Annotated in this window: 127 protein-coding genes, 1 tRNA gene and 1 riboswitch (2 of these 129 only partly in view); of the genes, 98 read left to right on the top strand and 30 right to left on the bottom strand. The window is 46.4% G+C overall.

Annotated features, from left to right (window positions below):
* The 11 genes from recO to ACKTRM_RS11960 form a co-directional block, all read left to right on the top strand.
* On the top strand, positions 1–376 hold the 3' end of the coding sequence (gene recO / locus ACKTRM_RS12010; protein ID WP_012118014.1) for a DNA repair protein RecO. It extends 392 nt beyond the left edge of the window; only the last 376 of its 768 coding nucleotides appear in the window; its start codon lies beyond the left edge, outside the window; it ends in the stop codon at positions 374–376.
* 301 nt (positions 377–677) lie between these two features.
* Positions 678–1,565: a glycine--tRNA ligase subunit alpha gene (gene glyQ, locus ACKTRM_RS12005; RefSeq protein WP_003152984.1), complete on the top strand. Its 888-nt coding sequence runs from the start codon at positions 678–680 to the stop codon at positions 1,563–1,565.
* Entirely contained in the window at positions 1,558–3,597 is a 2,040-nt protein-coding gene (gene glyS, locus ACKTRM_RS12000; protein ID WP_012118013.1) for a glycine--tRNA ligase subunit beta, read from the top strand. The genes glyQ and glyS overlap by 8 nt, the downstream gene beginning before the upstream one ends.
* A 100-nt stretch (positions 3,598–3,697) precedes the next feature.
* The gene (gene ccpN, locus ACKTRM_RS11995) at positions 3,698–4,336 is read left to right on the top strand and encodes a transcriptional regulator CcpN (RefSeq protein WP_003152989.1); all 639 of its coding nucleotides are present in this window, start codon (positions 3,698–3,700) and stop codon (positions 4,334–4,336) included.
* Positions 4,337–4,361: 25 nt separating this feature from the next.
* On the top strand, positions 4,362–5,174 hold the full coding sequence (locus ACKTRM_RS11990) for a pyruvate, water dikinase regulatory protein (RefSeq protein WP_003152991.1): 813 nt from the start codon (positions 4,362–4,364) through the stop codon (positions 5,172–5,174).
* Positions 5,175–5,429: 255 nt separating this feature from the next.
* Positions 5,430–5,936: a YaiI/YqxD family protein gene (locus ACKTRM_RS11985; protein WP_012118011.1), complete on the top strand. Its 507-nt coding sequence runs from the start codon at positions 5,430–5,432 to the stop codon at positions 5,934–5,936.
* Positions 5,937–5,957: 21 nt separating this feature from the next.
* Entirely contained in the window at positions 5,958–7,769 is a 1,812-nt protein-coding gene (gene dnaG / locus ACKTRM_RS11980) for a DNA primase (protein ID WP_012118010.1), read from the top strand.
* A 192-nt stretch (positions 7,770–7,961) separates the two neighbouring features.
* Complete coding sequence (rpoD, locus tag ACKTRM_RS11975) at positions 7,962–9,083, top strand: RNA polymerase sigma factor RpoD (RefSeq protein ID WP_003152998.1); 1,122 nt, start codon at positions 7,962–7,964, stop codon at positions 9,081–9,083.
* Positions 9,084–9,433: 350 nt separating this feature from the next.
* A complete protein-coding gene (gene cccA, locus ACKTRM_RS11970) occupies positions 9,434–9,796 on the top strand; it encodes a cytochrome c550 (protein ID WP_003152999.1) in 363 nt (120 codons plus the stop codon).
* 125 nt (positions 9,797–9,921) lie between these two features.
* The gene (locus ACKTRM_RS11965) at positions 9,922–10,626 is read left to right on the top strand and encodes a tRNA (adenine(22)-N(1))-methyltransferase (protein WP_012118009.1); all 705 of its coding nucleotides are present in this window, start codon (positions 9,922–9,924) and stop codon (positions 10,624–10,626) included.
* Positions 10,619–11,740 carry a Nif3-like dinuclear metal center hexameric protein gene (locus tag ACKTRM_RS11960; RefSeq protein WP_012118008.1) on the top strand — a complete coding sequence of 374 codons (1,122 nt, stop codon included), beginning with the start codon at positions 10,619–10,621 and terminating at the stop codon, positions 11,738–11,740. Before ACKTRM_RS11965 ends, ACKTRM_RS11960 begins: the two co-directional genes overlap by 8 nt.
* Positions 11,741–11,760: 20 nt before the next feature.
* Here the strand turns inward: ACKTRM_RS11960 and ACKTRM_RS11955 are convergent, their stop codons facing one another.
* Entirely contained in the window at positions 11,761–12,705 is a 945-nt protein-coding gene (locus ACKTRM_RS11955; protein ID WP_012118007.1) for a 4-hydroxy-3-methylbut-2-enyl diphosphate reductase, read from the bottom strand.
* 122 nt (positions 12,706–12,827) lie between these two features.
* Positions 12,828–13,523, bottom strand: coding sequence for a VrrA/YqfQ family protein (gene vrrA, locus ACKTRM_RS11950; protein ID WP_012118006.1), 696 nt, complete (start codon positions 13,521–13,523; stop codon positions 12,828–12,830).
* A gap of 165 nt (positions 13,524–13,688) precedes the next feature.
* On the opposite strand from vrrA, the gene ACKTRM_RS11945 reads away from it, so the two are divergent.
* Positions 13,689–15,005: a DEAD/DEAH box helicase gene (locus tag ACKTRM_RS11945; RefSeq protein ID WP_012118005.1), complete on the top strand. Its 1,317-nt coding sequence runs from the start codon at positions 13,689–13,691 to the stop codon at positions 15,003–15,005.
* Positions 15,006–15,016: 11 nt separating this feature from the next.
* Positions 15,017–15,910 (top strand): deoxyribonuclease IV, encoded by an 894-nt coding sequence (locus ACKTRM_RS11940; RefSeq protein WP_012118004.1) that lies wholly within the window; start codon positions 15,017–15,019, stop codon positions 15,908–15,910.
* A 32-nt stretch (positions 15,911–15,942) separates the two neighbouring features.
* Here the strand turns inward: ACKTRM_RS11940 and ACKTRM_RS11935 are convergent, their stop codons facing one another.
* Complete coding sequence (locus ACKTRM_RS11935; RefSeq protein ID WP_003153013.1) at positions 15,943–16,197, bottom strand: DUF2624 domain-containing protein; 255 nt, start codon at positions 16,195–16,197, stop codon at positions 15,943–15,945.
* A gap of 118 nt (positions 16,198–16,315) precedes the next feature.
* Here ACKTRM_RS11935 and ACKTRM_RS11930 point away from each other — a divergent pair, with 118 nt between their 5' ends.
* Entirely contained in the window at positions 16,316–17,197 is an 882-nt protein-coding gene (locus tag ACKTRM_RS11930; protein WP_007408296.1) for a YitT family protein, read from the top strand.
* A 123-nt stretch (positions 17,198–17,320) separates the two neighbouring features.
* A complete protein-coding gene (locus tag ACKTRM_RS11925; protein WP_003153018.1) occupies positions 17,321–17,731 on the top strand; it encodes a Fur family transcriptional regulator in 411 nt (136 codons plus the stop codon).
* A gap of 30 nt (positions 17,732–17,761) precedes the next feature.
* On the opposite strand, the gene ACKTRM_RS11920 is transcribed toward ACKTRM_RS11925, so the two are convergent.
* Entirely contained in the window at positions 17,762–18,343 is a 582-nt protein-coding gene (locus ACKTRM_RS11920; RefSeq protein WP_007408297.1) for a nucleotidase, read from the bottom strand.
* A gap of 133 nt (positions 18,344–18,476) precedes the next feature.
* Between ACKTRM_RS11920 and ACKTRM_RS11915 the strand changes: the two genes are divergently transcribed.
* Complete coding sequence (locus ACKTRM_RS11915; protein ID WP_087920773.1) at positions 18,477–18,854, top strand: DUF308 domain-containing protein; 378 nt, start codon at positions 18,477–18,479, stop codon at positions 18,852–18,854.
* A 33-nt stretch (positions 18,855–18,887) separates the two neighbouring features.
* Here the strand turns inward: ACKTRM_RS11915 and ispG are convergent, their stop codons facing one another.
* The 3 genes from ispG to ACKTRM_RS11900 all read right to left on the bottom strand — a co-directional run bounded on the left by ispG (position 18,888) and on the right by ACKTRM_RS11900 (position 21,294).
* Complete coding sequence (gene ispG / locus ACKTRM_RS11910; RefSeq protein ID WP_169510269.1) at positions 18,888–20,006, bottom strand: flavodoxin-dependent (E)-4-hydroxy-3-methylbut-2-enyl-diphosphate synthase; 1,119 nt, start codon at positions 20,004–20,006, stop codon at positions 18,888–18,890.
* 132 nt (positions 20,007–20,138) lie between these two features.
* On the bottom strand, positions 20,139–20,441 hold the full coding sequence (locus ACKTRM_RS11905) for a LysM peptidoglycan-binding domain-containing protein (RefSeq protein ID WP_007408299.1): 303 nt from the start codon (positions 20,439–20,441) through the stop codon (positions 20,139–20,141).
* 91 nt (positions 20,442–20,532) lie between these two features.
* Positions 20,533–21,294 (bottom strand): DUF1189 domain-containing protein, encoded by a 762-nt coding sequence (locus ACKTRM_RS11900; RefSeq protein ID WP_012118003.1) that lies wholly within the window; start codon positions 21,292–21,294, stop codon positions 20,533–20,535.
* Between the two features lie 161 nt (positions 21,295–21,455).
* Here ACKTRM_RS11900 and ACKTRM_RS11895 point away from each other — a divergent pair, with 161 nt between their 5' ends.
* The 4 genes from ACKTRM_RS11895 to ACKTRM_RS11880 all read left to right on the top strand — a co-directional run bounded on the left by ACKTRM_RS11895 (position 21,456) and on the right by ACKTRM_RS11880 (position 26,367).
* Positions 21,456–21,938 carry a DUF456 domain-containing protein gene (locus ACKTRM_RS11895; RefSeq protein WP_007408301.1) on the top strand — a complete coding sequence of 161 codons (483 nt, stop codon included), beginning with the start codon at positions 21,456–21,458 and terminating at the stop codon, positions 21,936–21,938.
* A 165-nt stretch (positions 21,939–22,103) separates the two neighbouring features.
* Entirely contained in the window at positions 22,104–22,709 is a 606-nt protein-coding gene (gene sodA / locus ACKTRM_RS11890) for a superoxide dismutase SodA (RefSeq protein WP_003153025.1), read from the top strand.
* Between the two features lie 119 nt (positions 22,710–22,828).
* On the top strand, positions 22,829–24,118 hold the full coding sequence (locus tag ACKTRM_RS11885) for an MFS transporter (protein ID WP_012118002.1): 1,290 nt from the start codon (positions 22,829–22,831) through the stop codon (positions 24,116–24,118).
* Positions 24,119–24,219: 101 nt separating this feature from the next.
* Positions 24,220–26,367 carry a peptidoglycan D,D-transpeptidase FtsI family protein gene (locus ACKTRM_RS11880; protein WP_012118001.1) on the top strand — a complete coding sequence of 716 codons (2,148 nt, stop codon included), beginning with the start codon at positions 24,220–24,222 and terminating at the stop codon, positions 26,365–26,367.
* Between the two features lie 62 nt (positions 26,368–26,429).
* Here ACKTRM_RS11880 and ACKTRM_RS11875 read toward each other — a convergent pair.
* Positions 26,430–27,580 (bottom strand): IS3 family transposase gene (locus tag ACKTRM_RS11875; RefSeq protein ID WP_144080791.1). Its coding sequence is split into 2 segments (ribosomal slippage): positions 26,430–27,307 and positions 27,307–27,580, totalling 1,152 coding nucleotides; the frame shifts between segments, so codons are not numbered across the junction.
* A 231-nt stretch (positions 27,581–27,811) separates the two neighbouring features.
* Here ACKTRM_RS11875 and ACKTRM_RS11870 point away from each other — a divergent pair.
* The 5 genes from ACKTRM_RS11870 to pstB (ACKTRM_RS11850) are packed head-to-tail and all read left to right on the top strand — an operon-like array spanning position 27,812 to position 32,195.
* On the top strand, positions 27,812–28,714 hold the full coding sequence (locus ACKTRM_RS11870) for a phosphate ABC transporter substrate-binding protein (RefSeq protein WP_012117998.1): 903 nt from the start codon (positions 27,812–27,814) through the stop codon (positions 28,712–28,714).
* A 48-nt stretch (positions 28,715–28,762) separates the two neighbouring features.
* Positions 28,763–29,692 (top strand): phosphate ABC transporter permease subunit PstC, encoded by a 930-nt coding sequence (pstC, locus tag ACKTRM_RS11865; RefSeq protein WP_012117997.1) that lies wholly within the window; start codon positions 28,763–28,765, stop codon positions 29,690–29,692.
* On the top strand, positions 29,692–30,576 hold the full coding sequence (gene pstA, locus ACKTRM_RS11860) for a phosphate ABC transporter permease PstA (RefSeq protein WP_012117996.1): 885 nt from the start codon (positions 29,692–29,694) through the stop codon (positions 30,574–30,576). The genes pstC and pstA overlap by 1 nt, the downstream gene beginning before the upstream one ends.
* A gap of 18 nt (positions 30,577–30,594) precedes the next feature.
* Positions 30,595–31,401 carry a phosphate ABC transporter ATP-binding protein PstB gene (gene pstB / locus ACKTRM_RS11855; RefSeq protein WP_012117995.1) on the top strand — a complete coding sequence of 269 codons (807 nt, stop codon included), beginning with the start codon at positions 30,595–30,597 and terminating at the stop codon, positions 31,399–31,401.
* An 11-nt stretch (positions 31,402–31,412) separates the two neighbouring features.
* On the top strand, positions 31,413–32,195 hold the full coding sequence (gene pstB, locus ACKTRM_RS11850; protein WP_003153040.1) for a phosphate ABC transporter ATP-binding protein PstB: 783 nt from the start codon (positions 31,413–31,415) through the stop codon (positions 32,193–32,195).
* A gap of 98 nt (positions 32,196–32,293) precedes the next feature.
* Here pstB (ACKTRM_RS11850) and ACKTRM_RS11845 read toward each other — a convergent pair whose 3' ends face one another.
* Both ACKTRM_RS11845 and ACKTRM_RS11840 read right to left on the bottom strand, forming a co-directional pair.
* A complete protein-coding gene (locus ACKTRM_RS11845; protein ID WP_007408308.1) occupies positions 32,294–32,758 on the bottom strand; it encodes an endolytic transglycosylase MltG in 465 nt (154 codons plus the stop codon).
* Entirely contained in the window at positions 32,755–33,108 is a 354-nt protein-coding gene (locus ACKTRM_RS11840; protein WP_003153047.1) for a hypothetical protein, read from the bottom strand. Before ACKTRM_RS11840 ends, ACKTRM_RS11845 begins: the two co-directional genes overlap by 4 nt.
* Before the next feature lie 346 nt (positions 33,109–33,454).
* Between ACKTRM_RS11840 and rpmG the strand changes: the two genes are divergently transcribed.
* The 3 genes from rpmG (at position 33,455) to ACKTRM_RS11825 (ending at position 34,481) form a co-directional block, all read left to right on the top strand.
* A complete protein-coding gene (gene rpmG, locus ACKTRM_RS11835; protein WP_003153056.1) occupies positions 33,455–33,604 on the top strand; it encodes a 50S ribosomal protein L33 in 150 nt (49 codons plus the stop codon).
* Between the two features lie 78 nt (positions 33,605–33,682).
* The gene (locus ACKTRM_RS11830) at positions 33,683–34,237 is read left to right on the top strand and encodes a 5-formyltetrahydrofolate cyclo-ligase (protein WP_012117994.1); all 555 of its coding nucleotides are present in this window, start codon (positions 33,683–33,685) and stop codon (positions 34,235–34,237) included.
* A 70-nt stretch (positions 34,238–34,307) separates the two neighbouring features.
* A complete protein-coding gene (locus ACKTRM_RS11825; RefSeq protein ID WP_007408311.1) occupies positions 34,308–34,481 on the top strand; it encodes a hypothetical protein in 174 nt (57 codons plus the stop codon).
* Positions 34,482–34,556: 75 nt separating this feature from the next.
* Here the strand turns inward: ACKTRM_RS11825 and nhaC are convergent, their stop codons facing one another.
* Positions 34,557–35,921, bottom strand: a complete 1,365-nt coding sequence (gene nhaC, locus ACKTRM_RS11820; RefSeq protein ID WP_012117993.1) for a Na+/H+ antiporter NhaC — start codon at positions 35,919–35,921, stop codon at positions 34,557–34,559.
* Between the two features lie 197 nt (positions 35,922–36,118).
* Here nhaC and ACKTRM_RS11815 point away from each other — a divergent pair, with 197 nt between their 5' ends.
* The 5 genes from ACKTRM_RS11815 to ACKTRM_RS11795 all read left to right on the top strand — a co-directional run bounded on the left by ACKTRM_RS11815 (position 36,119) and on the right by ACKTRM_RS11795 (position 39,965).
* Positions 36,119–36,328: a YqgQ family protein gene (locus tag ACKTRM_RS11815; protein ID WP_007408313.1), complete on the top strand. Its 210-nt coding sequence runs from the start codon at positions 36,119–36,121 to the stop codon at positions 36,326–36,328.
* Positions 36,329–36,362: 34 nt separating this feature from the next.
* Positions 36,363–37,325, top strand: coding sequence for a glucose kinase GlcK (glcK, locus tag ACKTRM_RS11810; protein ID WP_012117991.1), 963 nt, complete (start codon positions 36,363–36,365; stop codon positions 37,323–37,325).
* A gap of 82 nt (positions 37,326–37,407) precedes the next feature.
* Complete coding sequence (locus ACKTRM_RS11805; protein ID WP_012117990.1) at positions 37,408–38,535, top strand: M14 family metallopeptidase; 1,128 nt, start codon at positions 37,408–37,410, stop codon at positions 38,533–38,535.
* A gap of 72 nt (positions 38,536–38,607) precedes the next feature.
* Positions 38,608–39,645 (top strand): hypothetical protein, encoded by a 1,038-nt coding sequence (locus ACKTRM_RS11800; protein ID WP_023357038.1) that lies wholly within the window; start codon positions 38,608–38,610, stop codon positions 39,643–39,645.
* A gap of 5 nt (positions 39,646–39,650) precedes the next feature.
* The gene (locus tag ACKTRM_RS11795) at positions 39,651–39,965 is read left to right on the top strand and encodes an MTH1187 family thiamine-binding protein (protein WP_003153073.1); all 315 of its coding nucleotides are present in this window, start codon (positions 39,651–39,653) and stop codon (positions 39,963–39,965) included.
* 32 nt (positions 39,966–39,997) lie between these two features.
* On the opposite strand, the gene ACKTRM_RS11790 is transcribed toward ACKTRM_RS11795, so the two are convergent.
* Complete coding sequence (locus ACKTRM_RS11790; protein ID WP_003153076.1) at positions 39,998–40,171, bottom strand: DUF2759 domain-containing protein; 174 nt, start codon at positions 40,169–40,171, stop codon at positions 39,998–40,000.
* A 154-nt stretch (positions 40,172–40,325) separates the two neighbouring features.
* Here ACKTRM_RS11790 and ACKTRM_RS11785 point away from each other — a divergent pair, with 154 nt between their 5' ends.
* Positions 40,326–40,964 (top strand): MBL fold metallo-hydrolase, encoded by a 639-nt coding sequence (locus ACKTRM_RS11785; protein ID WP_012117988.1) that lies wholly within the window; start codon positions 40,326–40,328, stop codon positions 40,962–40,964.
* Between the two features lie 39 nt (positions 40,965–41,003).
* On the opposite strand, the gene ACKTRM_RS11780 is transcribed toward ACKTRM_RS11785, so the two are convergent.
* Positions 41,004–41,249, bottom strand: coding sequence for a DUF2626 domain-containing protein (locus ACKTRM_RS11780; protein ID WP_003153078.1), 246 nt, complete (start codon positions 41,247–41,249; stop codon positions 41,004–41,006).
* A 236-nt stretch (positions 41,250–41,485) separates the two neighbouring features.
* On the opposite strand from ACKTRM_RS11780, the gene ACKTRM_RS11775 reads away from it, so the two are divergent.
* Complete coding sequence (locus ACKTRM_RS11775; RefSeq protein ID WP_003153079.1) at positions 41,486–41,866, top strand: Spx/MgsR family RNA polymerase-binding regulatory protein; 381 nt, start codon at positions 41,486–41,488, stop codon at positions 41,864–41,866.
* A gap of 64 nt (positions 41,867–41,930) precedes the next feature.
* Here the strand turns inward: ACKTRM_RS11775 and ACKTRM_RS11770 are convergent.
* A tRNA-Gln gene (locus ACKTRM_RS11770) sits at positions 41,931–42,001 on the bottom strand.
* Positions 42,002–42,072: 71 nt separating this feature from the next.
* Here ACKTRM_RS11770 and ACKTRM_RS11765 point away from each other — a divergent pair.
* On the top strand, positions 42,073–42,903 hold the full coding sequence (locus tag ACKTRM_RS11765; RefSeq protein ID WP_012117987.1) for an STAS domain-containing protein: 831 nt from the start codon (positions 42,073–42,075) through the stop codon (positions 42,901–42,903).
* A gap of 37 nt (positions 42,904–42,940) precedes the next feature.
* Here ACKTRM_RS11765 and ACKTRM_RS11760 read toward each other — a convergent pair whose 3' ends face one another.
* Entirely contained in the window at positions 42,941–44,242 is a 1,302-nt protein-coding gene (locus tag ACKTRM_RS11760; protein WP_012117986.1) for a hemolysin family protein, read from the bottom strand.
* Positions 44,243–44,387: 145 nt separating this feature from the next.
* Between ACKTRM_RS11760 and ACKTRM_RS11755 the strand changes: the two genes are divergently transcribed.
* From ACKTRM_RS11755 to ACKTRM_RS11715, 9 genes are all read left to right on the top strand, one after another.
* Positions 44,388–45,338 (top strand): magnesium transporter CorA family protein, encoded by a 951-nt coding sequence (locus ACKTRM_RS11755; RefSeq protein WP_007408319.1) that lies wholly within the window; start codon positions 44,388–44,390, stop codon positions 45,336–45,338.
* Positions 45,339–45,534: 196 nt separating this feature from the next.
* A complete protein-coding gene (gene comGA / locus ACKTRM_RS11750) occupies positions 45,535–46,605 on the top strand; it encodes a competence type IV pilus ATPase ComGA (protein ID WP_012117985.1) in 1,071 nt (356 codons plus the stop codon).
* Positions 46,592–47,629 carry a competence type IV pilus assembly protein ComGB gene (gene comGB, locus ACKTRM_RS11745; protein WP_012117984.1) on the top strand — a complete coding sequence of 346 codons (1,038 nt, stop codon included), beginning with the start codon at positions 46,592–46,594 and terminating at the stop codon, positions 47,627–47,629. The genes comGA and comGB overlap by 14 nt, the downstream gene beginning before the upstream one ends.
* A gap of 4 nt (positions 47,630–47,633) precedes the next feature.
* Positions 47,634–47,942 carry a competence type IV pilus major pilin ComGC gene (gene comGC / locus ACKTRM_RS11740; RefSeq protein ID WP_003153087.1) on the top strand — a complete coding sequence of 103 codons (309 nt, stop codon included), beginning with the start codon at positions 47,634–47,636 and terminating at the stop codon, positions 47,940–47,942.
* A complete protein-coding gene (gene comGD, locus ACKTRM_RS11735; protein ID WP_012117983.1) occupies positions 47,932–48,369 on the top strand; it encodes a competence type IV pilus minor pilin ComGD in 438 nt (145 codons plus the stop codon). The genes comGC and comGD overlap by 11 nt, the downstream gene beginning before the upstream one ends.
* Positions 48,353–48,667 (top strand): competence type IV pilus minor pilin ComGE, encoded by a 315-nt coding sequence (gene comGE / locus ACKTRM_RS11730; protein WP_012117982.1) that lies wholly within the window; start codon positions 48,353–48,355, stop codon positions 48,665–48,667. Before comGD ends, comGE begins: the two co-directional genes overlap by 17 nt.
* Positions 48,576–49,076, top strand: coding sequence for a competence type IV pilus minor pilin ComGF (gene comGF / locus ACKTRM_RS11725; protein WP_012117981.1), 501 nt, complete (start codon positions 48,576–48,578; stop codon positions 49,074–49,076). The genes comGE and comGF overlap by 92 nt, the downstream gene beginning before the upstream one ends.
* Positions 49,077–49,454, top strand: a complete 378-nt coding sequence (gene comGG, locus ACKTRM_RS11720; protein ID WP_012117980.1) for a competence type IV pilus minor pilin ComGG — start codon at positions 49,077–49,079, stop codon at positions 49,452–49,454.
* A 56-nt stretch (positions 49,455–49,510) separates the two neighbouring features.
* Positions 49,511–49,690: a YqzE family protein gene (locus ACKTRM_RS11715; RefSeq protein WP_003153093.1), complete on the top strand. Its 180-nt coding sequence runs from the start codon at positions 49,511–49,513 to the stop codon at positions 49,688–49,690.
* Between the two features lie 39 nt (positions 49,691–49,729).
* Here the strand turns inward: ACKTRM_RS11715 and ACKTRM_RS11710 are convergent, their stop codons facing one another.
* Positions 49,730–50,059, bottom strand: a complete 330-nt coding sequence (locus tag ACKTRM_RS11710; protein WP_012117979.1) for a DUF3889 domain-containing protein — start codon at positions 50,057–50,059, stop codon at positions 49,730–49,732.
* 258 nt (positions 50,060–50,317) lie between these two features.
* Between ACKTRM_RS11710 and tapA the strand changes: the two genes are divergently transcribed.
* From tapA to tasA, 3 genes are all read left to right on the top strand, one after another.
* Positions 50,318–50,989: an amyloid fiber anchoring/assembly protein TapA gene (tapA, locus tag ACKTRM_RS11705; RefSeq protein WP_012117978.1), complete on the top strand. Its 672-nt coding sequence runs from the start codon at positions 50,318–50,320 to the stop codon at positions 50,987–50,989.
* Positions 50,961–51,545, top strand: a complete 585-nt coding sequence (gene sipW / locus ACKTRM_RS11700; protein ID WP_012117977.1) for a signal peptidase I SipW — start codon at positions 50,961–50,963, stop codon at positions 51,543–51,545. The genes tapA and sipW overlap by 29 nt, the downstream gene beginning before the upstream one ends.
* A 64-nt stretch (positions 51,546–51,609) precedes the next feature.
* Positions 51,610–52,395: a biofilm matrix protein TasA gene (gene tasA / locus ACKTRM_RS11695; RefSeq protein ID WP_007408329.1), complete on the top strand. Its 786-nt coding sequence runs from the start codon at positions 51,610–51,612 to the stop codon at positions 52,393–52,395.
* Between the two features lie 47 nt (positions 52,396–52,442).
* Here the strand turns inward: tasA and sinR are convergent, their stop codons facing one another.
* From sinR to ACKTRM_RS11675, 4 genes are all read right to left on the bottom strand, one after another.
* Positions 52,443–52,778 carry a transcriptional regulator SinR gene (sinR, locus tag ACKTRM_RS11690; RefSeq protein ID WP_003153104.1) on the bottom strand — a complete coding sequence of 112 codons (336 nt, stop codon included), beginning with the start codon at positions 52,776–52,778 and terminating at the stop codon, positions 52,443–52,445.
* Between the two features lie 33 nt (positions 52,779–52,811).
* Positions 52,812–52,985: an anti-repressor SinI gene (gene sinI / locus ACKTRM_RS11685; protein WP_003153105.1), complete on the bottom strand. Its 174-nt coding sequence runs from the start codon at positions 52,983–52,985 to the stop codon at positions 52,812–52,814.
* A gap of 176 nt (positions 52,986–53,161) precedes the next feature.
* Positions 53,162–53,956: a YqhG family protein gene (locus ACKTRM_RS11680; protein ID WP_012117976.1), complete on the bottom strand. Its 795-nt coding sequence runs from the start codon at positions 53,954–53,956 to the stop codon at positions 53,162–53,164.
* Positions 53,957–53,977: 21 nt separating this feature from the next.
* A complete protein-coding gene (locus ACKTRM_RS11675) occupies positions 53,978–55,648 on the bottom strand; it encodes a DEAD/DEAH box helicase (RefSeq protein ID WP_012117975.1) in 1,671 nt (556 codons plus the stop codon).
* Positions 55,649–55,792: 144 nt separating this feature from the next.
* Positions 55,793–55,893, top strand: a riboswitch (glycine riboswitch).
* A gap of 178 nt (positions 55,894–56,071) precedes the next feature.
* Between ACKTRM_RS11675 and gcvT the strand changes: the two genes are divergently transcribed.
* From gcvT to gcvPB, 3 genes are read left to right on the top strand one after another with little or no spacing between them, the layout of a single operon-like run.
* Complete coding sequence (gene gcvT, locus ACKTRM_RS11670) at positions 56,072–57,172, top strand: glycine cleavage system aminomethyltransferase GcvT (protein ID WP_012117974.1); 1,101 nt, start codon at positions 56,072–56,074, stop codon at positions 57,170–57,172.
* A 14-nt stretch (positions 57,173–57,186) separates the two neighbouring features.
* Positions 57,187–58,533 (top strand): aminomethyl-transferring glycine dehydrogenase subunit GcvPA, encoded by a 1,347-nt coding sequence (gcvPA, locus tag ACKTRM_RS11665; protein WP_012117973.1) that lies wholly within the window; start codon positions 57,187–57,189, stop codon positions 58,531–58,533.
* Positions 58,526–60,001, top strand: a complete 1,476-nt coding sequence (gene gcvPB, locus ACKTRM_RS11660; RefSeq protein WP_007408334.1) for an aminomethyl-transferring glycine dehydrogenase subunit GcvPB — start codon at positions 58,526–58,528, stop codon at positions 59,999–60,001. Before gcvPA ends, gcvPB begins: the two co-directional genes overlap by 8 nt.
* 51 nt (positions 60,002–60,052) lie before the next feature.
* Here gcvPB and ACKTRM_RS11655 read toward each other — a convergent pair whose 3' ends face one another.
* Positions 60,053–60,433, bottom strand: coding sequence for a rhodanese-like domain-containing protein (locus tag ACKTRM_RS11655; protein WP_007408335.1), 381 nt, complete (start codon positions 60,431–60,433; stop codon positions 60,053–60,055).
* Positions 60,434–60,625: 192 nt separating this feature from the next.
* Between ACKTRM_RS11655 and ACKTRM_RS11650 the strand changes: the two genes are divergently transcribed.
* The 3 genes from ACKTRM_RS11650 (at position 60,626) to ACKTRM_RS11640 (ending at position 62,980) form a co-directional block, all read left to right on the top strand.
* Positions 60,626–61,462, top strand: a complete 837-nt coding sequence (locus tag ACKTRM_RS11650) for a lipoate--protein ligase family protein (protein WP_012117972.1) — start codon at positions 60,626–60,628, stop codon at positions 61,460–61,462.
* A gap of 99 nt (positions 61,463–61,561) precedes the next feature.
* Positions 61,562–61,990, top strand: coding sequence for a transcriptional regulator MntR (mntR, locus tag ACKTRM_RS11645; RefSeq protein ID WP_007408338.1), 429 nt, complete (start codon positions 61,562–61,564; stop codon positions 61,988–61,990).
* A gap of 114 nt (positions 61,991–62,104) precedes the next feature.
* Positions 62,105–62,980: a patatin-like phospholipase family protein gene (locus ACKTRM_RS11640; RefSeq protein ID WP_012117971.1), complete on the top strand. Its 876-nt coding sequence runs from the start codon at positions 62,105–62,107 to the stop codon at positions 62,978–62,980.
* Here the strand turns inward: ACKTRM_RS11640 and ACKTRM_RS11635 are convergent.
* Together ACKTRM_RS11635 and ACKTRM_RS11630 are read right to left on the bottom strand one after the other, a co-directional pair.
* Complete coding sequence (locus ACKTRM_RS11635; RefSeq protein ID WP_007408340.1) at positions 62,977–63,372, bottom strand: SA1362 family protein; 396 nt, start codon at positions 63,370–63,372, stop codon at positions 62,977–62,979. The genes ACKTRM_RS11640 and ACKTRM_RS11635 overlap by 4 nt on opposite strands.
* A gap of 34 nt (positions 63,373–63,406) precedes the next feature.
* Positions 63,407–64,363: a DUF1385 domain-containing protein gene (locus tag ACKTRM_RS11630; RefSeq protein WP_003153120.1), complete on the bottom strand. Its 957-nt coding sequence runs from the start codon at positions 64,361–64,363 to the stop codon at positions 63,407–63,409.
* A gap of 221 nt (positions 64,364–64,584) precedes the next feature.
* Between ACKTRM_RS11630 and ACKTRM_RS11625 the strand changes: the two genes are divergently transcribed.
* From ACKTRM_RS11625 to spo0A, 26 genes are all read left to right on the top strand, one after another.
* Positions 64,585–65,115 (top strand): YqhR family membrane protein, encoded by a 531-nt coding sequence (locus tag ACKTRM_RS11625; protein ID WP_003153121.1) that lies wholly within the window; start codon positions 64,585–64,587, stop codon positions 65,113–65,115.
* Positions 65,116–65,246: 131 nt separating this feature from the next.
* A complete protein-coding gene (locus tag ACKTRM_RS11620) occupies positions 65,247–66,308 on the top strand; it encodes a M24 family metallopeptidase (RefSeq protein ID WP_012117970.1) in 1,062 nt (353 codons plus the stop codon).
* Positions 66,309–66,332: 24 nt separating this feature from the next.
* Entirely contained in the window at positions 66,333–66,890 is a 558-nt protein-coding gene (efp, locus tag ACKTRM_RS11615; protein ID WP_003153123.1) for an elongation factor P, read from the top strand.
* 145 nt (positions 66,891–67,035) lie between these two features.
* Entirely contained in the window at positions 67,036–67,317 is a 282-nt protein-coding gene (locus ACKTRM_RS11610) for a YqhV family protein (protein WP_003153124.1), read from the top strand.
* A 77-nt stretch (positions 67,318–67,394) separates the two neighbouring features.
* On the top strand, positions 67,395–68,318 hold the full coding sequence (gene spoIIIAA, locus ACKTRM_RS11605) for a stage III sporulation protein AA (protein ID WP_012117969.1): 924 nt from the start codon (positions 67,395–67,397) through the stop codon (positions 68,316–68,318).
* Positions 68,312–68,827: a stage III sporulation protein SpoIIIAB gene (gene spoIIIAB / locus ACKTRM_RS11600; RefSeq protein WP_012117968.1), complete on the top strand. Its 516-nt coding sequence runs from the start codon at positions 68,312–68,314 to the stop codon at positions 68,825–68,827. Before spoIIIAA ends, spoIIIAB begins: the two co-directional genes overlap by 7 nt.
* 22 nt (positions 68,828–68,849) lie before the next feature.
* A complete protein-coding gene (spoIIIAC, locus tag ACKTRM_RS11595) occupies positions 68,850–69,056 on the top strand; it encodes a stage III sporulation protein AC (RefSeq protein ID WP_003153142.1) in 207 nt (68 codons plus the stop codon).
* A gap of 12 nt (positions 69,057–69,068) precedes the next feature.
* A complete protein-coding gene (gene spoIIIAD, locus ACKTRM_RS11590; RefSeq protein WP_071392571.1) occupies positions 69,069–69,458 on the top strand; it encodes a stage III sporulation protein AD in 390 nt (129 codons plus the stop codon).
* 32 nt (positions 69,459–69,490) lie between these two features.
* The gene (spoIIIAE, locus tag ACKTRM_RS11585) at positions 69,491–70,699 is read left to right on the top strand and encodes a stage III sporulation protein AE (RefSeq protein ID WP_003153145.1); all 1,209 of its coding nucleotides are present in this window, start codon (positions 69,491–69,493) and stop codon (positions 70,697–70,699) included.
* A gap of 16 nt (positions 70,700–70,715) precedes the next feature.
* On the top strand, positions 70,716–71,336 hold the full coding sequence (gene spoIIIAF / locus ACKTRM_RS11580; protein ID WP_003153146.1) for a stage III sporulation protein AF: 621 nt from the start codon (positions 70,716–70,718) through the stop codon (positions 71,334–71,336).
* Positions 71,329–72,021, top strand: coding sequence for a stage III sporulation protein AG (gene spoIIIAG, locus ACKTRM_RS11575; protein WP_012117967.1), 693 nt, complete (start codon positions 71,329–71,331; stop codon positions 72,019–72,021). The genes spoIIIAF and spoIIIAG overlap by 8 nt, the downstream gene beginning before the upstream one ends.
* Positions 72,022–72,024: 3 nt before the next feature.
* Positions 72,025–72,675 (top strand): SpoIIIAH-like family protein, encoded by a 651-nt coding sequence (locus ACKTRM_RS11570; protein ID WP_007408346.1) that lies wholly within the window; start codon positions 72,025–72,027, stop codon positions 72,673–72,675.
* Positions 72,676–72,828: 153 nt separating this feature from the next.
* A complete protein-coding gene (accB, locus tag ACKTRM_RS11565; protein WP_007408347.1) occupies positions 72,829–73,308 on the top strand; it encodes an acetyl-CoA carboxylase biotin carboxyl carrier protein in 480 nt (159 codons plus the stop codon).
* 14 nt (positions 73,309–73,322) lie between these two features.
* Positions 73,323–74,675: an acetyl-CoA carboxylase biotin carboxylase subunit gene (gene accC, locus ACKTRM_RS11560; protein WP_007408348.1), complete on the top strand. Its 1,353-nt coding sequence runs from the start codon at positions 73,323–73,325 to the stop codon at positions 74,673–74,675.
* Positions 74,676–74,696: 21 nt separating this feature from the next.
* Positions 74,697–75,104: an Asp23/Gls24 family envelope stress response protein gene (locus ACKTRM_RS11555; RefSeq protein ID WP_012117966.1), complete on the top strand. Its 408-nt coding sequence runs from the start codon at positions 74,697–74,699 to the stop codon at positions 75,102–75,104.
* Between the two features lie 264 nt (positions 75,105–75,368).
* On the top strand, positions 75,369–75,761 hold the full coding sequence (gene nusB / locus ACKTRM_RS11550) for a transcription antitermination factor NusB (RefSeq protein WP_007408349.1): 393 nt from the start codon (positions 75,369–75,371) through the stop codon (positions 75,759–75,761).
* Positions 75,762–75,772: 11 nt separating this feature from the next.
* Positions 75,773–76,624, top strand: coding sequence for a bifunctional methylenetetrahydrofolate dehydrogenase/methenyltetrahydrofolate cyclohydrolase FolD (gene folD, locus ACKTRM_RS11545; protein ID WP_007408350.1), 852 nt, complete (start codon positions 75,773–75,775; stop codon positions 76,622–76,624).
* A gap of 123 nt (positions 76,625–76,747) precedes the next feature.
* Positions 76,748–78,091 (top strand): exodeoxyribonuclease VII large subunit, encoded by a 1,344-nt coding sequence (gene xseA, locus ACKTRM_RS11540; RefSeq protein WP_023357021.1) that lies wholly within the window; start codon positions 76,748–76,750, stop codon positions 78,089–78,091.
* The gene (locus tag ACKTRM_RS11535) at positions 78,091–78,345 is read left to right on the top strand and encodes an exodeoxyribonuclease VII small subunit (RefSeq protein ID WP_007408352.1); all 255 of its coding nucleotides are present in this window, start codon (positions 78,091–78,093) and stop codon (positions 78,343–78,345) included. Before xseA ends, ACKTRM_RS11535 begins: the two co-directional genes overlap by 1 nt.
* On the top strand, positions 78,335–79,225 hold the full coding sequence (locus ACKTRM_RS11530; RefSeq protein WP_012117964.1) for a polyprenyl synthetase family protein: 891 nt from the start codon (positions 78,335–78,337) through the stop codon (positions 79,223–79,225). The genes ACKTRM_RS11535 and ACKTRM_RS11530 overlap by 11 nt, the downstream gene beginning before the upstream one ends.
* 143 nt (positions 79,226–79,368) lie before the next feature.
* Positions 79,369–81,270, top strand: coding sequence for a 1-deoxy-D-xylulose-5-phosphate synthase (dxs, locus tag ACKTRM_RS11525; protein ID WP_012117963.1), 1,902 nt, complete (start codon positions 79,369–79,371; stop codon positions 81,268–81,270).
* Entirely contained in the window at positions 81,267–82,112 is an 846-nt protein-coding gene (locus ACKTRM_RS11520) for a TlyA family RNA methyltransferase (protein ID WP_007612503.1), read from the top strand. Before dxs ends, ACKTRM_RS11520 begins: the two co-directional genes overlap by 4 nt.
* A gap of 96 nt (positions 82,113–82,208) precedes the next feature.
* A complete protein-coding gene (gene ahrC / locus ACKTRM_RS11515; RefSeq protein ID WP_003153173.1) occupies positions 82,209–82,658 on the top strand; it encodes a transcriptional regulator AhrC/ArgR in 450 nt (149 codons plus the stop codon).
* Between the two features lie 31 nt (positions 82,659–82,689).
* A complete protein-coding gene (gene recN, locus ACKTRM_RS11510) occupies positions 82,690–84,420 on the top strand; it encodes a DNA repair protein RecN (RefSeq protein WP_012117962.1) in 1,731 nt (576 codons plus the stop codon).
* Between the two features lie 163 nt (positions 84,421–84,583).
* Complete coding sequence (gene spoIVB, locus ACKTRM_RS11505; protein ID WP_012117961.1) at positions 84,584–85,864, top strand: SpoIVB peptidase; 1,281 nt, start codon at positions 84,584–84,586, stop codon at positions 85,862–85,864.
* A 280-nt stretch (positions 85,865–86,144) separates the two neighbouring features.
* Positions 86,145–86,945 carry a sporulation transcription factor Spo0A gene (gene spo0A / locus ACKTRM_RS11500; RefSeq protein WP_003153177.1) on the top strand — a complete coding sequence of 267 codons (801 nt, stop codon included), beginning with the start codon at positions 86,145–86,147 and terminating at the stop codon, positions 86,943–86,945.
* A 148-nt stretch (positions 86,946–87,093) separates the two neighbouring features.
* On the opposite strand, the gene alr is transcribed toward spo0A, so the two are convergent.
* The 6 genes from alr to ACKTRM_RS11470 all read right to left on the bottom strand — a co-directional run bounded on the left by alr (position 87,094) and on the right by ACKTRM_RS11470 (position 91,408).
* On the bottom strand, positions 87,094–88,275 hold the full coding sequence (alr, locus tag ACKTRM_RS11495; protein ID WP_012117960.1) for an alanine racemase: 1,182 nt from the start codon (positions 88,273–88,275) through the stop codon (positions 87,094–87,096).
* Positions 88,276–88,451: 176 nt separating this feature from the next.
* The gene (locus tag ACKTRM_RS11490; RefSeq protein ID WP_003153181.1) at positions 88,452–88,664 is read right to left on the bottom strand and encodes a spore germination protein; all 213 of its coding nucleotides are present in this window, start codon (positions 88,662–88,664) and stop codon (positions 88,452–88,454) included.
* 125 nt (positions 88,665–88,789) lie between these two features.
* Positions 88,790–89,002 (bottom strand): spore germination protein, encoded by a 213-nt coding sequence (locus ACKTRM_RS11485; protein WP_007408362.1) that lies wholly within the window; start codon positions 89,000–89,002, stop codon positions 88,790–88,792.
* 127 nt (positions 89,003–89,129) lie between these two features.
* Positions 89,130–90,248, bottom strand: a complete 1,119-nt coding sequence (locus ACKTRM_RS11480) for an NADH-dependent flavin oxidoreductase (protein WP_015240192.1) — start codon at positions 90,246–90,248, stop codon at positions 89,130–89,132.
* A gap of 93 nt (positions 90,249–90,341) precedes the next feature.
* Positions 90,342–90,479: a hypothetical protein gene (locus tag ACKTRM_RS11475; protein WP_014470646.1), complete on the bottom strand. Its 138-nt coding sequence runs from the start codon at positions 90,477–90,479 to the stop codon at positions 90,342–90,344.
* Between the two features lie 296 nt (positions 90,480–90,775).
* Positions 90,776–91,408 (bottom strand): helix-turn-helix domain-containing protein, encoded by a 633-nt coding sequence (locus ACKTRM_RS11470; protein ID WP_007408365.1) that lies wholly within the window; start codon positions 91,406–91,408, stop codon positions 90,776–90,778.
* Positions 91,409–91,554: 146 nt separating this feature from the next.
* On the opposite strand from ACKTRM_RS11470, the gene ytaF reads away from it, so the two are divergent.
* The 10 genes from ytaF to prpB all read left to right on the top strand — a co-directional run bounded on the left by ytaF (position 91,555) and on the right by prpB (position 101,127).
* Positions 91,555–92,178, top strand: a complete 624-nt coding sequence (gene ytaF / locus ACKTRM_RS11465; protein WP_007408366.1) for a sporulation membrane protein YtaF — start codon at positions 91,555–91,557, stop codon at positions 92,176–92,178.
* Between the two features lie 308 nt (positions 92,179–92,486).
* Positions 92,487–92,804: a hypothetical protein gene (locus ACKTRM_RS11460; RefSeq protein WP_041482203.1), complete on the top strand. Its 318-nt coding sequence runs from the start codon at positions 92,487–92,489 to the stop codon at positions 92,802–92,804.
* Between the two features lie 18 nt (positions 92,805–92,822).
* Entirely contained in the window at positions 92,823–93,449 is a 627-nt protein-coding gene (locus tag ACKTRM_RS11455) for an N-acetylmuramoyl-L-alanine amidase family protein (RefSeq protein WP_012117956.1), read from the top strand.
* 87 nt (positions 93,450–93,536) lie between these two features.
* Positions 93,537–94,274 (top strand): glycerophosphodiester phosphodiesterase, encoded by a 738-nt coding sequence (locus tag ACKTRM_RS11450; RefSeq protein WP_012117955.1) that lies wholly within the window; start codon positions 93,537–93,539, stop codon positions 94,272–94,274.
* A 139-nt stretch (positions 94,275–94,413) separates the two neighbouring features.
* Positions 94,414–95,595 carry an acetyl-CoA C-acetyltransferase gene (locus ACKTRM_RS11445; protein ID WP_012117954.1) on the top strand — a complete coding sequence of 394 codons (1,182 nt, stop codon included), beginning with the start codon at positions 94,414–94,416 and terminating at the stop codon, positions 95,593–95,595.
* 19 nt (positions 95,596–95,614) lie between these two features.
* Complete coding sequence (locus ACKTRM_RS11440) at positions 95,615–96,466, top strand: 3-hydroxybutyryl-CoA dehydrogenase (RefSeq protein ID WP_012117953.1); 852 nt, start codon at positions 95,615–95,617, stop codon at positions 96,464–96,466.
* 29 nt (positions 96,467–96,495) lie between these two features.
* Positions 96,496–97,629, top strand: a complete 1,134-nt coding sequence (locus ACKTRM_RS11435) for an acyl-CoA dehydrogenase (RefSeq protein WP_012117952.1) — start codon at positions 96,496–96,498, stop codon at positions 97,627–97,629.
* Between the two features lie 23 nt (positions 97,630–97,652).
* Positions 97,653–98,750 (top strand): citrate synthase, encoded by a 1,098-nt coding sequence (gene mmgD / locus ACKTRM_RS11430; RefSeq protein WP_012117951.1) that lies wholly within the window; start codon positions 97,653–97,655, stop codon positions 98,748–98,750.
* A gap of 25 nt (positions 98,751–98,775) precedes the next feature.
* On the top strand, positions 98,776–100,203 hold the full coding sequence (locus tag ACKTRM_RS11425; RefSeq protein ID WP_012117950.1) for a bifunctional 2-methylcitrate dehydratase/aconitate hydratase: 1,428 nt from the start codon (positions 98,776–98,778) through the stop codon (positions 100,201–100,203).
* Positions 100,204–100,221: 18 nt separating this feature from the next.
* Positions 100,222–101,127, top strand: a complete 906-nt coding sequence (gene prpB, locus ACKTRM_RS11420; protein ID WP_012117949.1) for a methylisocitrate lyase — start codon at positions 100,222–100,224, stop codon at positions 101,125–101,127.
* 28 nt (positions 101,128–101,155) lie between these two features.
* Here the strand turns inward: prpB and ACKTRM_RS11415 are convergent, their stop codons facing one another.
* Positions 101,156–101,398, bottom strand: coding sequence for a DUF2627 domain-containing protein (locus tag ACKTRM_RS11415; protein ID WP_007408378.1), 243 nt, complete (start codon positions 101,396–101,398; stop codon positions 101,156–101,158).
* 153 nt (positions 101,399–101,551) lie between these two features.
* Here ACKTRM_RS11415 and ACKTRM_RS11410 point away from each other — a divergent pair, with 153 nt between their 5' ends.
* The 8 genes from ACKTRM_RS11410 to ACKTRM_RS11375 form a co-directional block, all read left to right on the top strand.
* Positions 101,552–103,621 (top strand): sigma-54 interaction domain-containing protein, encoded by a 2,070-nt coding sequence (locus ACKTRM_RS11410; protein WP_007408379.1) that lies wholly within the window; start codon positions 101,552–101,554, stop codon positions 103,619–103,621.
* 122 nt (positions 103,622–103,743) lie between these two features.
* A complete protein-coding gene (yqiS, locus tag ACKTRM_RS11405) occupies positions 103,744–104,637 on the top strand; it encodes a phosphate butyryltransferase (RefSeq protein ID WP_012117948.1) in 894 nt (297 codons plus the stop codon).
* 13 nt (positions 104,638–104,650) lie between these two features.
* The gene (gene bcd / locus ACKTRM_RS11400) at positions 104,651–105,745 is read left to right on the top strand and encodes a branched-chain amino acid dehydrogenase (RefSeq protein WP_003153209.1); all 1,095 of its coding nucleotides are present in this window, start codon (positions 104,651–104,653) and stop codon (positions 105,743–105,745) included.
* Positions 105,746–105,762: 17 nt separating this feature from the next.
* Complete coding sequence (gene buk / locus ACKTRM_RS11395) at positions 105,763–106,878, top strand: butyrate kinase (protein ID WP_014721483.1); 1,116 nt, start codon at positions 105,763–105,765, stop codon at positions 106,876–106,878.
* On the top strand, positions 106,868–108,289 hold the full coding sequence (gene lpdA, locus ACKTRM_RS11390) for a dihydrolipoyl dehydrogenase (protein ID WP_012117946.1): 1,422 nt from the start codon (positions 106,868–106,870) through the stop codon (positions 108,287–108,289). The genes buk and lpdA overlap by 11 nt, the downstream gene beginning before the upstream one ends.
* 22 nt (positions 108,290–108,311) lie before the next feature.
* Complete coding sequence (locus ACKTRM_RS11385; protein ID WP_012117945.1) at positions 108,312–109,304, top strand: thiamine pyrophosphate-dependent dehydrogenase E1 component subunit alpha; 993 nt, start codon at positions 108,312–108,314, stop codon at positions 109,302–109,304.
* Positions 109,305–109,316: 12 nt separating this feature from the next.
* Positions 109,317–110,300, top strand: a complete 984-nt coding sequence (gene bfmBAB, locus ACKTRM_RS11380; protein WP_003153216.1) for a 3-methyl-2-oxobutanoate dehydrogenase subunit beta — start codon at positions 109,317–109,319, stop codon at positions 110,298–110,300.
* 21 nt (positions 110,301–110,321) lie between these two features.
* Positions 110,322–111,232: the 5' portion of a dihydrolipoamide acetyltransferase family protein gene (locus tag ACKTRM_RS11375; RefSeq protein WP_012117944.1), read on the top strand. Its footprint extends 352 nt past the window's final position; 911 of the gene's 1,263 nt are visible here — the first part of the coding sequence; the start codon lies at positions 110,322–110,324; its stop codon lies off the right edge, out of view.

Raw genomic sequence — 111,232 nt, 5'->3', positions numbered from 1 at the left:
CACCTTCATCGTGCAGATGAAAATGCTCGGCGTCATGGGGCTGTATCCGGAGCTGAATCATTGTGTCCACTGCAAAAGCGGGGAAGGGACGTTTCATTTTTCGATAAGAGATAACGGGTTTATCTGCCACCGCTGCTTTGAAAAGGATCCGTACAGAGTTCCGATGTCGCCGCAAACGGCAAGGCTGCTAAGGCTTTTTTATTACTTTGATATCGGAAGGCTCGGCAGCGTCTCGTTAAAACAGGAAACCAAAAACGAAATTAAACGGGTCATTGATCTGTATTACGAGGAATATTCAGGACTTTATTTAAAGTCAAAACGGTTTTTAGATCAGATGGAAAGCATGAAGAACCTTTTGGATGAAAACAAAAGTTGACATTCTGCCCATCTTTTTATATGATCATTTATTATAAAATATGTTGCAGTGACAGAAAGAAGTACTTGCGTCCAACTCATACAAGCGACCTTAGGGCAGTGTAAGCTAAGGATGAGCGCGCAACGAAAGGCATTCTCGAGCAACCCTTTAAAAAGAGGCTGAGTGATTCACATCCTCAGCAACTAGGGTGGAACCGCGGGAGAACTCTCGTCCCTATGTTTGCGGCCGGCAAGCATAGAGACGGGAGTTTTTTGGTTGCCGCCGCACTTGTAAAAGAATGGAGAAAGTGGAGGTGCTTGAAATGAACATTCAAGATATGATTTTAACCTTGCAGAAGCACTGGTCGAATGAAGGCTGTGTGCTCATGCAGTCGTATGATGTGGAGAAAGGCGCAGGCACAATGAGCCCGTATACATTTTTACGAAGCATCGGGCCGGAACCGTGGAGAGTGGCTTACGTTGAGCCGTCCAGGCGGCCTGCTGACGGACGGTACGGTGAAAACCCGAACAGGCTCTATCAGCATCACCAATTCCAAGTCATTATCAAGCCGTCGCCTGATAACATTCAAGAGCTTTACCTTGATTCATTGCGTGCGCTCGGCATTGACCCGCTTGAACATGATATCCGTTTCGTAGAAGACAACTGGGAAAACCCGTCTTTAGGCTGTGCAGGTCTCGGCTGGGAAGTATGGCTTGACGGGATGGAAATTACTCAGTTTACATACTTCCAGCAGGTGGGCGGAATTGAATGTAAACCGGTATCCGTTGAAATCACATATGGTATTGAACGTCTCGCGTCATATATTCAGGATAAAGAAAACGTCTTTGATCTTGAATGGACGTCAGGATTTACTGTGAAAGATTTATTTATGATGGCTGAATATGAGCATTCCGTTTATACTTTTGAAACATCTGACGTGGATATGCTTTTCCATTTGTTCAGCACCTATGAAAAAGAAGCGATCAGACAAATGGATAACGGGCTCGTGCATCCGGCCTATGATTATGTGCTGAAATGCTCTCACACATTTAATCTGCTCGATGCAAAAGGCGCGATCTCGGTGACGGAGCGGACGGGTTATATCGGCCGTGTCCGCAACTTAGCGAGAAAAGTGGCAAAAACGTATTATGAAGAACGGGAAAAATTAGGGTTCCCAATGCTTAAAGAGGAGGGCTCTTCCCATGAGTAAACAAGACTTGCTTTTAGAGATCGGACTCGAGGAAATGCCGGCGCGGTTTTTACATGACAGCATGGTGCAGCTCGGTGAAAAGCTGACCGGCTGGCTGGCTGAAAAAAATATCGCCCACGGCGAAGTGAAACTTTTTAATACGCCGAGACGTCTGGCAGTATATATAAAAGACGTAGCAGAAAAACAGGCTGATATTCAGGAAGAAGCAAAAGGCCCTGCGAAAAAAATCGCTCTGGATGCTGACGGAAACTGGACAAAAGCCGCTATCGGATTTTCAAAAGGCCAAGGCGCCGGAGTGGATGACCTGTATATAAAAGATGTAAACGGCACGGAATATGTCTTCGTTCAAAAATTCCAGGCGGGACAAGAGACGAAGACACTTTTACCGCAGCTGGAAAATTTGATTGCCGGAATGCATTTTCCGAAAAACATGCGCTGGGGCACGCAGGATCTGCGCTATATCCGTCCGATCAAATGGATTATCGCTCTCTTTGGAAAAGACGTCATTCCGTTTAAAATCACAAATGTAGAAACGGGCCGGAACACGCAGGGACACCGCTTTCTCGGCCAAGAAGTATCTGTTGATGCACCGTCATCATACGAAAAGCTGCTGAAAGAACAAAGCGTCATTGCTGACCCGAAAGAACGCAAACAAATGATCCAAAGCCAGCTGGACGCGCTTGCAGCCGAGAAGAAATGGAACATTCCGATCGATGAGGATCTGCTGAACGAAGTCAACCATCTGGTGGAATACCCGACGGCGCTTTACGGATCTTTTGAATCCGAGTTTCTTTCTATCCCTGAAGAAGTGCTTGTGACAACAATGAAAGAGCATCAGCGCTACTTCCCGGTAAAAGATGAAAACGGGAATCTGCTTCCTCATTTTATTACGGTAAGAAACGGGAACAGCCATGCAATTGAAAATGTTGCCCGCGGAAACGAGAAAGTGCTGAGAGCAAGGCTTTCAGATGCTGCGTTCTTCTACAAAGAAGACCAAAAGCTGAACATTGATGAAAATGTGAAGAAACTGGAAAATATCGTTTTCCATGAAGAGCTCGGCTCCCTTGGAGATAAAGTAAGAAGAGTGACCGCCATTGCGGGCAAACTTGCCGTCCGCCTGAAAGCGGATGAACAGACGCAAAAACTTGTGAAGCGCGCCGCAGAGATTTCTAAATTTGACCTGGTTACACATATGATCTATGAGTTCCCAGAGCTTCAAGGCGTGATGGGAGAAAAATATGCGCGCATGCTCGGTGAAGATGATGCCGTCGCTGCCGCTGTCAATGAGCACTATATGCCGAGAGCGGCCGGGGGAGAAGTGCCTTCAACCTTTACCGGCGCGGTCGTGGCGTTAGCTGATAAACTAGACACGATTGCTTCCTTCTTCAGCATTGACGTAATTCCGACAGGTTCTCAGGATCCGTACGGATTGCGCCGTCAGGCAAGCGGCATCGTTTCCATTCTGATCGACCGCAATTGGGGCATTTCTTTTAAAGAGCTGCTGTCATTGACAGAAACGGAAAAAGAAAATGAGCTCCTCGATTTCTTTACACAGCGTCTGAAATACGTCTTAAACGCTGAAGACATCCGTCATGACGTTATTGAAGCCGTTCTGGACAGCACAGAGCTTGAGCCATATGCAGCCGTTCATAAGGCAAGAGTGCTTGAGAAGCACCTCGGCACACCCGGCTTTAAAGAAACGGCTGAATCACTCGGCCGGGTCATCTCCATCAGCAAAAAAGGCGAGAGCCGCGATATCAATCCGGATCTGTTTGAAAATGAACAGGAGAAAAAGCTGTTTGACGCTTATCAAAAAACAAAAGACAGTGTCGCGGAAAGCTTTGCCTCCAAAAACTATGAACAGGCGCTTGCCGTGCTCAGCGGATTAAAGGAGCCGATTGAAGACTACTTTAATCACACGATGGTAAATGCGGACGATGAAGCATTAAAAACCAACCGTTTAGCGCAAATGACCGCTCTTGCAGATGTGATCAAGTCTTTTGCTAATATGAATCATCTTATTGTAAAATAAAGAAAAAGACGGTTGCTGTGTGATCGGCAATCGTCTTTTCCCCTTTTACATAAACATCACAGAATGAAAACATAGATAAAGAAACCCTTCCATTAAGGTGGTGAGTACGATCGAATTAAATAAACGGCAAGAACAAATTTTACAGATTGTAAAGGAAAACGGCCCGATTACCGGAGAGCATATCGCAGAACAGCTCAATTTAACGAGGGCCACGCTGCGGCCGGACTTGGCCATACTCACCATGTCAGGCTTCTTAGAGGCCCGTCCGCGGGTCGGTTATTTTTATACGGGGAAAACGGGAAATCAGCTGCTTGCGGATAAACTGAAAAAGCTGCAAGTGAAAGATTTTCAATCGATCCCTGTTGTCATCAATGAGAATGTCTCGGTATACGATGCCATCTGCACCATGTTTTTAGAAGATGTCGGCACGTTATTTGTCGTAGATCGTGATGCTGTCTTAGTCGGTGTGCTGTCACGCAAAGATTTGCTGCGGGCGAGCATCGGCCAGCAGGAACTTGCCTCAATACCGGTTCATATTATCATGACAAGAATGCCGAATATCGCCGTCTGCCGGCGTGACGATTATGTGATGGACATCGCCAAGTATTTAATTGAAAAACAGATCGATGCCCTGCCCGTTATTAAAGATACGGATAAAGGCTTTGAGGTCATCGGCCGGTTTACCAAAACCAATATGACTAAGATACTTGTCAGTTTATCAGAAAATGAAATCATATAAGCTTGAAAACTAACGGGGGGATAACATGGACAATCGCATCATTTATGTAGTATCAGACTCAGTCGGAGAAACCGCCGAACTCGTTGTAAAAGCCTCGCTCAGCCAGTTTAACGGCTCAGCCGATGATACGCATATCAGAAGAATACCTTATGTGGAAGATATCGGCACCATTAATGAAGTCGTGTCTCTCGCCAAAGCGGACGGCGGCATTATTTGTTTTACGCTCGTTGTTCCTGAAATGCGCAAATACCTGGTTGAACAAGCGGAAAAAGCGAATGTGCTGTATTACGATATTATCGGTCCGCTCATCGATAAAATGGAATCGGCTTACGGTCTGACCGCCAAATATGAACCGGGCCGCGTCCGCCAGCTTGATGAAGATTATTTCAAAAAGGTCGAGGCGATCGAGTTTGCCGTCAAATATGACGATGGCAGGGATCCAAGAGGCATTTTAAAAGCCGATATCATCCTGCTCGGAGTATCCAGAACGTCTAAAACCCCATTATCACAATATCTTGCCCATAAGCGTCTGAAAGTGGCCAATGTGCCGATCGTTCCTGAGGTCGATCCGCCGGAAGAACTGTTCAGCGTTGATCCGAAAAAATGCATCGGCTTAAAAATCAGCCCTGATAAACTGAACCATATACGAAAAGAACGGTTAAAATCTCTCGGCTTAAATGACAAAGCCATTTACGCCAATATCAACAGAATTAAAGAAGAGCTGGAGTATTTTGAGAAAATCGTGGACCGGATCGGCTGCCAAGTCGTTGACGTTTCGAATAAAGCGGTCGAGGAAACAGCGAACATCATTCATCACCTCAAAACAAAGGGCCGATAACTCAGGACGCTTTATCCTGGGTTTTTGGGTATGCAAATAGGGAATAAACAAAAAGGATGGCATCTTCGCGAAGTTTGTATTATAATAAAAAATTGTGATAAAATGTTTATTTTTAGGTTTAAGCTTCGTGTGATACGAATAAACTATTATGGGTAAGATGTCAAGAATAACTCCCGGAAATTTTTCGACAAAGCTCAAAATAGATCCGCAGTCATGGAGCATATGCGATTTCGCTTGTTTTTATGCAGGAGATTGATGGAGGGATGGAGAATTAGTCTTCTAAATGAAAAAGAAAAGACGATTTTTGTCGATGCAGACGCATGCCCCGTAAAAGAGGAAATAATGCTCATTGCATCGCAAGTCAGCGTTCGGGTTATTTTCGTCGCATCATTTGAACACTACCAGCTTTCCAGAAGCAAAGACGAGAACTGGGTATACGTTGATCCTCATAAAGAAGCGGCAGACTTATATATCGCAAACCATGTGAGATCGGGAGACGTCGTAGTCACGCAGGATATCGGTTTAGCCTCTCTTTTGCTGAACAGAAATATTGCCGTCTTATCGGAAAGGGGCCGTTCTTATACTGAAGACACGATTGACTTCGCTCTGATGAGCCGTCATATGTCAGGCAAAATGAGAAGAAGCGGCATTCATTCCAAAGGACCTAAAAAATTAAATAAAGAAGATCGGAATCGATTTGTTACCCTGCTTAAAAAAATCCTGTCGAATGATGAAGGGATTTCAAATCAAAACATCGAATAATGTACGACGGAGTGTTATAAGATGGGAAACCGCATACCAGATGAAGTAGTTAATCAGGTGCAGCAGTCAGCAGACATTGTTGAAGTCATAGGTGATTATGTCCAATTGAAAAAGCAAGGCCGCAACTACTTTGGGCTCTGTCCGTTTCACGGGGAAAACACGCCCTCGTTTTCCGTCTCCAGCGATAAGCAGATCTTTCATTGCTTCGGATGCGGTGCGGGCGGGAACGTTTTCTCTTTCTTACGGCAGATGGAAGGTTATTCATTTACGGAAGCTGTTTCTCACCTTGCGGATAAATATCAGATTGATTTCCCTGATGATATAACGATTCACTCTGCATCCAGGCCGGAATCTTCCGGAGAGCAGAAGATGGCGGAAGCCCACGAGCTTCTGAAGAAATTTTACCATCATTTGCTAATAAATACAAAGGAAGGCCAGGAAGCATTAGATTACCTTTTATCAAGGGGTTTTACGAAAGAGCTCATAGATGAGTTTGAAATCGGCTACGCGCTGGATTCCTGGGATTTCATGACGAAATTCTTGAAAAAGCGCGGTTTTGAGGAAGAACTGATGGAAAAAGCGGGTCTGCTGATCAGAAGGGAAGACGGCAGCGGGTATTTTGACCGTTTCAGAAACAGAATTATGTTTCCCATTCATGATCACCACGGAGCCGTGGCGGCTTTTTCAGGAAGGGCGCTCGGAAGCCAGCAGCCGAAATATATGAACAGCCCGGAAACGCCGCTGTTTCATAAATCTAAGCTGCTGTATAACTTTCATAAGGCGCGCCTGCCGATCAGGAAAGAGGAGAGAGCCGTTCTGTTTGAAGGCTTCGCTGACGTCATATCCGCCGTCAGCTCGGGCGTAAAAGAAAGTATCGCCACAATGGGGACGTCGCTCACCGAAGAACATGTGAAAATCCTCAGGAGAAATGTTCAGGAGGTCATTCTCTGCTACGATTCGGATAAAGCCGGGTACGAAGCTACGCTGAAAGCGGCCGGCCTGCTCCAGAAAGCCGATTGTAAGGTAAGAGTAAGCATGCTGCCTGACGGACTTGATCCTGATGATTATATCAGAATCCGGGGCGGAGAAAAATTCCGGACCGATATCATTGATGCAAGCGTTACGGTCATGGCTTTTAAAATGCAGTATTTCCGCAAAGGGAAAAACTTATCTGACGAAGGAGACCGGCTCGCTTACATGAAAGAAGTGCTGAAAGAAATCAGCGCTCTTTCCGGGTCGCTTGAGCAGGAAATGTATGTGAAGCAGCTCGCCTCAGAATTTTCTCTTTCGGTAGAATCTTTGACGGAACAGCTTTCCATCTACGCCAGACAAAACGCCCCCGGCGACAAAAACGCCGAACCGCAGACAAGGCGGGCCCGGGTGACGACAAAAGCGAAACGGCGCCGTCTCCGTCCCGCCTATGAGAACGCGGAAAGACTTCTGCTCGCTCATATGCTGAGAGACCGAAACGTCATAAAGAAAGTGATTGAGCGTGTCGGCTTTGAATTTAACATTGACGGACATCGTGCGCTGGCAGCATACCTGTACGCTGTTTATGAAGAGGGCGCTGACATGACGCCGCAGCATCTTATGGCGAGAATGCAGGATGAGGAAATCAGCCAGCTGCTTTCAGATATAGGGATGCTCCAAGTAAACGAGGAGCTCTCAGAGGCCGAGTTATCCGATTACGTAAAAAAAGTGTTGGATCACCGAAAATGGTCAATGATAAAGGAAAAAGAAGCAGAAAGAGCGGATGCGGAGAGGCAGAAAGACTTCGTGAAAGCTGCGTCTCTGGCTCAAGAAATTGTTGCATTGAACCGATCATTAAAGTAACACCAAAAAGAGGCTTGCGTTCTGATTGGCAATGATTCCTTGCGGAGGAGCAAATAGATCGCTTAACCTCATCATGAATTGTCATTTATTATCCGCAGCCCTGCATGCTGAAAAAGAGAGAAGGCTTCCGGGTCGGATAAGAAACATACCGCTTTTAGAATTCGTTGCAAGCTTTGGAAGGAGGGATCCATAATGGCTGATAAACAAACCCACGAAACAGAAACAGAACTTACATTAGACCAGGTAAAAGAGCAGCTTACTGAAACTGGAAAAAAACGTGGCGTTTTAACATATGAAGAAATTGCTGAACGCATGTCCAGCTTTGAAATTGAATCAGACCAAATGGATGAGTATTATGAATTTTTAGGAGAACAAGGTGTTGAATTAATTAGTGAAAATGAAGAAACGGAAGATCCTAATATTCAACAGCTTGCCAAAGCCGAAGAAGAATTTGACCTTAATGACCTCAGCGTACCGCCTGGCGTAAAGATCAATGATCCAGTCCGCATGTACCTTAAGGAAATCGGACGGGTAAATCTTCTTTCTGCTAAAGAAGAAATCACCTACGCTCAAAAAATTGAAGAGGGTGACGAGGAATCTAAACGCAGACTGGCTGAAGCAAACCTTCGTTTAGTTGTCAGCATTGCTAAACGGTATGTCGGCCGCGGCATGCTTTTCTTAGACTTGATCCAAGAAGGAAACATGGGTCTCATGAAAGCCGTCGAGAAGTTTGACTACCGTAAAGGATATAAATTCAGTACGTATGCGACTTGGTGGATCAGACAGGCGATTACACGCGCCATCGCTGACCAGGCGAGAACAATCCGTATCCCGGTTCACATGGTGGAAACCATCAACAAATTAATCCGGGTGCAGCGTCAGCTTCTTCAGGATCTTGGCAGAGAGCCGACACCGGAAGAGATTGCTGAAGACATGGATCTTACACCTGAAAAAGTCCGTGAAATATTAAAAATTGCTCAAGAGCCTGTTTCTTTAGAAACGCCGATCGGTGAAGAAGACGACTCACATCTCGGTGACTTCATCGAAGACCAGGAAGCGACATCTCCGTCGGATCATGCGGCATATGAGCTTTTAAAAGAACAGCTGGAAGATGTGCTGGATACGTTGACAGATCGTGAAGAAAACGTGCTGCGTCTCCGTTTCGGTCTGGATGACGGACGCACAAGAACTTTGGAAGAAGTAGGCAAAGTGTTTGGAGTAACGAGAGAGCGTATTCGCCAAATTGAAGCAAAAGCGCTTCGCAAATTGAGACATCCGAGCAGAAGCAAACGTCTGAAGGATTTTCTCGAATAGAATGGAACGGGTCTTTTTGATCCGTTCTTTTTTATGTATAAGATATATGGATAATATACCTTTATTTTACTGGATAAGCATATGTTTTGCAAATGAGTTTGGAAAAAATGCGGCATGTCCTGAAAGGGGGAAAATGAGATAAGTTTATTTATATTCTTTATTGTAAGCGTATACAATTCATTATACAATAGAATAAAGATAATTTTGTGATAAACAAAACAGTTATTTTTGCTTTTTGTATAAATTGTGAAATCAATGAAATTGCTGAGCAAGACCATTTACTTTTTGTAAAAATAAGTTAGAATTAGAAGTGTTTACATAGGGGGAGAATGAAAAAGGGGGATGGAGATATGAAGTGGAATCCGCTGATTCCTTTTTTGCTCATTGCAGTGCTGGGAATAGGGCTGACTTTCTTTTTAGCTGTAAAAGGCAATGGAGATGCGCATCAGATCGCAAGCGGCGGTGAAAGCAAAAATGCCGAGAAGGAAACTGCAAACGCTTCACCTGAAGAGATTTATAAAGCGAACTGCATCACCTGTCACGGGGAAAACTATGAAGGTGTGTCAGGGCCGAACTTAAAAGGCGTCGGCAAAAGAAAAGATGTCGCTGAGATTAAAACAAAAATTGAAAAAGGCGGCAACGGGATGCCCGCGGGACTTGTGCCGGCCGAAAAGCTGGATGACATGGCAAAATGGGTTTCTGACATTAAATAAAGCTTTACCGGTCCCTATATAAAAGACATATGAAAAACTCTATCCGCCGCTTGGATTCCGGGCGGTTTTTTTATATGATAGTAAAGGAAAAAGAACCTGAGAAAAGTTGTGATATTGTGAATGAAATGAAGTTATCTAAAAGATTGCAGTCTGTGGCGGAATATATCCCTCCGGGTGCCCTGGTTGCTGATATCGGGTCGGACCACGCGTATCTTCCTTGCTATGCCGTTTTGAATCATTTGGCAAGCCGGGCAATCGCCGGTGAAATTACAGACGGACCGTTTCTATCCGCCAAACAGCAGGTGGAAAAACTGGACTTAAGCACTCTTATCTCCGTAAGGAAAGGTGACGGGCTGAGCGTCCTTGAAAAAGGAGAAGCCGGCGCCATTACAATCGCCGGCATGGGCGGAGCGCTGATCGCTCATATTTTGGAGTCCGGAAAAACGAAATTGACGGGGCGTGAACGGCTGATTCTGCAGCCGAATATTCATGCCGTTCATATAAGAGAGTGGCTGTATCAGGAAGGCTATGAACTGATTGATGAAGTGATTCTCGAAGAAGACGGAAAGTGTTATGAAATCCTCGTTGCGGAAACTGGCGACCGTGATGCGCCGTATCGGGACGTGCCGATGGCTGCCGGAATGCTCGCGGGTCCGTTTTTATTAAAAGAGAGGAATGAAGTGTTTCTTCGGAAATGGAGCCAGGAACTTAAGCATACTGAACAAATTTATGAACAGATCAGCCGCAGCGCAAAGCATGAAAATCATGAAAAATTAGCTGAATTGAAAGAGCGGATTTCTCTGCTGAAGGAGGTAATCGGACATGCTTAAACATGTGAACGGACAGGAAATCATCCAGCTGTTTGAACAATTTTCACCGAAGGCTTTTGCGGTGGAAGGAGATAAAATCGGCCTGCAGATCGGTACATTGAATAAGCCGGTGAAAAATGTCATGGTGACACTGGATGTTCTGGAACAAACGGTAGATGAAGCCATTGAGAAAAAAGTTGACTTAATTATCGCCCACCATCCGCCGATTTTTCGGCCGCTTAAACAGATCACCACTGATCAGCCTGGCGGAAGACTGATTGAGAAATGTATAAAGCATGATATTGCCGTATATGCGGCTCATACGAATCTTGATGTAGCGGACGGCGGTGTGAATGATCTGCTTGCCGAAGCTCTCGGCCTGACAGACACAGAAGTGCTCGTCCCGACATATTCGGATCCGCTGAAAAAGCTTGCCGTATATGTTCCGAAAGACTATGAAGAAGCTGTAAGAACTGCACTTGGCAACGCCGGAGCGGGACATATCGGCAATTACAGCCATTGCGCGTTCTCCTCTGAGGGAATCGGCAGCTTTAAGCCGCTGGAAGGGGCAGAACCGTTTATCGGACAGACGGGAGAGCTGGAACTCGTCCATGAAGTGAGACTTGAGACCGTTTTTCCGGCAAGTATGGAGAAAACCGTCGTAAAAGCGCTGAAAAAAAGCCATCCGTATGAAGAGGTGGCATATGATATTTATCCGGTGGAGCAGTCTCCGCTTGAAAAAGGGCTCGGCCGCATCGGAAAACTTCAGCAAGAAATGACGCTTGAAGAGTTTGCGCTGTTTGTGAAAGAAAAGTTTGACGTTAACGGAGTCCGGATGGTCGGAGAGCGAAACAGCAAGGTGAAAAAAGTCGCGGTTCTTGGCGGTGACGGAAATAAATATATTTATCAGGCAAAGCGGAAAGGTGCAGATGTTTACGTGACGGGCGATCTTTATTTCCATGTAGCGCATGATGCGATGATGATGGGATTAAACGTCGTGGACCCGGGGCATTATGCTGAAAAGATCATGAGAAAAGGCACGGCTGAGAAGCTTACGGCAATGGCCGGAGAGAAAAACTATGATGTGCGCATTTTCGCTTCCGAAACAGATACAAACCCATTTACTTTCTTATAAAAAAACTGAGGCCCCGGGCCTCAGTTTTTTATTTTTACTTTCGGAAGGATTTTTTTAAGCGGCACACTGTGTTCAAGCTGCCATGTCGATTCATCGTTGTGGTCAAACTGCTCTAAAAAGCGGATGACTTCCTTTGTAATCGGTGTCGGTGTTGATGCGCCTGCGGTAACGGCGACGGTATTGACGTCTTTCAGCCATTCGAGCTTCAGTTCACTGATGTCTCCGATTCGGTAGGCTTTTGTTCCGGCGATTTCTTCTGACACTTGTGCCAGTCTGTTGGAGTTATTGCTTTTCGGATCACCGACAACAATGGTTAAGTCCGCTTTTTTTGCCTGCTCTGATACAGCTTCTTGACGAACCTGTGTGGCCAGGCAGATTTCCTGATGGTATTCCACGTACGGGTACTTTTCTTTGACTGATTCCATAATATCGTGGACGTCCCACTGGGACATTGTCGTTTGGTTTGTAACGATTAATTTCTCAGCCTGAATATCGAGATTTCTCACGTCTTCCTCTGTTTCAACGAGATGAACGATTTCAGGAGCGACGCCGACGGCTCCTTCAGGCTCGGGGTGGCCTTTTTTACCGATGTATATGACGTGATAGCCTTCAGCTTTTACTTTTCGGATTAAGTCATGTGTTTTCGTGACGTCCGGGCATGTGGCGTCAATCGTAACAAGCCCTTTTTCCTCAGCGGCTTTTCTTACTTCCGGAGATACCCCGTGAGCCGTGAAAATAACGGTTCCTTTTTCCACCTGCTTTAAAATCTCCAGACGGTTTGTGCCGTCAAGCGTGTAAATGCCGTCTTCCTCAAACGCATCTGTGACATGCTTATTATGAACAATCATTCCGAGTATATATATAGGTCTTGGCAGTGTTTTATCGAGTGACGCGTTTTTGGCTATGACCATGGCATCAACAACGCCGTAACAGTAGCCGCGCGGCGATATTTTGATAACGTCCAATGTAGATGTCCTCCTATCAAAAGTGAGTGTAGAGGCAATATAAAAAGCCGTAGTTAAACGGCTCAAATCTTGCATTCTTCTGATCTCATTATAGCTAATCTTTCGTGAGATATCAAAGAATGTTAAATATATAATTTCGGCTTTGATCTGCCCGATGTTCTTTTTGGACGCGGCTGTTCCGCTGAGTCTGCCTGTGCGGCGTCTTTTTCTTTTGAAGCGGATGCTTTTTCAGACGTCTTCTTTGATGTTTTGGATGAGGCGTCTGATTTGTTTTCATCTTCTGTTTCATCTGTTTTTTCAGCTTCATCCTTTTTGTCCTGTTCGTCTGTTTCTTTTGTCTCGTCAGATTCATTCTCGTCATCACTGCTGCTTAATTGGCTGTAAAGCTTCATCATGGCGGGCAGACTCCGTACTAAAGGACCGTACTGCTGGATCATCGGCGTAACCTGCTGCGCCACGCCGAGCACCTTCTGAACGTTGCCGAGCATGCTCGACAGGGATGCCGGACTTGCCAGGTTCTGTATTCCCTGCAGTCCTGCACCTGCTCCTCCGCTGGCCGCCGCCGGTGCCGACGCGGCAGCGCTTCCTCCTCCTGAACCGGGTAAAAAACGGGAAAGCATCCCTTTTAAGCCCCCTCCGCCGCCCGTGCCTGCGTTTCTCAGGCCCGCTCCGGCAATCTGCTGCTGAGGGAAAAGCTGCCGGCCCTGCTGCATCAGCTGCCGGCCCGGCAATGACGGTCTTCCTCCCATCATCATACGCGGATTCATAAACGGCCGTCCCTGCTGCGCCATATTTCTCATCGGCTGCTGTGGAAACATACTTGTACCTCCTTTCTGTCTCTCTGCTATTACAATATGCATCGGGGGGGGCATTTGCTTTTCTGTCTCGAAAACAGGATTCCCCCAAGACATGGTGTTTTTAAGTAAAATCGGTTATAATGTGATGATGGACACAGAATGTGCCGCTTTAAGGAGCTGGGAAAAATGAAAGAAACTAAATTTGATGGATACAATTTAAAACCGTTTATTATAGATGCAGTTCACCGCCTTGGTTTTTATGAACCGACAGATATTCAAAAGCGTCTGATACCTGCCGTACTGAAAAACGAAAGCGTGATCGGGCAGTCCCAGACGGGGACGGGGAAAACCCACGCCTATTTATTGCCAATTTTGAATCGGATTGATCCGGGTTCTGATACGGTACAGGCCGTTATCACGGCGCCGACGAGAGAGCTTGCCAATCAGATTCATCAGGAAGCGCTCAAAATTACACAGGGTGCGGAAGACGAGCCGATCCGGACAAAATGCTTCATCGGCGGGACGGACAAGCAAAAATCAATTGATAAGCTGAAAACACAGCCTCATCTCGTCGTCGGAACGCCGGGCCGGATCGCGGATCTGATTAAGGCGCAGGCATTGAACGTCTATAAAGCGCAGTCTCTCGTCATTGACGAAGCTGATCTGATGCTTGATATGGGCTTTTTAGAAGACGTTGATTACATCGGGTCGCGTATGCCGGAAGAACTGCAGATGCTTGTGTTCTCAGCTACGATTCCGGAAAAGCTGAAGCCGTTTTTGAAAAAGTATATGGAAAATCCGAAGTACGCGCATGTTGAGCCGAAAAGAATCACAGCCGAAAAGATTGAACATGTGTTGGTTCCTTCTAAACAGCGTGATAAAGACAAACTGCTTTTTGAAATGATGTCTCATCTGAACCCTTATCTGGGCATTGTGTTTGCAAATACGAAAAACACGGCTGACCATATTGCGAAATACCTGACTGAAAAAGGAATGAGAGTCGGTCTTCTGCACGGGGGATTAACGCCGCGTGAGCGTAAGAAGGTAATGAAGCAGATTAATGATCTGGAATTCACTTATGTCATTGCGACAGACCTTGCGGCTAGAGGAATTGACATTAAAGGCGTAAGCCACGTCATCAACTACGAGCTTCCGGACGATTTGGATTTTTATGTTCACCGTGTCGGAAGAACTGCACGCGCCGGTTCATCAGGCCAAGCACTGACCATTTATGAGCTTTCTGACGAAGATGCGCTCGCAAGACTTGAAAAGATGGGCATTGTGTTTGACTATGCGGAGCTTGTAAACGGGGAATGGAAGAAAGGCGATGACCGCCACCGCCGTAAAAATCGCAAAAAGACGGCAAATGAGGCTGACCAAATTGCGAAACGCCTCGTAAAAAAGCCGAAAAAAGTAAAGCCGGGCTATAAAAAGAAAATGAGCTACGAAATGGAAAAAATTAAAAAGAAGCAGAGAAGAAACCAATCTAACAGAGGAAAGTAGGGGGAATCGGGTTGCTGAAAATAGGTTCACACGTCTCAATGAGCGGAAAACATATGCTCCTTGCCGCAAGCAAGGAAGCTGTTTCGTACGGGGCGAACACATTTATGATCTATACGGGCGCTCCCCAAAACACGCGCCGCAAAAAAATTGAGGACTTGAATATTGAAGCGGGCCGCGCCCATATGAAGGAAAACGGCATCGATGAGATTGTCGTGCATGCGCCGTACATCATTAACATTGGAAATACGACAAATCCGGCAACATTTGAGCTGGGCGTTGATTTTCTGCGTTCTGAAATTGAAAGAACGGCAGCGATCGGCGCGAGACAGATCGTGCTTCATCCAGGGGCGCATGTCGGAGCCGGGGCTGAGACGGGCATCAAAAAAATCATTGAAGGTTTAAACGAAGTGATTGTTCCCGGGCAAAACGTGCAGATTGCGCTGGAGACAATGGCGGGCAAAGGATCAGAATGCGGAAGAAGCTTTGAAGAGCTGGCCGAGATCATTGCGGGAGTCACGCATAATGAACATCTATCCGTCTGCTTTGACACTTGCCACACCCATGACGCCGGGTATGATGTCGCTAATGATTTTGACGGTGTTCTTAACGAGTTTGATAAAATCGTCGGCATCGATCGGATAAAAGTCCTTCATGTTAACGACAGTAAAAATATTAAAGGCGCCCGGAAAGACCGCCATGAAAATATCGGGTTCGGAGAGATCGGTTTTGACGCTCTGCAGTACATCGTTCATCACGAGCAGCTTGCCGATATTCCGAAAATCCTCGAAACACCGTATGTAGGCGAAGACAAGAAAAATAAGAAGCCGCCGTACCGTTTTGAAATCGAAATGCTGAAAGAAAAGCAGTTTGATAAGGAGCTTCTTGAAAAAATATCAGCTCAATAAGAAAGAAAGGAGGGGCGGGTGTCCCTCCTTTCTTACCCTGAAAATTGATTGAAAAGTTCGTCAACTTTCCGCGCCGTTTCTTTTGAGGTTATCGTTTCCACTTTTTTCAGCAGGCGCAGCCGCTCCTGTTCATCAAAAATATTGATGTTTTTTCCGTGCATCAGAGCCGCTACCTCAGCCGCTTGACTTCTTGTAATGCTGATCCCGTATTGCTTGGAATATTTCAGCAGATCGTCCGCAGTGACTTGATTGAGCCGCTGCAAAATAATTCTTTGTATTAAAATCATCGATACTTTCACCTCTTTAGACATAATGTATTGAGCAGATCATTAAAATGTTACAGCTTTTAATGGTAAAATAAAGTTGCTTACTGTTTAAAATAGTTATTATAGGAAAGGAGATTTTATGACCCCAAATAAACAGCATAAAAGAGAATCATTTTTACACTTTATCTTCAGGGTCATTATGATTCTGATCGGGGCGGGTTCAGCCGCCGTAAGTATTGAATTGTTTCTGGTCCCTAATAATTTTATCGACGGAGGCATTATCGGTGTTTCATTAATTTTAGACCACCTCTTTATGTCCAATCCCCTCCTCAATTTTGCCTTATTCGTTGTGTTACTCAACATTCCATTTATGATTTTCGGATATAAATATATCGGAAAAACATTTCTCATCTCTACTGTTATCGGAATCGTCGGTTTAGCGCTGATTGAATCCTCATTGCACCATGTGGAGGCCATTACGACCCAGCCTATTTTGGCGACGGTATTCGGCGGGCTTTTGCTCGGTTTCGGGGTAGGCCTTGTCATCCGAAACGGAGGCTCGATGGACGGTACTGAAATCCTCGGTATCCTTCTCACGAAAAAGCTGCCCTTTTCAGTCGGGGAATTCGTTATGCTCATCAATGTGTTTATTTTCATTTGGGCCGGTTTTGTGTTCGGTCCGGAGCAGGCAATGTATTCTTTCATGACTTATTATATTGCCATGAAAACGATTGACGCCGTCATCCAGGGGCTTGATGAAACAAAAGCGGTCATTATTGTTGCAGAGCAATATGCTGAGATCTCAGATGCTATATTGCACCGGCTTGGGCGGGGAACCACCAAACTTCAGGGGAAAGGCGGATATACGGATGAAACCAAAGAAGTCATTTACGCGGTCGTGACAAGGCTTGAAGTGACTAAATTGAAATCCATTGTGTTTGAAATTGATAAAAACGCCTTTATTACGATCATGAATACCCATGAAACGAGGGGCGGTAAGTTCAAAACCGCGATTCACTAGGCTTTCATTTACTTTTCATCATTTTATAGGTATAATTTGATACATCATAAGAAAATGGCCTGCTGTTCAGACAGCTGCCATTTTCTTTTTGGAGCGATACCGTGTTGTAAAGGGGAGGTCCTCATGAACGTACAAGAAGCGTTGAACCTGCTGAAAGAAAAAGGGTATAAATATACGAGTAAGCGAGAAGACATGCTGCAGCTTTTTGCTGATTCTGATAAATATCTGACCGCCAAAAACGTGCTTGCCGCATTAAATGACGACTATCCGGGTCTGAGCTTTGATACCATATACAGAAATCTTTCGTTATATGAAGAACTCGGCATTTTGGAAACGACGGAGCTTTCCGGAGAAAAACTGTTCCGTTTTACATGCTCTTATACCCATCATCATCACCATTTTATCTGTTTAACCTGCGGGAAAACGAAGGAAATTGAGTCCTGTCCGATGGATAAGCTGCACGATGATTTGGAAGGGTATGAAATCAGCGGCCATAAGTTTGAAATTTACGGCACCTGTCCGGCGTGCCGATAAAAAACCTCCTGCTTATACAGGAGGTTTTTTTCAGCTTTTGACATGCTGAAAGCTATGTTTGTTTTTATTAATCCAGGCGACGGCTTCAAGCCAATTCTGCACCCTGATAATATTGGAATCGATGGGGAGCTGATTATATGGGGAGTTAAAAAGGATAACCGGAATGCCTGCTTCTTTTGCGATCATTGTCGCATTGCCGTGGTGATCTTCGAAAAATAAATCAATGCCGTGTTTTTTGACGGCTTCCACTTTGTGATGGCCTCCGACAAGCTCAATGTGATCGTAATGAATGTCCCGGTTTGCAAACCAGTCCAGCGTAACATCTTCTAAGTGGCCGCGTCTTGCCGTAATGTAGATCAGACGGTGCTCTTCTTTCAGTCCGTCCAGTGCCTGCTTGGCAAATTCCGCGAGCTTCGCTTCTTTATATATGGCTGCTTCATGAACGTTCATCCATTCCCAAAATTCCTCGTCTGTAATGTTCAAAAGCTTCGTCAGATCATAATCAGTCATATCATCCAAGGTAATGGAAAGATGAAATGAGCGGTTTAAATAAGGGACAAATGTATCCTGTGCCGTAACTGTGCCGTCAATATCTATACCTAACCGTAACATGTCCACACTCCTATAAATTCATCCCTTCAAGTGTAACATAAACGATTAACAATACCAGAAAAGTTTAGCAAACATGAATTCGTAAAAAACGCGGAAACTAAAAAAGCTCCTTTCATAAAAGAAAAAGGGGGAATTGAAGGTGGCATACGATTACGAAAATCGAAAAGGCAACGACTACTATGTGGATCATGGATCGGAAGGAACCGATATCACGCGTGATGTTTATTCAGAAGAAACAGCGGCCGAAATTTCAGAGCCATATCGTGCTTCTGACCGGGCAGCAGACCGTGATGATAATCGGGACGGAGTAAGTGAAGGCCGGGGGATAGGGTATGCAGCATTGGCTATTTCTATCATTTCCCTGTTTGTGCTCCCTGTTTTATTAGGGGCATGCGGCATTATCGTCGGCTATATCGCCAGAAGAAGAGGAGCAGGCGCTTTAGGCGGATGGGCGATGGGAATCGGTATTGTTTCCCTTGTGCTCGGCATCTTCATTACACCGTTTTTTTAACACAACGCAAAAAAAAGCTTGGCGGAATATCCGTCAAGCTTTTTGTGTTTCTTGTTCTGCTTTTGCTTTTTCCGCTTCAAGCTTTGCGTAGTGTTCTTCTGCCAGCTTGTCGATTTCTTTTTTCAGCTCTTCGACCATGGTTTCTTCAGGGACTTTGCGGACGATTTGGCCTTTGCGGAAAAGAAGTCCTTCGCCGCGCGCGCCGGCAATCCCGATATCAGCTTCTCTTGCTTCGCCCGGTCCGTTAACGGCACATCCGAGAACCGCTACTTTAATCGGCGCTTTGACTTTAGAAATGTATTCTTCCACTTCATTTGCGATGCTGATGAGATCAATTTCGATCCGTCCGCATGTCGGGCATGAAATAAGCGTAGCCGCGTTTGAAGCAAGACCGAATGATTTCAGCAGTTCTCTGGCTACTTTTACTTCTTCAACCGGGTCGGCGCTCAGAGAGATCCGGAGCGTGTTTCCGATTCCTTTGCTTAAAATCGCTCCGAGTCCGGCCGCGCTTTTTACCGTTCCGGCAAACAGCGTGCCCGATTCTGTAATTCCGAGGTGGAGCGGATAATCAAATGCTTTTGAAGCTTTTTCGTATGCTTCTATGGCTAGATTGACGTCAGACGCTTTCATGCTGACGATGATGTCGTGAAAGTCAAGGTCTTCCAGGATTTTGATATGATGAAGCGCACTCTCAACCATTCCGTCAGCAGTCGGATAGCCGTATTTTTCTAAAATGCGTTTTTCCAAAGAACCCGCGTTTACGCCGATCCGGATTGGAATTCCTTTTTCTTTCGCTGCTTTTACGACGGCTTCCACTTTTTCGCGGCGGCCGATGTTTCCCGGGTTGATTCTGATTTTGTCGGCCCCGCCCTCAATTGCTTTTAATGCAAGCTTGTAGTCAAAATGAATATCGACAACGAGAGGGATGGAAATTTGTTTTTTGATGTCGGCAATCGCGTTAGCGGCGCGTTCGTCCGGACATGCCACCCGGACAATTTGGCAGCCGGCTTCGGCTAAACGGTTGATTTCCGCAACTGTTGCTTCTACGTCGTGTGTTTTGGTCGTCGTCATACTCTGAATGACGACTTCGTTATTTCCGCCTATTGTTAAAGGTCCCACTTTGACGGGACGCGTTTTTGTACGATGTGTGATTTCACTCACTTGTCAATCGCTCCTTAATTGTAGTTACCGCTTTTGCAGGCTGAGCCTTTTACATGTCAGGCAACTTCTATTTACATGTTATATTGTAACAGTGTATTTGCCGAACTGACAAGAAATTAACGTTTAATTGCGGTAGACGGGGAATTTATAAGCGGTGCCTGCCTGAATGGCATTTGCTTTTACATTCGGATTCAGCGCTTCAAAATCTTGTGCAATATCATCTGGTGCTTTATGTGCGCCGACTATCGACATCACCGTATCGCCTTTTTTGACCGTAACCGTTCTGTATGAAGATTCCTGTCGGGCTGGCTGTGCCGCCGCTGCGTATGCTGGAAGGTCTTGAGAAGGGATCGTGCCGATTTTAAGATCGTAAAAGATAATGAATATCACAAATAAACTGCCGAATACAAAAGTAAGCCGCTTCATTCCAACCGCCTCCCGCATACATTTTTACTTCATTGTATGCTTGTCCCATTTTGTTCATGACAAAAAAGAAGACCGCCGGGGGCAGTCTTTGTTACACAGCTGTTTTTCTTGGCGGTATCTCTTTTAAGACGAGGAAAAGGATGATAAAGTTTACAAACCAATTCACTAAAAATTCACTCGGCACTGTAATAACAAGCGCGCGCATGATCGTAAAGAATATGGTCGAAAGTGTAATGGAATAAGCCGAAAGCTTCCAGAGCTGCTGGTAATTCAATGTCTTTCTTTGCGCATTTTTTAATATGAGGCCGATGACGGCGAGAAATGATACTTCAATGAATTTTCCGGCCGCTGTCATGATGAACAGCAGAACGGACAGGACGGTGACGATCATTGTTTTATTTTGGTTTAATGCTGATATGATTTCTTTTTTTGTGATATCAGCAGGCATCAGCGAATAATTCATTTCTGTCGCCTGTCCGTCTACAGCAAGCACCATTTTATTTTTCAAAATGCCGATCGCATTTTGTTTGGCCGCTATTTGTTTCGCGCCGTAAGCATCTGTCGGATCAAACACGATGACGAACCCGTTCGCTTCCGTTTCCTTAGAGGCGGACGCTTTCGTCTGCAATTCTCCGTTTGAAATGCTGAAATCAGGGAAATCTTTCTTTAACACGGTTTTGAAACCGTTCATTGAGTTTACGGTGCCGGAGCAAAGGTAATAAGCGCTTGGCAGCGTAAAAAGGACAGACAGCAAAAATACATAAAGGATCGCTTTTCCTATCCCCTGAAACCGTGTTTTTGCAATATCTGCCGGAGAATATGTACTTTTCAATAAAGCCGTAAATATGTTCAATATCTTCACTTCCTAGCCTAAACTGGTATATGTTGCTTATTGTATCGTTCACAGGGGATGAACACAAGTGAGAGTATTTAAAGCGGTGATAAGGAATCATACATAATAAGATAATGCGGGAAGCGGTGATCGCCCGCAAAACAAAGGAGGGTGTTTTTGTCATGAGTGTTTTGTATTGGCTGATGATCATTGCTGTCTTCGTCATTGCTTTTATCGGGCTTGTATATCCGGTGATTCCAAGCGTTATTTTTATTGTGGCCGGTTTTCTTCTCTACGGGTTTTTGTTTTCCTTCAGTCCTTATTCTTACCTGTTTTGGCTCATTGAGGCGGTATTTGCGGCCGTTTTATTCGCAGCTGACTATGTGTCAAATTTACTTGGCGTTAAAAGGTACGGAGGAAGCAGGGCGGCAATCTGGGGAAGCACGATCGGATTATTGATCGGGCCCTTCGTTATTCCCGTGGCGGGCATTATATTAGGCCCGTTTATCGGTGCTCTCTGCGCTGAGGTGTTTGTTCATCAAAAGGATATCAAGTCCGCGGCAAAAGTGGGGCTCGGCTCGTTAATCGGCTTTTTAACAAGCGTCGCGGCAAAAGGCGTCATTCAGCTCTTTATGATCGGATATTTCTTATGGACGGTGCTTTAGAAAGGTTTAATTTCGGCTGTGAACGGATAAAGTGTAATATGTCTGCTGGAATCGCCGGATTGTGAGCTTTTTCATTGATTACCACGCTTTCTTTTGTTACATTGAGATTAGAAAAGTTCGCGTTAAGCGGCATTTCAGTACATATATTTAAAGGAGGAAAAAATTATGGCTTACAAACTTCCAGAATTGCCTTACGCTTATGATGCTTTAGAACCTCATATCGATAAGGAAACGATGACGATTCACCATACGAAGCACCATAACACATACGTGACAAACCTCAACAAAGCGATCGAAGGATCAGCGCTTGCAGAGAAATCTGTAGATGAGCTTGTTGCTGATTTGAACGCAGTGCCGGAGGACATCCGCACGGCAGTCCGCAACAATGGCGGCGGACATGCAAACCACTCTTTATTCTGGACTCTTTTATCTCCGAACGGCGGAGGCGAACCGACTGGTGAGCTTGCTGAAGAGATCAAAAGCACGTTCGGAAGCTTCGATCAATTTAAAGAAAAATTCGCCGCCGCAGCTGCAGGCCGTTTCGGTTCAGGCTGGGCTTGGCTCGTTGTAAACAACGGCAAACTTGAAATTACAAGCACGCCAAACCAAGATTCACCGCTTTCAGAAGGTAAAACACCTGTTCTCGGTCTTGATGTTTGGGAGCACGCGTACTACCTGAACTACCAAAACCGCCGTCCTGATTACATTTCAGCTTTCTGGAATGTTGTGAACTGGGATGAAGTTGCCCGTCTTTACAGCGAAGCAAAATAATTGAGTTGAATGATCACAAGGTCTCCCGCGGGAGGCCTTGTTTTTTTATTGACTTTGATTCCTTTTACATATCTCAGTTTGAGTGAGACAAACTAATGTGTAGTAAAGGGGAGTCAATGATGAGCAAAATAAAAAAAATTATCGGCGACATCGAAATAAATAAAGGGCTGCTGCTGTTATTGACGATTGGCGGCCTTTACTCATTGGGCATCGCGCTGTCAAATACATTTGTCAACGTGTATTTGTGGAAGCAGTCGGGAAAATTTATTGATTTGGCCATATACAATTTGTCGGTCGTGACGATGCAGCCGGTTACCTTTCTGCTGGCTGGCCGGCTGGCTAAAAAAATTGACAGGGTGTTTATTCTAAGGTTCGGCGTTATCTTTTTGGCCGCTTTTTATTTAAGTGTGCTGCTTGCCGGAGAAACTGCGGCTTCCCGTCTCGTTTTGATAGGGGCCGTGCTCGGAGTTGGATACGGCTTTTACTGGCTGGCTTTTAATGTGCTGACTTTCGAAATCACGGAACCGGAAACGAGAGATTTTTTTAACGGGTTTTTAGGCATTTTGTCTTCATCGGCGGGCATGATCGGTCCGATTGTGGCCGGATATGTCATTTCAAGACTTGAAAACAATACGGGTTATACAATCATTTTCAGCCTGTCGCTCGGCTTATTTGCCCTTGCCGTGGTCATGAGCTTTTTTCTGAAGCGGAGGGAGTCGAAAGGCCGGTTTATGCTGAAAAAAGTTTTTGATGAGCGCCACACGAATCTGAATTGGCGCCGGATTACCAACGCGCACTTTTTTCAAGGCTTGAGAGAAGGGATTTTTGTTTTTTTAATCAGCGTATTTGTATTCATTGCGACAAACAGTGAGCTGGCGCTCGGAACATTCGGTCTCGTCAATTCCGCGGTTTCTTTTTTTGCCTATTATTTTGCATCAAGGCTCATCAAAAAAAGAGCGCGGAAAAAGGCGATTCTTATCGGCGGATTGATCTTGTACGGCGCCCTGTTTCTCATAATTTTCAAAATGAGCTTCACGACGCTCCTTTTGTACGGAGTGTTTATTGCGATCGGCTATCCAGTTCTGCTCGTGCCGTATGTCTCGCTTACATATGATGTGATAGGACGGGCGCGGCTTGCCAGAAAAGCCAGAATTGAATACATTGTGCTCAGGGAGTTATTTTTAAATGCGGGCCGGATCGTTTCCATCCTTTGTTTCCTTGTCATCGTTACATTGTTCAAGGAAAAAGTGGGGATACCGGCGGCGCTCGTGCTGCTCGGAGCCGGGCATCCGCTGATTTATTACTTTATAAAAGACATCAAACTGGATACGGAAACTTCTGATGAAACAGTAGAAGAAGACCGACAAAAACAGGCGGCGGAACCGAATTTTATAAAAGGAGAAAGATAAAAGGGTTATCTGTAGAAAAATATCGAAAAAACCTTTAGAATGAAAAATGGCACCTGAACAGAAGGTGTCATTTCTTTCTGTAAATAAGAAAAGGTGATGTCATGAGGAGAAATAAAAAGAAAATAGCTGTAAACAAAGAAAAGAAAAAATCACTGCCGATCCGGCTTAATTTTTTGTTTTTGGCCGCGTTTCTTATTTTTACTTGGATTATCGTCGAGCTTGGCATCAAGCAGATCGTTCAGGGTGATGATTATAAAAACGCCGCTAATAAGCAGGAGGAGTCTGATGTCAGCACGGCGGTTCCGAGAGGGAAAATATACGACCGGAACCTAAATCCCATCGTAACGAATAAAGCATTAAATGCGATTACATATACACGTTCAGCCTCAACCACCCAGGCGCAGCGTTTAAAAATCGCAAAAAAACTGTCGGGTATGATTAAGGTAAGCACCAAAAAGGTGACTGAGCGGGATAAAAAAGACTATTGGATGTTAACGAGGCCTGATGAAGCGAAAAAACTGATTACGGCCGAAGAAAAGCAAAAAGCTGAAGACAAAAAACTGTCTGACGATGATTTATATCAGCTTCAGCTGAAACGCATCACAGACAAACAGCTGAATGAGCTCACTTCAAAAGACATGCAGATCCTTGCGATCAAAAGGCAGATGGATTCAGGCTACTCCCTGACGCCTCAATACATCAAAAATGAAGGCGTGTCGGCAAAAGAAATGGCCGTCGTCAGCGAACATTTAGATGAACTGCCGGGAGTTGACGTGACGTCTGACTGGGAACGGTCTTATCCAAATAAAGGGTTGTTAAAATCAGTTCTCGGCAGTGTCTCGAGCTCCAACGAAGGACTCCCTTCAAATCTTCTTGAGCATTATTTGTCACTTGGCTACAGCAGGAATGACAGAGTAGGAAAAAGTTATTTAGAGTATCAATATGAAAATCTGCTGCAGGGCCAAAAAGAGAAAGTGAGAAATGTGACAGATTCCTCTGGAAACGTAACAGATACAGAAACGGTTTCAAAAGGTAAAGCCGGGGATGATTTAGTGCTCACTATAGATACCGAATTGCAAAAAGACGTTGAAAAAATTATTGAGAAAAATTTAAGGGCTGCAAAGGCAAGACCGAGTACACAGTTGCTTGACAGAGCATTTGTCGTAATGATGGATCCCCGTAATGGAGAAGTGCTTACAATGGCGGGTAAACAGATTAAACAAGTAGACGGCAAATATAAAATCGATGATTATGCACTAGGAACAATGACTTCCTCTTATAACATGGGCTCAGCTGTAAAAGGGGCAACATTGTTAACAGGTTATCAAACAGGTGCTATAAAAATCGGAAATATATTTACGGATGAAGTTTTAAATATTAAAGACTCTCCTCCTAAAAAATCGGTAAGTGTAATGGGGCCGATAAATGATTTAACTGCACTTGAGCGTTCATCTAACGTTTATATGTTCAAAACTGCGATTGCAATTGGTAAGGGTAAATATATATCAGGACATCCACTTCCGCTTGATTACAGCGCATTTGATAAATTTCGTTATTACTTCAGTGAATTCGGTTTAGGGGTAAAAACAGGAATTGACCTGCCTAACGAAGCTACAGGATATGTGGGAACTAAAAGACAGTCAGGTTTCTTGCTTGATTTTGCGATCGGCCAATATGACACATACACTCCGCTTCAAATGGCTCAGTATGTATCGACCATTGCTAATGGCGGCTATCGTATGAAGCCCCAAGTCGTGAAAGAAGTAAGAAAACCTTCAAAAAAAGGTATCGGGGCCGTCGTTGAATCTGTTAATCCGGAAGTGATGAACCGTCTTGATATGACGGAAAGTGAAATTGAACGTGTTCAACAAGGCTTTAAACTTGTTATGAATGGAGCTCAAGGGACTGCGAGAGCAAATTTTGCTAATAAAAGTTATCACCCTGCCGGTAAAACTGGAACAGCACAAGCTTTCTATGATGGACCTATAAAATCAAGAACTGGTGCTTCTACTTATAACACAACTTTGGTGGCTTATGCTCCCGCAGATCATCCTGAAGTTGCTATTTCAGTAGTGGTTCCATGGGCTTATGAAAATTATAATGACAGGTATTCAATAACTAATGACATTGGGGAAGCAGCTCTGGACAAATACTTTGAGCTGAAAAAGAAACAAGAAGATAATAATACGAAGCAGAAAAACGAAGATAAAATTCAGGAAGACGCTGAAAACGGCAATACAAATCACTAACAGAAAAACGCTCACAACTTGGGGACTGCCCCCCGTTTTTGAGACAGGGGTCAAAACACCTTTTAAACAGCCAATTGCCGATAGTTTATCGGTGATTGGTTGTTTAGTTTGGTTTGAATACGAATATTGTTATAATAATGAATGTATTCTATGACAGTGCGTTCTACGATGGCAGTCGTAGTTCGATCAATGCTGTTAAGATAGAACGTTTCAGACTTTAGCGAGGAATGAAACGATTCGATGGAGGCATTATCAGCGGGCGTCCCTTTGCGGGACATGCTCATGGTAATGCCTTTTGTTTTAACAGCTTTTTGATACTCGTAAGATGTATACACAGAACCTTGGTCACTATGTAACACGCAGTTCTCAGGCAGCATTAGTAGCTGATCAAGTGTGTCTAAGACAAAGGCTGTGTCCTGCTTATCCCCAATAGTAAAAGCAATCACTTCTCCATTGTATAAATCTAATATACTGGAAAGGTACAATTGTTTCTGTCCATAAGGCAAATATGTGATGTCCGTTACTAGTTTTTCAAGAGGACGATCAGACTGAAAGTTCCGATCCAATATATTATCGACCACGGCATATGGCTGCCCATCCTTCTTGCGCTTTTTCACCTTAACCCGACACTGCCATTGATTTTTCTGCATAATACGTTGAACCGTTTTATGGTTAATACACATTCTCTTTTTTAGTATGGCTGTGATTTTTCGATATCCATATCGATACTTGTGCTCTCGGCACAACGTGCCGATTTGTTTTTCCAAATGGCGCTTGGGATGATCCTTCATCAGATTCTTCTTCCAACGATAATAAGACGCTCGAGAGATACCTAAATGAATACAGATATCCTGTACGGTCATTGTGCTGTGCAATATTTCTACAAGTTCGACTGACGTTTCGCTATCAACTTCCTTTCCAATTCGTTGTACTTTTTTAAAACTTCATTCTGTTGTCTCAGGTAACGAATCTCTGCCTGCAGTTTCTCTAAATCGGAAGAATACTCCGGGCCTTTTCCGTAAGTGTATTGCTTTCCAACAGGCTGTTCGAATCGATGTGTATCACCAACCTTATACCATCTAACCCATGTCTGAACCTGTGTCTTATTCTTAATATTCAACTCCTGCAGGATCTCTTTCATAGGTACGCCTGCCAATCTCATTTCTACAGCCTTCTGTTTCACTTCAACCGGATAACTCACTCTTGTCCCCATAGAAAAAACACCTCCAAGTCTAATTTCGGATAACAATCATCCGTATTCAAACTTGAAGGTGTTTTTATTTGTCTCATCTTATGGGGTCAGTCCCCTTGTGAGCGTTTTTTTATACAAAAAAACATCCGGATTTACAAAACCTTAACACTTGATTTATACGCATTTTACAAGAACCCTTTACTCTAGACCTGTAGGACAAATTACACATTAAATGCAGGGGGAATTCAGGAAATGAAAAAAAACAAATGGATGCTTATGCTTCTGATGGCTGCTGTTATGATTGTTGCTGCAGCATGCGGAAATGCAAAGGAAAGCGGCAAGACAGACAGTCAATCTGCAAGTGAGGATAAAAAAGCATCAGGTTCTTTAACCATTTCTGGTTCATCAGCCATGCAGCCGTTAGTACTGGCAGCGGCGGAAAAGTTTATGGAAAAACATCCGGATGCTGATGTGCAGGTGCAAGCGGGAGGTTCAGGAACAGGTCTTTCGCAAGTGTCTGAAGGGGCAGTGCAAATCGGCAACTCAGATGTCTTTGCTGAAGAAAAAGAAGGCATTGATGCAAAAGCCCTAAAAGACCACCGAGTAGCGGTAGTGGCGATGGCGGCTGCGGTCAACCCCGGTGCGGGTGTAAAGGATATAACCAAAAAACAGCTGACAGACGTCTTTACAGGCAAAATTAAAAACTGGAAAGAGCTTGGCGGTAAAGATCAAAAAATTACACTTGTGAACCGTCCTGATTCATCAGGAACACGCGCTACGTTCGTCAAATATGCGCTTGACGGAGCAGAGCCTGCAGAGGGCATCACAGAGGATTCCTCCAATACAGTCAAAAAAATCATTGCGGAAACGCCGGGAGCAATCGGTTATCTGGCATTCTCTTATATAAACGATGACAAAGTAACGCCTTTATCGATCGGAGGCATCAAACCGGAAGAGAAAAACGTCGTCACAGGCGAGTATCCGATTTGGGCTTACGAGCACTCTTATACGAAAGGTGAAGCGTCAGGCCTTACAAAAACGTTTCTTGACTATATGAACAGCGATGAAGTACAGAAAAGTATCGTAAAAGATCAAGGCTACATTCCGATCTCTGATATGAAAGTCACACGTGACGCAAACGGCAAGCAAAGCTGAGGGGAGGGCGGGCTCCCCGCCTCTTCTTCTTTATAGGAGTGTAAACAAATGATAAATCACAGAGAAAAAGAGTCTGTAAGCGAACGCTTAATAAGCTCAAAACAAAACAGGCAAATGGATGAAGTCCGCGGAAGGGTGATTGTGTCTGTGTGTGCCGCGATTATCATTGCGGCATCAGCGGCGATCACAATTTTTCTCGGCATAAAGGGGCTGCAATCTTTTTTTGTAAATGGTGTAAGCCCGATTGAGTTCTTAACAAGTCTGAATTGGAATCCAACCCAGGCAAAACCTGAGTTCGGCGCGCTGCCTTTTATTTTCGGGTCATTTGCGGTCACGGTTCTGTCCGCTCTGATCGCAGCGCCCCTCGGTATTGCGGGTGCCGTGTTTATGACGGAAATTGCGCCGACTTGGGGAAAAAAGGTGCTGCAGCCGGTAATTGAGCTGCTTGTCGGCATTCCGTCCGTCGTTTATGGATTCATAGGTCTTACAGTATTGGTTCCGTTTATCGGCTCTTTTAAATCAAGCGGAACGGGTCACAGCCTTCTGGCGGGGACGATCGTACTCTCGGTAATGATTCTGCCGACTGTTACATCGATTTCCGCTGATGCGCTTGCGTCACTTCCGAAACATCTTCGCGACGGTTCATACGCGCTTGGTGCGACGAGGTGGCAGACAATCAGAAAGGTGCTTATCCCGGCGGCGTTTCCGACATTGCTGACCGCTGTCGTGCTCGGGATGGCAAGAGCGTTCGGAGAAGCACTCGCCGTACAGATGGTTATCGGAAATACAAAGCTTCTGCCGGAAAGCCTGCTTGATACGGCGGGAACATTAACGACGATTATTACGTTAAACATGGGCCATACCACATACGGCAGTATTGAAAATAATACGTTATGGTCTATGGGGCTCGTTCTTCTCATCATGTCGTTTCTGTTTATATTGCTCATACGCTACTTGTCGTCTAGGAGGAAAGTGTAATGAACCGGAAAATAACGGATAAATTGGCCACCGGTGTATTCGGGTTATGCGCCGCTGTAATCGCGGCGATTTTGGCAGGATTGTTTTTGTACATTCTTATTCACGGCGTCTCTGAAATCTCCTTGCATTTTCTTACGTCAAAATCGAGCGCCATTGCGTCAGGCGGCGGAATACGGGATCAGCTTTTTAACTCCTTTTACATTCTGTTTATCACCATGCTGATCACGATACCGCTTGGAGTGGGGGGCGGGGTCTTTATGGCTGAATATGCGCCCCAAAATAGAATCACTGATTTTATCAGAACGTGTATTGAGGTGCTGTCTTCGCTTCCATCCATTGTCATCGGGATGTTCGGCATGCTGATGTTTGTAAACCTGACCGGATGGGGCTACACGATTATCGGAGGCGCGCTCGCATTAACGGTCTTTAACCTTCCCGTTATGGTCCGGGTGACAGAAGGCGCGCTCACTGCAGTTCCTAAGGAGCTGAAAGAAGCTTCTCTCGCTTTAGGCGTATCGAGATGGCATACCGTCAAAACGGTGCTGGTTCCGAGTGCGATTCCTTCGATTTTAACCGGAGCCATTCTCGCATCAGGAAGAGTATTCGGAGAAGCGGCCGCATTGTTATTTACAGCGGGACTGACAACGCCGCGGCTGAATTTTACGGATTTGAACCCGTTTTCTGAATCATCTCCTTTCAACATTTTCAGGCCGGCTGAGACGCTGGCGGTTCATATATGGAGTGTCAATACGCAGGGAATCATCCCTGACGCCGAAGCGATTGCAAACGGCGGCTCGGCGGTGCTGGTGATTTCGGTGCTCTTGTTTAACCTTTGTGCAAGATGGCTCGGATCTGTCATTTATAAAAAACTTACGGCAAATTAATCAGAAAGAGGCGAAAACATGATTGATCACATCATCAGGGAACAAGCGGAACAGACAAAGCGTTCGCCGGAGTCTTCAATTTTGGAAGTGAAGCATTTATCAATTTATTACGGTGACAAACAAGCGGTTAAAGATGTAAACATGGATATTGAAAAACATGCGGTGACGGCTCTGATCGGTCCGTCCGGCTGCGGGAAATCAACATTTTTGAGACAGATTAACAGAATGAACGATGCCATCCCTTTTGCAAGAAGCGAGGGAGAGATCCTTTATGAAGGGCTGAATATTTTGGGGGAAGCGATTAATGTCGTGTCTCTCAGACGGGAGATCGGTATGGTGTTTCAAAAACCGAATCCATTCCCGAAATCCATTTACAATAACATCACACATGCGCTGAAGTATGCGGGTGAACGCAGGAAAGCCGTTTTGGATGATGCGGTCGAGGAAAGCTTAACGAAGGCGGCGCTTTGGGATGAAGTTAAAGACCGGCTTCATTCATCGGCTCTTTCGTTATCAGGCGGCCAGCAGCAGCGTCTTTGCATCGCCCGTACGCTTGCGATGAAACCTGCCGTACTTCTTTTAGATGAACCGGCCTCAGCTCTGGACCCTATTTCAAACGCCAGAATCGAGGCGCTTTTGACAGAACTGAAAAAAGATTATTCGATTATTATCGTTACGCATAACATGCAGCAGGCGCTGAGGGTGTCTGACCGAACGGCTTTCTTTTTAAACGGGGAAGTGGTGGAATACGGGCAGACAGAACAAATTTTCACGAGTCCTAAAGCGCAAAAGACAGATGACTACATTAACGGAAAGTTCGGATAGGGGGAAGGACTGTGAGCCTTGTGAAGGAAGCGGTGCACACACAGAATTTATTTGATATTCACGGCATGAACGTATGGTACGGAGCCCACCAGGCTTTAAAAGACATTACGATCGGTTTTGAGGAGCGGAAGGTAACTGCGATCATCGGTCCGTCCGGCTGCGGGAAATCCACTTTTATTAAAACATTAAACTTAATGCTGCAAATGGCCCCGAATGTCAAAGTGACAGGCGACATGATCTATAACGGGCGCAATCTGCTGAAAGAAAAGACGGATGCGGCAGAATTAAGAAAACAGATCGGTATGGTGTTTCAAAAAGGCAATCCGTTTCCCCAGTCAATATTTGAGAATGTCGTGTACGGTCCGAGAATTCACGGCGAAAAAAATAAAAAGAAACTGCTTGAAATCGCCGAGGAATCTTTAAAGGCAGCTGCGCTCTGGGATGAAGTGAAAGATCGCCTTCACCAGCAGGCGCTTTCACTGTCAGGCGGTCAGCAGCAGCGGCTGTGCATCGCAAGGGCGCTCGCCACAAAACCGGACGTCCTTCTGATGGATGAACCGACGTCTGCTCTTGATCCCGTGTCCACGCGGAAAATAGAAGAGCTGATTTTGACATTGAAAGAAAAGTATACAATCGTCATTGTGACGCACAACATGCAGCAGGCAGCGAGGGTCTCTGATCAAACCGCGTTTTTCTATATGGGCGAACTGGTAGAGTGGGGGGATACAGGCAAAATATTTTCTCAGCCGGATCATCAAAAAACACATGATTATATCACCGGAAAATTCGGATAAAAAAACGGGCCCGGCCATTGACCGGGTCCGTTTTATACTCCCTATTAAAAAAGCCTGCCGGCCGTATCCATCTGAATGGACGATGCCTGCAAGCTTTTTTAGCGGGTTAATGTTTTGACGATTTTTTTAAAGCTCATATCTGAGTCGACTTTGAAATGGCCGGCGCGGATTTCTTTATGGTAGCCTGCGTCAATGACGTAATCATTAAAGTCCTTCGCTGAAGGAATAATCCCTTCTTTTTCAAGAATGGATGACACATCAGCAGTGCTCATTCCGTCTTTAATCGTCAGTTTGTATGTTACTTTTTTCTTTTTGGCGTCTGTGTTTTGGTCGTTGTTTAACGATTTTTCTTTAGAATCAAGCAGTTTTTGATAGTCATCCCGGTTGACGGAGACTTTTTGCTGATCGTCGAGGTAGCTGTTTACTTCTTTTTCTGTCAATGCTGTTTTTTCGGTTTTAACGGCGGCTGCCTGGTCATGGTCAGTCAAATAGAAGACAGCGGCGAGAACGGCCGTCGCTAAAATCATGCCTGCTGCAAAAGCCTGAATGCCCCGTTTTGTCATACGAGCACCTTCTCATTATCTTTAATAATGGTATTGACGTCCTCGACAGACACGTGCTCCGCTTTTGCGATGGCTTCCGCAGACATTCCGTTGTTATATTTTGAAATGATTTGTTTGGCGATTTTTTGGTTAATGCCGCTGCTTTTGGCTTTGCGGATCACGAGGTTGGTTTCCAGCAATTCTTCTTCAAGCACCGTCATTTTCTTTTTCAGCTTGTAAATTTCCTGCATGGCGGAAAGCTGAAGCGTTTCAAGCTCCTGTTCCACGTCTTTCATCGGATCTCTTTGAGAATATGAGAATGCAATAAGCGCTATACTGACGATAAACAACGCAATAATAGCAATTTCCACGTTTCATCACCTTCTATTATTAATTTGCCCTTCTTTTTTATACCATAAAACGCCGCCATTCTAAAGGAAATAGAGAAAAAAACGGAATTTTGTCGGGAAATCTTTTTTATTCGGGGAGCAAACGGTTATTTCTCTATAGATTTCGTATCAGAAAGTCCTTTTTTGTCCTGTTTCGTCATATTTTCCCTTCATCTGACGCAAGCTCATTCAGAGGATCAGAAGCATAAACTGATGTTTTCTGTACTTAAACAACATTTCATGTAAATCACTCTAGCATTCCGTCCATTATAGTGGTATTATATATAAGTCTGAATAAGTAAATGATATTTAGTTTGGAGGGAAAATAATGCGCGTTAATATTACTTTGGCTTGCACTGAATGTGGTGAGCGTAACTATATTTCTAAAAAGAACAAACGCAACAATCCGGACCGCGTTGAATTTAAAAAATATTGCCCACGTGATAAAAAATCTACGTTACACCGTGAAACAAAATAAGCTGTTTAAAACAGCGGAAAAAGCTGGAGCTTTCAATAAAGTTCTGGCTTTTTTGTCTTTCAGGGAGGTTTGAGAAACGTGAAAGCACAAATCAGAACCGCTATCAAAGCAAAGCTTTCTGACATGACAGAAAGTGAATGGGAGAAAAAATGCCGCAGCATGCGTGAAACGCTGTTTTCTTTAAAAGAATGGAAACAGGCCCGCGTGATCGCCGTTACCATCTCGACACGCCTGGAAATTCCGACACAGCCGATTATTGAACAGGCCTGGAAAGAGAAAAAACAAGTCTGTATCCCAAAATGCTTTCCGCAGACGGGAGCGATGGAGTTCCGTACATTTTCTGCGTATGATCAGCTGGAAACCGTATATGCGGGCCTCAGTGAACCGATCGAGAGCCTGACGGAAAAAGCCGCCCAAAAAGACATTGACCTTGTGATTGTGCCCGGCGTGGCTTTTGACCGGGAAGGCTTCAGAATCGGATACGGCGGAGGATATTATGATCGGTACCTCCCCGGTTATAAAGGCCGTACCGTGTCGCTTCTCTTTGACTGCCAGCTGACAGACCGCATTCCCCGTATGCCCCACGATATTCCGGTCGATATGATCGTGACTGAATCTGAAACCATCGCTTAATCGCATAAAAAACTTCTTGCACCGGAATAATTCTCGCTGTTTGACAAACGATAGGGGCAGGAGGGATAAGATGAAAAAATTGTTGATCTACTCATTATGCGCCGTATCTGTTTTAGCCGTTTACCAAAACCGCTACCGTCTGATGAACAGCGTGCTCAGCCAGCCGGGGATCAGACGGTCATTCATTCATTTCTTTTTAAAAATACCGTTTATCAGAAACAAATTCATTCAGCAGGCATTTTAAACAAATCCCGTTTTTCAGCGGGATTTTTTGCATAAGAAAACCTGCCGGTAAAAAACGGCAGGTTTTCTCGTATTGTCAGCTTTTTTTCAGGAAACCGAGCAGAATTGAGATCATAGGAGAAATGTACAGGAAAAAGGTAAACGGCAGGTAGTCGATGACGGAAACCCCTAATGCGCTTGCCATAAAAGCGCCGCTTACTCCCCAGGGAATCAGCGGGTTGATCAATGTTCCGCCGTCCTCAAGCGACCGCGCAAGGTGAATCCGCTTAATGCTGAGCTTGTCATATAAAGCTTTATAAGATTGACCCGGAATTAAGATCGACAAATACTGCTCCCCTGTCGCAAGGTTTACGCCTATACTTGAGAAGACGGTCGCCATGATAAGACGTCCTTTCGTATGCACGCCTTTTATCAATCCTTGAAGCAGCGCCGCGATCAGGCCCGTTTTTTCCATCAGGCCGCCGAGCGCAAAGGCGATCATGATCAGAGAGACTGATCCCATCATCGATTGGAGCCCGCCTCTGTTGATAATGCTGGCCACAGCCTGGTCGCCGGTTTTAAACGCCGTCCCGCTTTGCAGGGCGGATATAAATCCTTGAATGCTGCTGTCAGGAATAAAAACAGCAGTCAGAAGCCCTGCGGAAATAATACCGGCGGTAAGCACCGGAATCACGGAAACCCGTCTCACAGCTAAAATGATCACCAACAGAGGTGAAAGAAGCGACCAAGGCGTAACGTGCACGGCCTCTTTTATTCCGGAAATGACCGCATCAATATTTTGCGTTGAAGCGGCATTTATTGAAACCGATGAACCGAGAATATAAAAAAGAACAATCGTGATCAGCAGTGCCGGAACGGTAGTGCCCATCATATGGCGAATATGCTTAAAAATCGGAATTTCGCCGATTCCGGCGGCAAAATTCGTCGTGTCGGACATCGGTGACATTTTATCACCGAAACAAGCCCCGCAAATGACTGCTCCCGCCGTCCATTCGAGCGGAACTCCCGCCGCGCTTGCTACCCCTAACAGCGCGACGCCGATTGTACTGACAGTTGTCAGACTTGAGCCGACAAGCGTGCTGATAATCATGCAGGAAAATAATGCGGTCAAAAGCAGCTGACTCGGCTGTATAATTGACAAAGCGTAAACGGTGACGGTGGGAATGGCGCCGCTGTACATCCAGGCGCCGATCAGCACACCGATCAAAGCCAGCACGATAATCGGCTGCACACCGTTTTTCAATCCGCTGACAATTCCTTTTTCAAGACTGTCCCACGAGAAACCGAGCCACAAACCTGCCAGAGACAGAATAATGACGCAAAAGAACAGCGGCATATGCGGCTCTGTATGAAAGAAAAACAGGCAGGAAATAATGACGGCTAACATCAAGACAAATAAACTGATGGCTGAGATGAACGTCAGCCTTTTTTCTTGTTTCAAAACAACACCCCATCAAACTTTAATCCTTTTGTGCTTTTGGGCACGAAAGTATTGTAACAGAAAAACGCATAAATGAGTGTTTTTTTACAATTGTGAATATACAATTTATGAAAATAATACAAGGATATTTTCTCCAATCGTTTTTTGCTTGACGCCCGGATCAGTGATGAAATACGCTTATACTAAGAAGAATAGAAATGGTGAAGAAGATGAATTCATTTTATGACGTGCAGCAGCTGTTTAAGTCATTCGGACATATCGTTTATTTCGGTGACAGACAAGCTGAAATTGACTTTATGAAAGATGAATTAAAGGAAATGTACTTGTCAAACGTGATTGAAAGAGAATTATGGCAAAAAGCCGCCGGAGTTCTTCAGAGAGAATCGGAGCGGATCAAAGGCAGATAACAAAGCAGGATTTTAATAAGAAAAGGAGATTATTATGGAAGATACATGGTTTGCGGGGATTGATCTTGGCGGAACAACCATCAAGCTGGCCTTTATCAACATGTACGGTGAAATTCAGCATAAATGGGAAGTTCCGACCGATAAATCAGGAAACACAATTACGGTCACGATCGCCAAAGCGCTTGACCAGAAGCTGGAAGAACTGAACAAGCCGAAACGGATCGTAAAATGGATCGGAATGGGAGCGCCCGGACCCGTGGAAATGGCGACGGGGATGGTCTATGAGACGACAAATATGGGGTGGAAAAACTATCCGCTGAAAGACCATCTCGAGGCGGAAACGGGTATTTCGGCCGTCATTGAAAACGATGCCAATATCGCGGCGCTCGGAGAAATGTGGAAGGGTGCAGGTGACGGGGCCAAAGATGTCATTTTAGTGACGCTCGGAACCGGAGTCGGCGGAGGCATCATCGTCAACGGAGAAATCGTTCACGGTAAAAACGGGGCCGGCGGAGAAATCGGTCATATTTGCAGTATTCCGGAAGGAGGAGCTCCGTGCAACTGCGGAAAATCCGGCTGCATCGAAACGATTGCGTCCGCAACAGGCATCGTCCGCATCGCGAAAGAAAAGCTTGCGGCTGTTTCCGACTCTTCGCTCTTACAAGTGCGCGATCTGACGGCACGTGACGTGTTCGAAGCGGCTAAACAGCAGGATAAGACAGCGCTTGAAGTCGTCGATTATGTCGCAAAACATTTAGGCCTCGTGCTCGGAAATCTGGCAAGCGCCATGAATCCGACGAAAATCGTGCTCGGCGGAGGCGTGTCTAAAGCGGGTGAAATCCTGCGGTCAAAAGTTGAAGAGACTTTCAAAATCACCGCGTTCCCGCGTTCTGCGGAAGCAGCGGATATTTCGATTGCGGCACTTGGAAATGACGCCGGAGTCATCGGCGGGGCGTGGATTGCCAAAAATGAATGGCTCAAACATCAAAACTGCTGAAGAAAGTCTGCCTGCCCATATCGCGGGCGGCTTTCTTTTTTTATCTCCCCAGTCATATAGTTTTTAAAAAAGGGGGATGAACATGGCGGGAATTCGTGTCAAACCTGAATTGAAACAGCATATGAAAGATATTGCAAAGGTGCTTTCAATTGATGAAAAACTGTTGAAAGCCGCTGATAAAACGGCGGAAAACGATGAATTATTTTGTCCCGGCTTTGCCGTGAGCGGGCAGTCAGAGGGTCCGCCGCTTGAGACGCTGAGCGGGCTTTCGCGATACATCCGGCACTGTGAAAGGATTCTTTCCGCTGATCAATGGGTGAAGGAAGAAAAGGTGTACGGCTCCCAATCGGTTTATGAAGAAATTGAGAAAATAACGGATGTCTTTCCGTTTGTCACGTGCCGTAAAATCGGCAGTTCCGTATTGGGAAAGCCGCTTTATGAGCTGAAAATAGGTGCGGATACGGCTGAAAGAAAAGTCCATGTAAACGCCTCATTTCATGCCAATGAATGGATCACCACCTCGGTCGCGCTTAAATGGTGTAAAGAATATTGCGCGGCATTATGCGAAAATAAAACCGTTTTCGGGCACTCTGCGCTTGATATATTCAGCCTGACATCATTGTCATTCGTTCCGCTCGTAAATCCCGACGGTGTTGATCTCGTACTTTACGGATGTGAAGATTTATCAGAAAAAAATGAATTTCTTAATCGATTAAATGAACACCGCCCGGATTTCCGCGAATGGAAGGCGAATATAAACGGTGTGGATTTAAATAAACATTTCCCATCCAATTGGGATATTGAACAGAGGCGCAAACCGAAAGCCCCTTCATACCGGGATTTTCCGGGGACGGCGCCGCTCACTGAACCGGAGGCGCAGGCAATGCACCGGCTGATAACGGAGCAGCCGCCTGACAGGCTGATCGCGCTTCATACGCAGGGAGAAGAGATTTATTGGGGATACGAAGGATGTGAACCGGAGCAATCATCCCGGATGATTCGGGAGTTTGAAGCGATAAGCGGAAACCGCTATCAAGGCGTTAAAACCATTGACAGCCATGCGGGTTTTAGGGATTGGTTTATACAGCAGTATGGAAAAGAGGGCTATACCATTGAGCTCGGGAAGGGAAAAAACCCTTTGCCTTTTCATCAGTTTGCTGATATTTATCAAGCGACGGAAGGTATTTTGTGGAGGTCGCTTGTTTTTTGAGACATCTGTGAAATTTCTCATTTGTTTACATAAACAAATATGGGACAATAGAAAAGAATGGAGGGAAGGCTGGTGAGATACTTGGTTTGTGTTCTGCTGTCAGCACTCGTTCTGTGTTTAGCGGCCTGTGAACCATCTCATCAGCAGCAAGACACAGGCGTTTCGGCAAAATCGGCAGAACAGAAAATCGTTCCGCTCAGTAAAAAGGAAGCGGAGAAAACGGAAGGATGGCTGGATAACAGAACGATCCTGTATACAGCACATCATCAGCTGATGAAATATGATCTTTTCAGCGGAAAATCCGAACGGCTCTATGAAACAAAGGGCAATATTGTCAATGTAAAGATCAGCCGGAAAAAACAGCTGATTCTCATACAGGTGACAAGCAGCGGTCAGACTGAGCTTGTGCTTATGAACAAGCAGGGGAAAAGACTTTATCACAAAGCCTTTAACTCTTATGAGCTGGAGACGGCTTGGAATCCGTATGACCCGTATCAAATGATGATTACCGTTTTTACTGAAACATGGGACTTCACAGCCTATACGGCCGATATGAACAACGGCATTTTAAAAAAGAGTCCCGTTCAGGCCCCTTTTGTCCATTGGACCTCCACTGATGAATTCCAATATATCAAGCAAGGAAAAACGGAGGAAGAGGGTCCTTTATATTCTTATGACTTGCAGACAAAAAAAGAAAAAAGAGTGCTTCATCACGTCATCTGGGCCGATTCCCGCCCGGGCATGACGATTGCCGTCAGACAAACGGATCAATCGGACGGAGACGGCGAGTTCCTTTTCCAAAAGCCGGCATCCGTGACGCACCGCTTTCCTCTCCAAGAAAAGTATCAGAGCTTTGCGCCGATGGAGTATGATTACGATCAGACACACAAGCGGTTTTACATATTCAAGCCTGAAGGCCGCTCTTACAATCTGATCAGCTTTGACTTAGGAGACGAACGGGAGCGGACGGTGCTCAAAAACACGGAAATGGAGCCGATTCAGATCTCTCCGAACGGGGAATACGCTTTATACGGCTTTACGTATGACCGTCTGATTTCACTGAAAACAGGCATGACAGAACCAATCATAACAAATGAAAAAGGAGTTTGAACCAAATGGCAATTGCAGATGTGACAATCATTCCGATCGGAACAAAAACACCGAGCGTCAGTGAGTATGTAGCGGATGTGCAAAACATTTTGGAGGGGTACAAAGCTGCCGGCAAGATCAAATTTCAGCTCACGCCGATGAACACTTTGATTGAAGGTGAGCTGAGCGACTTATTCGCAGTCATTCAGGACATTCACGAAGCCCCGTTCCAAAAAGGGCTGCACAGAGTGGCGACAAATATCCGCATTGATGACAGACGTGATAAAGAAACGACACTGGAGAGCAAAATCAAAAGTGTCAGCAAACATTTGCAGCAATAAAAAATAAGCCTGTATCCATTGGATACAGGCTTTTAATGTGCAGTCGGATAGCCGCTGGTTACAACGGTCATTACGGTAAACCAGCCAAACACGCCCAGCGTGGCGGCGGCTAACAAAAATCCCAGGATATTTCTCTGTCTGACAGCCCGCAGGACTCCTAATACAGCTAATAATGCGACAAGGCCGAAGATTACAACAAGTAACATCATGCTCCTCCTTTGTCATTGAAACCTGAAAATCTTTCCATTTCATTTTAACCGTTTTCATTTTGTTTGTCGATAGCGTTTTCCCGGCCGCATTCATTGAATCTTCCGCAGAAAACCTTCATAATAAGGGCATATACATAAAGAGGTGATGAAAGTGAAATGGAGACGAATGCCGGCCGGTCCGATTCAGGCAAACGCGTATTTTCTTGTCAGTGAGGATCAGTCCTGTCTTATTTTTGATCCGGGCGGGGAAGCGGACAAAATCAACAATTACATAAAAGAAAACAATCTGAAGCCGCTGGCCATCTTACTGACGCACGCCCATTTTGACCATATCGGCGCGCTTGACGAAGTAAGAGACAGATGGGATGTTCCCGTATATCTTCACAAAAATGAAGAAAAGTGGCTGGAGGACTCTTCCTTAAACGGATCGGGCATATTGCGGGGCATCGCCGTAACGGCACGGCCCGCCGAACGGCTCATCGAAGGCGACGGCATATTGGACATCGGGCCTTTCCATTTGGAGACATTGTTTACGCCGGGACATTCACCGGGAAGCGTTTCTTATTATGTGAAGGACGCGGATCTGGTGATTTCAGGTGATGTGCTCTTTCAGGGAGGCATCGGCCGCACTGATTTACACGGCGGAAGTCAGGACGTATTGCTTGATTCCATTCATCAAAAACTGCTCACGCTTCCCGGATATACACTTGTGTTAAGCGGGCACGGGCCGGAAACGGATATTCAGACAGAGCAGGAGCGAAACCCGTTTATCAATGGTTTTTCACTGTAAATGAAAAAAGACAGACCATAATCGGTCTGTCTTTTTCTGTCAGTGGGTTCCGCCGCCCGGTGTCATAATAAAAATAGAGTAATATGTAAATCCGGCGAAAAATACGGTTAAGTAAGCTCCGAAAATATAAATATACATCCGCTCAGTCAGATTCAAATAAGAAAGAAATACGAAAAAGATCGTCTGTCCAAAAAACAAAAGTGAAGCGTCTTTCATGCCCCCTAAAAAAAACATGACTGCAAATATCCCCGTCCAAAATCCTAACACCCGGAACATGCGATTCATTCCTTATCCCCTCCCGAGAGTCTATCTGAAGTTTATTATAATAGATCGGCACTCGAAATGTAAACATTTTCATGATTATATTTATTGTGGAATTTATGTCTTTCCCTGTGTTTTATATCTTATGCCGCTCTCTGAAAAAGATCCGAAAAATCTTTTTGAAATATGTTTAATGAAAAAAAGTTCAGGGTACTTATGTTAACAAAGAGACGGATTATCCGAGGGAGGAATTTTTAAAAATGAAAGAACTTATTTTTTATTCATACCCGAGCTGCACATCATGCCGAAAAACGAAACATTGGTTAAAAGCCCACAATGTTGACTTCCAAGAGCGCCATCTATTCAGGGAGACACCGACAATTGATGAATTGAAGCAGATCTTATCATTAACGACTGAAGGAATTGATGAAATATTGGCGACGAGAAGCCAAACATTTAAAAATCTCAACCTGAACATTGAAGAAATGACTGTAAATGAAGTGCTGAAGCTTTTGACTGAGAAGCCGAAACTGCTGCGGCGTCCGATTCTGATCGATCGCAATAAGCTCGTTATCGGATACAATCCGGGAGAACTGATGAAGCTGACGAAGAAAAAAACGGTACATCAATCTGTATCATAAGAGAAAAACGAAGATCCGCTGATCAAAATTTATCAGCTAATCTTCGTTTTTTGCGGTTGCGGGACTGGGCTAGCTGGATTCGAACCAACGATCACGGAGTCAAAGTCCATTGCCTTACCGCTTGGCTATAGCCCATCGGATGTAATTACAGTATGTGCGTCCGGCGCTGATTTATACATACAAAGGAATTTGAATGGAGGAGACCTGTGAAACATTTGAGTGAAACATTATCTCGAACCTTAATTGAAGAATCAGGTGAAATCACACGCCAGTGGCTGCTCATACCAAAATCGGGGCGGCCTTCAGATGATCAGAAAGCGGAAATGCAGCACCGTCTGTTAATTGAAATCGTTGCCGGCATTCTATCGGAAAAAGACGGCGGGGAAGAGGAGCTGACAAAGTGGGCGCTTCAGTTTGCAAGGGACCGGGCCGTCCATGAAGTACCGGTCTATGAAAGCGTCACGAGCTTTAAAGAATTCCGGAGATTGGTCTGGAACCGCATACAGACATGCTGTGAAACGATGTCTGAGAAGCCTGGGGCGAATGCGGTATTCCAATGGGGAGAGAAGCTGAACAAAGCAATTGACCATATGATTGAAGTATTTACAGAGGAATATTATAAAGTGACTGTTACACAATTAAACGCCCAAAAAGAAATGATTAACGAACTAAGTGCGCCGATTATGCCGATTGCCGACGGTATTGGAATTTTGCCGCTCGTCGGCGAAATTGACACCTACCGGGCAAAAATGATTTTGGAATCGGTGCTTGATCAATGTTCTTCACTCCGTCTTTCTTATTTATTTTTAGATATATCAGGTGTGCCGATTGTGGATACGATGGTCGCTTATCAGATTTTTAAAGTGATTGACAGCACAAAACTTCTTGGCATAGAAACGACAATCTCAGGCATCAGGCCGGAAATCGCGCAGACCGTCGTGAAGCTCGGCATCGATTTTTCTCAGGTGAAAACGGAGCAGAGTCTGGCGAAAGCGCTGGCAAAAAACGGATTTATCGTAAAAGAATCATTAAGATGATAAAAAGCTGAATGGCCGGGAGGGATGTCTCCCTCAGCTATTCAGCTTTTTCAGCTTCAATCGTAATGATATGATGGCTGTCGATTTCTTTTACCGTAAATGTGTAGCCTTCAAAATCAATGGTGCTCCCGGGCTTCGCGTCAATATGCTGAGTAAGAAACCAGCCCCCGAGTGTATCGACTTGATCAGCCGTAATCTCTGTTCCGAGTACATCATTGACGTCGCTGATCAGCAATTTGGCGTTCAGGAGATAGCGGTTCTTCCCAAGCTTTTGAACGGAAGGTGTTTCATCCGTATCAAATTCGTCGCGGATTTCGCCGACGATCTCTTCAATGATGTCTTCCGCCGTTACTAATCCCGCGGTTCCGCCGTACTCATCAATGAGAATGGCCATATGGGCGTGTTCCCGCTGCATTTTAACGAATAATTGATAAATCGGAATCGTCTCAATCACATGGATCGCCGGCTGGATGTAAGGGCTGAGTTCGTGTTTTGTAAACGCCGCTCCTTCTGACAGGAATCTGAATAAAACTTCTTTTATATTGATGATGCCGACTACATGATCTTTATCTCCTTTTACTACGGGATACCGGGTATATTTATTTGTTTTGATAATGTCCCGGAGCATATGTCCCGATCCGCTGTCTAACGGCAGACTCACCATTTCATTCCGGGGCACCATAATTTCTTTGGCAGTGCGCTTATCAAATGTAAAAATGTTATTTACGTAATGCAGCTCGCTTTTTTTAATCATGCCGCTTCGATAGCTTTCGGCAAGGAGCACCCGCAATTCCTCTTCCGTATAAGCCATTTCATGTTCGGAAGCAGGCTTCAAGCCGAACATGGCTGTAATCAGGCGGGCGGAATGATTGAGCAGCCAGATGAACGGAAACATTAACTTATAAAACAAAATCATCGGTCTGGCAGACAAAAGTGTAATCCGCTCGGCTTTTTGGATAGCAAAACTTTTCGGGGCAAGTTCGCCGATAACGACATTCACATATGTAACCAGCAGAAAGGCGATGATCAATGACAGGACTTGGGCAACCGCTTCGTGAACTCCGGTCTTTAAAAATAACGGCTGAAGCATCGCTTTGACTGTCGGTTCACCCAGCCAGCCGATTCCCAAAGCGGTGACGGTGATGCCCAATTGGCATGCCGATAAATATTCATCGAGGTGTGTAATGACATGCTTGGCTGCTTTTGCTCCTTTTACATCTTCCTCAATGAGCTGATTAATGCGGGAGCGCCTTGCTTTAACGATTGAAAACTCTATGGCGACAAAACACGCCGTTAATAAAATAAATAGTACGATGGCAGACAGTTTGATGATATACAATGTAACGCCTTCCGCGAAGGAAGGCTTGCACCTCCCTTTTTTCGGAATAATACCACTGTAGAAAGCTGCTCAAACATCGAACCTGGTTTAGCCTGCTTCATTTACGGTAATAAAACAAGAAAGCGATACTGGAGGATGACAAGAGATGAAGGTACATTCGGGTGCGGACTGGCTGTGGTACCAGCTCGGTCCGCATGAAAAAACAGAAGCGAAAAAAATGATTCATCACAATCACTGGCCGCAATGCGAAAAGTGGTTTGAACATGAAAATCATATAAACTTTCTGCGCTCAGATACAAATGATCAGAATAATGAAGCGGTTTTCGGTTCTTTAATCTATCATCAAGGATTAGATGATGAAAAAAACCATACCGTATTTCACTTTTATATTACGAGAGACTTCTTTTTTACAATTAATTTTGATTTTTCGCTGCTGCGCGGTGTAAAAGAAAAGCATGCCACACAGCAGATTCAAACCTGTGAAAATCCGATTGAAGGCTTTTTTGTTCTGCTGGGAGAGCTGATGAATTCCTATCTGATCGGACTGGATGAATTTGAAGTCAAGCAGCGGACGCTGAAATGGCAGATTCATGATGACAACAGCAAAGGAATCTTGGAAAATGTGCATAAACTGCGCCATGAGCTGTTCATTTGGAAAGGCCTTACACTGGGGGCTAAAAAAGTGGAAATGGCTTTAAAAGAAGCTTTTCTCCCGAAAAATGACAGGCAGAAAGATTACCTCAGAGCTCATCAAAAGATGGAAAGAGGAATTACATATATCAATGAGTTTGATCAGGAATTGAGCAATCTGCTGCACGCCGAGGAAGTCATTACCTCCCAAAGAGGAAATGAAATTGTGAAAGCCTTGACGATCTTTACAACTCTCTTTACACCGATGACGGCGCTTGGAGCTCTCTGGGGGATGAACTTTGATAACATGCCGGAGCTTCATTGGAAATATGCGTATATTTGTTCCATCGTGCTCATTATTGTATCAACCCTGCTGATTTATATTTATCTGCGGCAGAAAGGCTGGACAGGGGACATTTTGAGGGAGCATCAAAAAAAATATTTGCGGAAAGAAAAGAAACGCTAAGGAGAGCAGGCATTCGCCTGCTTTTTTTGATGGCTGGCTGAAAATGGCCGAATGGTTCCCGAGTTCATTCGGTAAATCAGAGTCAGGGGGCTTATTTTTTATTTTTTTACGTTTTACACACTGTAAAACGCATAATCTCTCCTTTGCCGGCTTCTGTGTATCTGATTTACAATACGTGCGGAAGGAGGGAAGTCTTGTGAAAAATATTGAAACATACAGCAGGAACATCATAAACGAGGCCTATACGGCAAGGGCTTCAGATATACACATTGTGCCGAGAGAAAGGGATGCTTTCATTCATTTTCGCATCGGCCATGCTCTTGTGAAAAAAAGAGTCTTAAAAAAAGAGGAATGCGTAAGGCTAATTTCTCATTTTAAGTTTTTATCGGCCATGGATATAGGAGAAAGACGTAAGCCGCAAAACGGGTCATTGTCTCTGCCGCTTCCGACGGAAACCGTTCATTTAAGAATGTCAACCTTGCCGACAATGAATGATGAAAGTCTTGTCATCAGGCTTTTGCCTAAGCGGCAGATTCCCCCTCTGGATAAACTGTCCTTATTTCGGGGGGCGGGCGCCGCACTATTGTCCTTTCTGAAGCATTCGCACGGCCTGCTTCTGTTTACCGGCCCCACCGGATCTGGAAAAACGACCACTCTTTACTCGCTTGTCAACTATGCAAAAAGGCATTTCAACCGGCGTATTGTCACGCTTGAAGACCCCGTAGAAACAAGAGATGAGGATGTGTTGCAAGTTCAGGTGAATGAAAAAGCCGGAGTCACATATTCCGCCGGTTTAAAAGCGATTCTAAGACATGATCCCGATATGATCATCTTAGGGGAAATCAGAGATGCCGAGACGGCTGAAATCGCAGTCCGCGCGGCCATGACGGGACACCTCGTTCTTTCAAGCCTGCATACAAGAGATGCTAAGGGCGCCATATACAGGCTGCTGGAGTTCGGCGTGAACATGACAGAAATTGAACAAACCGTCATTGCTATTGCCGCTCAGCGTCTGGTTGATTTAACATGTCCGTTCTGCAAAGAGGAAAACTGTTCCGTGTACTGCCGGATGTACAGGCAGACACGCCGTGCGGGCATTTATGAACTGCTCTACGGGAAAAACCTCACCCAATGCTTTCAGGAAGCAAAGGGAGAGCACGCCAATTTTCAATATCAGACGCTCCGCAGGCTGATCAGAAAAGGAATCGCGCTCGGCTATGTCACGACCGACAATTACGATCGGTGGGTGTATCATGAAGCGGATTAACCGAACCTGGCCCTTGAAGGATCAAGCAGCTTTTTTGAAAAGGCTCGGTGAAATGACGGAAAAAGGATACAGTCTGATTGAAGGGCTCAGACTGCTGCAACTCCAGCTGCATAAACGTCAGCTTGCAGAGCTGACGGACGGAATCCGCCGGCTGAGGCAAGGTGATGCGTTTTACCAAGTGCTTGAGGCACTGTCTTTTCACAAAGAAGCCGTCTCTATCTGCTATTTCGCTGAGAAACACGGGGAATTGCCGGGGGCGATGAAACAAAGCGGCGAATTATTACAGAGAAAGCTCATGCAGACGGATCAAATCAAAAAAATGCTCCGGTATCCGATGTTTTTAATTTCTTCCGTCTGTGTCATGTTTTATATCCTGCAAAGTTTAATTATTCCGCAGTTTGCTGGGATTTATCAATCAATGAATATGAATACTTCCGGTGCGACTGCTTTCATCTTTGCGTTTTTTCGGCATTTTCATGAAGCCTGCGCACTGGCGCTGTCCGCCGCTTTCTGCTTGTTTTTGTACGTTTGGTTCTTATGTAAAAAAAAATCCCCGCAAGATAAAATGCTGATTGTTGTGAAAATACCACTATTAGGAAAAGCGGCCGTTCTTTTTAACAGCTACTTTTTCTCTTTACAGCTCAGCAGTCTTCTGAAATCCGGCCTATCTATCTATGACAGCTTAACAGCTTTTAAAGAACAATCTTTTCTGCCTTTTTATCGTGAAGAAGCAGAGATGCTCATTACACGTCTGAAAGCCGGAGAAACCATAGAATCCGCTCTTTCCGGGCATCCGTGTTATGAAAAAGACCTTGCGGCTGCAGTCAGCCACGGACAGGCAAACGGCCTGCTTCACCGCGAACTTTATACGTACAGCCAGTTTATGATGGAGCGTCTTGAACAAAACGCGGCGAAGTATACCGGCATTCTCCAGCCTGTCATTTACGGTGTTGTGGCCGGTATGATTTTAATTGTCTACATGTCAATGCTGATGCCGATGTACCAGATGATGAACCAAATGTAAGGGAGTGCTTCGTCTGAAAAATCAAGATGGATTTACTTTAATTGAAATGCTGATCGTTTTATTTATCGTTTCCATTCTGCTTTTAATCACCATTCCTAACGTTACAAAACATAATCAAAGCATTCAGCATAAAGGCTGTGAAGGACTGCAGAATATGGTGAAAGCCCAAGTGACGGCGTACGAAATCGATCATGAAGGTAAAATGCCGGATATGAACGATTTACAATCAGAGGGGTATATCAAAAAGAATACAGCCTGCCCGAATGGTAAACAGATCTTAATTAGTGGCGGAGAAGTTACAGTTGAACAATAACAGGCGGACAGAAAATGGGTTTACCCTTCTTGAAAGCCTGATTGTGTTAAGCCTGGCGTCCGTCCTGCTGACGGTTTTGTTCACGACGGTTCCGCCGGCCTACACCCACCTTGCCGTGCGGCAAAAAACAGAACAGCTCCAAAAAGATATTCAGCTTGCTCAGGAAACGGCTATCGCAGAACATAAAAGAACAAAAATCACTTTTCTTCCAAAAGAGCATAAATACAAACTGCAGTCAGGCGGAAGGATTGTCGAGCGTTCTTTTGACTCGCTTCACATTACACTTGTGACTTTACCGGAGAGCCTTGAATTTAACGAAAAAGGCCATCCGAATTCGGGAGGAAAGATTCAATTGAAGAGCGCCGGGTTCACCTATGAGATCACGGTTTACTTAGGGAGCGGAAATGTCCATGCTAAACGGAAATAAGGGGTTCTCTACTATTGAAACACTATCAGCAATGGCCATTTGGCTGTTCCTTATGACGTCTATCATTCCGGTCTGGACGGGCATGCTGACAGATGGTCTGAAAATAGAAGATCGCCAGGAAGCGTACCAGCTTCTTCAGAAACATATCAGCACTTATATGATGACCGGAAAAAAGCCGCCGTCTCCCGGTGTGAAGTGGAAGGAGGATGGTGAGTATTACAAAGTGTGTACGGCTGACCGCAGCGAAAAAGAAATGTGCCTCAGCATTCTCAAAACAGACTGGCTTTACGCTTCTTAATGTTTTGTTCTCCTTGGCAGTCTGTCTTTTCCTATCAGGCACCTTGGGCCCGATTTTACATCTGTTTTTATCAAACCGGGCCGATAACGGCGGATTAGACAGCCGGGAGCATCAAATTGCCGTTCAGCAGATCATGAACGAATGTAAACAGGCTGAGGCTGTGAAGCCGGCGGACGGCGGACGGGCGTTAGCATGCCGGAAAACCGGAGGCGAAGAAGTGCGTTTTGAAATTTATCATAAGATGATAAGGAAAAGAGTAAACGGAAAAGGCCACGTGCCGATCCTGCAAAACGCGGCATCATTAACGGCTGATGTGAAAAACGGCCTGCTCTTATTAGAGATTTCAAGCGTTACAGGTCAAAAGAATCAGGCGGTCATTCCGGTTTACAGCTCTTTTAAAGGTGATTAAATGTACAAATCTGACGGTTTTATATATCCCGCGGTTCTGTTTGTTTCTGCCGCAGTTTTACTTGTCATCAGCTATACTTCGTCTGATTTCATCACCCGAAAAACATTTGCAAAAGAGGCCGGGGAGTACTGGATCGGAGAGAATCTGCTCCAAAACGGCGTGCTGCTGTCAAGCCGCCATATGACACAGGGACAAAAGGTCCAAACTGGTACACAGCGTTTTCCGTATGGCACCGTTTCTTTTCACATCACGGGGAGTGATCGCCGGGAAACGGTTCAGGTTACAATTCAGGCGGAAACAACGACAGGAACGAGACGGGAGGCTCACCTTTTGTTCGATCAGAAGAAGAAACAGCTGATTCAATGGACGGAAGTATAAAAAAGAGGCGGCGGGACAACACTTCATAGTAAAGACAGCACTATGAGGTGAGAGCCGTGAAAACAAATGATTATGTAAAATATATGACTGAGCAATTCGTTAAATATTTCGATACGCCGAAACAGGAACGGAGAGAGCGAAAAGAAGTGCGGAAAGAAAAGAAAGTGCCGGCTTCTCAGCACTGGTTCGGAATATTGCCGTATAGTTTTAAGCTGTGGATGCAGCGGAAAAAATAAAGTGAATCACACGAAAGGCCCTCCTGATACAGGAGGGCCTTATTGGTATTCCTCAATGACGGCAATTTTATTTACCTTTTGGCTGTAGGGATTAAAAGAAATCGTAACAAACACGCCAAATTCTTTTGCGCCATCCCGCAATGTCAAGTGGTATTGCTTGACTGCTTCGTCCGTTCTTTTCCGATCCCACACCTTTTGAATAAATAACGTTTGGGCGAGCGGATATCTTTTTTTAGCTTCCTTTTCTGCTAACTTTTCCCATTTTGATTTATGGTGAACAGCATAATAAGGCACCGTTTCCGCCTGAGCTGTTCCTGAAACCCCGAAAACAAGAAGAGAAAGGCAAATCAGACTTTGTTTGATCATCATTCTTCGTCCTTTCGCTGTATATACTTTCCATTTTGTTCTAGGCACCTCGTTATTTTCTCACGTTTTATTAGAAAAAATTCCAAAAAGGTGTGTAATTTGAAGCAAAACGCTGTTTTTAAAAGATACCATTCTTAAAAACGAACAATTTGACCGATTTTGACATTTTTCAAGACGATAATCCTTGATTATACTTTGTTCATACAGTTCTTTAAAGAGAACGGTTGTCATATTTATTAACAGTTTTACAGGGGGTAAGGCATGTTCCGATTGTTGCGAATGGAAAAAAAGGGCAAGGTGAGATGGCGGATGATGCTATTTTTACGGCTTTCGTTCATTTTTTGCCTGTCCGTGACGATATGTGCTCAGTTCACAGGTGATACAAGTTCCTCCTTCAATGATGTAAAAAGCTTCAGTCTCCAGGTTCAAACGTGCGGAGATTTTCAATATACGGATGACGATTGCCGTTATGACGAACGCTGGGATCAAAGTGATTTACATATAACAAATCAAACTGATACGTCAGGCACCGTGTGTGCGCCGCTTCAGCTCTATGCCGAGCTGGAGAATAAGGGAAAAGAGCGGACTGTTTCTGACTGGAAATGGGAGCTCCATAAAATTGCTTCTCAGCAGCAGCCTTTACGAAACGGCAATGTTGTGGATAAAGGGCTTATTACTGATAAAAAAAGCAAAACGATTTATAAAATTGAGTCAAAGCGGTCTTTGCAGCCGGGCATATACGCATTCAAGGTTTACAAGCCTGAAGGGTATCCGGCGGACGAAGAAAAATTTGAGTGGTCAAAACCGATAAAACTCGTCAAATGCCGGGAACAGACGACCGTTTCCGATCTAAAGAAAACGGAGAAAGAGCCGGCTGAGCCGGTAAAAGAAAGCGGGGAAGAACATGAAAAAAACGCTGAAACTGATCAGTAATATTTTGTATGCCGTCATCTTCAGCTTGATTATTGTGCTGACGTTAACGGTGATTTCGACCCGGGCTTCCGGGGGTGAACCGGCCATCTTCGGCTATACGCTGAAATCCGTGCTGTCGGGTTCAATGGACCCGGAATTTAAGACGGGTTCGCTCATAGCGGTAAAGAAAATTTCTGACGTGAATGACTTAAAAAAAGGGGATGTGATCACCTTTACGCAAGATGACGGAACAGCCGTCACACACAGAATAATCGGGATCACAAAAAAGGACGGGAACCTGCTGTTTGAGACAAAAGGGGACCATAATGCCGCCCCGGATGCCGCACCCGTTCAAGCTGAAAAAGTGGCGGCCCAGTATACGGGATATCAGCTTCCGTATGCCGGATATGTCATCCATTTGGCCAGCCAGCCGATCGGAACGGCGATTCTGTTAATCGTTCCCGGCGTCATGCTTTTGATTTACTCAATAACAGTCATTGTCAGCGCCCTCCGCGATATTGAGCGGAAAACGAAAGCGCTGGAAGAACATGCGAAAAAGGGAACCATCTCCACATGAATACGGTTGCAACCTGGCGACAGGATTTGATAACAAAAATAAAAAGTAAGGGGAGAGTACAAACATGGGTATGAAAAAGAAATTAAGCTTGGGCGTTGCCTCAGCCGCACTCGGTTTAGCATTAGTAGGAGGAGGCACATGGGCCGCATTTAATGATGTGAAGTCGACAGACGCTACATTTGCGTCAGGAACACTTGATTTATCGGCTAAAGAACAATCAGCCAATGTCAATTTGTCAAACTTAAAACCAGGTGATAAATTGACGAAAGATTTTGAATTCAGAAACAATGGTTCACTTGCTATTAAAGAAGTGCTGATGGCTTTGAATTTTACTGACTTTAAAGGAGCAAAGAAAGGAAATGAATCTGCGGAGGATTTCCTCAGTCAGTTTGAAATTACGGTTCTGACAGTCGGTAAAGAAGGGGGCAACGGCTATCCTAAAAATATCATTTTGAAGGCGGCCAGCCTGAAAGACTTATACTTAATGTCAACAAAACAGGATAAAGCAGCTGCCGAAGCGATCAGCAAGCACATTGATCCGAAATTCCTGAGTGAGAGCGGAAAAGTCAATGTAGCAACCATTAACGGCAAAACAGCTCCTGAGTACGACGGAGTTCCGAAAACGCCTGCTGATTATGACCAGGTGAGAATGGAAATCCAATTTAAAAATGACACCGCAAAAACTGCGGACGGATTAAGTGTGCAAAACAAGTTCCAAGGCAATGCGATTTCTCTTCAATTCTCTTTTGAAGCAACGCAATGGAACGGCTTGACCATTACGAAAGATCATACGGATAAAGACGGTTACGTCAAGGAAAATGAAAAGGCTCACAGTGAGGATAAAAACTAATCCGAAAGTCGGACAGTTAAAAGAGGAGTTGTGCACATATGGCGGCACTACTCCTCTTTTTGCGCTTTTCTCCATTTTTGATAATCTAAAAATTCACGAAATTGTTTTTTTGATACCCCGGATGTCATCGCATCGCGAACCAATTTCTCCCATTCACTATCTAATTGACCATCGTATTCGGTTTCATGTTTTTCATCAAGTAAAGTATGAACCGAGACGTCCAGAACAGCGGAGACTTTTTCGAGAAATTGAATGGAGGGGTTCGTCTGTAAATTTCGTTCTATTGAGCTTAAATAAGACTTCGCTACCCCAGCTTTTTCAGCTAGTTCTGATAGTGAGTAGCCTTTTTCTTTTCGGTATTGTTTAATACGCTGGCCAATCAATGTCATCACCTTCCTTGTGATATTATAGCACATTCAGAAAGGATTTACGGTATGACTTCTGGCTGCCTGGATATGTTGAGAAGACTTTTTATGCGAAAGCAGGTATTTGCGTATTTCTTCTAGGCTGATATTTGCTTTTTGGGCTTCTAATATCAGCTCAACCCATTCCTTATCTAATTGTGAAAATTCCATTTTTGCATTTTTCATGCATTTTCTCCTCCTAAAATACTTGTTTATGTATTTCAGCCAATCCGCCCATGACCTTATCTTTACATGTCTGGAAGTGATTCATCGCATGCGAAACGCCAGAAATTTTTTCTATATACTTTTATTATAATATAGAATTTCCAGAAAAAACGGGAAAGGTGTCGAATGGATAACGCTTATCCAGAAAAATTACTTTGCAGGAAAAATAAACCGCCGTTTTCAATCTGAATGTGAATTTTCGGCTGATATAAGGCTTTCAGCGCTTGTTTTTCCAAATGGTATTCCTCAGGTTTTTCCTCTGTCTGCTCATAAAACTGATCGAGCAGCCTGAGGTCCTTTTTCCATCTGGCGATCGCGCTGTCAGCCCAGTCTGACGGCTCTTTGGCGGCAGCGTCTTTTAAGTAATGCTCCATTCTTTTAATTCCGCTTTCCGGCTTAATCATCGGCGATATGGTAAAGCAATAGTCTGATATTTGCGAGGTCAGCGGAAGCGGTGCAAGCTTCTGCTGAAACCCTTCTATAATTGTTCCAGAAACAAGATGCAGGCCTAAAGACAAAAGTCTGTCTTTTTTCATGTCGGATTGGTATGAAATCACTACATTTAATCCAAGCCAGGGCTGAAGCGGCACTCTGGCTCCGGCTGATACAATTTTCTCATATATTCTTGTAAATCTCCCATTTTGTTTAACTGCTTGAAAGATTTGAAAGAGGCGCGGGGCTCCAAAGTAAATAAATTCGCCGTCCATATCCTCCGGAGCCGTTTCTTTATCAGTGATGAACGTAATCTTCATCGGGTTCGGTTCGCCGCCCGTTTTTTCACACCAATGCCAATAAAACGGGCGGTTCATAATTTGTTTGTCCATCTCGACCGTCAACTGAACCGTCATAAAACCCGGCCCGTGTTCTGTAATCGGACAGTGGTTCGCTTCAAAAAAGCGCAGTAAAAATTCGTGAACCTCCTGCTGTCTCATGTCGCGCTTCCTCCTTTTAGATTAAGATCCTTTTTTTCTGGCGGGATTTTCCGTACCGTACGACAGAAAAGAGGTGAGATTGTCCATTTTGATTCTCATTTCTTCCTCTGTCAGCGAATGGCATAAAATATCATGCAAATGGTCTTCAAAATTGCTCACTTTGATTTTTGTTAAGATGTCATCTAATTCTCCGACGACATTTTCAAATAAATGAATTTTGTCATACAGAAGTTTTAAAATATGCTCTTCCACCGTATGTTTTGTCGCCATATTGTAGATATGGACATCTCTTTCCTGACCTAGTCTGTGAATCCTTCCGATTCTTTGTTCAAGCCGCATCGGGTTCCACGGGAGGTCATAATTGATAATATGGTTGCAGAATTGCAGGTTGATCCCTTCGCCTCCGGCTTCTGTAGCGATCAGCACCTGCACTTTGCCGCGGAAGAGATCCTTCATCCAGTCTTTTTTTCCGCGTTTAAATCCGCCTCTGAACGGAACGGAGCTTATGCCGTTCTGCTGAAGGAACCATTGCAGGTAAATCTGTGTCGCCCTGTATTCAGTAAAAATAATGACTTTATCATTAATCTTTTGGATCAAGTCAACAACTTGAATCGCTTTTGAGTTTTGCGTGACTTGATTGATGCGGTCCATTAAATTAGCGATCGTCTGATCATCGAATGCGGGCGCTTGTTTGTCTTTTTGGTCAAGCATTTTTTTGAGCGTCATATACACGGCTTCCCTGCTTGAACAGCATTCTCTTTGCAGCGTCATAATGGAAAATGCGCTTGCGGGCTTTTCCGTGCCGTTTTTCAGTGCGACGATGTCATCGTAAAGCGCCTGTTCCGTCGGTGAAAAGGTGATCGGCACTGTTTCCACGTGGCGCTTCGTCCATGTAAGGCCGGTGTCGCTCCGCGTGTTGCGGATCATCACTTTATTGACGAGCTCTTTCAAATGCTCATGAGCGTCAATCCCGTCCTTCTGATTGAAGGTTTCTTGAAATCCGCTTTCGTTTCCTAAATGGCCGGGCTTTAACAGTGACACTAAATTAAAGATTTCTTCGATCCGGTTTTGAATCGGCGTCGCCGTCAAAAGCAGGCAGTATTTCTTCACAAGACTTCTCGCAAATTCATAATTTTTCGTTTTGCTGTTTTTGAGCTTGTGCGCCTCGTCAATAATGACGAGATCATACGGAATAGAAAGGACAATGTCTTTGTGAGGCGAGCGTTTGGCCGTATCAATAGAAGAAACGACGATATCGCACTGTTCCCACACATAGCTTTTCTTCTGTTCAACAGCGGGTATTAAAAACTTCTCCTGAAGCTCTTTCACCCACTGGGAAACGAGTGATGCCGGCACAAGAATCAGGATTTTTTTGGCCAGCCCGCGAATCATATATTCTTTTAAAATCAGGCCCGCTTCCACCGTTTTTCCGAGCCCTACTTCATCAGCCAAAATCGCCTTGCCGTTCATTTTTTCAACGACTTTCTGTGCGACCTCAAGCTGATGGGGAAGCGGAGTGAAATTGGGCAGGTATAAAGGAGCCCTCAACCCTTCAAATTCAGGAATGGCAAGGGTCTGCTGGACTTCAGCCGACAGTTTGTACATCTCCCAATTTGACCAGGGACCGTCCGTTTTCAGCCGCTCAGAAAACTCTCCCGGCCAGTTTGCATCAAATATGATCTCTGCTGTCATATGTAACAAAACCGCCTTTCTTTTAAAAAACTGATTTATCATAATTTTTGTTGCCGGACGTAAATGAGGGTGGTAGGATATAAGTAATGATTTCACTAAAAGATATTGCTTTAGTATGTCCATAAAATTGGTAAATATGAGCGAATGACAGCAAGGGGAGAGACTCGGACGAAAGATGGGCGTCCGGGCGCCGAAGGAGCAAACTGCGGAGTGAATCTCTCAGGCAAAAGAACTCTTGCTCGACGCAACTCTGGAGAGTGTCTGCACTTAGAAGCAGCAGACCACCAAAGGGGACGTCTTTATGATATGTTCATAAAGTAAACTTTCAGGTGCCGGGACAGAGAAACCTTCATTTTCATGAGGTGTTTCTCTGTCCTTTTTTATATGTTTTTACAATGCGCCAATGACTGAAGGGGGAAGATGATGCTGAAACGAACACCGCTTTATGACGTGTATAAAGAATACGGCGGAAAAACGATTGATTTTGGAGGATGGGAGCTGCCGGTTCAATTTTCTTCTATTAAAGAGGAGCATGAAGCCGTCCGTACAAAAGCGGGCCTGTTTGATGTGTCCCATATGGGGGAAGTCGAAGTATCCGGTAAAGACGCCCTGTCTTTTCTGCAAAAAATGATGACAAATGACGTTGCCGATTTAAAGCCGGGAAACGCGCTTTATACCGCCATGTGTTATCCTGACGGCGGTACGGTCGATGACTTGCTGATCTATCAGAAAAGCGAGAGCTGCTATCTGCTCGTGATTAACGCGTCTAATATTGAAAAAGACATCGCTTGGCTGACGGAACATACGGAAGGCGACGTCACGCTGACGAATCAGTCTGACGGGATTTCACTGCTTGCCGTTCAGGGGCCGAATGCTCAGTCGGTTCTTGCGAAGCTGACTGAATGTGATTTGTCCTCCTTAAAGCCGTTTACATTTATTGATAAGGCGGACGTTGCCGGACGCCAAGTCCTGCTTTCAAGAACAGGCTATACCGGTGAAGACGGATTTGAGTTATATTGCCGCAATGAAGATGCGGTTCATCTATTTAAGGAGATACTTGCAGCGGGAGAGCATGAAGGCCTCGTTCCGTGCGGTCTCGGCGCCCGTGATACGCTGAGATTTGAAGCGAAGCTTGCTTTATACGGTCAGGAATTGACGAAAGATATTACACCGATTGAAGCCGGAATCGGATTTGCCGTGAAACACAAGAAAGATTCCGATTTTTTCGGGAAATCAGTATTGCGCGAACAGAAAGAAAAAGGAGCCCCGCGAAAGCTGGTCGGACTTGAGATGATTGAAAAAGGGATTCCGAGACACGGATACGCCGTGAAAAAAGACGGTGTTCCGATCGGTGAAGTCACGACAGGCACGCAATCTCCGACTTTAAAGAAAAATATCGGCCTTGCCTTAATCAAAACGGAATTCAGTGAAGTCGGAACGGAAGTAGAAGTGGAAATCCGTAAAAAAACGGTAAAAGCGAAGATTGTCCGCACACCGTTTTATAAACGTCCAAAACAGAGCTGAAAAAGGAGAGTCATATGAAGCATCGATATTTGCCCGCGACAGAACAGGATAAAAAAGAAATGCTGAAAGCCATCGGCGCAGAAACAATTGATGAACTGTTTGCCGATATTCCGGAAAATGTACGGTTTCAAAAAGACTACCAAATTAAAAAAGCAAAATCAGAAACAGAGCTGACGAGAGAGCTGACAAAGCTTGCGGCGAAAAATAAAGACGCTGTTACATATGCATCTTTTCTGGGCGCAGGAGTGTACGATCACTACCAGCCGGTTATCGTCGATCATGTGATATCCCGATCAGAGTTTTACACGGCATATACGCCTTACCAGCCTGAAATCTCACAAGGAGAGCTGCAGGCGATTTTTGAATTTCAAACGATGATCTGTGAATTAACGGGAATGGATATCGCAAACTCCTCTATGTACGACGGGGGAACGGCGCTGGCGGAAGCGGCGATGCTTGCGTCGGGACATACGAAAAAGAAAAAAATCGTCATTTCCGCAGCCGTTCATCCGGAATCGCGGGATGTTTTGAAAACATACGCAAAGGGCCAATATATTGAGGTTGTAGAGGTGCCCGCGAAAAACGGCGTCACAGATCTTGAAGCATTGGAACATGCCGTTTGTGATGAAACGGCCGCCGTGATCGTCCAGTATCCGAACTTCTTCGGACAAATCGAGCCGTTAAAGGACATTGAGCCGCTCGCACATAAAGGAAACAGCCAGCTGATTGTTTCTTCAAACCCGCTCGCGCTCGGTATTTTGACACCGCCCGGGGCATACGGAGCTGATATCGTCGTCGGGGACGCGCAGCCTTTCGGCATACCTGCGGCGTTCGGCGGCCCGCACTGCGGCTATTTTGCAGTAACGAAAAAACTGATGAGAAAGGTTCCGGGCCGGCTTGTCGGCCAAACGGAGGATGAAAACGGGCGAAGAGGTTTTGTTCTCACTCTTCAGGCGCGCGAGCAGCATATCAGAAGAGACAAAGCCACGTCTAACATTTGTTCAAATCAGGCGCTGAATGCTTTAGCGGCTTCAGCCGCGATGACGGCGCTCGGAAAAAACGGCGTCAAAGACATGGCCCGCCAAAATATATTGAAAGCTGATTACGCGAGACGCCAAGCGGAAAAAGCCGGCTTGCACGTAGCATTTGACGGCCCGATATTTAATGAATTTGCCGTCAGGCTGAATCTTCCCGTCAAGGAAGCAAACCGGCGGCTCCTGCAAGACGGCATAATCGGCGGATATGACTTAGGCCTTGCGTATCCGGAACTGAATCAGCATATGCTCATTGCCGTCACAGAGCTGAGAACAAAAGAAAAGATCGATTCGCTTATTGCGAGATTGGGGGATCAACATGAATAATCAAGATCAGGCGCTTATTTTTGAAATGTCCCGCGAAGGGCGTATCGGTTACAGCCTTCCGGAGCTTGATGTGCCGGAAACAGAGCTTGAAAGCCTTCTTCCCGGTGACTATATCCGCGATGAAGACGCAAAGCTGCCGGAAGTATCAGAGCTCGATATTATGCGGCATTATACCGCTCTTTCTAAGAGGAACCACGGAGTTGATTCAGGCTTTTATCCGCTCGGCTCCTGTACGATGAAATACAATCCGAAATTAAATGAAAAAATTGCCCGGATCGCAGGTTTTTCCGCCATTCATCCGCTTCAGGACGAGGACACGGTTCAGGGGGCGCTTGAGCTTTTATACGATTTAAGCGGACACTTGGAGGAGATTACGGGCATGGACGAGGTGACGCTGCAGCCTGCGGCGGGCGCTCACGGCGAATGGACCGGCCTGATGATGATCCGCGCCTACCACGAAGCGCGGGGAGACTTCGGACGGACGAAAGTGATTGTCCCTGATTCAGCCCACGGTACGAATCCGGCATCCGCCACGGTCGCCGGTTTTGAAACGATTACCGTTAAGTCAAATGAGCACGGGCTGGTTGACATTGAAGATTTGAAAAGAGCAGTAAACGAAGAAACAGCGGCGCTGATGCTGACGAATCCGAACACCCTCGGGTTATTTGAGGAAAACATTACGGAAATGGCTGAAATCGTCCATCAGGCCGGCGGAAAGCTTTATTATGACGGAGCGAATTTAAATGCCGTTTTAAGTAAAGCAAGACCGGGAGATATGGGATTTGACGTCGTTCACCTTAATCTGCATAAAACATTTACCGGGCCGCACGGCGGGGGAGGACCGGGCTCAGGTCCGGTCGGAGTGAAAAAAGAATTCATTCCGTATCTGCCGAAACCCGTTCTCACGAAAAAAGAGGGCCGTTTGACTTTTGACTATGATCGGCCGCAGTCGATCGGGCGCGTAAAACCTTATTACGGCAACTTCGGCATTAATGTCAGAGCCTACACGTATATCCGTTCCATGGGGCCTGACGGCTTAAAAGCTGTGACCGAAAACGCGGTTTTAAATGCAAATTATATGATGAGAAGACTCGCGCCTTATTATGATCTCCCGTATGACCGTCATTGCAAGCATGAATTTGTGTTATCGGGAAGAAGGCAGAAAAAGCTCGGCGTTCGAACGCTTGATATTGCCAAACGGCTTTTGGATTTCGGCTATCATCCGCCGACTGTGTATTTTCCTCTCAATGTTGAAGAAAGCATTATGATCGAACCGACGGAAACGGAATCAAAGGAAACGCTAGATGCGTTTATAGATGCCATGATTCAAATTGCGCGGGAAGCGGAGGAATCGCCTGAAATCGTTCAGGAAGCGCCCCATACAACAGTTGTCAAAAGAATGGATGAAACCAAGGCGGCAAGAAAGCCCGTTTTAAAATACGAACGTACACTTGACGGCAGCCGCTGACACGGTGTAAAAAAAGAGCTGTCCGTTTTATACGGAAGCTCTTTTTTATGATTAGTTTTTTGCTTTAATTTTTCCGCCCCATTTTTTAAATCCGCCTTTCAGGTTGTAAATATCTTTACAGCCGTGTTTGCGGAGCGTCTGTGCCGCGCGTCCGCTGCGGACATTGTTTTGGCAGTACAGATAAACGGGTTTATCAGGACGGATTTCACTTTTGCGCTGTTTCAGCTGTGACAGCGGAATGTTGCGCGCGCCGAGAATATGGCCGCCTTCAAATTCATTCGGTTCACGGACGTCAATCAGCTGCGCTTTTCTGTAGCCCGCGCGGAATTCCTCTTCCGTAAGTGTTTTCATTAAACGCTGCTGGTAAAAATACGACACGATCATATAAACGATAAACGCCGCAACAATAATTAAAGCAATCATATTAGACAATGCGATTCTACTCCTTTAGCTTATAAAATAAAACCCTGCTTCCTGAAAACAAGGCTTACCGGACGTTTTGGGACAAATACTATTATAGTAAAGCATGAAGCGATTGTCATCCTTAATGAAACGAAATATTTTTCATTTTCAAGGCAGTTTGTTAAACTGATTTTATTAAAACGATAAAGAAGGGTTCAGTGTATGGAAAAAGAAACATGGCGGTTTATTGACTCAGGGAATGAAAGCCCGGCATTTAACATGGCGCTGGATGAAGCGCTTTTATATTGGCACAGCCAAAAAAAAATTCCTCCGGTGATCCGTTTTTACGGCTGGAATCCGGCAACTTTGTCTGTCGGGTATTTTCAAAATATTAAGAAGGAAATTAACTTTGACGCAGTACATAAACACGGCCTCGGGTTTGTCAGAAGACCGACAGGCGGACGGGGTGTTCTGCATGATAAAGAATTGACATACAGCGTAATCGTTTCAGAGGATCACCCGGAAATGCCGGCCACGGTGACAGAGGCGTACCGGGTGATTTCAGAAGGTATTCTGCAGGGATTCAGAAACCTTGGACTTGATGCCAACTTTGCGATTCCGCGAACGGAGAAAGAAAAAGAAAGCTTGAAAAATCCGCGCTCGTCCGTCTGCTTTGATGCGCCTTCGTGGTATGAACTGGTCGTCGAAGGACGGAAAGTTGCCGGAAGCGCACAGACACGCCAAAAAGGCGTCATTCTTCAGCACGGTTCCATCCTGCTTGACATTGATGAGGATAAGCTGTTTGATCTGTTTTTATATCCGAGCGACAGAGTCCGTGAGCGCATGCAGCGGAATTTCAAAAACAAGGCGGTAGCCATCAACGCCTTAGCACCGAAACGGGTAACGATGGATGAGGCCAGAATCGCTTTTAAAGCCGGTTTTGAGGAAGGGCTGAACATTCATCTTGAGCCTTACACACTCACGTCTGAAGAGCTTGCATTTGTCAATGAGCTGGCTGAGACGAAATACGCGTCTGATGAATGGAATTATAAGCGCTGATAAGGCTTGACAGACCGGAAGCATCCTTGTTTTTTCATGACCGTTAGTGTAAACTTGTAATGGTTTATAAAGTTAAGGTGCTTTTTGGGAGGGTTACTTATGACAACACCAAGTATGGAAGATTATATTGAACAGATTTATATGCTGATAGAAGAAAAAGGATATGCACGGGTTTCTGATATCGCGGAAGCTTTGGCAGTCCACCCCTCCTCTGTAACGAAAATGGTTCAAAAACTAGATAAAGACGAGTATTTGATTTATGAAAAATATCGCGGGCTCGTATTGACGTCAAAAGGCAAAAAGATCGGCAAACGGCTCGTATACAGACACGAATTGCTTGAGCAGTTTTTAAGAATCATTGGTGTTGATGAAGAGAAGATTTACAATGATGTTGAAGGAATCGAACATCATCTGAGCTGGAACAGCATTGACCGCATCGGCGACCTCGTTCAGTATTTCGAAGATGACGAAAGCCGGAAAAAAGAATTGAAATCCGTACAGAAAAAAACCGAAAATCCCGGTGAATAAAGGGCAGCCCGAAATGGGGCGCCCTTTTTTTAATGTCTTCATTCTTTGGTCTATTTCGCCCAACCGTTTCTTAAAATAATAATACACCTTGAGATGGAAGGGAGAGGGCGCGCTATGCAGATTGACGGCGTATTTTCGGGCGGGGGGATAAAGGGGGTGGCGCTTGCCGGCGCTTATGAAGCGCTGGAAGAAAAGGGCTTTCGCTTTGAAAGACTCGCCGGAACAAGCGCCGGCGCAATTATTGCCGCATTTATCGCTGCGGGCTATACGAGCAGAGAGGTTCATTCCATCATAGATGAGGTTGACGGAAGGCAATTGCTTGATCAGAGATACTCATTCCTCCCGCTGAAAATCCTGCGGTGGGTGTCGATATATTGGCGCCTCGGACTATACAGAGGCGATATGCTGGAAAAATGGATTGCGGATAAATTAAAAGCGAAGGGCATCATCGCGTTCGGCGATTTGAAAAAAGGCTCGCTCCGTCTCATCGCTTCAGATCTGACGAACGGAACGATGATCGTGCTTCCTGACGATCTTCCCCGCTACGGATTAAATCCGGAGATGTTCCCGGTTGCCAGAGCCGTCAGAATGAGCTGCAGCATTCCTTATTTTTTTGAACCGATAAAACTGAAGACAGAAAAAGGCACCTCAACGGTCGTTGACGGCGGCGTGTTAAGCAATTTCCCGATTTGGCTGTATTCAAAAGAACGCAAACGGCCGGTCATCGGAATTTCGCTTTCGCCCAACGAAAAAGAGCGCCCGAAAAAATCAATCCGCAACGCTTTTGAGCTGTTCGGGGCTTTGTTTGAAACGATGAAAGACGCTCATGATGCCAGGCATATCGCGACAAAGTACGAACAGAATATTATTTTTATTCCGGTGGAACATGTGATGGCGACGGAGTTTCATCTCACACCGCAAAAAAAACTAGCTCTCATTGAGCTAGGAAAAAGCAGAACAGAGCAATTTTTGAAGCAATGGAGCTATTAAAAAAGCGCTCTGTTTTTCTTTTTATTCTTTTTGCCTTCTATGACGGTAAGCTGGGTCTGGCTTTTTTTCTTAAGAATCATCGGCTTCGGTCTGCTGCTGCTCGGCACGCTCCGCAAATGGCTGACCCGGCCTCTGTGTCCGGCGCGGTGCTTCGCTTTTTGCTCCTTCATTCGGAGCCGCGATTGTCTGGCCGCTTTTCTGAAAGCGGTTCCGTCACGGCCGGTGCGGCGGTTCAGGACCGTCCTCACGATAAAATAAATAATGATGCCTGCGATAATAACGGTGATCGCTCTTGAAATCATCTGCCCGGGGTTGGTTACCGCCGCATAAATGAAACCGAATGCGCCAAGCGCTATCAATACAGCAAAAAAAGGTTGTACACGATGATTCATAACTGCCCACCTCCAAAATAATAACGGTAACGGTTCAGATTACGTTGTGAGACGGTTTTTCGCTCTGTTCTGAAATGTCTTCCAGTCTGAGAAGCTCGTTAAAGCTTTCTATGGCAACCTCGACCTGGTCATCCGCCGGTTCCTTTGTCGTTAAAAGCTGCAGCCACAGGCCGGGATAACCGAGCACTTTCAAAACGGGGATATTCCGCACTCTGTTCGTCAGCTGGAGCACTTCAAAGGAGATGCCGAGAACGACCGGTATAAGCGCAATCCTGTCTAAAATCCGCACCCAAAGCGGATCTGTCGGAACGAGTAAATAGACGAACATGCCGACAATGATCGTAAATAAAATAAAGCTTGAACCGCAACGGTAATGAAGCCGTGACTGCTTCTGAACATTTTCTATTGTAATTGGCAAATTCTGTTCATAACAGTTTATGACCTTATGTTCGGCTCCATGATATTGAAACACTCTTTTAATTAACGGCGTCATTGATAAAAAATAAATGTAGCCGAGAAGCAGAATAAGCTTAAACAGACTTTCGATTCCGATCTGCGCGGCGTCTGAGGAAAATACGGGCCTTACAAGCTCCGCTAAGAAGACCGGGACGAGCGTAAAAACGAATTTGCTGAACAAAAACGACAGAACGCCGATCACCGCCAGGCTGAAAAACATCGATAAGCCCGAACCCTTCTTATCTTCCTGCTCCAGCTTGGCGTCATCTTGAGGATCAAGCCCGTAACGTTCGCTGGAAAAGTTTAAATGCTTTGTGCCGTTGGCGCTCGCCTCAATGATGGCGACGATTCCCCGCAAAAAAGGAATCTTTTTTAAAGCCGAAAGCTTGGCGTTCGGCACTCTCGGAAGCTTGAAAAAATCAATGCTTCCGTCATTCCTGCGGATGGCGGTAACATAATTTTTTCTGCCGCCGAACATGACCCCTTCAACGACAGCCTGCCCGCCGTAAGCAGGGGGCGTTTTTTGTTTGGACATTGTTTATCAACCTGCCTGTTTTTTTAGGATTTACTAACCATTTCCTTTCACTCTATTGTACAGGAAACCGCGGTAAACCTCTAGTTAGACAGCCGGAAAATCAATGCTTTTTCTACATGCAGTATACCCCGTTTCTTTAGATTTTACTCATTGAATGAAAATATGGCGCAGTTTTTTATGACTTTTCAATTTTGGGGCAGTCTATGACTGGAGGTGCCATGATGACAAGCGAAAAACATTCAGAACAGGAAGAAAAAAAGAAGCAGGATGATGATCAGCAGCCTGTTTCATTTACCGGCAGAATTTGCGGTATCGGATTTGCCGGCGGTGTATTTTGGAGTTTGATCGGCTATCTCGGGTATGTCTTTCATTTTTCAGAGATCAGCCCCAACATGATTCTTCAGCCGTTTATGATCGGAGAATGGAAAAAACAATGGCTCGGCACGATGGTCAGCATCGTTGTCATCGGATTCATTTCAATTGCCGGGGCGTTTATTTATTTCGTCTGCCTGAAGCGTTTTAAAACCATGTGGCCGGGGATGGTGTACGGCGTCATTTTATGGTGTGCGGTTTTTTTCTTATTCAATCCGATTTTCGAAGATGTGAAATCCGTCACTGAATTGAAATCAGATACAATCGTGACGACGCTTTGCCTTTACATTCTGTACGGTTTGTTTGTCGGCTACTCAATTTCCTTCAACTACAATGAACTTACGTCAGACAAGCTTGCAAGGGCGCTTGGCAACAAGTGAATAAGTGTATAATCCCTGTCCGGTATGGTAAAATGTTCACGAGAAGTGAACATTTTTTATGCTGAAAACCGGGCGGGGATGCTCCCGCGTTGTCAGGCGGCAGTCAAGAATCGGCGAGGAGGAGAAAGGGAATGAAACTTGAGAAATTGCGAAATCTTTTCGGTCAGCTGGATATAGACGGAATGTTGGTGACAAGCTCCGCCAATCTGCAGTATATGACGGGATTTACGGGTTCGTCAGGCCTTGCGGTCATATCGAAAGAACGTGCGGCATTTATCACGGATTTCCGTTACACCGAGCAGGCGAAGACGCAAGTGAAGGGTTTTGACATTATCGAGCACGGCGGAAGCTTAATCCAAACGGCTGCGGATACGATTCTTGAGTACGGCATTAAAAAACTCGGCTTCGAGCAAAACAGCATGACGTACGGAACATATGCATCCTACCAAGCGGTGCTGCAGGAAGCGGAGATGGTTCCCGTCGCGGATTCCGTTGAAAAGTTGCGCTTGATTAAGTCAAGTGAAGAGATTAAGATATTAGAGGAAGCTGCGAAGATTGCGGATGATGCGTTTGAACATATTCTGACGTTTATCAAACCGGGCATCTCAGAGATTTCAGTTGCAAACGAGCTTGAATTTTATATGAGACGTCAAGGAGCAGACGGCTCTTCCTTTGATATGATCGTCGCCTCGGGAGTCAGATCCAGCCTTCCCCACGGAGTGGCAAGCGGCAAATTGATTGAAAAGGGAGACTTGGTCACGCTCGATTTCGGCGCTTATTATAAAGGGTATTGTTCTGATATCACACGCACCGTCGCGGTCGGAGAGCCAAGTGATAAACTGAAAGAGATTTATCAGGTCGTATACGATGCCCAAGCGCTTGGTGTCCTGCATATTAAACCCGGCATGACGGGAAAAGAAGCGGACGCCCTGACGAGGGATCACATCACCGCAAAAGGCTACGGACAGTATTTCGGCCATTCGACAGGACACGGGTTCGGAATGGAAGTCCATGAATCACCGGGGCTGTCTTTCAGGTCATCGGCCGTTCTTGAGCCGGGCATGGCGGTAACGGTCGAGCCGGGCATATACATACCGGATGTTGGGGGCGCAAGAATCGAAGATGATATCATCATCACTGACGACGGCAACCGGACAATTACGCATTCCCCTAAAGAATTAATTATTTTGTGATCGGAATATAGGAGGACATCAAACATGATTTCAGTTAACGATTTTCGTACAGGACTAACGATTGAAGTAGACGGCGGCATTTGGCGCGTCGTTGACTTCCAGCACGTAAAGCCGGGAAAAGGAGCGGCATTTGTCCGTTCTAAATTGCGTAACCTGCGCACGGGCGCTATTCAGGAGAAAACATTCCGTGCAGGTGAAAAAGTCGCGAAAGCGCAAATCGAAACAAAAACGATGCAGTATCTTTATGCCAACGGCGATCAGCACGTGTTCATGGATACAAGCTCATATGAACAGCTTGAATTGAACGAAAACCAAATCGAAGAAGAATTAAAATATCTTCTGGAAAATATGTCTGTGCACATCATGATGTATCAGTCTGAAACGCTCGGTATTGAACTGCCGAACACAGTTGAACTGAAAGTTGTTGAAACAGAGCCGGGAATTAAAGGCGACACGGCGTCAGGCGGCACGAAACCTGCCAAAACGGAAACAGGTCTTGTCGTAAACGTACCGTTTTTCGTGAACGAAGGCGATACGCTGGTTGTAAATACATCAGACGGCTCTTACGTGTCAAGAGCGTAGTCAAAGAAATTCGGAGTCTGCTCCTTTTACGGGGCAGGCTTTTTTTGCGTTCTGCCTGAATCTTTCTTCTATATGAAAATAGTGAGACTACTTCCGTCAGCTAGAGCATATAGTGTAACAAAATGCTTGAAGTTGGGGGATTGCAATGAAATTTTTGTTTGGTTCAATCAATTCTACTGTTTTAACGATGGCCGGTTTACGAGTTTTGTCCTCGCTCATTGAATTATCGGCCGCTATTATCATGCTTTTGACAAACGACATCAGAAAAGCGGTTGTAGTGAATAGTATTTTGGCAATCGTCGGCCCGCTGATCTTTATCATCACAATGACGATCGGCATTTATCAGATTGCCGGACAGCTCTCATATGCAAAATTAATATTGATTTTTGCGGGAGTGGTGCTGATTTTGGCCGGTGTGCATAAATAGAGGGCCGGGGTGTCATAAAGTCTGTCCCGGATCATACATTTTAAAGAAGCCAATCGGTAAAAAAGGAGGAGACTCTATTGAATGAGATTACAGAGGTTCTCCCTGAATTATTGAGAGATGCCATCTCCGCCGTGCCCGAAGAAGCGAGGCGGGATACAGAAGAAATCAGAATCCGCGTCGACAGGCCGGTTGAACTGATCCAAAAAGGACAACCTTTGTATTTGTCATATGTCTGTACGGCCGGCGACGCACAGCTGATCCTCAGCCGGCTCAGCAATTACAGTATGTACACGCTGGAAGAAGAGCTGAAAAAAGGATATATCACAATCAGAGGAGGCCACCGCGTGGGGCTGGCCGGAAGAGTCATCGTCGAAAACGGAGCCGTCAAAGGACTCCGGGATATTACTTCTTTTAATATCCGAATCGCCCGGGAGAAGCTGGGAATCGCAGAACCGCTCATTCCTTTCTTATGGAAAGAAAACTGGCTGAATACGCTGATCATCGGTCCTCCGCAAACGGGGAAAACGACCTTGCTTCGTGATTTGGCCCGGCTTTCCAGCACCGGATCAAAACGCATCCCGGCAAAAAAGACAGGTATCGTAGATGAACGTTCGGAAATTGCCGGCTGCCTGCGGGGCATTCCCCAGCACAGTTTCGGCCGCAGAATCGATGTCCTTGATGCCTGTCCGAAGGCGGAAGGGCTGATGATGATGATTCGCTCTATGAGTCCTGATGTCATAATTGTGGATGAAATCGGGAGAATGGAAGACTCACAAGCGCTGCTGGAGGCGCTTCATGCGGGCGTATCCGTTATCGTATCTGCGCACGGGTGGGACATGAAAGACTTGGTCAAGAGGCCGTCGCTGAAAATGCTTTGGGAGGAAAACGTGTTTGACCGATATGTTGAACTGTCAAGGCGCCGCGGTCCGGGAACGATCAGCAGGATGTACGGAAAGGACGGGGAACCTGTTCCGCATGCTGAAAGCGTGATGACATGCTGAAGCTTTTGGGTGCCGTGTTTATTCTGACAGCGACGACATGGACGGGATTTGAGATCGCCAAAATGTATATAGAAAGGCCGAGGCAGATCCGTCAGCTGCGCGCGGCGCTCCAATCGCTTGAAGCGGAAATCATGTTCGGGCATACACCGCTGCATACCGCCTCGGGACAAATTGCCGCACAGCTTTCCAAACCTGTATCGTTATTGTTTCAAGCTTTCAGCAGAAGGCTAGAGCAGGGAAGCGATTCCGCCAAAACGGCTTGGGAACAGAGCTTGAAAAATAACTGGTCGTCCATGGCGATGAAAAAAAGCGAATATGATGTACTGAAGCAATTCGGAGAGACGCTCGGGCTCCATGACCGTGTTTCTCAGCAGAAACATATCAAGCTTGCGCTTACACATTTGGAAGCGGCGGAAGCGGATGCCGGACGGGCGCAGGCGAAAAATGAAAAAATGGTGAAAAGCTTAGGATTTTTAGCCGGACTGTTACTCATTCTTCTATTGATGTAAACATGAGGGGAGCAAACATAAAATGGGAGTCGACGTAAATGTCATTTTTCAAATCGCCGGAGTCGGTATCGTGGTTGCGTTTCTGCACACCATACTTGACCAAATGGGAAAAAAAGAATACGCCCAATGGGTGACGCTGCTTGGCTTTATCTATATTTTATTTATGGTGGCGACGATTGTCGATGACCTGTTCAAAAAGATCAAAGCTGTGTTTCTATTCCAAGGATAGGGGGGCTTACAGATTGAGATTGTTCAAATTGTAGGTTTAGGCCTGATCGCCACATTTCTCTCCCTGATCGTAAAAGAACAGAAACCGACTTTCGCGTTTATGATTGTCGTCTTCAGCGGCTGCGTGATCTTTCTTTATCTCATCGACCAGATTTACGACATTATCAGAATGATAGAAAAAATAGCCGTCAATGCAAATGTCAATATGGTCTATGTGGAAACCATTTTAAAAATTATCGGCATCGCCTACATCGCTGAATTCGGAGCGCAGCTGACAAAGGATGCGGGCCAGGGAGCGATTGCTTCGAAAATAGAGCTGGCCGGAAAAATTTTGATACTGGTAATGGCCGTGCCGATACTCACCGTCATTATTGAAACGATTCTCGGACTTATTCCTTCTTGATCATAAATAAAATGGAAAGGGGGGCACAAAAAATGAAGCGCTTTCGGTGGGCGGGAGCTTTTTTGTTCATCCTCTTATTTTTTCAGACTGAATGTGTACAAGCTGCCGGAACAGACGGTGCGTCGCAGGAAACCGCAGTTCACCAAGAATCCGCTGATGAAGTGGCGAAAAAGCAGGCCGAAGCGCTGAAAACAGAAGGCATCGGAAAGTTTTGGGACGACATCATGACAGAATACGGCGGTCTTCTGCCTGAAAGCCAAAAGGGAAGCATCATCGACTTTATTAACGGAGAAAAAACGTTCTCACCGGAGGCATGGCTGAAGGCTTTATTTTCATACTTGTTTCATGAAGTGCTCGCAAACGGAAAGCTTCTGGGAACTTTGATTCTTCTCACCATTTTTTGTGTCATTCTGCAGCTCCTGCAAAATGCGTTCCAGCAGAGCACCGTCAGCAAAGTGGCTTATGCAATCGTCTACATGGTGCTGATTATTCTCGCTTTAAACAGCTTTCATGTTGCCGTCAATTATGCCAGTGAAGCGATCCAGACGATGACAAGCTTCATTCTCGCGCTCATCCCGCTTTTACTCGCGCTTTTGGCGTCTTCCGGGGGAGCCGTTTCCGCAGCTTTTTTTCACCCCGTTATTTTATTTCTGATGAATACGAGCGGCCTTCTCATTCAAAACATCGTCATGCCGCTTATCTTCCTGTCAGCGATTTTAAGCATCGTCAGCACGATGACGGATCAATATAAAGTCACGCAGCTTGCCAATCTGCTCAGAAATATCGCGATCGGAGCGCTTGCCGTATTTCTCACCGTGTTTCTCGGCGTCATCTCCGTACAGGGGGCTTCGGCTGCCGTGACGGACGGGATTACGCTCAGGACTGCAAAATTTATAACAGGCAATTTTATTCCCGTACTCGGCCGGATGTTTACGGATGCGACGGATACGGTCATCAGCGCCTCGCTCCTATTAAAAAACACCGTGGGAATCCTCGGAGTCGGAATTTTGATCTGCATCTCCGCGTTTCCGGCGATCAAAGTGCTCTCGCTCGCTTTTATTTATAAGCTCGCGGCCGCTATTCTGCAGCCGCTCGGAGGCGGGCCCGTCATTACGTGCCTCGGCGTCATCAGCAGAAGCGTACTGTATATTTTCGCGGCGCTCGCCATCGTCTCTCTCATGTTTTTCCTCAGCATCACAGTCATTATTACAGCAGGCAACCTCACCATGATGATGAAATAAAGGAGGCCCATTGGATATGAGCTTTTTAACAGAATGGCTGACAAGCATTATTTTATTTATCTTATTCGCCATCGTCATCGACATGCTGCTGCCCAGCTCCAGTATGCAAAAATACGCAAAGATGGTTGTCAGCCTGCTGTTAATCATTGTCATGCTCAACCCGATATTCAAACTTTTCAAAACAGACCCGGAAATCATCTTCGATTATTTGACAAAACAAGAGCAATCTCAATCCGCTGATATAAAAAATCAAATTAAATCAGAAAAAAAAGAAATACAAGCATCAAACCGCGCATATGTTTTAGAAGAAATGGCTGTCCAACTAAAAAAGAAAGCGGAGGAGATGTTCAGTCATGACGAATACAAAATAGACGACATCCGCCTTACAGCGGAAGAACAGGTTCGTTCAGAAGAAGATGTAAAAACGATCAGCGTGTATATGGCCCCATCTTCTGAAAAAACCGTGCAAACCGTCGCACCGATCGACATCCGCACAGACCGCAAATACGAACCGGAAGGCGCAGCCGACAAAAAAGAGGCCGCAGACATCAAAGAAAAACTTGCGGATATATGGGAAATCGGCAGTGAGAAAATTACGGTTTATATGGAAGGCGGGGAGAAAAACGGCCATGAATAAAAACGGACTATGGACCATACTCAAAAAACAGCTGATGATCGGACAGGCGAAAGACGGAGAAAAACCAAAACTGACAAAATATCATTACTTTCTGTTCGTGTTTGTGCTCGGGGTATCTTTTATGCTGGTCAGCCAGCTGTTCTCTTCACCGGAGAAAACCGGGAAGGACCAAGCGGCGCAGACCGTCATGTCCGGCCGAACGGAAGACAAAAGCGGGCAAAAAAGCGCACCCGTTTTTAAGGCATCGAAAGACGGCAGCGCAAAAACCACGATCGATGATTACGAAAGAGACTATGAAAACCAGCTGAAAGAAATCCTTGAAACGATTATCGGCGTGGAGGATGTCTCAATTGTCGTAAACGTAGACGCAACATCTTTGAAAGTGTTTGAGAAAAATAAAACGAAAAAAGACACCACCACTGAAGAAACCGATAAAGAAGGCGGCAAAAGAAGCGTAACCGATCAAACCTCTGAAGAACAAATTGTCATGATTCGAAACGGGGATCAGGAAACCCCGGTCGTCGTCCAGACGAAAAAGCCCGATATCCGCGGTGTACTCGTTGTCGCTCAGGGAGTGGACAACGTTCAAATAAAAAAAACCATCATTGATGCCGTCACAAGGGTGCTCGATGTTCCGAGCTATCGTGTAGCGGTTGCCCCTAAAAAAATCAAGGAGGATTCATAAATCATGCTGAAAAAACAAACGGTTTGGCTTTTAACAATGCTCAGTCTCGTCGTGGTATTAAGTGTTTATTATATTATGTCGCCGGAAAGCAAAAATGCCGTGCAGATGAAAAGCGAAAAAAGCAGCGGAGAAGTCGCCACTGAAAAAACGCCTGCTCCTGAAACGAAAGATAAGAGCGGAAGCGGCACGGAAAAAGAAGACGGCACAAAAGGAACGAAAGATTCTAAAGGCACAAAAGAGGATAAAGAAACATCAGCCGAAGCATCGGACAAAGACGGATCGGTCGCCACAGAAACAGCTGATGAAAACTTATTTACAGCATACCGCATGGAGCTTGAAGACGCGAGAAGCAAAGAAAGGGAACAGTTAAACAGCATTGTTTCAAGCGATGATGCGACCGCAAAGGAAAAAAGCGAAGCCTACGATAAAATGACGGCGCTGAGCAATGCTGAAGGGACGGAAAAACAGCTGGAAACGCTGATTAAAACACAAGGCTACAAAGATGCGCTCGTGGATGCTGAAGGAGACAAAATCAACATTACCGTCATGTCTGACAAACATTCAAACGCAAAAGCTTCCGCTATCATTGACCTGGTGGAAAAAGAAATCAAGACGATGAAAGACGTCGCCGTCACGTTTGAACCGACAAAGTAAGAGACCTGAACCGCCCGCACCCGCTGCGGGCTTTTCTGATGTCATTTTAGATCAGTGTTGAATTTACACAAGCGCTCCTGTAAGATAAACATAGTATGTACTTTTAGTAGCAACCCATAAATTTCTATTTTTTATACATAGGAGTGGAAACTGATGTTAAAAATCAACGAAATTCATGAACTGATAAAAAGAATCGATGAATCTTCCATCGACGAATTTGTTTACGAAATTGAAGGCGTAAGTCTCAAACTGAAAAAAAATGAAGCGCCGGCAGTGAATGTAACGGGACAAGCCCAAGCCGTTCCCGCCGCTTACGCACCTGCTCCGCAGGCTGCAAAACCGGAAGCGAGTGAAGCCGCTCCTGCTCAGGAAGCGCCGAAACAAGACGAAAACCTGCACAAAATTACGTCTCCGATGGTCGGAACGTTTTATGCTTCTTCATCGCCGGAAGCCGGCCCTTACGTAAACCAAGGTTCAAAAGTGAGCGAAAATACAGTTGTTTGTATCGTAGAAGCAATGAAACTCTTTAACGAGATTGAAGCCGAAGTAAAAGGAGAAATCGTTGAAGTGTTAGTTGAAAACGGCCAGCTGGTCGAATACGGACAACCTCTATTTCTTGTAAAAGCTGAGTAAGGAGACCTGCTATTATGATTAAAAAGCTATTGATCGCCAACCGAGGAGAAATCGCCGTCAGAATCATCCGGGCCTGCAAAGAGCTGGGCATTGAAACTGTAGCCGTTTATTCTGAGGCAGATAAAGACGCCCTGCATGTCCAAATGGCCGATGAGGCTTTTTGTATCGGGCCGAAAACATCAAAAGAAAGCTATTTAAATGTAACGAACATCGTCAGCGTCGCAAAGCTGACCGGCACGGATGCGATTCATCCGGGATACGGATTTTTAGCTGAAAACGCCGACTTTGCCGAGCTGTGCGAGGAATTAAACGTAACGTTTGTCGGCCCTACGGCTGACGCCATTTCAAAAATGGGAACAAAAGATATCGCGCGCGACACGATGCAGCTGGCGGGCGTGCCGATTGTGCCCGGTTCAAAAGGAATCATAAAAAATACGGAAGAAGCGGTTTCGCTTGCAGGTGAAATTGGGTATCCTGTCATTATAAAAGCCACTGCGGGCGGAGGCGGAAAAGGCATCCGGGTCGCACGCACAGAAGAAGAACTGATCAAAGGCATTGAGATTACCCAGCAGGAAGCCGCTACGGCATTCGGAAATCCGGGTGTGTACATCGAGAAGTACATAGAAGATTTCCGCCATGTTGAAATTCAGGTGCTTGCGGATAATTACGGAAACACGATCCATCTCGGAGAGCGTGACTGTTCTATCCAAAGACGTCTGCAAAAACTTCTTGAAGAGTCACCGTCACCTGCGCTTGATTCTGAAATCAGGGAGCAGATGGGTGAAGCAGCGGTAAAAGCAGCGAAGGCCGTCGGTTACACGGGAGCCGGCACAGTAGAATTCATCTATGACTACAGAGAACAGCGCTACTACTTCATGGAAATGAACACGCGTATTCAAGTAGAGCATCCTGTCACAGAAATGGTGACGGGAACGGATCTGATCAAAGAACAGATCAAAGTGGCATCCGGACAGGAGCTTTCGCTCAGACAGGAAGACGTTGAATTTAACGGCTGGGCGATTGAATGCCGCATCAACGCTGAAAATCCTGCGAAAAACTTCATGCCTTCACCCGGTAAAATTAACATGTACCTGCCGCCGGGCGGACTCGGCGTACGCGTGGATTCAGCCGCATATCCCGGCTATTCGATCCCGCCGTACTATGACAGTATGATTGCTAAAGTCATCACATACGGAACAACGCGTGATGAGGCAGTCGCACGGATGAAACGCGCGCTGAGCGAATTCGTGATTGAAGGTATTGAAACGACGATTCCGTTCCATTTGAAACTGCTTGAACACGAAACATTTGTCAGCGGAGAGTTTAATACAAAGTTTTTAGAAACATATGATGTAATGGGCTCATAATTTTTGCGGGAGGTGAATTGAATGGAAGACAACAGTGTGCTTAAAATGGATCATGATGAGGCTCATTTAGGCAAGGTTGAAATTGCTCCTGAGGTCATTGAAGTCATTGCCGGCATCGCCGCTTCCGAAGTTGAAGGAGTTGCTGAAATGCGCGGCAATTTCGCCACGGGCGTCGTAGAACGCTTCGGCAAAATCAATCACGGCAAAGGCGTAAAGGTCGATTTAGCCGATGACGGGATTACCATCGACGTCTATTGCGTCGTTCAATTCGGGGTCTCGATCCCGAAAGTGGCGGCAAGCGTTCAGGAGAATATCCGCCAAACCTTATTAAACATGACGTCTCTGACCATTAATGAAATCAATATTCATATCGTCGGCATTCAATTTGACACGAAAGCCCAAGAAGTCGAAATCGACGAAGAAATGTAATGAGCGTATAAAAACCAAGGGGATGGGCAGCCCTTTGGTTTTTTATACGTTTCCCGTCATTTCAGGCATGAAGAAAGCCGGCTTACAAACGGCAGCCGAGTTTCTTCATGCTGTGAAATCCGAATGAAATTAATACGGTTTGTGAAAATATTCGGCATTAGGGTGAAAAAACCTAAATTTCGACATGCGATTGAGAAAAAAATATGTTATGATCTCTTTAAGCTTAACGACAAGCGGATAAAGCGGATCTGAAGGAGAAAGAAAATGAAAAGAAGAACAGCTAGAGAAAAAGCTTTGCAGGCACTTTTTCAGATTGATGTCAGCGATATTGCACCGAACGATGCCATTGAGCACGCGCTTGATGGTGAAAAAACAGATGCCTTCTTTGAACAGCTGGTGTACGGAGTGATCGAACATCAGGTTCAGCTTGATGAAATGATTTCCGGCCATCTCGTCAATTGGAAGCTTGACCGGATTGCAAACGTAGACCGCGCGATCCTGCGTCTGGCGGTGTATGAAATGGTTTATTCTGACGACATTCCTGCTAACGTGTCATTAAACGAAGCAATCGAGCTGGCAAAACGGTTCGGCGACGATAAAGCTGCAAAATTCGTAAACGGGGTTCTTTCTAACATTAAAACTGATATCGAATCATAGGAGGAAAGAAAATGACTGCAACAATCATCGACGGAAAAGAAACGGCTAAAGAAAAACGCGAACAATTGGCAAAAGAAGTAGAAGAGCTGAAAGCACAAGGCGTAGTGCCTGGCTTGGCGGTCATTTTAATCGGAGACGATCCCGCTTCTGTTTCATATGTGACAGGCAAGAAAAAAGCCGCTGAAACAATGGGAATGAAATTTAAGCTTGACCGCTTTGACTCAAGCTTAACCGAGGCGGAGCTTTTAACAGTGATTGATCAGTATAATCAAAATCCGGAATTCCACGGCATTCTCGTCCAGCTGCCGCTCCCGGATCATATTTCTGAAAAAGCCGTAATCGAGCGGATCTCCCCTGATAAGGATGTTGACGGTTTCCACCCTCTCAACGTCGGGAAAATGCTGCTTGGCGAAGATACATTTCTTCCATGCACGCCGCACGGAATTGTCGAGTTATTGAAAAAGACGAACGTAGATCTTTCCGGCAAAGAAGTTGTTGTAGTCGGACGAAGCAATATTGTCGGTAAACCGGTCGGCCAGCTGCTGCTGAACGAAAACGCGACCGTCACATATTGCCATTCCCGCACGAAAAATATGTCTGAGCATACGAAAAAAGCAGATATTCTTGTGGTAGCGGTCGGTAAAGCGAACTTCATCAAAGCTGATCAAATCAAAGAGGGCGCCATTGTCATTGATGTCGGCGTCAACCGTCTCGAAAGCGGAAAACTCTGCGGAGACGTTCAGTTTGATGAAGCGAAAGAAAAAGCATCTTTCATTACGCCGGTGCCGGGCGGAGTAGGTCCGATGACCATCACAATGCTTGCGCATAATACTGTTAAATCTGCCAGACGTACGTTATCATAGATAACCGGAGACAGTCACAAAAATTGTGACAATGAGCACGATACCCGCTTCTTAAGGCTCCTTTCAGCCAGAGCGGGTTTTCTTAGTTTAGGGCAAAAAGCCTTTATGAAAGGAGTGCAGGATATGAGTGAAGCGGCATATGTCACGGTTTCCGCGCTGACCAAATACATTAAACGAAAATTCGATGTGGACCCTCATCTTGAAGACATTTGGATTAAGGGTGAGCTCTCCAATGTTAAAATTCATACGAGAGGCCACATCTATTTTACATTAAAAGATGAGCATGCCCGCATGCAGGCCGTCATGTTTCAGAGGCAAAGTTCGAGGCTTGCGTTTAAGCCAGAAGACGGAATGAAGGTCATCGTAAGAGGCGGCATCTCCGTCTATGAACCGAGCGGAAGCTATCAGCTGTACGCGAAAGAAATGCAGCCGGACGGTGTGGGGGCGCTCTACTTAGCATATGAAGAATTAAAGAAAAAACTTGCCGGCGAAGGGTTGTTTGATGACCGGCATAAGCAGGCCATCCCCGCTTTTCCGGCCACGATCGGGGTCGTCACGTCACCGACGGGAGCAGCCGTCAGAGACGTCATTACCACACTCAAAAGAAGATACCCCCTTGTGAAAGTCATTGTGCTTCCCGCGCTCGTTCAAGGTGAAAATGCCAGCAGATCGATTGTGAAGCGCATTGAAGAAGCCAATGCACAAAAAATGTGTGACGTCCTGATCGTCGGAAGGGGAGGGGGCTCGATCGAAGAATTGTGGGCATTTAACGAAGAAATCGTGGCCCGGGCGATTTTTGCTTCCGCCATTCCGATTATATCAGCCGTCGGACATGAAACAGATTTTACAATCAGTGATTTCGTCGCGGATATCCGGGCGGCAACGCCGACAGGAGCGGCAGAAATCGCCGTCCCCCACACGACGGACTTAATGGAACGGACAAAAACGGCGGAAGTCCGCCTGACAAGAGCGATGCAGCAGCATATCAGCAAGAAAAAAGAACGGGTTCAATCGCTCCAGTCATCCTACGCGTTCCGTTTTCCGAAACGATTGTATACCCAAAAAGAACAGCAGTTTGACCTTTTGTATCAGCAGTTCCAGTCACAGCTCACAGGGCTTACGGACAGGAAACAAAGGCAGCTGGAGCGGAATACGTACAGATTAACGGCGCTCCACCCTGAAACCCAGCTGAAACAGGCGAAAAAACGGTACGAGGAGCGCTCAAATCAGCTCGCCCGAAGCATGAATGTCCAGCTGAAGCAGCTTCATTCGCAGTTTCAGACGGTTCTTGGTAAACTGAATGCATTAAGTCCCCTTCAGGTGATGGAGAGAGGATACAGTCTGGCCTATAAAGACAAAAAGCTGATCAAAAGCGTTGATCAAGTGGAACAAAATGATACGCTTGAAGTAAAGATGACAGACGGCGTTCTGACGTGTGAAGTATTGCAAAAGAGAGGCGAACGATAATGACAGAAACCAAAAAAAGTGAAGAGCTGACATTTGAAGAGGCGATGAAAGGCCTTGAAGGCATTGTGGCAAAGCTTGAAGAAGGAGACGTGCCGCTGGAGCAGGCGATTAATTATTTTCAGGAAGGGATGGCCCTTTCAAAAATGTGCCATGAAAAGCTTCAGCATGTCGAAAAGCAAATGGACTTTATTTTAAAAGATAACGGCGAACTTGCACCTTTCAGCGTTCAGGAGGAAGACGAAGGTGACAAATAAACTGGACGCATTTTTAGCATCGCGCAAACAACTGATTGAACAGCAGCTTTCTTTGTATACAGAACGGCTTGCGATGCCGGAAACCCTCAAAAAATCTATGCTGTATTCTTTGGAAGCGGGCGGAAAGAGGCTGCGCCCCCTCGTCGTCTTAGCCGTTCTGAATGCTTACGGAAAAGATGAAAAAGACGGGATTCCGGTCGGGTGCGCTGTCGAAATGATTCATACGTATTCTTTAATCCATGATGATCTGCCTTGCATGGACGATGATGATCTGCGCCGGGGAAAGCCCACAAACCATAAAGTCTTCGGAGAAGCGGCAGCCGTATTGGCCGGAGACGGGCTTCTGACAGAAAGCTTTAAATTGATCACATCTCATGTGTCTGAGGCGGTTTCAGCAGAAAAACGGCTCCGTCTCGTCGATGAGCTGATCAGCGCGGCGGGAACGGAAGGAATGGTCGGCGGACAGGCTGCCGACATGGAAGCGGAACAAAAGCGGATAACGCTTGAGGAGCTGGAATCCATCCACGAGCGGAAAACGGCCAAGCTCCTCGGTTTTTCCGTGACGGCGGGCGCCATTTTGGCAGATGCGCCGGAGGATGAAGTCGAAAAGCTCCGTTTGTTCAGCAGCCATATCGGCATCGGATTTCAAATCAGAGACGACATCCTTGATATTGAAGGGCATGAGGAGAAGATCGGCAAACCGGTCGGCTCAGACTCGTCGAATGAAAAATCAACGTATCCGTCGCTTTTAACGCTTGAAGGCGCGAAAGAAAAGCTTGCGTATCATATCAGCGAGGCGAAACAGATCATCAGCGGCCTTTCTCTTCAGAAAGAACTGCTGCATGACCTCTGTGATTTAATCGCGGCGAGAGATCATTAAAAACGGTCCTGATTTGAAGGGGCTGCCGCTCCTATGGTAAAATGTAAGCAGTTTCGATGAAAATACAAAGGGAGTCTTTTTCTTTTTTCAAAAAGACACTGTTTAATTTGCAGAAATTCATGCTGAAAGTGAGTTGATCCGCTTTGGATCTTTTATCAATACAGGACCCGTCATTTCTTAAAAAGATGTCAATTGAACAGCTGGAAGAGCTGAGTGAGGAGATCCGCAATTTCCTCATCACATCGCTGTCTGCCTCTGGCGGCCATATCGGGCCGAACCTCGGGGTTGTCGAGCTGACAATTGCGCTTCACAAAGAATTTGACAGTCCGAAAGATAAATTTTTATGGGATGTCGGACATCAGTCCTATGTTCATAAACTGTTAACCGGACGCGGCAAGGAGTTTGAAACCTTGCGCCAATATAAAGGGCTTTGCGGTTTCCCGAAACGCAGCGAAAGCGAACATGACGTATGGGAAACAGGCCACAGCTCAACCTCGCTCTCAGGCGCGATGGGAATGGCTGCCGCCCGTGATATTAAAGGATCGAAAGAATATATCATCCCGATTATCGGAGACGGCGCTTTAACCGGAGGAATGGCGCTTGAAGCGCTGAACCATATCGGTGATGAGAAAAAAGACATGATCGTCATCCTGAATGATAATGAGATGAGCATTGCGCCGAATGTCGGGGCGATTCATTCTATGCTTGGACGGCTTCGCACGGCCGGCAAATATCAATGGGTAAAAGACGAGCTTGAATATTTATTTAAGCGCATCCCGGCCGTCGGCGGAAAATTGGCCGCCACAGCTGAACGGATAAAAGACAGTTTGAAATATATGCTTGTGTCAGGCATGTTTTTTGAAGAGCTGGGCTTTACGTATTTAGGCCCGGTTGACGGTCATTCCTACCACGAACTGTTTGAAAACCTGCAATACGCCAAAAAAACGAAAGGCCCTGTCCTGTTACATGTCATCACGAAAAAGGGCAAAGGCTATAAACCGGCTGAGACCGACACAATCGGCACATGGCACGGAACGGGTCCGTATAAAATCAATACGGGTGATTTCGTCAAGCCGAAAGCCGCGGCGCCTTCATGGAGCGGACTTGTCAGCGGCACCGTGCAGGAGCTGGCACGTGAGGATGACAGAATTGTTGCCATTACACCGGCCATGCCGGTCGGCTCTAAACTGGAAGGGTTTGCGAAAGAATTCCCTGAACGCATGTTTGATGTCGGAATCGCAGAACAGCATGCGGCGACGATGGCGGCTGGAATGGCGCTCCAAGGCATGAAGCCGTTTCTTGCGATTTATTCGACCTTTTTGCAGCGGGCGTACGATCAGGTCGTCCATGACATCTGCCGTCAAAACGCGAATGTATTTATCGGCATTGACCGCGCCGGTTTGGTCGGCGCCGACGGGGAGACGCATCAAGGCGTCTTTGACATCGCCTTTTTGCGGCATATACCAAACCTCGTTTTAATGATGCCGAAGGATGAAAATGAAGGCCGCCATATGGTCAATACAGCCCTTAATTATGAGGAGGGCCCGATCGCGATGCGCTTCCCGCGCGGAAACGGGCTCGGCGTAAAGATGGATAAAGAGCTGAAAACCATTCCGATCGGAACATGGGAAGTGCTCCGTCCCGGAAAAGACGCGGTCATTTTAACATTCGGTACGACCATTGAAATGGCGCTGGAAGCGGCTGAAGAACTGCAAAAAGAAGGCCTGTCCGTGCGTGTCGTGAATGCGCGGTTCATAAAACCGATTGATAAACAAATGATGAAGGCCATTCTTAATGAAGGTCTGCCGATTTTAACGATAGAAGAAGCCGTGCTTGAAGGCGGATTCGGCAGCACGATTCTTGAATACGCTCATGACCTCGGCATGTATCATACACCGATTGACAGAATGGGCATCCCAGACCGGTTTATTGAACACGGCAGCGTAACCGCCCTGCTTGAAGAAATCGGTCTCACGAAGGCTGAGGTTATGAACCGGATCAAACTGCTGATGCCGCCGAAGACACATAAAGGAATTGGATCATGACAGCAAAAAAAGAACGATTAGATGTACTTCTTGTAGAAAAAGGCCTTGCGGAAACGCGGGAAAAAGCGAAACGCGCCATTATGGCGGGCATCGTATACTCAAATGAAAACCGATTGGACAAACCGGGTGAAAAAATCGCCCGGGATCTTCCGTTAACGGTAAAAGGAAACCCTCTTAAATACGTCAGCAGAGGCGGATTAAAGCTTGAAAAAGCTCTGGAAGTGTTTCCTGTCTCGGTAAAAGGCAAAACGATGATTGACATCGGCTCGTCTACAGGGGGATTCACGGATTGCGCCCTCCAAAACGGAGCCGAGCGGTCCTACGCAGTGGATGTCGGCTATAATCAGCTTGCTTGGAAGCTCAGACAGGACGAGAGGGTCGTCGTCATGGAACGGACGAATTTCCGCTATTCCGAGCCTTCCGATTTCACAGAGGGTTTGCCGGAATTTGCGACAATCGATGTTTCTTTCATCTCACTCCGCCTCATTCTGCCGGTTTTAAAAACGCTGCTTGTACCGGGGAGCGATTGTATCGCACTGGTGAAGCCGCAATTTGAAGCCGGACGGGAATCCGTCGGAAAAAAAGGCATTGTCAGAGATCCCGGCGTTCATACTGACGTTCTCCGCCGCATGAATCAATTTGCCGCTTCTGAAGGATATACAGTGAAAGGACTGTCCTTCTCACCGATTACAGGGGGAGACGGCAATATTGAGTTTCTGCTTCATTTGGAATGGGGCGGAGAAGACGGAAACGGCGCTGAATTGCCGGAAGAAGACATTCTCCGTACCGTCCGCGAAGCACATGAGACATTAAAAGCCAAAAAGACAGATGTACCGGAATAATAGGGGGCTATTATTCCTTTTTTCTGCCATCATGTACTTTTTATCAAGAAGCGGTTAACATAATGACAAGAACAGCTTGAAAACAGAGGTGCTTACATGACAAAAGGCCAAAGGCATATAAAAATCAGAGAGCTTATTACAAGCCATGAGATTGAAACGCAGGATGACTTAGTTGACATGCTGAGAGAAGAAGGATATAAGGTAACTCAGGCGACTGTCTCCAGAGACATTAAAGAGCTGCATCTCGTAAAGGTGCCGACGAACAACGGCTCCTACAAATACAGCCTGCCGGCGGATCAGCGGTTCAATCCGCTGTCAAAACTGAAGCGTTCATTAATGGATGCGTTCGTAAAAATTGACTCAGCAAGCCATATGATCGTATTAAAAACGATGCCGGGGAATGCTCAGGCAATCGGCGCTCTGATGGATAATCTCGAATGGGAAGAAATCATGGGCACGATTTGCGGAGATGACACGATCTTAATCATCTGCAGAACGCCTGAAGATACGGAGGGCGTTCAAAGCCGTCTTTTGGAGCTGCTGTAGCGTAATTATCAGATAAAAGGTGGAATGCTGTTTGTTAGCTGAACTATCAATAAAAAACTTTGCCATTATAGAGGAACTGACGATTTCGTTTGAACGGGGGCTCACCGTCCTGACGGGAGAAACAGGGGCCGGCAAGTCAATTATTATAGACGCCGTTTCCCTATTAGTCGGCGGCCGCGGCTCGTCTGAATTTGTCCGTTACGGTGAAACAAAGGCCGAGCTTGAAGGACTGTTTCTTTTGGACAGCGGTCATCCCGTTTTTGAAGTATGCCGTGAGCAGGGAATAGACGCATCTGACGACATGATTGTCATGAGAAGGGACATTAATGCCGGAGGAAAAAGCGTCTGCCGTGTCAACGGAAAATTAGTGACGATTGCGGCTTTAAGGGAAATCGGCAGACTTTTATTAGATATTCACGGACAGCATGATAACCAGCTGTTAATGGAGGACGATAAACACTTAGAGCTGTTGGACAGGTTTGCGGGCGCTGAGGCCGAATCCGCGCTTCAGGCTTACCATGAAGGCTATGAGCGTTATATGAAGCTGCTCAAAAAAGCGAAGAAGCTGTCAGAAAGTGAGCAGGAAATGGCGCATCGGTTAGACCTGATTCAATTTCAGCTTGAAGAAATCGAGTCGGCGAAGCTTGAATTGAATGAAGACGAGCTTCTTCAGGAAGAGCGGAAGCAGATATCCAACTTTGAAAAAATTTATGAATCATTGCAAAACGCCTATAATGCGCTCCGCAGCGAGCAGGGGGGGCTTGACTGGGTCGGAATGGCCTCTGCCCAGCTTGAAGATATTTCGGATATCAATGAACCGCTGCAAAAGCTGTCAGAAAGTGTGTCAAGTTCCTATTATCTGCTGGAGGATGCAACCTTTCAGATGCGCAATCTGTTAGATGATCTGGAATATGACCCGGAACGGCTGAATTTTATTGAAACCCGTTTAAATGAGATCAAACAGCTGAAGCGCAAATACGGAGCGACGGTAGAAGACATTTTGGAATACGGCTCCAAAATAGAAGAGGAAATCGATCAAATCGAGAACCGTGACAGCCACCTTGAAGCGCTGAAGAAGGAATTGGAGTCGGTCGGCAAAGATGTGGCCGTAGAAGCCGCCAATTTATCAAAAATCAGAAAAGCTTGGGCTAAGAAACTGGCGGAAGCGATTCATCAGGAATTAAAAAGTCTGTATATGGGCAAATCCACGTTTGATACGGAATTTCTCGTGAAAACCGATCCGTCAGCCAGTGAAGCACCGGTTGTTAACGGGCAGCCCGTGCAGCTTACCCAAAAGGGGATTGACCTTGTGAAGTTTTTAATTTCAACAAACACCGGTGAGCCTTTAAAACCGCTGTCAAAGGTCGCTTCCGGAGGCGAGCTTTCAAGGGTGATGCTGGCGATGAAGAGTATTTTTTCTTCCCAGCAGGATGTCACCTCCATCATCTTTGACGAAGTGGACACCGGTGTAAGCGGGCGGGTTGCCCAAGCCATCGCGGAAAAAATCCATAAAGTATCGACCGGTTCACAGGTGCTCTGCATTACACACCTGCCGCAGGTTGCCGCTATGGCGGATACGCACCTTCTGATCGCAAAAGAATTCAAAGACGGACGGACGACAACGCATGTCACTCCGCTTTCCAAACAGGACAAGGTAGCGGAAATCGGCCGCATGATTGCGGGCGTTGAAGTGACCGATCTGACAAAACGGCATGCACAAGAGCTTTTAAAACAGGCCGGACAGGTAAAAACGACAGGATAAGCTGCTGATACAGGCAGCTTATTTTTTTGTTCCATTTCTCTAACAGTGTATCCAATGTTTTTCTTCGTATGCCGGTTATAAATCAAGCGCAGGAAGGCAAAAGTATAGATGTAGCAGAAAAAGAAAGTGGTGTGGGATAGGAGCGAGGAGAGTGAAGGAATGAATGCACGATAACATGAGGAAAGCAATAGGTGTAATTCTCCTTGTTTCTTTACTAAGTGTAGGCTTTTTTAAGCCATTTAAAGAATATTTACTGATACCGTCAGAAATGAACGTTTTTGAAAACCAGACACAGGCCGTTCCGGTTAATGCATCAATAAGCGCTGAAAAGGGCGAATTATCAGAAGCCTTTACGCTGAAAGAAGAGCACGGCCATGCAAACATAACAGGGCAAACAAAAGGCCGGTCAGAAGTAGTATATGATCTTGCCGGATTTCCCATTAAAAAAACGAAAGTGCGTGTCCTTCCAGAATTGAAGGTCATTCCGGGCGGACAGTCCATCGGTGTAAAACTGCATTCAGTCGGTGTTTTGGTCGTCGGTTTTCACCAGGTGATGACAAAGGATGGGAAAAAGTCTCCGGGAGAACAAGCGGGAATTGAATCTGGCGACATCATTATTAAAATGAACGGACATAAAATTGATAAAATGAGCGACATCGCCCCGTTTATTCAAAAAGCGGGCAAAACCGGTGAATCTTTGGATTTATTGGTGAAACGCGATAAGCAAAAAATCAAAACAAAGCTGATTCCGACAAAGGACGAAGCCGAGGGGAAATATCGAATCGGCCTTTATATCCGCGATTCGGCAGCCGGCATCGGCACCATGACTTTTTTTGAACCGAAAACAAAAAAATACGGCGCATTGGGCCACGTCATCTCTGATATGGATACAAAAAAACCGATTGTTGTAGAAGACGGAGAAATCGTCCGTTCAACTGTAACATCGATTGAAAAAGGAAAAGGCGGCAATCCCGGCGAAAAACTGGCAAGGTTTTCGTCAGAACGGAAAACGATCGGCGATATTAACCGCAACAGCCCGTTCGGCATCTTCGGGACACTGCATCAGCCGATTAAAAACAACATTTCCGACAAAGCGCTTCCGATTGCTTTGTCAAATGAAGTAAAAAAAGGACCTGCGCAAATGCTGACGGTTATCGAAAACGATAAAGTAGAGAAATTTGATATTGAAATCGTCAGCACCACGCCGCAAAAATTCCCGGCGACAAAGGGAATGGTGTTGAAAGTGACAGATCCGAAACTGCTGAAAAGAACCGGCGGAATCGTTCAGGGGATGAGCGGAAGCCCGATCATCCAGAACGGAAAGGTCGTCGGAGCCGTAACCCACGTATTTGTCAATGATCCGACAAGCGGCTACGGCGTTCATATCGAATGGATGCTGTCTGAAGCGGGTGTTGATGTTTACGGGAAAGACAAAGCAAGCTGACTGCCGGGTGATCCGGCAGTTTTTTTATGTGATGCGTTCTTCACTTCTTTCCTGGATTCATGTAAAATAAGACATGAAGATTTTTCGACAAATTCACGTTTCCTGATTTGTCAAACTTAATTTTTAGTCGAAAAACCTAGAAAATGCTAGAAAAACAAAGATATACCACTATTATTGGTAAATATGGATTTTTTAAAAGGGGAAGTAGTGGTTTTGTCGAATGTAACATGTAGCAGTCAAATGGGTTGCGTCCTGTTAATACATTGGGGGAGGAAGAAACGTGGAGAAAATTAAAGTTTGTGTTGCTGATGATAATCGAGAGCTTGTAAGCCTGTTGAGTGAATATATAGAGGGACAGGATGATATGGAAGTGATCGGCGTTGCTTATAACGGACAGGAATGTCTTTCTTTGTTTAAAGATAAGAATCCAGATGTGCTCGTTTTAGACATTATCATGCCGCATCTGGACGGACTTGCGGTTTTGGAGCGTCTGCGGGAATCAGAGCTCGAGAAGCAGCCGAACGTCATCATGCTGACGGCATTCGGTCAGGAAGACGTTACGAAAAAAGCCGTCGATTTAGGCGCGTCCTATTTCATCCTGAAGCCGTTTGATATGGAAAACCTTGTCGGCCATATCCGCCAGGTAAGCGGAAATGTCAGCAGTGTCACACACCGTGCGCCGTCCGCGCAAAGCAGTATTATCCGCAGCCAGCCGGAACCGAAGCGGAAAAATCTCGATGCCAGCATTACAAGCATTATCCATGAGATCGGTGTGCCTGCCCATATCAAAGGCTATCTTTATTTGCGTGAAGCCATTTCCATGGTGTATAACGATATTGAACTCCTCGGCAGCATCACAAAAGTCCTTTATCCCGACATCGCCAAAAAATTCAACACGACTGCAAGCCGTGTAGAACGGGCCATCCGCCACGCCATTGAAGTCGCATGGAGCAGGGGAAATATTGATTCCATTTCTTCACTGTTCGGATATACGGTAAGCATGACAAAAGCAAAGCCAACCAACTCGGAATTCATCGCGATGGTTGCTGACAAGCTGAGATTAGAGCATAAAGCTTCGTAACGCAAGCTTTTGGCTAGATGTCTTTTTCGCGCCTTCTATTCCGTGCATGAACGCGGAAGAGAAGGCGTTTTGAAATTTTGCTGGCGAAAACAATGGAAATCACTCACGCCGGTACTTGTTCTATACATAAATGCGGGATCTATGCCGTCTACACGTATAATACCGGAGCTGATATTTTAATGATTTTGCCGTCTCTGAAATAAAAGCGGGGGACGCGGCGGCTTAACACAGATAAGACTTCGTAGCTGATCGTACCGAGCATTTCGGCAATTTCATCAACGGAAATCTCGGCTCCTTGTTGTTTACCGTAGATGACGACTTCTTCTCCTTGTTTGCCTTCATTCTCACCTAAACTGACCATGATCATATCCATTGTCACTCTCCCCGCCACCGGCACCCGTCTGCCGCGGTGAAGAATAAACCCGCGGTTGGACAGGGCGCGGGAGTAACCGTCACCATAGCCGATTGGAATCGTCGCGATGATTTCACCCGGTTCGGCGATATATGTGGCGCCATAACTGACGGTCCGGGGATCTGTCACCATGGCTTTCACATAAGCGATACGCGCCTTTAAACTTAGTGCGGGTGTGAGATCCACGAGGTTCAGTTCCTTTATCGAGGCGGACGGATATAAACCATATAACCCAATGCCTAAACGGATCATGTCGGCGCTGAATTCCGGGAATGCGATAGCGGCGGCTGTATTGCACATATGCACGGTAGGCAGCGTAATGTCTTGATTTTTTAAAAAGCGGAGAAAGCTGATAAACTTTTCATGCTGCAGCATCGTCAGCTCAGTGTCCGGTTCATCCGCTGTTGAAAAATGTGTAAAGATGCCATCCCATGACAGATATGTACTCGACTTGAGCGCTTTCACCACTGCTAAAAGATCTTCTTCCGTACGCACACCCAGCCGGCCCATTCCCGTATCCACATTGATATGAATGGACAGCCGTTTCGAATCTGCTTCTTTTTCCAATATCCGATTCGCTTTTTTGATCCAGCTGACCTGAAACGCTGATAATGTTATGTTCCAAACGGCAGATTTTTTCACACAGCTGAGAGCTGTGAAGCCGAGCACAAGAATAGGTGCCGTAATTCCCGCTCTCCGTAACACAATTCCCTCTTCGACGCTGGCGACAGCGAGCTCGCTCGCCCCGCTTTCCAGTGCCTGCCGCGCTACTTCCACAGAGCCGTGGCCATAAGCGTTCGCTTTTACGACGGCCATAATTTTAGACGTATTCGGAATATGGCGGCGGATCGCCCGTACGTTCTTTTTTATCGCATCAAGGTCAACTTCAATCCAAACTTCCCGGCAAAGTTTTTTCATCACGATTCCTTCTTTCCTTAATGAGTTTCAGTACTCATGCTTTCAATCTGCATTCTATTCACCTTGAACTGAAATCATTCAAAACAAGGGAAGGTGATCGCTGATGTTTAAAAATCAAGTTTTTGGGAAATCAGTGTGTCTGCTTTATTTATGCTGAAAGGGCTGCATGGCAGCCCTTAAATTGACTTTACAATATTCTGATCTGAAAATTGATGTTCAAACATTTTGGACTGGCTTACAGCATTGTTTTGAATGACAATGCCGATATTTCCCCCTCCGGCACCGAAAACAGTTTTTGATGCAGTCAGCGGACTGATGGATATGGCGCCGCCAACATTGACAACTCCGTTTCCTGATACGTTGTTTATCGTAATCGGGCAACCGCTCATTCTATTTTTTCTCCTTTCTCTCACAGTCTACTAACTATATGTACGCTGTGATATGGAATAAGATTAAACAAAACGGCAAAAAGAATCCGGCTGCTGCCAGCCGGAAAGGGAGGGAAATACGGATGTCATAGTGTTTTCGTTACATTTTGATCAGAGTATTGAGAGCTTGAAGATTGAGATGTACTGGATTGATTCATTTGCAGGACCATCCCTGTATTTCCCCCACCTGAGCCGTAGACGGTTTTTGATACGGTTAAAGGACTTATCGAAAACGCACCGCCGACATTGACAACCCCGTTTCCGGAAAGACTGTTAATCGTAATAGGAAAACCAGCCATCATATACGGTCTCCTTTCTATTAATCTATTTACTATATGTACGCTGTGTATTAGAAATAGGAGTAAACAAAGCGGTAAAAACTTGTAAATCAAAAAAAACTGCCGGACATCCGGCAGTTTTTTTAGTCTACTTTTCAAACGGCACCCAGCCGCCTGTATTCTGAATCATTTCCCATAACGGTTCAGGAAGTCGGTATTTCTCAATTTCAGATGCTTGAATGGCTTTTTCGATTTCCTGTTCGCGGCCTTCTTTGACCAGCACCGCCCATTCGGGGTTAATCAAAATGACACGTCCCAGAGCCACCAGCGGAATTCCGCTTTCTAATACAGCAAGCGCTTCGTCCGCGGTATAGATGGAACCGACGGCCATCAGCGGCACTTTATGGCCGACGCGTTCGTTTAATAAATCCATCCGGGTCCGTGAAGAATCCGCCCCGCGGCGGGCTTTGGAATTGACATCCATCAGTGAAATATGCAGATAATCCAAGTTCTCTTCCGCAAGCGCGTCAGCGAGCATGAATGTTTCTTTCATTGTAAGCCCCGGTGTTTCCGGCTCTTCCGGTGACAGGCGGTAGCCGAGAACGAATGGATTTTCAGCGTGTGTATCAATTGCCTGTTTGACAGCGTCAACGACTGCAAGCGGGAACGCAAGGCGCTTTTCATCGCTTCCGCCCCAGCGGTCTGTGCGCCGGTTTGTTTTCGGTGAATAAAATTGGTGAATCAGGTACCCGTTTGCCCCGTGAATTTCAACACCGTCAAAGCCGGCTTCAATCGCTCTGCGTGTCGCTTCGCCGAATGCTTTCACGATGTGCTCAATTTCTTGTTCGGTGAGAGCCCGGGACGTTTGTCTCCCGTCTTCTTCTGAGCCGCTCGGACTGACGACGTCGTTGTTTGGCACGAGTTCAGGAGGGCATTCCAATCCTCCGTGGTGAATCTGCACAACGGCTTTCGCTCCTTGAGACTGGATCGCCTGAGCGAGTTTTTTCAAGCCGGGAATGTGAGAATCATCATAGATGCCGGGCTGGCCTGGAAACGCTTTGCCGTCCGGCGTTACGTTTGCACATGCCGTAATGACCATGCCCATTTCTTTTGAACGGGGAGTAATGTAGCTTAATTCACGGTCGGAAATCGTTCCGTCATCATTTGATGAATAGTGTGTCATCGGTGCGACTGAAATACGGTTTGGTATGGTGACGCCGCTTTCGAACGTAAAAGGTTCAAACAGCGGTTTATAAGTTTGCTTCATCATTTCGCCTTCTTCCTTAGGAGTTTAACTCGTCCGTATTCTAGCTTATGTTTTAATTGTGTGCAATTATTTTGCTTGTTCTTCTTCCTGAGGTTATGACCGGCTGAACCATTTAAACGAATGAAACGGTTTTCTCCGTTCCTTTTCAGGATCTTTATATCCTCCTGAAATTTGATGGCCGATCGAGCTGAATATGACAGCGGCGGCGAAGAGGAGAATGATTTTTTTCATATACATATCTTCTTTCTTATCTTTTACAAGGTTATTTATAAGCATACGCTTGTGCGAAAAAACCGTCAATTTGTTTTTATTTATTCTTTTTTCCACTTTCCTGCGGCGAATATCGTTCCGATCTGAATCACAACACTTAACAGAGCGCACACTGCCACAACTGTGTTGCTGTCCATAGAAGACACCCTCCTTTTTGTTAGGTTGATGTATCATATGACAGCTGTCTCTGTTTTGACAAAACCGTAATGCGGTGTTTCATATTTTTCAACACAAAAAGGGCGCTTTTTTAAGCGCCTTTATTTTTTTTTCAGCCGGTTCAAAGCGATTTGAACGGCGATGGCGTCATCCAGGTAGCCGATCGGAAACATGTAATCCGGAATGACGTCGGTCGCTAAAATATAATACAGCAGCGCGCTCCCGAGAATCGCGCGGTCTTCAGCCGGTGTTGATTCATCCATATACTGATGATGCATGTTTTTCAAATGATCAATAAAAGGGCCGACGCTTTCTTCATTGTCCATTTTCTTTTGAAACTCATCGCAAATCAGGCGATGGCCCTGCTGGGTTTTGGCATATTGTTCATATCTGGTCAGTTCGCGCTCAATTTGCTCCCGGGAAAAAGGCTGATCAAACATCTCGGCCATATTCAGCATATCCTGAATCGCGTGCATCGGGTCTTGCGGCGCAGCTTCTTTTTCATGGCCGATGTCTATGCCTGACGCCTCAAGCAATTCCTCCAGCGGGGTGCGGAGATGTTTTGAAAATTCCTGAAGATGCTTTAAATTGGCCTTCTGCTTGCCGTTTATAATCCGGGAGATGGTGGCCGTATCAATGTTTGTTAAGGCGCCGAGTTTTCTCATGGAGAGCGAGTGCTTATCAAGCAGTGATTTTAAAAGGGGCCCCAGTGTCGTATTTTTATTTTCTGTCAAGGGTGTCACCTCGTTTCCGCCGGAATGATGATCATTAATCAATAATTTTTGCAGAATAGGTACCTTTTCTGTGCTGCTGAATAGGATAGTGTAGATTCAACGGCACAACATGTTGAAAAGACATCAAAGAATGGAGAGAAACGAACATGGCTTGGTTATTGATTTTAGGTTTGGCAGTGTCCTCGAGCATTGATAATTTAGGAGTGGGGATGTCATACGGCATCAGAAAAATCAAAATATCGCATGCGTCAAATATGATGATCGCTTTTATCTGTTTTGTATTCAGTTATATCGGAATTTATTTCGGCAAATGGATTTCAGCCGTTTTACCGGGCTTTCTTCCTGTATTGCTGGCGGCGTTTATTTTATCTGTCATCGGTATCCGCATCATTCTGCTGGCTGTGCCGAGAAAAACAGCGCGTGTTGGCGCGTCAGGAAAAAAAGGCCGTTTTGCCGGTCTGCTGCAAAATCCGGAGGCAGCGGATGCCGACGGTTCGGGAGAAATCGGTATATTGGAATCCATGGTTCTCGGGGTGGCCGTATCCGCAAATGCGCTGACCAACGGATTAAGCGCGGGGTTGATCGGGCTTTCTCCCGCTGCCATTTCCATCACTGCGGCGGTCGGAAGCTTTTTGACCATATGGATCGGCTGCTCGCTTGGAAAAAAAGCCGCGTCATTGCGCATCGGTTCTTTTCACGTCGGACAGTTCAGCACGGTGCTGAGCGGAGTGATTATTCTCATCATTGCCGCCAATACGCTGCTCTTTTAAGTTGTCCCGTTCATTTTATGAAAAGCTCAAAATAAATATGAATGTTTCTATTCGGGAGAGCGCATGACGCGGCTCTCTTTTTTTGCCGATCTGATATTTTTTCAAAATGAACAGAAAGTCGTCCGTTTCCGTTAAATTCTGCATATTCGGCCTTCAGACAGAACCTTTTTCATAGACTGATCAGCTTGTTTTCTTTCTAAGTTCAGGTAAACAGCAGGTCAGATAGCCTTCATTCCAAATATGGAAAAGCGCTGGAGGAATGGAGGCTCCCTTTACAAATCGGTCATTCTGTTCAAAGATAAAGCCGAATGAGAAAACGTGAGGTGATCTGTGTGAAGTCTATCATACTTCTGATCTTCACCGCATGGCTGTTATCAGGCTGCGAGTATACCGCGGAGGCTGATGCGGCGCCGTCATTTACTCAGGAAGGAACATTTATAAAAGCGGCCGGAAACGATACGATCGCGGTCGAAATTGACGGAGAAAGGCAAGAGGTGAAGGTGCCTTTCGCTAAGCGGTTTGAATGTCAGTCTCTGCCTGAACATACGGCGGTGCAAATCACCTATAAAAAAGAGAGCAACGGACAATTACGGCTTGAGGAACTGAAAAAAGAAACAGATATGTGAAAACGGGGAGGAAAAAACGTGGGTTTACTGACAAAAAGCGCTGCTGCCTTCGGTGCCGCTCTTCTTCTGCTTGCGCCGTCTGCTTATGCAGCTGAACCTTTGCAAGGGAAAACCATTTATATCGATGCCGGACATGGCGGAGAAGACAGCGGGGCCAGCGGAAATGGACTGCTTGAGAAAAACATCAATTTAGCGGTGTCAAACAAGGTGATCGCCAAATTGGAGACAGAAGGCGCAAAACCTGTTGCTTCAAGGACTGACGATACTTTTTTACGTTTGGACGAGCGGGTGGCGAAAGCAAGCGCCAGCCAATCCGATTTATTCGTCAGCCTCCATACGAATTCAGCCGTCTCAACGGCATCGGGCACGGAAACGTATTTTAATTCGACATATGAAGGAGCAGACAGCGAAAGGCTTGCTTCCGACATCCAGCAGCAGCTTGTCACGTCTTTAGGGATGAAGGACAGAGGCGTAAAAGAAGCTCCTTTTTATGTCATTACATATTCAAAGATGCCGAGTGTGCTGGCTGAATTAGGTTTTATCACAAATCCTCAAGATGCGGACAAGCTGAAAAGCGATAACGGACAAGAGCACGCCGCGGACGCCGTTGTAAACGGAATCGAAACCTATTACAGCGGACGGTAATTATAAAATATGTGTAAATAGCGCCCTCCTTATGTGCATAACGATTATAATAGAGAAAACCGATGACAAACACCTGAGGTGACACATATGACGAATATTTTTGCCCACCGGGGGGCGTCGGGCGACTGCCCTGAAAATACGATGCCCGCGTTCAAAAAAGCGATTGAGGACGGGGCTGACGGAATCGAACTTGATGTACAGATGACAAAAGACGGCCGGATCGTGGTCATTCACGATGAAACACTCGACCGCACGACGTCTTTGAAAGGATTTGTGAAAGATACGGCGTATGACAAAATCAGAACCGCCGATGCCGCCGGAAAATGGAAAGATGCTTTTAAGGGTGTCAGAATTCCGCTTTTGTCAGATGTGCTGCGTTTTGCGGAACGTGCTGATTTTCTGATAAACATTGAGCTGAAAAACAGTGTATTCCGTTACGAAGGAATGGAAGAAGAAGTGATTAAAAAAGTCAGATATTACGGACTGGAAAAGCGCGTTATTTTTTCTTCATTTAATCATGAGAGTCTTGCAGTTTGCCACGCCCTGGCGCCTGAAATTGAACGGGCGGTGCTGACAATGGATGTGCTGTACCGGCCTGAACGGTATCTTGCCGCCATTCCCGCTTCGGGTTATCATCCGAAGCTCGGTACGCCGGCGGTGAGCGCTGAAGTGATCAAACATCTTGCAAAACACCAAGCGGCGCTCCGTCCGTTCACCGTCAATCGTCCTGAGGATATGAAGCAGATGATGAAAGCGGGAGCAGACGCAATTTTTACCGATTATCCAAAGCTGGCTGTTTCTATAAAAGAAGAATGCCGCAGCTGAGAAGACTGTTCAGACAGTCTTCTTTTTTATGGGCGGGAAAAAGGCGGTGCACTCATAACTCGGTCAGCCGGTTCATATATTGTAACAGGGCGTTTTGTGTAAGCGTTATCTTTTATCTTATTGAAAGTGAGGCAAAATTGTGGGAAAAACGGTTATCGTCAGTGCGGCAAGAACGCCGTTCGGAAAATTTGGCGGCGCATTAAAAGAGGTAAAGGCAGCCGAGCTTGGCGGCATTGCCATAAAAGAAGCAATCAAGCGCGCCGCTATCAGTGAAAGCGAAGCGGAAGGAGCGGTGATGGGAATGGTCGTCCAGGCGGGTGCCGGGCAGATTCCGGCACGGCAGGCTGCAAGATATGCCGGGCTTCCGTGGTCCGTTCCGGCTGAAACCATTAATAAGGTCTGTGCATCAGGGCTCAGGGCCGTTACCATCTGTGATCAAATGATCCGGGCGAAAGATGCGGACGTGCTGATTGCAGGCGGAATGGAAAGCATGAGCAACATTCCGTACGCCATTCCGGCCGGCCGCTGGGGTGTGAGGATGGGGGACGGGGTGTTTCAGGATTTAATGGTTCATGACGGGCTGACCTGTGCGTTCGACCAGGTGCATATGGCTGTCCACGGAAGCACTGCGGCCAAAAAGTACGGCATTTCCCGGGATGAACAGGATCATTACGCTCTTTTGAGTCAGAAACGCGCGGCTGAGGCGGCCGAGGCGGGCAAATTGCGTGAAGAAATTGTCCCCGTCACCTGGACCGGCAAAAAGGGCAAACAGCATACCGTTGAAGCGGATGAGGGGCTGCGCCCTGATACGAGCCTTGAGCAGCTTGCAGCGCTCAAGCCAATTTTTACAGCCGACGGAACGGTTACAGCCGGAAACGCTCCCGGTGTAAATGACGGGGCAGGAGCATTTGTGCTGATGTCAGAGGAAAAAGCCGCGAAGCAGCATGTCAGGCCGCTCGCAGCGATACTTGGCTTTGCGTCAGTCGGACTGGAAGCGTCCGAGCTGGCCAGCGCGCCGGGAGAGGCCATCAGCCGGCTCTTGACAAAAACCGGACTGTCCGTTGACGATATTGATTTGTTTGAAGTAAATGAAGCATTTGCGTCCGTCGTGCTGGTGAGTGAAAAAATAGCCGGGTTCAGCCGGGAAAAAGTGAATGTAAACGGAGGGGCAATCGCGTTCGGCCACCCGATCGGCGCAAGCGGAGCGAGAATCATCATGAGTTTAATATACGAATTAAAGCGTCGCGGAGGGGGTTTAGGCGTAGCGGCTATATGCAGCGGAGCGGCTCAAGGAGATGCCGTCCTGCTTGAGGTGTACTGATCAAAGGAGGGAGCGCCGGATGAAGATGAAAACAATCATGGTCGCAGGTGCGGGTCAGATGGGAGCAGGCATCGCGCAGACGGCTGCAGAAGCCGGGTTTGCCGTCAAGTTATACGATTGGGAGCCGGAAACGGTAACAAAAGGTCTTCACCGCATAAAGACAAACCTGGAGAAAGAGCAGGCAAAAGGACGGAAGTCACGGCAGGAGACAGATGCCGTTTTCAGCCGTATTTCCCCGGCAGAACTCACAGAAGCGGAAGATGCTGATTTTATAATTGAAGCCATTGCAGAAAACAAAAAAGCAAAAGCAGAATTGTTTGACACACTAGATAAAATCTGTCCCCCTCATGCCGTATTGGCAAGCAATACGTCTTCTCTTCCCATTACGGAGCTTGCCGCGGCCACAAAAAGGCCTGAAAAAGTAATCGGCATGCATTTTATGAATCCGGTTCCTGTCATGGAGCTTGTCGAAGTCATCAGAGGACTCGCCACATCGGAAGAAACGGCGGAAACAGTAAAGAAGCTTGCCGTCCGGATGAATAAAACCCCTGTCGAAGTCAATGACTTCCCGGGCTTTATATCTAATCGCATATTAATGCCGATGATTAACGAAGCCGTTTATTGCCTTTATGAAGGAGCAGCTTCAAAGGAAGCGATTGATGAGGTGATGAAGCTCGGCATGCGGCATCCGATGGGTCCTTTAACATTAGCTGACTTCATCGGGCTGGATACGTGCCTTTCCATTATGGAGGTTCTCTATGCGGGGCTCGGAGATCCGAAATACCGCCCATGCCCTCTGCTCAGAAAATATGTCAGCGCCGGCTGGCTCGGCAAAAAAAGCGGGCGCGGTTTTTATGAGTACGGCAGATGACGTAAAGATCATGAGGGGAGACGGCAGCCATGCATTTTACAGAAGAGCACATCATGATGAGAAAAATGGTGCGTGATTTTGCCCGCAAGGAAATCGCGCCGGTGGTTGAGCTCATGGAATCAACAGATGAATTTCCGGAGCGGCTGATTAAAAAAATGGGCGAAGCGGGATTGATGGGTATTCCCGTCCCGGAAACTTACGGCGGGGCGGGTGCTGATACAACATCTTACATTTTAGCGATTCATGAAATATCAAAAGTCAGCGCGGCCGTCGGCGTCATTTTGTCCGTCCACACATCAGTAGGGACAATCCCGATTTTGCATTTCGGGACAGAAGCCCAAAAACAAACGTATATTCCGAAGCTGGCAGCGGGCGAATATATTGGGGCTTTTGCGCTTACTGAGCCTCAATCCGGATCTGATGCGGGAGGCCTGAAAACAACGGCCGTGCGAAAAGGCGGTTCATATATTCTGAACGGTTCAAAAATCTTTATTACAAACGGAGGAGCGGCAGATCTGTATCTGACATTCGCCATAACCGATCCGGGTAAAGGGAGAAAGGGGATTTCAGCGTTTATCGTTGAAAAAAACACACCCGGTTTTTCTGTCGGAAAAAAAGAAAAAAAGCTCGGACTGTTAGGTTCCAATACTGTCGAATTGCAGTTTGACCAAGCAGAAATTCCGATTGAAAACCGGCTCGGCGAAGAGGGCGAGGGCTTTTCAATCGCCATGAAAAACCTTGACGTCGGACGGATCGGCATAGCGGCTCAGGCGCTCGGGATTATCGAAGCGGCGCTCGGCTGCTCGGTGGAGTACGCCAAAACCCGCAGCCAGTTCGGCAGACCCATCGCTTCGAATCAGGCCGTTTCATTTAAATTATCTGACATGGCGACGAATGCGGAAGCTACCAAATTATTGGTCTATCATGCTGCTGATCTGTATCAGCGAGGGCTTCCGTGCGGAAAAGAAGCATCTATGGCGAAGCAATTCGCGTCCGATGCGGCGATGAAAGCGGCGGTGGAGGCTGTGCAGATTCACGGCGGCTACGGCTATATGAAAGAGTATCCCGCGGAGCGTTTATTTCGGGATGCGAAAGTTACGCAAATCTATGAAGGAACCAATGAGATTCAAAGGCTGATTATTTCTAAGTATCTTCTTCAATAAAAAGTGCGCAAAGGAGCGAAACCATGGAATCTTATTCTCCCGGTTTAGATGGCATCATTGCGGTGGAAACGGGGATTTCTTTCCTGGATACACAGCAGGGCAGTATTTTAATCAAAGGCCACGATCTGATTGAGCTTTCTAAAACGGCCGGCTATATGGACATTGTTCATCTCTTATTGGAAGACAGACTTCCTGATGTGAAAGAGAAGGCAGCGCTTGAAGAAGACGTTCGGCGCGGCGGACACCTTCCCGAGGAAATCTTGCACATATGCCGTCTGCTGCCCGAACATACTCACCCGATGGACGGATTGAGGACGGGTTTGTCTGCGCTTGGAGGCTTTGACAAGGACATCGATGACCGTTCATCTTCCGTAAATCAGCACCGCGTACGCGGACTGATAGGCAAAATGCCGAATCTGACGGTCAACAGCTATCGAGTCATCAACGGGCTGGAGCCTTTGGCTCCGGTCGGAACCTTATCATACAGCGCAAACTTTTTATATATGATTACCGGAAAAACGCCGTCATCTTTGGAAGAAGAAATCTTCGACAGGTCGCTTCTTTTATACAGTGAGCATGAATTGCCGAACTCAACGTTTACGGCCCGTGTCATCGCTTCGACGCAATCGGATATTTACGGCGCGCTGACCGGAGCCGTCGCCTCGCTTAAGGGAAATCTTCACGGCGGAGCGAACGAAGCGGTTATGTACATGCTTGAGGAAGCGAAGGATACAGACGGGTTTACACAATTATTAACTCAAAAACTCGCAAACAAAGAAAAAATCATGGGCTTCGGCCACCGTGTCTACATGAAAAAAATGGACCCGAGGGCGCTCATGATGAAAGAAGCGTTGAAACAGCTGTCTGATCTTTCAGGTGATTTCCGTCTTTATCATATGTGTGAAGCCGGCGAAACCGTCATGCGGGAGAAAAAAGGCCTTTATCCGAATTTAGATTACTACGCAGCGCCGGTCTATTACATGCTCGGCATCCCGATACCGCTGTACACGCCTATATTCTTCAGCGCACGGACGGTCGGACTGTGCGCTCACGTCATTGAACAGCACAGCCGAAACCGGCTTTTCCGCCCGCGTGTCCGCTATACCGGAGCGCGCCTGTAATCAGATGAGAAAGGAAGATGAAAACATGACAGAACCCCGCCGAATGGACGCTGTAATCGAAGAGATTTCTGACTACGTGCTCCATCAGGAGATTGACAGTTCAGAAGCTTTTACTACGGCAGGACATGTGCTTCTTGATACGATAGGCTGCGGAATTTTGGCGCTCAGCTATCCCGAATGTACAAAGCTGCTCGGCCCGATTGTCCCGGGAACCGCCGTGCCCAACGGCAGCAGAGTCCCGGGCACGCCTTTTGTTTTAGACCCGGTCACGGCTGCTTTTAATATCGGCTGTATCAACAGGTGGCTCGATTATAATGATACGTGGCTTGCTGCGGAATGGGGTCATCCGTCTGACAATCTCGGAGGCATATTGGCTTGTGCGGATTATATATCCAGAGTGCGGATTTCAGAAGGGAAAGAACCGCTTACCGTGCGCGATGTGCTTTGCGCAATGATCAAAGCGCACGAAATTCAAGGAATTCTCGCTTTGGAAAACAGCTTAAACAGAGTGGGGCTTGACCATGTGCTGTTTGTGAAAGTGGCGACTGCGGCTGTTTGCGCGCAAATGCTGGGCGGCTCAAAAGAGGAAATCAATAACGCCGTATCTCATGCCTGGATTGATAATTCAAGCCTCAGAACGTACCGTCATGCGCCGAACACCGGATCACGCAAATCATGGGCGGCCGGCGACGCGACGAGCAGAGGGGTATATTTGGCCCTTATGGCGCACAAAGGTGAAATGGGGTACCCGACGGCTCTGACCGCATCTGGGTGGGGATTTCAAGACGTATTGTTTAACCGGCGGGAAATAAAGCTTGCCCGCCCGCTTGGGTCTTATGTGATGGAGAATGTTCTGTTTAAAGTATCCTACCCGGCTGAATTCCATGCCCAGACAGCGGCGGAATGCGCGGTCCGGCTTCATCCGGAGGTGAAAGACCGCATCGAAGACATTGACAGGATCACGATTATGACGCATGAGTCGGCAATCCGGATTATCGATAAAAAAGGGCCGCTTCACAATCCGGCTGACCGGGATCACTGCCTCCAGTACATTACGGCAATCGGGCTGCTTTTCGGAGATATCACGGCCGATCATTATGAAGAGGAAACAGCGTCTGACCCGCGAATTGATACATTGCGGAGCAAAATGGAGGTGACGGAACACAAAGCGTACTCAAAAGATTACTTAGACCCGAATAAGCGATCCATATCAAATGCCGTACAGGTGCATTTTACAGACGGCACGGCTACGGGACGGATTGAATGTGAATACCCGCTCGGGCACCGGTTCCGCAGAAAAGAAGCCGTTCCGAAGATTCTTGCCAAGTTTTCAGCAAACATCAGCACTCATTTTTCATTGAAGCAGCAGCGAAAAATCGAAGAGGCCTGCGAACATAGCGGCCGAATGCAGAAGCTCAGCGTCAGTGAATTTATGGACTTATTTCTCGTATAAAATAGGAGGGTGACAAACATGACGTGGATCGTCAGCAAGCAGTCGTCTCAAGAGGAGCTTGCAGAGCGGTTCCGTACGCTGATGACAGCGCCGGATCTACTGCAGATCCCCGGCGCCCATGATGCGATGGCCGCTCTTATCGCCAAGAAAACGGGGTTTTCGGCTCTTTATTTATCAGGCGCGGCTTACACGGCGAGCAGAGGGCTGCCCGATTTAGGGATCATCACGTCGGCGGAAATGGCTGAACGGGTTAAAGATCTGGTCCGCTCGTCTGATCTGCCCGTCCTTGTCGATATTGACACGGGTTTCGGAGGAGTGCTGAATGCCGCCCGGACGGCGAAAGAAATGTATGAAGCGCGCGCGGCCGCCGTCCAGATGGAGGATCAGCGCCTGCCGAAAAAATGCGGACATCTGAATGGGAAGCAGCTCGTGCCGATTGAAGAAATGGCGCAAAAAATCCAAGCGGTCAAGCGGGCCGCGCCGACTCTTCTTGTTGTTGCGAGAACAGACGCCAGACAGCAGGAAGGATTGGAGGGGGCATTAAAAAGGGCGTCCGCTTATATAAAAGCGGGTGCTGACGCTGTTTTTCCGGAAGCGCTCCAATCCGAAAGTGAATTCAGAGCGTTTTCCAAACAAATCAGTGTGCCGATTCTCGCAAACATGACTGAATTCGGAAAAACGCCGTATTACAGTGCTGATGAATTTTCCGATATGGGCTGTCAGATGGTCATTTACCCGGTCACGTCACTCAGAACGGCGGCCAAGGCTTTTGAGCGTATTTTCCGCCTTCTGAAAGAAGAAGGCTCGCAAAAAGAGGGGCTTTCGGATATGCAGACGAGAAAAGAACTATATGAAACGATCGCTTACGATGACTATGAAGAACTGGATCAATCCATTGCCAAAACAATACTGCCGGACGACTGAAAAAGCCCTTTTTTTGCAAGGGCTTTTTTTACAGCTTTTTTTTCCTGAACCGCGGGCTGACTTGATTGCGTTTCCGATCTCTGTACAGAATAAATCCGGCCAGAACATAAAGGCCGAACAAAAAAAACGCCAATCCGGCCGCCCCCTGAAGAAAAAGGGACGGAAACGGGGAAAACGCATGCCCGAATAATGCATCTCTCATCAGCTTAATGCCGAGCGCCGCGACAGCGCCGGGGAGGACCAGAATCAAAAGCGCAACAAGCCGGCTCATATTCAGAAAACCCCTTTACGATATGTTTTCCTTTATTGTCCAATCGAAAAAATATTTTGTCAAGAGATCAAAACGTGGTAACATAGGGGTTGTGCAAATTATTGCAACGGGAAATACAGGTGTGCAAATTTTTTCATATAAAGGGGTATCGGGATGCAGAAGGTGCTGATTATAGGTGCTGGTAAAGGAGGCACGGCGCTCCTACAGATTTTGATGAAAACAAAGCTGATCCGGATTATTGCGGTGGTTGATCAAGATCCGGAGGCGCAAGGGCTGCAAGAAGCCCGGAGATATGGAATTGCAACCTCATCAGATTGGAAACCCTACATAACTGAAGATATAGATATTATCATCCATACAACAGGCGATAAAGCGGTCATGGATGAGCTGCTCCATGAGAAAAAAGAACAAACCATCGTCATGCCGGGAAAATTGGCGTACATGGTGTTTCAGCTGATGGAGGAAAAACAGCAGCTTATCCAAATGCTGAAGTCGCAGACGTATAAGCATGACCGGATTTTTAATTCAACGCACGACGGCATGATTTTTATAGACGTCAACGAAACGATCATTTTATTTAATCAGATGGCAGAAAAAATGGTCGGCCAAAAACGGGAGGATGTCATCGGCCGCCAAATTAAAGATGTAGTGCCGAACACAAAGCTGCCGCGGATTCTGGAAACGAGAGAGCCGGAATATAACCAGAAGCAGCTTCTCGGAAAGCACCTGCAGATTGTCACGACAAGACTGCCGATCATTGATGAAGGCGGAAAACTTCTCGGCGCGTTATGCGTGTTTAAAGATATCACCGACGCAGTTGAACTGGCGGAAGAGGTCACGAACTTAAAACAAATCCGCACCATGCTTGAAGCGATTATACAATCATCAGACGAGGCCATTTCTGTCGTTGATGAAAACGGCATCGGAATGTTAATCAACAAAGCGTATACAAAAATGACCGGGCTGTCAGAAAGCGAAGTCATCGGAAAACCCGCTTCCACCGATATCTCAGAAGGGGAGAGCATGCACCTGAAAGTATTGGGGACAAGGCGGCCCGTGCGGGGTGTGAGAATGAAGGTCGGCCCCAATAAAAAGGATGTTATCGTAAATGTTGCCCCCGTTATTGTGGACGGTATTTTAAAAGGTAGCGTCGGCGTCATCCACGACGTGTCAGAAATTAAAACGCTGACTGCTGAGCTGAATCGGGCGCGCCAGATCATCCGCACGCTTGAAGCGAAATACACGTTTGACGACATTATCGGCACGAGTGAACAAATGCTGGTCGCCCTTGAACAGGCGAAGCTCGGGGCGAAAACGCCGGCGACGATTCTGCTGCGGGGAGAATCCGGCACAGGAAAAGAACTTTTCGCCCACGCCATCCATAATGAAAGCGACCGAAAATACAATAAGTTCATCCGGGTCAATTGTGCCGCCCTGTCTGAATCCCTGCTAGAATCCGAGCTTTTCGGCTATGAGGAAGGCGCGTTTACGGGCGCGAGGCGCGGGGGCAAAAAAGGACTTTTTGAGGAAGCGAATAACGGCAGCATTTTCTTAGATGAAATCGGAGAGCTGACCCAAAGCACCCAGGCAAAGCTGCTCAGAGTTCTGCAGGAAAAAGAAATTATCAGAGTCGGCGGCGCTAAAGCGATTTCTGTCAATGTCAGAATTATCGCAGCGACAAACGTCAACATCGAAAAGGCCATGGCGGAAGGCGCGTTCCGTGAAGACCTGTATTACCGGATTAACCGCTATCCGATCTCAATCCCGCCGCTTCGGCAGCGCAAAGAAGATATTGAAGCGCTGAGCATTCGGCTCATTGAAAAAATCAATCAGGATTACGGCCGCAATGTAAAGGGGCTCACGCCGAACGCGCTGCGAGCTTTATCAGCCTACAGCTGGCCGGGAAACGTCCGGGAGCTTGAAAATGTTCTCGGACGGGCAATGATATTTTTAGAGCCGCACATGGAACGGATCGAACAGCAGCATCTGCCTGTTTTTGAATCAGAGCTAAATGAAAAAAACGGCACCCAAAGTGATTTTCCGGATGTGGAAGGGGAAAAGCTGTCTCAGGCTGTTGAAAAATTTGAAGCGCACGTCATTCAAAAAACGCTTGAAAAGCATAAATTCAACCGAACCAAAACGGCAAAAGCGCTTGGTGTCAGCATTCGGAATCTGTACTACAAAATGGACAAGTACGGCCTTGCAAATGACGGCATGCAATAAATTGCAGAGAAAGCGCAAACAGCTGCATGCTTTCTTGAAAAAAGCCGGAATAAACCCTCCCGCACATTTGGCACGGAACTTGCATTGTTAAAAGCGGATTCGCACAAGGAAGGTGGTACAAAATGAAGCTGAGAGACCTAGTTGAAAAAGCCGCGGCAAAAAACGCAAAAACCATTGCAGTGGCCCACGCAGCAGATAAAGAAGTGATCCAGGCCGTCAAAATGGCGGCAGAACACTTGTCGGCACGATTTTTACTGACGGGTGACAGCGGAAAGCTGAAAGAGCTTCTGGCAAATGAGCCGAAGTTCAATGCTGAAATCATCCACGCCGATTCACCCGAAGAATCTGCGGCAAAAGCAGTGCGCGCAGTGCGTGAACAAGAGGCGGACGTTTTAATGAAAGGGAATCTCCCGAGCTCAACTCTTCTGAAATCGGTTTTAAACCGCCATGAAGGGCTTCGTTCAAAAATGGTGTTATCACATGTAGCCGTTTTTGAGGTGCCGGACTATGACCGGCTGATGTATGTGACTGATTCAGCGCTGAACATTGCCCCGTCTCTTGAAGAGCTCGGGCATATTCTGCAAAATGCGGTTCACGTTGCACATTCAGTAGGGAACCCTATGCCGAAAGCCGCAGTCCTTGCCGCTATTGAAACGGTTAATCCGAAAATGGAGGCGACCCTGAACGCGGCTGCGATCGTCCAGATGTGCAATAGAGGACAGATTACCGGCTGCATTGCGGACGGACCGCTTGCTTTGGATAATGCCGTATCCCAAGCGGCTGCGCTGCAAAAAGGGATTTCCGGAAGCGTAGCGGGCCAGGCGGATATTCTCTTGGTTCCTTCAATCGAGGCCGGAAATATGCTTTATAAGTCAATGATTTATTTTGCGAAAGCAAATGTTGCTGCCGTCATCGCCGGTGCAAAAGCGCCGATCGCATTAACGAGCAGAGCGGATACCGCAGAAAATAAACTGTATTCAATTGCGCTTGCGATTTGCGCATCACAAGAACAGTAGGAGGAACGAACCTATGGAAATTTTTAAATATATGGAGACTTATGATTACGAACAATTGGTATTCTGCCAAGATGAACAATCCGGATTAAAAGCGATCATCGCGATTCATGATACGACGCTCGGCCCCGCACTCGGCGGAACAAGAATGTGGACATATGACAGTGAAGAAGCGGCGATTGAAGATGCACTGAGACTTGCAAAAGGCATGACTTATAAAAATGCGGCTGCCGGTTTAAACTTAGGCGGCGGGAAAACCGTTATTATCGGAGACCCGCGCAAAGATAAAAATGAAGAAATGTTCCGCGCGTTCGGCCGCTACATCCAAGGCTTAAACGGAAGGTATATTACGGCGGAAGACGTCGGCACGACCGTTGAAGATATGGACATCATTCATGATGAAACAGACTATGTAACCGGAATTTCTCCGGCATTCGGTTCATCAGGAAATCCGTCCCCGGTTACGGCGTATGGCGTCTACAAAGGGATGAAAGCCGCAGCGAAAGCAGCGTTTGGCACTGATTCACTGGAAGGTAAAACAATTGCCGTGCAAGGCGTGGGAAATGTGGCTTACAATCTATGCCGCCACCTTCACGAAGAAGGCGCTTCTTTAATCGTAACGGATATCAATAAAGAATCTGTTAAACGTGCCGTTGAGGACTTCGGCGCCCGCGCAGTTGATCCCGGCGACATTTACTCACAGGCGTGCGATATTTATGCCCCATGTGCTCTCGGCGCCGTCATTAACGATGACACGATTAAACAGCTGAAGGCGAAAGTCATTGCGGGAGCGGCCAATAACCAGCTGAAAGAAACACGTCACGGCGATACCATTCATGAAATGGGAATCGTGTACGCTCCGGATTATGTCATCAATGCAGGCGGGGTCATCAATGTGGCCGATGAGCTTTACGGCTACAATGCTGAGCGGGCTTTGAAAAAGGTTGAAGGCATTTATGCAAACATTGAGCGGGTGCTCGATATTTCCGCGCGTGACGGCATTCCGACATACTTAGCGGCTGACCGTCTGGCTGAGGAACGAATTGAGCGCATGCGCCGTTCAAGAAGCCAGTTTCTGCAAAACGGCCAAAGTATATTAAGCAGACGATAGGAATTTGATCTGGAGGTATGAAAATGTTCGAAAAGGAAAAACGCATTCTCATTCTGAATCCAGGCTCAACATCAACGAAAATCGGTGTCTTTCACAATGAACGCTGTATCTTTGAAAAGACGCTGCGGCATCCCGAAGAAGAGCTAAAAACATTTAACAGCATCATCGACCAATACGAATTTCGAAAAATAAGCATTCTTGAGTCTTTGCACGAACAGGGCATCAACATTTCAAAGTTCGATGCCGTTTGTGCCAGGGGCGGCCTGCTCAGACCGATTGAGGGCGGCACATATGAAGTGAATGACGCCATGATCACTGATTTGAAAAACGGCTACAACGGCCAGCATGCTTCTAATCTGGGCGGAATTATTGCCAGGGAAATAGCTGACGGATTAAATATCCCCGCGTATATCGTCGATCCGGTCGTGGTGGATGAGATGACTCCGCTCGCTAAAGTATCAGGAATGCCTGAAATCAAGCGGAAAAGCATTTTCCATGCTTTGAACCAAAAAGCTGTTGCCCGTCAGGCGGCGGCGTCCCTCGGCAAACGGTATGAACAGATGAAGATGATCGTCACTCATATGGGCGGCGGCACCACAGTCGGTGTCCATGATTGCGGACGGGTGACGGATGTTAACAACGGGCTTCACGGAGAAGGACCCTTCAGCCCGGAGCGCGCGGGAACTGTTCCGGCGGGTGATTTGGTAGAAATGTGTTTTTCCGGCAAGTATTCAAAAGCCGATATGATGAAAAAACTTGTCGGCACGGGCGGACTCTCCGGCTACCTGGGGACAACGGACGCGGTGAAGGTGGAAAAACGCATTCAGGCCGGAGATGAAAACGCACGTCTCATTTATGACGCCATGGCTTATCAAGTAGCAAAAGAAATCGGGGCGGCAAGCGCCGTTTTAAAAGGAAAAGTAGACATTATCGTCCTGACGGGCGGATTGGCGTACGGGAAAAGTTTCGTATCCGCCATCAGATCGTACATAGATTGGATTTCGGATGTACTGGTGTACCCGGGAGAAAATGAACTGCAATCTCTCGCGCAAGGTGCGCTTCGGGTTTTAGCCGGTGAGGAGCAGTCAAAGCAATATCAGATCGGCGAAGGAGTGAAAACAAATGGCGACTGAGTATGATGTGGTCATTCTGGGCGGCGGCACGGGCGGTTATGTAGCCGCCATCAGAGCGGCCCAGCTCGGCTTAAAAACGGCCGTTGTAGAAAAAGAAAAGCTTGGCGGAACATGCCTGCATAAAGGATGTATCCCGAGTAAAGCGCTGTTAAGAAGCGCGGAAGTGTACCGAACCGCAAAGGAAGCGGCAGCATTCGGCATTGAAACGGAAGGTGTCTCCCTCCGCTTTGACAGCGTGCAAAAACGAAAGCAGGGAATCGTTGACCGGCTGGCCGGCGGTGTCGCCCACTTGATGAAAAAGGGGAAGATTGATGTATTCAACGGGTACGGACGTATGCTCGGCCCTTCCATCTTCTCACCTCTTCCCGGTACGGTTTCAGTCGAATACGCAAATGGTGAAGAAAACGACATGCTGATACCGAAACAATTGATTATCGCAACCGGTTCAAGGCCGAAAATGCTGCCGGGTTTAGAAGCAGACGGTACATATATTCTGACATCAGATGAAGCGTTAGAGCTTGAACGTCTGCCCCAATCCATGATGATCGTCGGCGGCGGTGTCATCGGAATTGAATGGGCATCCATGCTGAACGATTTCGGCGTCAATATCACTGTGATTGAATATGCAGACCGCATTTTGCCGACGGAAGACCGTGATATTTCAAGCGAGATGGAAAAACTGTTAACGAAAAAAGGAATTAAGATCGTGACGGGTGCGAAAGTGCTTCCGGATACATTGGAAAAAGCGGACGGCGTTTCAATTGCCGCTGAAAAGAATGGAAAAAAAGAAACGTATCACGCGGAACAAATGCTTGTTTCCATCGGCCGCCAGCCGAACATTGAAGGGATCGGGCTTGAAAACACGGATATTGAAGCGGAAAACGGTTCTATCATCGTGAACGAAGCCGGGCAGACGAAGGAATCGCACATTTATGCGATCGGTGATGTTGTCGGCGGGCTGCAGCTTGCGCATGTGGCCTCCCGTGAGGGCATCATTGCCGTTGAGCATATGGCGGGTCTTAATCCGGCTCCGCTTGATGCCGCTCTTGTGCCGAAATGTATTTATTCAAATCCGGAAGCGGCGAGCGTCGGTCTGACAGAAGAGGAAGCTCTTCGAAAAGGGCATGAACTGAAGATCGGGAAGTTTCCGTTCATGGCAATCGGAAAGGCTCTTGTATACGGAGATAGCGATGGCTTTGTCAAAATCGTCGCCGATCGGAATACAGATGATATTCTCGGTGTCCATATGATCGGTCCGCACGTCACCGATATGATCTCTGAAGCGGGGCTTGCCAAGGTGCTCGACGCGACGCCTTGGGAAATCGGCCAGTCCATACATCCGCATCCGTCGCTGTCAGAAGCGATTGGAGAAGCTGCGTTAGCCGCAGACGGAAACGCGATTCATTTTTAAAAGGAAAGAAGGAGGGGTTTGAATGACTACAAACCGCCATCAAGCATTAGGGCTCTCTGACGAAGAAGCCGTTGAAATGTATAGAACCATGCTGTTAGCCAGAAAAATCGACGAAAGAATGTGGCTCTTAAACCGCTCGGGCAAAATTCCGTTCGTTGTTTCATGTCAAGGACAGGAAGCGGCGCAAGTAGGCGCGGCCTATGCCTTAAACCGTGATACCGACTATGTGCTTCCGTACTACAGAGATATAGGGGTTGTGCTTGCATTCGGTATGACTGCAAAGGATTTGATGATGTCGGGTTTTGCGAAAGCAGCTGACCCGAACTCAGGCGGAAGGCAGATGCCGGGCCACTTCGGGCAAAAGAAAAACAGAATCGTAACGGGCTCATCCCCTGTTACGACGCAGGTGCCTCATGCAGTCGGAATCGCGCTTGCGGGACGCATGGATAAAAAGGATATCGTCTCTTTCGTTACCTTTGGAGAAGGATCTTCCAACCAGGGGGATTTTCACGAAGGGGCAAACTTTGCCGCCGTGTATAAACTGCCGGTCATTTTCATGTGTGAAAACAATAAGTATGCTATTTCTGTCCCGTATGACAGACAGGTGGCGTGCGAGAAAATATCCGACCGGGCGGCAGGCTACGGCATGCCGGGAGTCACTGTTGACGGAAACGACCTGCTGGAAGTTTACCGGGCCGTAAAAGAAGCGCGCGAACGGGCGTCTAAAGGCGAAGGCCCTACATTAATAGAAACGGTTTCCTACCGTTTGACACCGCATTCCAGTGATGACGACGACAGCAGCTACAGAGAACGCGAAGAAGTAGAAGAAGCAAAGAAACAAGATCCGCTTCTTTTATACAAAGCATACTTGAAAGAAGCCGGGCTTCTAGGTGAAGAAGAAGAAAAGACCATGCTGGATGACATCATGGCTATCGTAAACGAAGCGACAGACGAAGCGGAGAAAGCGCCATACGCATCTCCTGAATCAACGCTTGATCACGTTTATGCGAAGTAGGGAGGAATACTTATGTCTGTAATGTCTTATATTGACAGTATTAATGCAGCAATGAAAGAAGAAATGGAAAGAGATCCGCGCGTTTTTGTTCTCGGGGAAGACGTCGGGAGAAAAGGCGGCGTGTTTAAAGCCACGGCGGGTCTCTATGAACAGTTCGGAGAAGAGCGGGTGATGGATACGCCGCTTGCTGAATCAGCGATTGCCGGTGTAGGGATCGGCGCCGCGATGTACGGCATGCGCCCGATTGCCGAGATGCAGTTTGCCGATTTCATTCTGCCTGCGGTCAACCAAATCATTTCAGAAGCGGCAAAAATACGCTACCGTTCAAACAATGATTGGAGCTGTCCGATGGTCATCAGAGCGCCTTACGGCGGCGGCGTGCACGGCGCGTTGTATCATTCCCAATCTGTGGAGGCCATTTTTGCCAACCAGCCGGGCCTTAAAATTGTCATGCCTTCAACTCCTTATGACGCAAAAGGGCTGTTGAAAGCTGCAGTCCGTGACGAAGATCCGGTGCTGTTTTTCGAACATAAGAGAGCGTACCGTCTGATTAAAGGCGAAGTCCCTGCGGATGATTACGTCCTTCCGATCGGAAAGGCGGATGTAAAACGCGAAGGCAGCGACATTACTGTTATTACGTACGGATTATGCGTCCATTTTGCTCTGCAGGCTGCCGAGCGCCTTGAAAAAGACGGAATTTCCGCACACGTATTAGATTTGCGTACGGTTTATCCGTTAGATAAAGAAGCCATCATTGAAGCCGCGTCTAAAACAGGAAAAGTATTGCTGATCACAGAAGATACGAAAGAAGGCGGTATTATGAGCGAGGTCGCCGCTATTATTTCTGAAAACTGCTTATTTGATTTAGACGCGCCGATCAAGCGGCTTGCAGGTCCTGACGTTCCGGCAATGCCTTATGCGCCGACAATGGAAAAATACTTCATGATGAATCCTGACAAAGCAGAAGCCGCGATGAGAGAATTAGCGGAGTTTTAAAGACGTAAGGAGGTTTTTGACATGGCGATTGAACAAATGGCTATGCCTCAGCTCGGAGAGAGCGTGACGGAAGGGACGATCAGCAAGTGGCTGGTATCCCCCGGTGATCAAGTGAATAAATATGACCCCATCGCGGAGGTCATGACAGATAAAGTGAACGCGGAGGTGCCGTCTTCTTTTACCGGTACGATTAGAGAACTTGTAGGAGAAGAAGGCCAGACTCTTGCAGTCGGCGAGATCATCTGCAAAATTGAAACAGAAGAAACGGAAACCGAAGAGGCGCCGAAGCGGGAAGAAGAGCAGAATAGCCCTTCAGACACTGATGCAAACCGTCAAGGTAAAGATCAGTCAAATAAAGCGCGTTATTCGCCGGCCGTGCTCAGATTAGCGGGAGAACACGGCATTCAGCTTGAAGAAGTTGAAGGAACGGGTGCAGGCGGAAGAATTACGCGAAAAGACATTCAAAAGATCATTGATTCGGGAATGAAGCAGAAGTCGGAAGCACCGGCGCCGGCTGCCGTTCAAACAACGCAACAAGCGCCGAAACAACAGCAAGAACAAGCACCGGCACCAGCTCTGTCAGCCGGTGATATTGAAATTCCGGTTACAGGCGTCAGAAAAGCCATCGCCGCCAATATGCATAAAAGCAAAACAGAAATTCCGCATGCCTGGACGATGATGGAAGTGGACGTCACGAATATGACGGCGTACAGAAACAGCATTAAAGACTCATTTAAACAAAAAGAAGGCTTCAATTTAACGTTTTTCGCTTTCTTTGTAAAAGCGGCGGCGCAGGCTCTCAAAGAGTTCCCGCAGATGAACAGCATGTGGGCGGGAGACAAAATCGTCCAAAAGAAAGACATCAACATCTCCATTGCCGTTGCCACGGAAGATTCGCTGTTTGTTCCGGTTATTAAGCATGCTGATGAAAA

The sequence above is a fragment of the Bacillus sp. D7-8 genome (assembly GCF_052055895.1).
Taxonomy (GTDB): Bacteria; Bacillota; Bacilli; order Bacillales; family Bacillaceae; genus Bacillus; species Bacillus velezensis.
The sequence above is the reverse complement of the archived record's forward strand: the minus strand, read 5'-3'. Positions and strand labels throughout refer to the sequence as shown.

What these genes read in the sequence shown, in the direction of transcription:
- ACKTRM_RS11710 (WP_012117979.1), bottom strand. Translation starts at nt 50,059, where the DNA reads ATGATGATCAAACAAAGTCTGATTTGCCTTTCTCTTCTTGTTTTCGGG.
- spoIIIAB (WP_012117968.1), top strand. Translation starts at nt 68,312, where the DNA reads ATGCTGAAGCTTTTGGGTGCCGTGTTTATTCTGACAGCGACGACATGG.
- ACKTRM_RS11935 (WP_003153013.1), bottom strand. Translation starts at nt 16,197, where the DNA reads ATGATTTTAATACAAAGAATTATTTTGCAGCGGCTCAATCAAGTCACT.
- ACKTRM_RS11945 (WP_012118005.1), top strand. Translation starts at nt 13,689, where the DNA reads ATGAAAGAAACTAAATTTGATGGATACAATTTAAAACCGTTTATTATA.
- comGG (WP_012117980.1), top strand. Translation starts at nt 49,077, where the DNA reads ATGTACAAATCTGACGGTTTTATATATCCCGCGGTTCTGTTTGTTTCT.
- ACKTRM_RS11790 (WP_003153076.1), bottom strand. Translation starts at nt 40,171, where the DNA reads ATGTTACTTGTTGTAATCTTCGGCCTTGTCGCATTATTAGCTGTATTA.
- glyS (WP_012118013.1), top strand. Translation starts at nt 1,558, where the DNA reads ATGAGTAAACAAGACTTGCTTTTAGAGATCGGACTCGAGGAAATGCCG.
- ACKTRM_RS11635 (WP_007408340.1), bottom strand. Translation starts at nt 63,372, where the DNA reads ATGAATCATCGTGTACAACCTTTTTTTGCTGTATTGATAGCGCTTGGC.
- spoIIIAF (WP_003153146.1), top strand. Translation starts at nt 70,716, where the DNA reads ATGAGCTTTTTAACAGAATGGCTGACAAGCATTATTTTATTTATCTTA.
- ACKTRM_RS11675 (WP_012117975.1), bottom strand. Translation starts at nt 55,648, where the DNA reads ATGACAGCAGAGATCATATTTGATGCAAACTGGCCGGGAGAGTTTTCT.
- pstA (WP_012117996.1), top strand. Translation starts at nt 29,692, where the DNA reads ATGAACCGGAAAATAACGGATAAATTGGCCACCGGTGTATTCGGGTTA.
- ACKTRM_RS11460 (WP_041482203.1), top strand. Translation starts at nt 92,487, where the DNA reads ATGAGAAAACGTGAGGTGATCTGTGTGAAGTCTATCATACTTCTGATC.
- spoIIIAE (WP_003153145.1), top strand. Translation starts at nt 69,491, where the DNA reads ATGAAGCGCTTTCGGTGGGCGGGAGCTTTTTTGTTCATCCTCTTATTT.
- ACKTRM_RS11985 (WP_012118011.1), top strand. Translation starts at nt 5,430, where the DNA reads ATGGAGGGATGGAGAATTAGTCTTCTAAATGAAAAAGAAAAGACGATT.
- ACKTRM_RS11475 (WP_014470646.1), bottom strand. Translation starts at nt 90,479, where the DNA reads ATGAAAAAAATCATTCTCCTCTTCGCCGCCGCTGTCATATTCAGCTCG.
- cccA (WP_003152999.1), top strand. Translation starts at nt 9,434, where the DNA reads ATGAAGTGGAATCCGCTGATTCCTTTTTTGCTCATTGCAGTGCTGGGA.
- ACKTRM_RS11620 (WP_012117970.1), top strand. Translation starts at nt 65,247, where the DNA reads ATGAAACTTGAGAAATTGCGAAATCTTTTCGGTCAGCTGGATATAGAC.
- accC (WP_007408348.1), top strand. Translation starts at nt 73,323, where the DNA reads ATGATTAAAAAGCTATTGATCGCCAACCGAGGAGAAATCGCCGTCAGA.
- rpoD (WP_003152998.1), top strand. Translation starts at nt 7,962, where the DNA reads ATGGCTGATAAACAAACCCACGAAACAGAAACAGAACTTACATTAGAC.
- ytaF (WP_007408366.1), top strand. Translation starts at nt 91,555, where the DNA reads ATGGCTTGGTTATTGATTTTAGGTTTGGCAGTGTCCTCGAGCATTGAT.
- folD (WP_007408350.1), top strand. Translation starts at nt 75,773, where the DNA reads ATGACTGCAACAATCATCGACGGAAAAGAAACGGCTAAAGAAAAACGC.
- pstC (WP_012117997.1), top strand. Translation starts at nt 28,763, where the DNA reads ATGATAAATCACAGAGAAAAAGAGTCTGTAAGCGAACGCTTAATAAGC.
- ACKTRM_RS11485 (WP_007408362.1), bottom strand. Translation starts at nt 89,002, where the DNA reads ATGGCTGGTTTTCCTATTACGATTAACAGTCTTTCCGGAAACGGGGTT.
- ACKTRM_RS11440 (WP_012117953.1), top strand. Translation starts at nt 95,615, where the DNA reads ATGAAGATGAAAACAATCATGGTCGCAGGTGCGGGTCAGATGGGAGCA.
- ACKTRM_RS11490 (WP_003153181.1), bottom strand. Translation starts at nt 88,664, where the DNA reads ATGAGCGGTTGCCCGATTACGATAAACAACGTATCAGGAAACGGAGTT.
- ACKTRM_RS11990 (WP_003152991.1), top strand. Translation starts at nt 4,362, where the DNA reads ATGGACAATCGCATCATTTATGTAGTATCAGACTCAGTCGGAGAAACC.
- comGB (WP_012117984.1), top strand. Translation starts at nt 46,592, where the DNA reads ATGAAGCGGATTAACCGAACCTGGCCCTTGAAGGATCAAGCAGCTTTT.
- sinI (WP_003153105.1), bottom strand. Translation starts at nt 52,985, where the DNA reads ATGAAAAATGCAAAAATGGAATTTTCACAATTAGATAAGGAATGGGTT.
- ACKTRM_RS11480 (WP_015240192.1), bottom strand. Translation starts at nt 90,248, where the DNA reads ATGAAGCAAACTTATAAACCGCTGTTTGAACCTTTTACGTTCGAAAGC.
- ACKTRM_RS11625 (WP_003153121.1), top strand. Translation starts at nt 64,585, where the DNA reads ATGACAAGCGAAAAACATTCAGAACAGGAAGAAAAAAAGAAGCAGGAT.
- pstB (WP_012117995.1), top strand. Translation starts at nt 30,595, where the DNA reads ATGATTGATCACATCATCAGGGAACAAGCGGAACAGACAAAGCGTTCG.
- ACKTRM_RS11805 (WP_012117990.1), top strand. Translation starts at nt 37,408, where the DNA reads ATGGCGGGAATTCGTGTCAAACCTGAATTGAAACAGCATATGAAAGAT.
- ACKTRM_RS11410 (WP_007408379.1), top strand. Translation starts at nt 101,552, where the DNA reads ATGCAGAAGGTGCTGATTATAGGTGCTGGTAAAGGAGGCACGGCGCTC.
- tasA (WP_007408329.1), top strand. Translation starts at nt 51,610, where the DNA reads ATGGGTATGAAAAAGAAATTAAGCTTGGGCGTTGCCTCAGCCGCACTC.
- ACKTRM_RS11450 (WP_012117955.1), top strand. Translation starts at nt 93,537, where the DNA reads ATGACGAATATTTTTGCCCACCGGGGGGCGTCGGGCGACTGCCCTGAA.
- ACKTRM_RS11960 (WP_012118008.1), top strand. Translation starts at nt 10,619, where the DNA reads ATGCTTAAACATGTGAACGGACAGGAAATCATCCAGCTGTTTGAACAA.
- alr (WP_012117960.1), bottom strand. Translation starts at nt 88,275, where the DNA reads ATGAAAAAACTTTGCCGGGAAGTTTGGATTGAAGTTGACCTTGATGCG.
- ACKTRM_RS11925 (WP_003153018.1), top strand. Translation starts at nt 17,321, where the DNA reads ATGAACGTACAAGAAGCGTTGAACCTGCTGAAAGAAAAAGGGTATAAA.
- tapA (WP_012117978.1), top strand. Translation starts at nt 50,318, where the DNA reads ATGTTCCGATTGTTGCGAATGGAAAAAAAGGGCAAGGTGAGATGGCGG.
- ACKTRM_RS11570 (WP_007408346.1), top strand. Translation starts at nt 72,025, where the DNA reads ATGCTGAAAAAACAAACGGTTTGGCTTTTAACAATGCTCAGTCTCGTC.
- ACKTRM_RS11845 (WP_007408308.1), bottom strand. Translation starts at nt 32,758, where the DNA reads ATGACAAAACGGGGCATTCAGGCTTTTGCAGCAGGCATGATTTTAGCG.
- vrrA (WP_012118006.1), bottom strand. Translation starts at nt 13,523, where the DNA reads ATGTTTCCACAGCAGCCGATGAGAAATATGGCGCAGCAGGGACGGCCG.
- ACKTRM_RS11930 (WP_007408296.1), top strand. Translation starts at nt 16,316, where the DNA reads ATGACCCCAAATAAACAGCATAAAAGAGAATCATTTTTACACTTTATC.
- gcvPA (WP_012117973.1), top strand. Translation starts at nt 57,187, where the DNA reads ATGAAGCATCGATATTTGCCCGCGACAGAACAGGATAAAAAAGAAATG.
- ACKTRM_RS11780 (WP_003153078.1), bottom strand. Translation starts at nt 41,249, where the DNA reads ATGAATCGCATGTTCCGGGTGTTAGGATTTTGGACGGGGATATTTGCA.
- gcvT (WP_012117974.1), top strand. Translation starts at nt 56,072, where the DNA reads ATGCTGAAACGAACACCGCTTTATGACGTGTATAAAGAATACGGCGGA.
- spoIIIAG (WP_012117967.1), top strand. Translation starts at nt 71,329, where the DNA reads ATGAATAAAAACGGACTATGGACCATACTCAAAAAACAGCTGATGATC.
- ACKTRM_RS11905 (WP_007408299.1), bottom strand. Translation starts at nt 20,441, where the DNA reads ATGAAGCGGCTTACTTTTGTATTCGGCAGTTTATTTGTGATATTCATT.
- sipW (WP_012117977.1), top strand. Translation starts at nt 50,961, where the DNA reads ATGAAAAAAACGCTGAAACTGATCAGTAATATTTTGTATGCCGTCATC.
- bcd (WP_003153209.1), top strand. Translation starts at nt 104,651, where the DNA reads ATGGAAATTTTTAAATATATGGAGACTTATGATTACGAACAATTGGTA.
- ACKTRM_RS11775 (WP_003153079.1), top strand. Translation starts at nt 41,486, where the DNA reads ATGAAAGAACTTATTTTTTATTCATACCCGAGCTGCACATCATGCCGA.
- ACKTRM_RS11680 (WP_012117976.1), bottom strand. Translation starts at nt 53,956, where the DNA reads ATGAGACAGCAGGAGGTTCACGAATTTTTACTGCGCTTTTTTGAAGCG.
- rpmG (WP_003153056.1), top strand. Translation starts at nt 33,455, where the DNA reads ATGCGCGTTAATATTACTTTGGCTTGCACTGAATGTGGTGAGCGTAAC.
- dnaG (WP_012118010.1), top strand. Translation starts at nt 5,958, where the DNA reads ATGGGAAACCGCATACCAGATGAAGTAGTTAATCAGGTGCAGCAGTCA.
- ACKTRM_RS11815 (WP_007408313.1), top strand. Translation starts at nt 36,119, where the DNA reads ATGGTGAAGAAGATGAATTCATTTTATGACGTGCAGCAGCTGTTTAAG.
- spoIVB (WP_012117961.1), top strand. Translation starts at nt 84,584, where the DNA reads ATGCACGATAACATGAGGAAAGCAATAGGTGTAATTCTCCTTGTTTCT.
- ACKTRM_RS11650 (WP_012117972.1), top strand. Translation starts at nt 60,626, where the DNA reads ATGGAAAAAGAAACATGGCGGTTTATTGACTCAGGGAATGAAAGCCCG.
- yqiS (WP_012117948.1), top strand. Translation starts at nt 103,744, where the DNA reads ATGAAGCTGAGAGACCTAGTTGAAAAAGCCGCGGCAAAAAACGCAAAA.
- ACKTRM_RS11795 (WP_003153073.1), top strand. Translation starts at nt 39,651, where the DNA reads ATGGCAATTGCAGATGTGACAATCATTCCGATCGGAACAAAAACACCG.
- ACKTRM_RS11415 (WP_007408378.1), bottom strand. Translation starts at nt 101,398, where the DNA reads ATGAGCCGGCTTGTTGCGCTTTTGATTCTGGTCCTCCCCGGCGCTGTC.
- ACKTRM_RS11385 (WP_012117945.1), top strand. Translation starts at nt 108,312, where the DNA reads ATGACTACAAACCGCCATCAAGCATTAGGGCTCTCTGACGAAGAAGCC.
- ACKTRM_RS11640 (WP_012117971.1), top strand. Translation starts at nt 62,105, where the DNA reads ATGCAGATTGACGGCGTATTTTCGGGCGGGGGGATAAAGGGGGTGGCG.
- ACKTRM_RS11870 (WP_012117998.1), top strand. Translation starts at nt 27,812, where the DNA reads ATGAAAAAAAACAAATGGATGCTTATGCTTCTGATGGCTGCTGTTATG.
- glyQ (WP_003152984.1), top strand. Translation starts at nt 678, where the DNA reads ATGAACATTCAAGATATGATTTTAACCTTGCAGAAGCACTGGTCGAAT.
- ACKTRM_RS11755 (WP_007408319.1), top strand. Translation starts at nt 44,388, where the DNA reads ATGAAGGTACATTCGGGTGCGGACTGGCTGTGGTACCAGCTCGGTCCG.
- ACKTRM_RS11435 (WP_012117952.1), top strand. Translation starts at nt 96,496, where the DNA reads ATGCATTTTACAGAAGAGCACATCATGATGAGAAAAATGGTGCGTGAT.
- ACKTRM_RS11885 (WP_012118002.1), top strand. Translation starts at nt 22,829, where the DNA reads ATGAGCAAAATAAAAAAAATTATCGGCGACATCGAAATAAATAAAGGG.
- ACKTRM_RS11895 (WP_007408301.1), top strand. Translation starts at nt 21,456, where the DNA reads ATGAGTGTTTTGTATTGGCTGATGATCATTGCTGTCTTCGTCATTGCT.
- spoIIIAC (WP_003153142.1), top strand. Translation starts at nt 68,850, where the DNA reads ATGGGAGTCGACGTAAATGTCATTTTTCAAATCGCCGGAGTCGGTATC.
- glcK (WP_012117991.1), top strand. Translation starts at nt 36,363, where the DNA reads ATGGAAGATACATGGTTTGCGGGGATTGATCTTGGCGGAACAACCATC.
- sodA (WP_003153025.1), top strand. Translation starts at nt 22,104, where the DNA reads ATGGCTTACAAACTTCCAGAATTGCCTTACGCTTATGATGCTTTAGAA.
- ACKTRM_RS11920 (WP_007408297.1), bottom strand. Translation starts at nt 18,343, where the DNA reads ATGTTACGGTTAGGTATAGATATTGACGGCACAGTTACGGCACAGGAT.
- prpB (WP_012117949.1), top strand. Translation starts at nt 100,222, where the DNA reads ATGACGTGGATCGTCAGCAAGCAGTCGTCTCAAGAGGAGCTTGCAGAG.
- nusB (WP_007408349.1), top strand. Translation starts at nt 75,369, where the DNA reads ATGAAAAGAAGAACAGCTAGAGAAAAAGCTTTGCAGGCACTTTTTCAG.
- ACKTRM_RS11610 (WP_003153124.1), top strand. Translation starts at nt 67,036, where the DNA reads ATGAAATTTTTGTTTGGTTCAATCAATTCTACTGTTTTAACGATGGCC.
- buk (WP_014721483.1), top strand. Translation starts at nt 105,763, where the DNA reads ATGAAAATGTTCGAAAAGGAAAAACGCATTCTCATTCTGAATCCAGGC.
- mmgD (WP_012117951.1), top strand. Translation starts at nt 97,653, where the DNA reads ATGGAATCTTATTCTCCCGGTTTAGATGGCATCATTGCGGTGGAAACG.
- comGE (WP_012117982.1), top strand. Translation starts at nt 48,353, where the DNA reads ATGCTAAACGGAAATAAGGGGTTCTCTACTATTGAAACACTATCAGCA.
- bfmBAB (WP_003153216.1), top strand. Translation starts at nt 109,317, where the DNA reads ATGTCTGTAATGTCTTATATTGACAGTATTAATGCAGCAATGAAAGAA.
- ACKTRM_RS11630 (WP_003153120.1), bottom strand. Translation starts at nt 64,363, where the DNA reads ATGTCCAAACAAAAAACGCCCCCTGCTTACGGCGGGCAGGCTGTCGTT.
- ACKTRM_RS11425 (WP_012117950.1), top strand. Translation starts at nt 98,776, where the DNA reads ATGACAGAACCCCGCCGAATGGACGCTGTAATCGAAGAGATTTCTGAC.
- ACKTRM_RS11520 (WP_007612503.1), top strand. Translation starts at nt 81,267, where the DNA reads ATGACAGCAAAAAAAGAACGATTAGATGTACTTCTTGTAGAAAAAGGC.
- ACKTRM_RS11825 (WP_007408311.1), top strand. Translation starts at nt 34,308, where the DNA reads ATGAAAAAATTGTTGATCTACTCATTATGCGCCGTATCTGTTTTAGCC.
- mntR (WP_007408338.1), top strand. Translation starts at nt 61,562, where the DNA reads ATGACAACACCAAGTATGGAAGATTATATTGAACAGATTTATATGCTG.
- ACKTRM_RS11535 (WP_007408352.1), top strand. Translation starts at nt 78,091, where the DNA reads ATGACAGAAACCAAAAAAAGTGAAGAGCTGACATTTGAAGAGGCGATG.
- accB (WP_007408347.1), top strand. Translation starts at nt 72,829, where the DNA reads ATGTTAAAAATCAACGAAATTCATGAACTGATAAAAAGAATCGATGAA.
- comGF (WP_012117981.1), top strand. Translation starts at nt 48,576, where the DNA reads ATGGTGAGTATTACAAAGTGTGTACGGCTGACCGCAGCGAAAAAGAAA.
- ACKTRM_RS11965 (WP_012118009.1), top strand. Translation starts at nt 9,922, where the DNA reads ATGAAGTTATCTAAAAGATTGCAGTCTGTGGCGGAATATATCCCTCCG.
- ACKTRM_RS11555 (WP_012117966.1), top strand. Translation starts at nt 74,697, where the DNA reads ATGGAAGACAACAGTGTGCTTAAAATGGATCATGATGAGGCTCATTTA.
- lpdA (WP_012117946.1), top strand. Translation starts at nt 106,868, where the DNA reads ATGGCGACTGAGTATGATGTGGTCATTCTGGGCGGCGGCACGGGCGGT.
- efp (WP_003153123.1), top strand. Translation starts at nt 66,333, where the DNA reads ATGATTTCAGTTAACGATTTTCGTACAGGACTAACGATTGAAGTAGAC.
- ahrC (WP_003153173.1), top strand. Translation starts at nt 82,209, where the DNA reads ATGACAAAAGGCCAAAGGCATATAAAAATCAGAGAGCTTATTACAAGC.
- gcvPB (WP_007408334.1), top strand. Translation starts at nt 58,526, where the DNA reads ATGAATAATCAAGATCAGGCGCTTATTTTTGAAATGTCCCGCGAAGGG.
- xseA (WP_023357021.1), top strand. Translation starts at nt 76,748, where the DNA reads ATGAGTGAAGCGGCATATGTCACGGTTTCCGCGCTGACCAAATACATT.
- ACKTRM_RS11880 (WP_012118001.1), top strand. Translation starts at nt 24,220, where the DNA reads ATGAGGAGAAATAAAAAGAAAATAGCTGTAAACAAAGAAAAGAAAAAA.